The 115343-nt window shown below is 62.9% G+C and carries 105 protein-coding genes and 1 pseudogene (2 of these 106 cut by a window edge); 45 read left to right on the top strand and 61 right to left on the bottom strand.

Annotated features, from left to right (window positions below; translation table 11 throughout):
• On the bottom strand, positions 1-323 hold the beginning of the coding sequence (locus OG716_RS05135) for a phenylacetate--CoA ligase family protein (RefSeq protein ID WP_405136541.1). Its footprint begins 1021 nt before the window's first position; the window shows 323 of its 1344 coding nt (coding positions 1-323); the start codon lies at positions 321-323; the stop codon falls past the left edge of the window.
• Positions 324-512: 189 nt separating this feature from the next.
• On the opposite strand from OG716_RS05135, the gene OG716_RS05130 reads away from it, so the two are divergent.
• Together OG716_RS05130 and OG716_RS05125 are read left to right on the top strand one after the other, a co-directional pair.
• Positions 513-1151, top strand: a complete 639-nt coding sequence (locus OG716_RS05130; protein ID WP_405136540.1) for a TetR/AcrR family transcriptional regulator — start codon at positions 513-515, stop codon at positions 1149-1151.
• 91 nt (positions 1152-1242) lie between these two features.
• A complete protein-coding gene (locus OG716_RS05125) occupies positions 1243-2778 on the top strand; it encodes an AMP-binding protein (protein ID WP_405136539.1) in 1536 nt (511 codons plus the stop codon).
• A 428-nt stretch (positions 2779-3206) separates the two neighbouring features.
• Here OG716_RS05125 and OG716_RS05120 read toward each other — a convergent pair whose 3' ends face one another.
• Complete coding sequence (locus OG716_RS05120; protein ID WP_405136538.1) at positions 3207-4367, bottom strand: thiolase C-terminal domain-containing protein; 1161 nt, start codon at positions 4365-4367, stop codon at positions 3207-3209.
• Entirely contained in the window at positions 4364-5563 is a 1200-nt protein-coding gene (locus tag OG716_RS05115) for an OB-fold domain-containing protein (protein ID WP_405136537.1), read from the bottom strand. The genes OG716_RS05120 and OG716_RS05115 overlap by 4 nt, the downstream gene beginning before the upstream one ends.
• A 248-nt stretch (positions 5564-5811) precedes the next feature.
• Between OG716_RS05115 and OG716_RS05110 the strand changes: the two genes are divergently transcribed.
• A complete protein-coding gene (locus tag OG716_RS05110; RefSeq protein WP_405136536.1) occupies positions 5812-6984 on the top strand; it encodes an acetyl-CoA hydrolase/transferase C-terminal domain-containing protein in 1173 nt (390 codons plus the stop codon).
• Positions 6985-7016: 32 nt separating this feature from the next.
• On the opposite strand, the gene OG716_RS05105 is transcribed toward OG716_RS05110, so the two are convergent.
• A complete protein-coding gene (locus OG716_RS05105) occupies positions 7017-7754 on the bottom strand; it encodes a FadR/GntR family transcriptional regulator (protein WP_405139537.1) in 738 nt (245 codons plus the stop codon).
• Positions 7755-7900: 146 nt separating this feature from the next.
• On the opposite strand from OG716_RS05105, the gene OG716_RS05100 reads away from it, so the two are divergent.
• Positions 7901-9073 carry an acyl-CoA dehydrogenase family protein gene (locus OG716_RS05100; protein ID WP_405136535.1) on the top strand — a complete coding sequence of 391 codons (1173 nt, stop codon included), beginning with the start codon at positions 7901-7903 and terminating at the stop codon, positions 9071-9073.
• A 265-nt stretch (positions 9074-9338) separates the two neighbouring features.
• On the opposite strand, the gene OG716_RS05095 is transcribed toward OG716_RS05100, so the two are convergent.
• The 4 genes from OG716_RS05095 to OG716_RS05080 form a co-directional block, all read right to left on the bottom strand.
• The gene (locus tag OG716_RS05095) at positions 9339-10334 is read right to left on the bottom strand and encodes an acyl-CoA dehydrogenase family protein (protein ID WP_405136534.1); all 996 of its coding nucleotides are present in this window, start codon (positions 10332-10334) and stop codon (positions 9339-9341) included.
• Positions 10335-10339: 5 nt separating this feature from the next.
• Positions 10340-11497, bottom strand: coding sequence for an acyl-CoA dehydrogenase family protein (locus OG716_RS05090; RefSeq protein ID WP_405136533.1), 1158 nt, complete (start codon positions 11495-11497; stop codon positions 10340-10342).
• Positions 11494-12282: an enoyl-CoA hydratase/isomerase family protein gene (locus OG716_RS05085; RefSeq protein ID WP_405136532.1), complete on the bottom strand. Its 789-nt coding sequence runs from the start codon at positions 12280-12282 to the stop codon at positions 11494-11496. Before OG716_RS05085 ends, OG716_RS05090 begins: the two co-directional genes overlap by 4 nt.
• Positions 12283-12457: 175 nt before the next feature.
• Complete coding sequence (locus OG716_RS05080) at positions 12458-12700, bottom strand: hypothetical protein (RefSeq protein WP_405136531.1); 243 nt, start codon at positions 12698-12700, stop codon at positions 12458-12460.
• Positions 12701-12739: 39 nt separating this feature from the next.
• Here OG716_RS05080 and OG716_RS05075 point away from each other — a divergent pair, with 39 nt between their 5' ends.
• Both OG716_RS05075 and OG716_RS05070 read left to right on the top strand, forming a co-directional pair.
• Positions 12740-13918: an acetyl-CoA C-acetyltransferase gene (locus OG716_RS05075; protein ID WP_405136530.1), complete on the top strand. Its 1179-nt coding sequence runs from the start codon at positions 12740-12742 to the stop codon at positions 13916-13918.
• A gap of 46 nt (positions 13919-13964) precedes the next feature.
• Positions 13965-15518, top strand: coding sequence for an AMP-binding protein (locus tag OG716_RS05070; RefSeq protein ID WP_405136529.1), 1554 nt, complete (start codon positions 13965-13967; stop codon positions 15516-15518).
• A gap of 201 nt (positions 15519-15719) precedes the next feature.
• On the opposite strand, the gene OG716_RS05065 is transcribed toward OG716_RS05070, so the two are convergent.
• The 3 genes from OG716_RS05065 to OG716_RS05055 are packed head-to-tail and all read right to left on the bottom strand — an operon-like array spanning position 15720 to position 18246.
• Positions 15720-16736 (bottom strand): LLM class flavin-dependent oxidoreductase, encoded by a 1017-nt coding sequence (locus OG716_RS05065; RefSeq protein ID WP_405136528.1) that lies wholly within the window; start codon positions 16734-16736, stop codon positions 15720-15722.
• A gap of 50 nt (positions 16737-16786) precedes the next feature.
• The gene (locus OG716_RS05060) at positions 16787-17770 is read right to left on the bottom strand and encodes a hypothetical protein (protein ID WP_405136527.1); all 984 of its coding nucleotides are present in this window, start codon (positions 17768-17770) and stop codon (positions 16787-16789) included.
• A 5-nt stretch (positions 17771-17775) separates the two neighbouring features.
• Positions 17776-18246 (bottom strand): nuclear transport factor 2 family protein, encoded by a 471-nt coding sequence (locus tag OG716_RS05055; protein ID WP_405136526.1) that lies wholly within the window; start codon positions 18244-18246, stop codon positions 17776-17778.
• A 231-nt stretch (positions 18247-18477) separates the two neighbouring features.
• Between OG716_RS05055 and OG716_RS05050 the strand changes: the two genes are divergently transcribed.
• The 3 genes from OG716_RS05050 (at position 18478) to OG716_RS05040 (ending at position 20636) form a co-directional block, all read left to right on the top strand.
• Positions 18478-18975, top strand: a complete 498-nt coding sequence (locus OG716_RS05050) for a MaoC family dehydratase (RefSeq protein WP_405136525.1) — start codon at positions 18478-18480, stop codon at positions 18973-18975.
• A gap of 62 nt (positions 18976-19037) precedes the next feature.
• Positions 19038-19568, top strand: coding sequence for a DoxX family protein (locus OG716_RS05045; RefSeq protein ID WP_405136524.1), 531 nt, complete (start codon positions 19038-19040; stop codon positions 19566-19568).
• A gap of 90 nt (positions 19569-19658) precedes the next feature.
• The gene (locus tag OG716_RS05040; protein ID WP_405136523.1) at positions 19659-20636 is read left to right on the top strand and encodes an NAD(P)H-dependent flavin oxidoreductase; all 978 of its coding nucleotides are present in this window, start codon (positions 19659-19661) and stop codon (positions 20634-20636) included.
• A 182-nt stretch (positions 20637-20818) separates the two neighbouring features.
• On the opposite strand, the gene OG716_RS05035 is transcribed toward OG716_RS05040, so the two are convergent.
• Entirely contained in the window at positions 20819-22216 is a 1398-nt protein-coding gene (locus tag OG716_RS05035; protein WP_405136522.1) for a WS/DGAT/MGAT family O-acyltransferase, read from the bottom strand.
• 482 nt (positions 22217-22698) lie between these two features.
• Here OG716_RS05035 and OG716_RS05030 point away from each other — a divergent pair, with 482 nt between their 5' ends.
• Positions 22699-23283: a TetR/AcrR family transcriptional regulator gene (locus OG716_RS05030; RefSeq protein ID WP_405136521.1), complete on the top strand. Its 585-nt coding sequence runs from the start codon at positions 22699-22701 to the stop codon at positions 23281-23283.
• Positions 23284-23428: 145 nt separating this feature from the next.
• Here OG716_RS05030 and OG716_RS05025 read toward each other — a convergent pair whose 3' ends face one another.
• Positions 23429-24340 carry a hotdog fold thioesterase gene (locus OG716_RS05025; protein ID WP_405136520.1) on the bottom strand — a complete coding sequence of 304 codons (912 nt, stop codon included), beginning with the start codon at positions 24338-24340 and terminating at the stop codon, positions 23429-23431.
• Positions 24341-24778: 438 nt separating this feature from the next.
• On the opposite strand from OG716_RS05025, the gene OG716_RS05020 reads away from it, so the two are divergent.
• Positions 24779-25285: a hypothetical protein gene (locus tag OG716_RS05020; protein WP_405136519.1), complete on the top strand. Its 507-nt coding sequence runs from the start codon at positions 24779-24781 to the stop codon at positions 25283-25285.
• A 48-nt stretch (positions 25286-25333) separates the two neighbouring features.
• On the opposite strand, the gene OG716_RS05015 is transcribed toward OG716_RS05020, so the two are convergent.
• The 5 genes from OG716_RS05015 to OG716_RS04995 all read right to left on the bottom strand — a co-directional run bounded on the left by OG716_RS05015 (position 25334) and on the right by OG716_RS04995 (position 31990).
• Positions 25334-27655 carry an ATP-binding protein gene (locus tag OG716_RS05015; protein WP_405136518.1) on the bottom strand — a complete coding sequence of 774 codons (2322 nt, stop codon included), beginning with the start codon at positions 27653-27655 and terminating at the stop codon, positions 25334-25336.
• 358 nt (positions 27656-28013) lie between these two features.
• The gene (locus OG716_RS05010) at positions 28014-28871 is read right to left on the bottom strand and encodes an alpha/beta hydrolase family protein (RefSeq protein ID WP_405136517.1); all 858 of its coding nucleotides are present in this window, start codon (positions 28869-28871) and stop codon (positions 28014-28016) included.
• Between the two features lie 408 nt (positions 28872-29279).
• Positions 29280-30389, bottom strand: coding sequence for a serine hydrolase domain-containing protein (locus OG716_RS05005; RefSeq protein ID WP_405139535.1), 1110 nt, complete (start codon positions 30387-30389; stop codon positions 29280-29282).
• 39 nt (positions 30390-30428) lie between these two features.
• Complete coding sequence (locus OG716_RS05000; RefSeq protein ID WP_405136516.1) at positions 30429-31574, bottom strand: thiolase family protein; 1146 nt, start codon at positions 31572-31574, stop codon at positions 30429-30431.
• A complete protein-coding gene (locus OG716_RS04995; RefSeq protein ID WP_405136515.1) occupies positions 31574-31990 on the bottom strand; it encodes a Zn-ribbon domain-containing OB-fold protein in 417 nt (138 codons plus the stop codon). The genes OG716_RS05000 and OG716_RS04995 overlap by 1 nt, the downstream gene beginning before the upstream one ends.
• 1171 nt (positions 31991-33161) lie before the next feature.
• On the opposite strand from OG716_RS04995, the gene OG716_RS04990 reads away from it, so the two are divergent.
• Positions 33162-33893 (top strand): FadR/GntR family transcriptional regulator, encoded by a 732-nt coding sequence (locus tag OG716_RS04990; protein WP_405136514.1) that lies wholly within the window; start codon positions 33162-33164, stop codon positions 33891-33893.
• Between the two features lie 531 nt (positions 33894-34424).
• The gene (locus OG716_RS04985) at positions 34425-36029 is read left to right on the top strand and encodes a GMC family oxidoreductase (RefSeq protein ID WP_405139533.1); all 1605 of its coding nucleotides are present in this window, start codon (positions 34425-34427) and stop codon (positions 36027-36029) included.
• A 63-nt stretch (positions 36030-36092) separates the two neighbouring features.
• On the opposite strand, the gene OG716_RS04980 is transcribed toward OG716_RS04985, so the two are convergent.
• The 3 genes from OG716_RS04980 to OG716_RS04970 all read right to left on the bottom strand — a co-directional run bounded on the left by OG716_RS04980 (position 36093) and on the right by OG716_RS04970 (position 39535).
• Positions 36093-36737, bottom strand: a complete 645-nt coding sequence (locus OG716_RS04980) for a TetR/AcrR family transcriptional regulator (RefSeq protein ID WP_405136513.1) — start codon at positions 36735-36737, stop codon at positions 36093-36095.
• 269 nt (positions 36738-37006) lie between these two features.
• On the bottom strand, positions 37007-37810 hold the full coding sequence (locus OG716_RS04975; RefSeq protein WP_405136512.1) for a FadR/GntR family transcriptional regulator: 804 nt from the start codon (positions 37808-37810) through the stop codon (positions 37007-37009).
• A 177-nt stretch (positions 37811-37987) separates the two neighbouring features.
• Positions 37988-39535 (bottom strand): acyl-CoA synthetase, encoded by a 1548-nt coding sequence (locus tag OG716_RS04970; protein WP_405136511.1) that lies wholly within the window; start codon positions 39533-39535, stop codon positions 37988-37990.
• 183 nt (positions 39536-39718) lie between these two features.
• On the opposite strand from OG716_RS04970, the gene OG716_RS04965 reads away from it, so the two are divergent.
• The 5 genes from OG716_RS04965 to OG716_RS04945 all read left to right on the top strand — a co-directional run bounded on the left by OG716_RS04965 (position 39719) and on the right by OG716_RS04945 (position 44002).
• Positions 39719-40189, top strand: a complete 471-nt coding sequence (locus OG716_RS04965; RefSeq protein ID WP_405136510.1) for a hypothetical protein — start codon at positions 39719-39721, stop codon at positions 40187-40189.
• Positions 40190-40312: 123 nt separating this feature from the next.
• On the top strand, positions 40313-40531 hold the full coding sequence (locus OG716_RS04960; RefSeq protein WP_405136509.1) for a hypothetical protein: 219 nt from the start codon (positions 40313-40315) through the stop codon (positions 40529-40531).
• Positions 40532-40700: 169 nt separating this feature from the next.
• The gene (locus OG716_RS04955) at positions 40701-41606 is read left to right on the top strand and encodes an SDR family NAD(P)-dependent oxidoreductase (protein WP_405136508.1); all 906 of its coding nucleotides are present in this window, start codon (positions 40701-40703) and stop codon (positions 41604-41606) included.
• Between the two features lie 560 nt (positions 41607-42166).
• On the top strand, positions 42167-42946 hold the full coding sequence (locus OG716_RS04950; protein WP_405136507.1) for an SDR family NAD(P)-dependent oxidoreductase: 780 nt from the start codon (positions 42167-42169) through the stop codon (positions 42944-42946).
• Between the two features lie 159 nt (positions 42947-43105).
• Entirely contained in the window at positions 43106-44002 is an 897-nt protein-coding gene (locus tag OG716_RS04945) for an enoyl-CoA hydratase (RefSeq protein ID WP_405136506.1), read from the top strand.
• Between the two features lie 236 nt (positions 44003-44238).
• Here OG716_RS04945 and OG716_RS04940 read toward each other — a convergent pair whose 3' ends face one another.
• The 5 genes from OG716_RS04940 to OG716_RS04920 all read right to left on the bottom strand — a co-directional run bounded on the left by OG716_RS04940 (position 44239) and on the right by OG716_RS04920 (position 50668).
• Entirely contained in the window at positions 44239-45408 is a 1170-nt protein-coding gene (locus tag OG716_RS04940; protein WP_405136505.1) for a thiolase family protein, read from the bottom strand.
• Between the two features lie 331 nt (positions 45409-45739).
• Positions 45740-46888 (bottom strand): acyl-CoA dehydrogenase family protein, encoded by a 1149-nt coding sequence (locus OG716_RS04935; RefSeq protein WP_405136504.1) that lies wholly within the window; start codon positions 46886-46888, stop codon positions 45740-45742.
• A gap of 682 nt (positions 46889-47570) precedes the next feature.
• Positions 47571-47762 carry a ferredoxin gene (locus OG716_RS04930; RefSeq protein WP_405136503.1) on the bottom strand — a complete coding sequence of 64 codons (192 nt, stop codon included), beginning with the start codon at positions 47760-47762 and terminating at the stop codon, positions 47571-47573.
• 61 nt (positions 47763-47823) lie between these two features.
• Complete coding sequence (locus OG716_RS04925) at positions 47824-49008, bottom strand: cytochrome P450 (RefSeq protein ID WP_405136502.1); 1185 nt, start codon at positions 49006-49008, stop codon at positions 47824-47826.
• 154 nt (positions 49009-49162) lie between these two features.
• A complete protein-coding gene (locus OG716_RS04920) occupies positions 49163-50668 on the bottom strand; it encodes an aldehyde dehydrogenase family protein (protein ID WP_405136501.1) in 1506 nt (501 codons plus the stop codon).
• A 214-nt stretch (positions 50669-50882) separates the two neighbouring features.
• Here OG716_RS04920 and OG716_RS04915 point away from each other — a divergent pair, with 214 nt between their 5' ends.
• Positions 50883-51515, top strand: a complete 633-nt coding sequence (locus OG716_RS04915; protein ID WP_405136500.1) for a TetR/AcrR family transcriptional regulator — start codon at positions 50883-50885, stop codon at positions 51513-51515.
• A gap of 87 nt (positions 51516-51602) precedes the next feature.
• Here the strand turns inward: OG716_RS04915 and OG716_RS04910 are convergent, their stop codons facing one another.
• The 4 genes from OG716_RS04910 to OG716_RS04895 are packed head-to-tail and all read right to left on the bottom strand — an operon-like array spanning position 51603 to position 55383.
• Entirely contained in the window at positions 51603-52211 is a 609-nt protein-coding gene (locus OG716_RS04910; RefSeq protein ID WP_405136499.1) for a GTP-binding protein, read from the bottom strand.
• On the bottom strand, positions 52192-52566 hold the full coding sequence (locus OG716_RS04905) for a DUF742 domain-containing protein (protein WP_405136498.1): 375 nt from the start codon (positions 52564-52566) through the stop codon (positions 52192-52194). Before OG716_RS04905 ends, OG716_RS04910 begins: the two co-directional genes overlap by 20 nt.
• Positions 52563-52955 carry a roadblock/LC7 domain-containing protein gene (locus tag OG716_RS04900; RefSeq protein WP_405136497.1) on the bottom strand — a complete coding sequence of 131 codons (393 nt, stop codon included), beginning with the start codon at positions 52953-52955 and terminating at the stop codon, positions 52563-52565. The genes OG716_RS04905 and OG716_RS04900 overlap by 4 nt, the downstream gene beginning before the upstream one ends.
• A gap of 55 nt (positions 52956-53010) precedes the next feature.
• Positions 53011-55383 carry a nitrate- and nitrite sensing domain-containing protein gene (locus OG716_RS04895; protein ID WP_405136496.1) on the bottom strand — a complete coding sequence of 791 codons (2373 nt, stop codon included), beginning with the start codon at positions 55381-55383 and terminating at the stop codon, positions 53011-53013.
• Between the two features lie 273 nt (positions 55384-55656).
• On the opposite strand from OG716_RS04895, the gene OG716_RS04890 reads away from it, so the two are divergent.
• The 6 genes from OG716_RS04890 (at position 55657) to OG716_RS04865 (ending at position 60398) form a co-directional block, all read left to right on the top strand.
• Entirely contained in the window at positions 55657-56157 is a 501-nt protein-coding gene (locus tag OG716_RS04890; protein WP_405136495.1) for a Zn-ribbon domain-containing OB-fold protein, read from the top strand.
• Entirely contained in the window at positions 56157-57353 is a 1197-nt protein-coding gene (locus OG716_RS04885; RefSeq protein WP_405136494.1) for a thiolase family protein, read from the top strand. The genes OG716_RS04890 and OG716_RS04885 overlap by 1 nt, the downstream gene beginning before the upstream one ends.
• 3 nt (positions 57354-57356) lie before the next feature.
• Entirely contained in the window at positions 57357-58199 is an 843-nt protein-coding gene (locus OG716_RS04880; protein ID WP_405136493.1) for an SDR family NAD(P)-dependent oxidoreductase, read from the top strand.
• A gap of 61 nt (positions 58200-58260) precedes the next feature.
• On the top strand, positions 58261-59034 hold the full coding sequence (locus tag OG716_RS04875) for an SDR family NAD(P)-dependent oxidoreductase (RefSeq protein WP_405136492.1): 774 nt from the start codon (positions 58261-58263) through the stop codon (positions 59032-59034).
• Positions 59034-59603, top strand: a complete 570-nt coding sequence (locus OG716_RS04870; RefSeq protein WP_405136491.1) for a nuclear transport factor 2 family protein — start codon at positions 59034-59036, stop codon at positions 59601-59603. Before OG716_RS04875 ends, OG716_RS04870 begins: the two co-directional genes overlap by 1 nt.
• Before the next feature lie 114 nt (positions 59604-59717).
• A complete protein-coding gene (locus OG716_RS04865; RefSeq protein WP_405136490.1) occupies positions 59718-60398 on the top strand; it encodes an NmrA family NAD(P)-binding protein in 681 nt (226 codons plus the stop codon).
• Between the two features lie 211 nt (positions 60399-60609).
• Here the strand turns inward: OG716_RS04865 and OG716_RS04860 are convergent, their stop codons facing one another.
• On the bottom strand, positions 60610-61494 hold the full coding sequence (locus tag OG716_RS04860) for a TIGR03619 family F420-dependent LLM class oxidoreductase (protein ID WP_405136489.1): 885 nt from the start codon (positions 61492-61494) through the stop codon (positions 60610-60612).
• A gap of 226 nt (positions 61495-61720) precedes the next feature.
• Between OG716_RS04860 and OG716_RS04855 the strand changes: the two genes are divergently transcribed.
• Positions 61721-62023: a hypothetical protein gene (locus tag OG716_RS04855; protein WP_405136488.1), complete on the top strand. Its 303-nt coding sequence runs from the start codon at positions 61721-61723 to the stop codon at positions 62021-62023.
• 109 nt (positions 62024-62132) lie between these two features.
• Here the strand turns inward: OG716_RS04855 and OG716_RS04850 are convergent, their stop codons facing one another.
• The gene (locus OG716_RS04850; protein WP_405136487.1) at positions 62133-63107 is read right to left on the bottom strand and encodes an alpha/beta fold hydrolase; all 975 of its coding nucleotides are present in this window, start codon (positions 63105-63107) and stop codon (positions 62133-62135) included.
• A 317-nt stretch (positions 63108-63424) separates the two neighbouring features.
• Here OG716_RS04850 and OG716_RS04845 point away from each other — a divergent pair, with 317 nt between their 5' ends.
• Positions 63425-64597: a thiolase family protein gene (locus OG716_RS04845; RefSeq protein WP_405136486.1), complete on the top strand. Its 1173-nt coding sequence runs from the start codon at positions 63425-63427 to the stop codon at positions 64595-64597.
• Between the two features lie 104 nt (positions 64598-64701).
• On the opposite strand, the gene OG716_RS04840 is transcribed toward OG716_RS04845, so the two are convergent.
• Positions 64702-65853: an amidohydrolase family protein gene (locus OG716_RS04840; protein WP_405136485.1), complete on the bottom strand. Its 1152-nt coding sequence runs from the start codon at positions 65851-65853 to the stop codon at positions 64702-64704.
• A 278-nt stretch (positions 65854-66131) separates the two neighbouring features.
• Between OG716_RS04840 and OG716_RS04835 the strand changes: the two genes are divergently transcribed.
• Positions 66132-67682, top strand: a complete 1551-nt coding sequence (locus OG716_RS04835) for an AMP-binding protein (protein WP_405136484.1) — start codon at positions 66132-66134, stop codon at positions 67680-67682.
• Positions 67683-67737: 55 nt separating this feature from the next.
• On the opposite strand, the gene OG716_RS04830 is transcribed toward OG716_RS04835, so the two are convergent.
• From OG716_RS04830 to OG716_RS04795, 8 genes are all read right to left on the bottom strand, one after another.
• Entirely contained in the window at positions 67738-69183 is a 1446-nt protein-coding gene (locus OG716_RS04830; RefSeq protein ID WP_405136483.1) for a class I adenylate-forming enzyme family protein, read from the bottom strand.
• 44 nt (positions 69184-69227) lie between these two features.
• Entirely contained in the window at positions 69228-70262 is a 1035-nt protein-coding gene (locus OG716_RS04825; RefSeq protein ID WP_405136482.1) for a hypothetical protein, read from the bottom strand.
• 247 nt (positions 70263-70509) lie between these two features.
• Positions 70510-71697, bottom strand: a complete 1188-nt coding sequence (locus OG716_RS04820; protein WP_405136481.1) for an acyl-CoA dehydrogenase family protein — start codon at positions 71695-71697, stop codon at positions 70510-70512.
• 32 nt (positions 71698-71729) lie between these two features.
• Positions 71730-72527, bottom strand: a complete 798-nt coding sequence (locus OG716_RS04815; RefSeq protein WP_405136480.1) for an enoyl-CoA hydratase-related protein — start codon at positions 72525-72527, stop codon at positions 71730-71732.
• Positions 72517-73407: an enoyl-CoA hydratase-related protein gene (locus OG716_RS04810; RefSeq protein ID WP_405136479.1), complete on the bottom strand. Its 891-nt coding sequence runs from the start codon at positions 73405-73407 to the stop codon at positions 72517-72519. The genes OG716_RS04815 and OG716_RS04810 overlap by 11 nt, the downstream gene beginning before the upstream one ends.
• The gene (locus tag OG716_RS04805) at positions 73391-74305 is read right to left on the bottom strand and encodes an SDR family oxidoreductase (protein ID WP_405136478.1); all 915 of its coding nucleotides are present in this window, start codon (positions 74303-74305) and stop codon (positions 73391-73393) included. The genes OG716_RS04810 and OG716_RS04805 overlap by 17 nt, the downstream gene beginning before the upstream one ends.
• A complete protein-coding gene (locus tag OG716_RS04800) occupies positions 74292-75254 on the bottom strand; it encodes an amidohydrolase family protein (RefSeq protein ID WP_405136477.1) in 963 nt (320 codons plus the stop codon). The genes OG716_RS04805 and OG716_RS04800 overlap by 14 nt, the downstream gene beginning before the upstream one ends.
• 25 nt (positions 75255-75279) lie before the next feature.
• The gene (locus OG716_RS04795; protein WP_405136476.1) at positions 75280-76071 is read right to left on the bottom strand and encodes an enoyl-CoA hydratase/isomerase family protein; all 792 of its coding nucleotides are present in this window, start codon (positions 76069-76071) and stop codon (positions 75280-75282) included.
• A 245-nt stretch (positions 76072-76316) separates the two neighbouring features.
• Here OG716_RS04795 and OG716_RS04790 point away from each other — a divergent pair, with 245 nt between their 5' ends.
• Genes OG716_RS04790 through OG716_RS04765 form a run of 6 tightly spaced genes read left to right on the top strand, consistent with a single transcriptional unit; the run spans position 76317 to position 81903 of the window.
• Positions 76317-77525 carry an acyl-CoA dehydrogenase family protein gene (locus OG716_RS04790; protein ID WP_405136475.1) on the top strand — a complete coding sequence of 403 codons (1209 nt, stop codon included), beginning with the start codon at positions 76317-76319 and terminating at the stop codon, positions 77523-77525.
• 7 nt (positions 77526-77532) lie between these two features.
• Positions 77533-78759, top strand: coding sequence for a CaiB/BaiF CoA transferase family protein (locus tag OG716_RS04785; RefSeq protein ID WP_405136474.1), 1227 nt, complete (start codon positions 77533-77535; stop codon positions 78757-78759).
• Positions 78756-78959 carry a hypothetical protein gene (locus tag OG716_RS04780; protein ID WP_405136473.1) on the top strand — a complete coding sequence of 68 codons (204 nt, stop codon included), beginning with the start codon at positions 78756-78758 and terminating at the stop codon, positions 78957-78959. Before OG716_RS04785 ends, OG716_RS04780 begins: the two co-directional genes overlap by 4 nt.
• A 20-nt stretch (positions 78960-78979) precedes the next feature.
• The gene (locus OG716_RS04775; RefSeq protein ID WP_405136472.1) at positions 78980-80119 is read left to right on the top strand and encodes an acyl-CoA dehydrogenase family protein; all 1140 of its coding nucleotides are present in this window, start codon (positions 78980-78982) and stop codon (positions 80117-80119) included.
• Positions 80119-81192 (top strand): acyl-CoA dehydrogenase family protein, encoded by a 1074-nt coding sequence (locus OG716_RS04770; protein ID WP_405136471.1) that lies wholly within the window; start codon positions 80119-80121, stop codon positions 81190-81192. The genes OG716_RS04775 and OG716_RS04770 overlap by 1 nt, the downstream gene beginning before the upstream one ends.
• Positions 81193-81222: 30 nt before the next feature.
• The gene (locus OG716_RS04765; RefSeq protein ID WP_405136470.1) at positions 81223-81903 is read left to right on the top strand and encodes a hypothetical protein; all 681 of its coding nucleotides are present in this window, start codon (positions 81223-81225) and stop codon (positions 81901-81903) included.
• A 51-nt stretch (positions 81904-81954) separates the two neighbouring features.
• Here OG716_RS04765 and OG716_RS04760 read toward each other — a convergent pair whose 3' ends face one another.
• Positions 81955-82695, bottom strand: coding sequence for a FadR/GntR family transcriptional regulator (locus tag OG716_RS04760; RefSeq protein WP_405136469.1), 741 nt, complete (start codon positions 82693-82695; stop codon positions 81955-81957).
• 466 nt (positions 82696-83161) lie between these two features.
• Here OG716_RS04760 and OG716_RS04755 point away from each other — a divergent pair, with 466 nt between their 5' ends.
• Both OG716_RS04755 and OG716_RS04750 read left to right on the top strand, forming a co-directional pair.
• Positions 83162-84277, top strand: a complete 1116-nt coding sequence (locus OG716_RS04755; RefSeq protein WP_405136468.1) for an acyl-CoA dehydrogenase family protein — start codon at positions 83162-83164, stop codon at positions 84275-84277.
• 15 nt (positions 84278-84292) lie between these two features.
• Positions 84293-84391, top strand: a pseudogene (locus OG716_RS04750) (SDR family NAD(P)-dependent oxidoreductase); the annotation flags it as partial.
• Here OG716_RS04750 and OG716_RS04745 read toward each other — a convergent pair.
• The 4 genes from OG716_RS04745 to OG716_RS04730 form a co-directional block, all read right to left on the bottom strand.
• Complete coding sequence (locus tag OG716_RS04745; protein ID WP_405136467.1) at positions 84389-85060, bottom strand: TetR/AcrR family transcriptional regulator; 672 nt, start codon at positions 85058-85060, stop codon at positions 84389-84391. The pseudogene OG716_RS04750 and the gene OG716_RS04745 overlap by 3 nt on opposite strands.
• Positions 85061-85272: 212 nt before the next feature.
• On the bottom strand, positions 85273-86301 hold the full coding sequence (locus OG716_RS04740) for a Rieske 2Fe-2S domain-containing protein (protein WP_405136466.1): 1029 nt from the start codon (positions 86299-86301) through the stop codon (positions 85273-85275).
• 243 nt (positions 86302-86544) lie between these two features.
• Positions 86545-88155 carry a class I adenylate-forming enzyme family protein gene (locus OG716_RS04735; protein WP_405136465.1) on the bottom strand — a complete coding sequence of 537 codons (1611 nt, stop codon included), beginning with the start codon at positions 88153-88155 and terminating at the stop codon, positions 86545-86547.
• Between the two features lie 202 nt (positions 88156-88357).
• Positions 88358-89413, bottom strand: coding sequence for an aldo/keto reductase (locus tag OG716_RS04730; protein WP_405136464.1), 1056 nt, complete (start codon positions 89411-89413; stop codon positions 88358-88360).
• Positions 89414-89503: 90 nt separating this feature from the next.
• On the opposite strand from OG716_RS04730, the gene OG716_RS04725 reads away from it, so the two are divergent.
• Positions 89504-90064, top strand: a complete 561-nt coding sequence (locus tag OG716_RS04725; protein WP_405136463.1) for a winged helix-turn-helix transcriptional regulator — start codon at positions 89504-89506, stop codon at positions 90062-90064.
• Here OG716_RS04725 and OG716_RS04720 read toward each other — a convergent pair.
• From OG716_RS04720 to OG716_RS04710, 3 genes are all read right to left on the bottom strand, one after another.
• The gene (locus tag OG716_RS04720) at positions 90014-90700 is read right to left on the bottom strand and encodes a winged helix-turn-helix transcriptional regulator (protein ID WP_405136462.1); all 687 of its coding nucleotides are present in this window, start codon (positions 90698-90700) and stop codon (positions 90014-90016) included. The two genes, OG716_RS04725 and OG716_RS04720, sit on opposite strands and share 51 nt — an antisense overlap.
• Before the next feature lie 43 nt (positions 90701-90743).
• Positions 90744-90974: a hypothetical protein gene (locus OG716_RS04715; RefSeq protein ID WP_405136461.1), complete on the bottom strand. Its 231-nt coding sequence runs from the start codon at positions 90972-90974 to the stop codon at positions 90744-90746.
• Between the two features lie 118 nt (positions 90975-91092).
• Positions 91093-91785: a TetR/AcrR family transcriptional regulator gene (locus OG716_RS04710; protein ID WP_405136460.1), complete on the bottom strand. Its 693-nt coding sequence runs from the start codon at positions 91783-91785 to the stop codon at positions 91093-91095.
• Positions 91786-91889: 104 nt separating this feature from the next.
• Here OG716_RS04710 and OG716_RS04705 point away from each other — a divergent pair, with 104 nt between their 5' ends.
• Positions 91890-93134 (top strand): NADH:flavin oxidoreductase/NADH oxidase family protein, encoded by a 1245-nt coding sequence (locus OG716_RS04705; RefSeq protein WP_405136459.1) that lies wholly within the window; start codon positions 91890-91892, stop codon positions 93132-93134.
• Between the two features lie 287 nt (positions 93135-93421).
• Here OG716_RS04705 and OG716_RS04700 read toward each other — a convergent pair whose 3' ends face one another.
• Complete coding sequence (locus OG716_RS04700; RefSeq protein ID WP_405136458.1) at positions 93422-94006, bottom strand: TetR/AcrR family transcriptional regulator; 585 nt, start codon at positions 94004-94006, stop codon at positions 93422-93424.
• 145 nt (positions 94007-94151) lie between these two features.
• Between OG716_RS04700 and OG716_RS04695 the strand changes: the two genes are divergently transcribed.
• Both OG716_RS04695 and OG716_RS04690 read left to right on the top strand, forming a co-directional pair.
• On the top strand, positions 94152-94853 hold the full coding sequence (locus tag OG716_RS04695; RefSeq protein ID WP_405136457.1) for an SDR family oxidoreductase: 702 nt from the start codon (positions 94152-94154) through the stop codon (positions 94851-94853).
• 45 nt (positions 94854-94898) lie between these two features.
• Positions 94899-95900, top strand: a complete 1002-nt coding sequence (locus OG716_RS04690; RefSeq protein ID WP_405136456.1) for an NADP-dependent oxidoreductase — start codon at positions 94899-94901, stop codon at positions 95898-95900.
• On the opposite strand, the gene OG716_RS04685 is transcribed toward OG716_RS04690, so the two are convergent.
• From OG716_RS04685 to OG716_RS04670, 4 genes are all read right to left on the bottom strand, one after another.
• On the bottom strand, positions 95893-97305 hold the full coding sequence (locus tag OG716_RS04685; protein WP_405139531.1) for a flavin-containing monooxygenase: 1413 nt from the start codon (positions 97303-97305) through the stop codon (positions 95893-95895). The genes OG716_RS04690 and OG716_RS04685 overlap by 8 nt on opposite strands.
• 348 nt (positions 97306-97653) lie before the next feature.
• The gene (locus tag OG716_RS04680) at positions 97654-98373 is read right to left on the bottom strand and encodes an SDR family oxidoreductase (protein WP_405136455.1); all 720 of its coding nucleotides are present in this window, start codon (positions 98371-98373) and stop codon (positions 97654-97656) included.
• 151 nt (positions 98374-98524) lie between these two features.
• Positions 98525-99403: an alpha/beta fold hydrolase gene (locus tag OG716_RS04675; protein ID WP_405136454.1), complete on the bottom strand. Its 879-nt coding sequence runs from the start codon at positions 99401-99403 to the stop codon at positions 98525-98527.
• 185 nt (positions 99404-99588) lie between these two features.
• The gene (locus tag OG716_RS04670) at positions 99589-100461 is read right to left on the bottom strand and encodes an alpha/beta fold hydrolase (protein WP_405136453.1); all 873 of its coding nucleotides are present in this window, start codon (positions 100459-100461) and stop codon (positions 99589-99591) included.
• A 92-nt stretch (positions 100462-100553) separates the two neighbouring features.
• Between OG716_RS04670 and OG716_RS04665 the strand changes: the two genes are divergently transcribed.
• Entirely contained in the window at positions 100554-101234 is a 681-nt protein-coding gene (locus OG716_RS04665) for a TetR/AcrR family transcriptional regulator (RefSeq protein ID WP_405136452.1), read from the top strand.
• A 34-nt stretch (positions 101235-101268) separates the two neighbouring features.
• On the opposite strand, the gene OG716_RS04660 is transcribed toward OG716_RS04665, so the two are convergent.
• The 4 genes from OG716_RS04660 to OG716_RS04645 all read right to left on the bottom strand — a co-directional run bounded on the left by OG716_RS04660 (position 101269) and on the right by OG716_RS04645 (position 104999).
• Positions 101269-102081, bottom strand: coding sequence for an enoyl-CoA hydratase/isomerase family protein (locus tag OG716_RS04660; RefSeq protein WP_405136451.1), 813 nt, complete (start codon positions 102079-102081; stop codon positions 101269-101271).
• Positions 102082-102262: 181 nt separating this feature from the next.
• Positions 102263-102922 carry a winged helix-turn-helix transcriptional regulator gene (locus OG716_RS04655; protein WP_405136450.1) on the bottom strand — a complete coding sequence of 220 codons (660 nt, stop codon included), beginning with the start codon at positions 102920-102922 and terminating at the stop codon, positions 102263-102265.
• Between the two features lie 65 nt (positions 102923-102987).
• On the bottom strand, positions 102988-103839 hold the full coding sequence (locus OG716_RS04650) for an alpha/beta fold hydrolase (protein ID WP_405136449.1): 852 nt from the start codon (positions 103837-103839) through the stop codon (positions 102988-102990).
• A 71-nt stretch (positions 103840-103910) separates the two neighbouring features.
• Positions 103911-104999, bottom strand: a complete 1089-nt coding sequence (locus OG716_RS04645) for an alkene reductase (protein WP_405139529.1) — start codon at positions 104997-104999, stop codon at positions 103911-103913.
• 317 nt (positions 105000-105316) lie between these two features.
• Between OG716_RS04645 and OG716_RS04640 the strand changes: the two genes are divergently transcribed.
• Positions 105317-106153 (top strand): SDR family NAD(P)-dependent oxidoreductase, encoded by an 837-nt coding sequence (locus tag OG716_RS04640; protein ID WP_405136448.1) that lies wholly within the window; start codon positions 105317-105319, stop codon positions 106151-106153.
• Positions 106150-107526, top strand: a complete 1377-nt coding sequence (locus tag OG716_RS04635; protein WP_405136447.1) for a WS/DGAT/MGAT family O-acyltransferase — start codon at positions 106150-106152, stop codon at positions 107524-107526. The genes OG716_RS04640 and OG716_RS04635 overlap by 4 nt, the downstream gene beginning before the upstream one ends.
• A 71-nt stretch (positions 107527-107597) precedes the next feature.
• Here the strand turns inward: OG716_RS04635 and OG716_RS04630 are convergent, their stop codons facing one another.
• Together OG716_RS04630 and OG716_RS04625 are read right to left on the bottom strand one after the other, a co-directional pair.
• Positions 107598-108602, bottom strand: a complete 1005-nt coding sequence (locus tag OG716_RS04630; protein ID WP_405136446.1) for an adenylate/guanylate cyclase domain-containing protein — start codon at positions 108600-108602, stop codon at positions 107598-107600.
• 83 nt (positions 108603-108685) lie between these two features.
• A complete protein-coding gene (locus OG716_RS04625; RefSeq protein WP_405136445.1) occupies positions 108686-112156 on the bottom strand; it encodes a protein kinase domain-containing protein in 3471 nt (1156 codons plus the stop codon).
• 230 nt (positions 112157-112386) lie between these two features.
• Between OG716_RS04625 and OG716_RS04620 the strand changes: the two genes are divergently transcribed.
• A complete protein-coding gene (locus tag OG716_RS04620) occupies positions 112387-112830 on the top strand; it encodes a transposase (RefSeq protein ID WP_405136444.1) in 444 nt (147 codons plus the stop codon).
• A gap of 152 nt (positions 112831-112982) precedes the next feature.
• Positions 112983-113801, top strand: coding sequence for a transposase (locus OG716_RS04615; protein WP_405136443.1), 819 nt, complete (start codon positions 112983-112985; stop codon positions 113799-113801).
• A gap of 98 nt (positions 113802-113899) precedes the next feature.
• Here OG716_RS04615 and OG716_RS04610 read toward each other — a convergent pair whose 3' ends face one another.
• A protein-coding gene (locus OG716_RS04610; protein ID WP_405136442.1) for a helix-turn-helix domain-containing protein crosses the window boundary here: on the bottom strand, positions 113900-115343 show its 3' portion. 173 nt of this gene lie beyond the right edge of the window; the window shows 1444 of its 1617 coding nt (coding positions 174-1617); its start codon lies off the right edge, out of view — the gene reads right to left on this strand; it ends in the stop codon at positions 113900-113902.

Raw genomic sequence — 115343 nt, 5'->3', positions numbered from 1 at the left:
GCGCTGCTCGGCACCTGCAGCAAGCCCGCGAACGGATCGCCGGTGCGGTCACGGTAGGCGCGCAGATCGTCCTTGGAGAATGTCGGGATCAACTCGATGAAGTCGTCGTAGGTACGCACCTGCCCCGGATGCACCCCCGCCGCCGACCACAGTTCGCGGTAGAACGGCGACAGCTCATAGGCTGCCGGCACCATCTCCAGCAAACGCTGCTCCTGCAGCGCACGCAACTGTGCGCGCGGCATCGTTTCGATCTCCGGCTGCAAGTACCGGCGGTTCGGGTCGTCCACGCTCCGCTCGAGCGTTTTGGACCGGGATTCGTCCACGTTAGCCATCCTTCGCAGGTCAGATAAGTCAACTAGAGACTTGGATCACAGGGTAAGCAGAGCGAGACGCCGCAATCCAGGGAACAACGTTCCCGATCGATCTGGCCCACCACTCGGCTATGTAGTAGAATCATCTATAGAATTTATCCACGATAGCCGTTCCGCATTCGGCTGAGCAAAGGTGCAGAGTTGCAGCCGTCCGTCATCACGTGTCACGAAGACAGAGTTCGCCCTGTCGGCCACCAATCGGTAGCGCGAGACGCCGAAACGCGGAAGATACTCACTGCGGCGTGGAAAGTTCTGCAGCGTTCACACTTTCGATCACTCAAGGTTCGCCAGGTGGTAGCGGCATCCAACACATCGACGAGCAACTTCTATCGCAAATTCCCGAGCAAAGCCCATCTGCTGTTGGCACTGCTCGAAGACGAAGTGCACCTGGTCGACCGGCAGTTACGGGAAAGCATCGATGCGTCCGCCTCCGTCGATGTGCAGCTACGGACGTGGTTGCGATACCACATCGGCGCGATATATGACCGGGTTCACGCACAGCGGACACGATTGTTCCTGGACCAGGACCTGGTCGATGTACTTCCCGAGCAGGTCGGGTCGCTACACGGCATCCTCGACAACCTGCTGGCCGAGATCATCCGCCGAGGCGTCGACAATGGCGAGTTGCGCCCGGGCGATCCCGAGTCCGACGCCAGGTTTGTCGGATATTTCCTGCGCGGACTACTGACGCGAGGCCTGGACGGCGGGCTCCCGCCCGACGAGGACGACCTCGTGCAGAGCGCACATGAATTCGTCTTGCGAGCTCTCGGAAATCACTGAACGAATACCGAAAATATCTGTTACACAATCCAATCCACATGTCTCGTTGCTCGCTCCGCGACACAACGACCACCCCGGACCAGGAGAAGCCGTGACCCCCACATCGCTGGGCGACATCTCGAGAGAACATCGACGCAGCTACCCCACCGGCATAGCCGTCGTCGACGAAAGCCAGCGCTCGACCTGGCCCGAGTTCGACGACAGGGTCAACCGCGTGGCTCATGCCTTGCGGGAAGCGGGTGTAGACCAGGGGGACAGAGTGCTCTGGTTGGGGCAAACTTCTTTCCGGGTGTTCGAACTGCTCGGGGCGTGCGCCAAGATCGGCGCCATGGTCTGTCCCGCGAACTGGCGGCAGTCCGGCGAAGAGCTGGCGTTCGTCATCGACGATTTCGATCCGAAAGTCGTCGTGTGGCAGGACGAAGAGATCGGCGACGCCGTTCGTTCCGCACGAAAGCTGACGGAGCGAAGCCCGCTCTGGTGGCAACACGACGCGAACGGCGACGACAGCTACGAGGCAGTTCTCGCGGCGCAGCCCGACACCGACATCTGGGCGCCGGTGGATACCGATCTCCCGGTCCTGGTGATCTACACCTCAGCCATCGGTGGCAGGCCCAACGGGTCGATGCTCACCCACCGCAACCTGCTGGTCATGGGACTCGACGCGTCGTACGCCACCCGTTCGAATCATGAGTCGGTATTTCTCAACTCCGGACCGCTGTTCCACATCGGCAATTTCCAGTGGGACGCGATCGCGGCCTTTATCCGAGGTGGCACCAATGTTTTCGTGCGGCGAGTGGAAGCCGAGTCGCTGCTGGAGATCATCACGCGCGAAGGTGTGACCTCCGCCTTCCTGCTGCCTCCGACCATTCTCCAAATGATTCAGCTCTACGACTCGGAAAAGCACGTTGTATCGAGCCTGCGCGGCGGCCCGTTCACCCCCATGTGGGGCGGTTTGCTCGCGGACGACACCACACCATGGGGGACCGCACCCGGCGGTTTCGGCCAGACCGAGGTCAGCGGGCTCGCGGTGGTCAACGCGCACGGCGGTCGGGGTCAGGGCAATTCGGGGCGGCCCTCGCCGCTGGTCCGCGTGCGGATCGTCGACGACTCCGGCAACGAGCAACCGGCGGGAGAGCCGGGCGAGATCATAATCTCCGGGGACGTGGTCCACGCGGGGTACTGGAACCGACCGGAGATCAATGAGAACCGCATGCGCGATGGGTGGTGGCACACTACCGATCTCGGTCGCCGGGAGCCGGATGGGACCATCCAGTTCATCGGCACCATGACAAGGATGATCAAATCCGCGGCCGAGAACATCTACCCCGCCGAGGTCGAGAACTGCTTGGAACAGCATCCCGCCGTGCGCGAAGCCGCACTGATCGGAGTGCCGGACCCACAGTTCACCCAATCGGTAAAGGCCGTGGTCGCGCTCGTCGAGGGCGCCGAAGTCACCGCTGAACAGTTGATCGAGCACTGTCGGGAGCGCATAGCCTCGTACAAGAAGCCGCGCACGGTCGAGTTCGTGACCGAGATTCCCCGCCGTGACGGAGCCAAGGATTACGCGGCGCTCGACGAGATGTTCGGCGGCGGCGGCTATCCGGGCGGCGACAACGTCCGAAGCTGACCCACGGCGATCCAGCACCACTCCGCCCGGACCACGAGAGATACGTGGCCCGGGCGGATTCGGCTGCGGCGGGCATATCAGCCGGCAGAGATCCGAGTCCTGACCACTGTCCGGCGCGGCGTGAGCCGAGCTGGCCGCGACGCCCCGTCCGGAATCTTCTATGCCGGACGCGCATCGCCACAACTCGGTACAGGCCGCCACCGGCGAAGGTGACGACCTGTACTGCACAGTCCCGAATCCATGGTGCGGCAATGCGTTTCGCCGGTTTACCGTTCAGCGGATCGATGCCCGTCAGATAGCTCGCAGCCGACTGCGTCCATCGAGGTAGTTGATCGACTCACTGCTCCTCAGGCCACCTTTCCGGTGAATCTGTTCGGAGGAGTATTCGCGGGCCAGGCCACCATGCCCCGGCCCACCGGCACGACCACTCAGTCCCGATCACTACCCAGAATCGTCACCGCCGACACCGCCGTCGGTCCGCCGATGTTATGCGTGAGACCGATGCGCGCGCCGTCTACCTGGTTGGCGGCGGTACCCCGCAGCTGTTCGAAGATCTCGAAGCACTGCGCGACGCCGGTGGCGCCCGGCGGGTGCCCCTTCGCCTTCAACCCTCCGCTCGGGTTCACCGGCAGTTGGCCGCCGATCGTTGTCGCGCCCGACTCGATGAGCTTGTGCGCCCCGAAACGTTCCGCGAAGCCCAAGTCTTCGTAGCTGATCAACTCGACTCCGGTGAAGCAGTCGTGTACCTCGGCGACATCGATATCCTGCGGACCGAGCCCGGCCATGGCATAGGCGGCCTGCGCCGCGCGAACAGCCGCCGGAAACGTCGTCATGTCCTGCTTGTGCTGATGCATCACCCGGTCGACACCGAGCCCGACCCCGCGAACCCACACCGGCTGATCCGTATACCGGTCGACGACATCCTCGGCCACCAGAATCAGGGCGGCCGCGCCGTCGCTCTGCGGCGTGCAGTCGTACAGCCCGAACGGCTCGACCACCATCGGCGCGTTGAGCACCTGTTCCACCGTGATCTCATGGCGCAGCTGCGCTTTGGGGTTCGGCAGTGCGTGCCGGTGGTTCTTCACCGCAACCATCGCCAGATGCTCCCGGGTAGCCGGGGACTCGTGCAAATAGCGGGCGACGTGCAGCGCGAAATTCGCCGGAGCGATCAGACCCAGCGGATAGTCCCAGGCCATGTCACGGGTCATCCCCGCCCACTCCCAGAAGGTGTCCTTGCTGGCCGACTCGCGGACCTTGTCGGCACCCATGACGAGTACGACGTCGAAAGCACCCGAGGCAATCCCGTAGACCGCATTCCGGACCGCGTCATTACCAGTGGCACAAGCGTTTTCGACACGAGTCACCGGAATGTTCAGCAGTCCACAGCTATCCGCGAGGATGCCGGAGGGGAACCCGTCCGTTGTGGACAACTCACCGAACCACGCGGCCTGGATCTCGGACCGCGAAATGCCCTTGTCCACGCTCGCCATGCATTCGGAGAATGCCATAGGCAGCAGATCCTTGATGCCCAGCCCGAAGTGTTCACCGAACGGCGTCATACCGGCCCCGACGATCGCGACCCTTCTCATGCGACTTCCTCCTCTATCTCGTTGACCTGGTTGCCAAGGAATGCGTATCCGTAGTCGGGCACGCCGGAACGAACCGCGACCCGTCGCAGTACCAGCCGGCCGCGGTCTCCGATGCCGACCGCTCCGGGCAGGCCGCCGGTGGTCTTCACCAGCGCCCGCACACCCACTCCGTCCAACTCGACGATGACCAACGAGTACGGACTGGGCAGGCCCGGCACCGGCACGTGGACCGTGACGCTTGTGTAGACGGTGCCGGTACGCGGCAGATCCACAAGCTCAGCCCCTTCGCCGAGCAGTCGGCCGCGGTCGTCGACACTCAGCCGCGGGGGAAAGTCGAGCTCCCCCGTCTCCGGGTTGCGCGATGCCCGCCAGCGCAACTTGGCGTCGAATGCGCGAGCGTAGGCGGCGAGAGAAATGGGGATCTCACCACCGGAGGCGACTGTTACCTTCGGAACCGGCCGCGGTTCCGGTTCGTTGCGAACGATCGGCACTGCGGCACCGGTGTCGACCACGACGCCGGTAATCGTCGCCTGCTCTACCGCGAGCAAAGTACCCTCCATGCCCGATTCGACCATGTGGGCAAGACCGAACAACGCGGCGCTCGCCCCGGCCGTCGGCAGTTCAGGTCCGGTCCCACGGCTGAGCGTCTTTGCTTGTTTGTGGTCCAAGCCGGCCACGACGACCGGCACATCCATCTCCGCAGCCCTGATGGACGCCTGAACACCGGACTCGCGCAAGAGCCGCGGATCGCCGTAGTTATGGACGGAACCGCGGCTGTCCCGCGTCCGAACCGGGAGGCTGCGAGCAAGCCGCTTCGCCGGGTGAACCTCGACCCCGGCGCCTCCGATCACGACCGCCACCGCGCCGGCCGGTGCGAGATCGACGGCGATGATCAGGGCATGCGGTCGCGCGCTGGTAATGGCATCGAGCGCAGCCGGGGCACCACCGAGCCGTTCGCTGACTTCGATATCCGGGTCCAGCCCGAGGCCTGCCAGCAGTACCGCCCCACTGCCACCTTCCAGAAGTGGAACATCCCGGGTAACCAGGACCACCTGCGTGACTACGGCCTGTCCGGCCAGCGCAGCGGTGCCGGCCTCGACTGCCAGCGTGATGGCGTCCTCATCGACACCCGGGACTCGTGCCCGATCGGTGCCCCATGGGGGCAGATATGTGCCGATTGCACTGACAACACTCATCCCAACCTCGTATCTCATCGGTGCCGAAGAACAGAGTCGGCTAATTATATAACTCTTTAAGTTAAACATACCTTTAGTTCGCCCAGTCGGGGAACGTCGCACCTGTGCCCGATTCTTGCGTGAACCTGACACCCGACCTCGGGTAAGCCTCGAACCACCCGCCTGAACCTGGTTCCTATATAGTAATACAATTTAGCTGTAAAGTCGTTCGAGCGGTCATCGAACGGGCCGCCGACCAGGAAGTGAACATGATCACCGAGACAGCCCTCGCCAACTTGATCTTCCCCGGATGCACCGTGGCAGTCGGAGACGGATTCGGGACGCCTCGAGAGGTATCGGCCCAGCTGAGCATGGCGGCGGCGGACCAGGAACGGGTCCGGCTCGTACTGGGATGGATGCCAGAACCCGACCCGGGTCTGAACTTCGAAGCGTTCTCGGACGTGCGCACCGTCATGCCCGGCTGGGGACTTCGAGCCGGAGTGGCGTCGGGCAAAGTGCAATTCGTTCCTACGCGGCTCTCCGCGGTGCCTGCTCTCATTCACGGTCCACTCCGCCCGGACGTGCTGGTCGCGACCGTCGTGTCCAGGCCGGACGGATTTCGGTTCGCCACCGAGGTCTCGTGGCAGCGTGCAGCTGTTGCCGCCGGCGCACGCATAGCCGCGGTGATATCGGCAGTCGCGCCTTGCGCCGATGCCGGCCCGCCGCTGCCCGACGATCAACTGGTCGTCCTGGGCGTCAGCACGGCAGCTCCCGGCCGGATGCCGGACGGAGCTCCATCGCCGGAAGTGGAGCGGATGGTCGACCATCTCCTGACGCTGATCCCAGCGCACAGCCGAATCCAGGTCGGGCCGGGTGCTCTCGGTGCAACAGTGCTGCGTCGCATCGAGGTTCCGGTCCGGATCGACTCCGGGCTGCTGCCCGATGCGATCGTGGACCTGGACGAGCGCGGACTTCTGGTCGACGAACCGATTGCCACCTACCTGGCTGGCGGCCCGCGGCTGCTGGACTGGGCGGACGGCCGCAAGATTCTTCACCCCATCGAGTTCACCCATGATCTCGGCCGACTGTCGGCCTCGCCGCTGTTCGCAATCAACACCGCCATCGAGGTAGACCTCATGGGGCAGGTGAATGTCGAAGGCACGGCACGGGCGATCGTGGGCGGGATCGGCGGCCACGCCGACTACACCGCTGCCGCAGCCCGGTCGATCGGCGGACTGAGCATCGTCGCGGTTTCGACGACCCACAACGGCCGATCCACGCTGGTTGCCGAGCTCTCCCGGCCGGTCAGCACGCCCGCGCATGATGTCGATGTGATCGTGACGGAGCACGGGCTCGCCGATCTGCGCGGACTCGATCGCACGGAGCGTACCCGCGCACTGCTCGATCTCTGGGGAACCGCCGCTCCCCCGCAACGATCCTGAGAGACGCGACGCCCGCAAAACCACAACGCCGCTCAGCGACCTCTGTCCAGCAAATCCAGAACCGTGGGTTCGCTACCATTACCCAGGAGATACATCTCGGCACCCTGCAGATGCCGACGCCACAAGTCCTCGGCCCCCGACTCGTCCCGCCGGCGGACGAACTCGACCAATTTGCGATGTGCCCGCCCGGTCCGGCGCCGTGCTCGATCTGCAGAGACGCCGATTCCCGGCCGCAGCGATCCATTCGCGGCATCGATGATGTGATGCACCATATCGGAAAGCAGTGCCAGCGTTTGGTTTCCCGCCAACCGCACCACCAGCTGATGGAACTCACCGTGTAGCCGTATCGACTCGGCCGGATCGTGCTCGGCGTCGTAGCGATCCAGTGCCTCGTCGAGAACGGCCAGATCGGCATCGGTTCTGTTACGCGCCAGTCTGGCCACCGCAGGCACCTCCAACGTGAGCCTGGCCTGGTACACGTCCCGGATGGCCACGCCTTGATAGACGAGAACAATTCCCGCATAGGTGGCCGCGACCTCACGCCGGGGCGCTTGCACGCAGGCACCACCCTTCGCCCCACGACGAAGGACTATGAGCCTCTCAGCCTCCAGAACTCGCAATGCCTCACGCAAGGTCGGGCGGGAAACACCGAACTGGAGGATCAGTTCGGATTCAGGAGGCAGAACCTGACCTGCCAGCAATTCACGGCAAGCAATCCTGCGCCGCAGCTCGGAGGCCACCAACTCGGCGGCCTTCGGCACTCGAACCATCAGCACCCACTCCTCGCGACAATACGATCCACCTCGTTTCACGTCGCGACCCACCAGGCACCGCAACGGTGGCCCTCAAAGTATCATTATAGTATAAAGAGTTAACTAAATAAGCGCAGATCGTTGAACCTTCTGAAAGGAACCGGATGTCCGACATCCCCGTGCTGGCCGATTGCACTCCACTGACCGAGCAACAACGCGACCTGCAGCTGATGGTGCGCGAGTTCGCCGCCGAACGCGTCGCTCCGCTGGTGGCCGAAGCCAATGCCACCGAGTGCTTCTCTCGCGAGGTGCTCCTCGAGATGGGCAAATTGGGCTTGCTCGGCGGTCTGGTGCCGGAAGAGTACGGCGGCATGGGCATGGACCATCTGACCTATGCCGTGGTCATCGAAGAGATGGCACAGGTCGACCACATCGCGGCGGTTTACATGAGCTTGCCGTCCAGCCTCGTGGGCTCGGGCCTCCGCTATTACGGCACCGAAGAGCAGAAGCAGCGGTGGCTGAAGCCCTTGGCACGGGGCGAGATCTTCGGTGCGGGCGGCGTCACCGAGCCCCGGTCGGGCAGCGACGTCGCGGGCATCACCACGACGTATCGTGCCGACGGTGACGGTTTCGTCATCTCCGGCGCCAAAGCATGGATTTCGAACCTCGACAACGCAGACTTCATCGTCACGTTCGCGACCCGCGACAAAGCGTTGGGACGCAAGGGAATCAGTGCGTTCATCGTGCCGGCCGACACCCCGGGCGTAACCCTCAAGCCGTACAAGGACAAGCTGGGATTCCGCTCCATCTCGACCGGCGACGTCTTCCTCGACGATGTTCACCTGCCTGCCGACCATCTACTCGGCGAAGAAGGGGAGGGTTTCGCCATCGCCATGGGCGCAGTGGAAAACGGTCGGTTGGCCGTCGCTTCGCGCGCCGTGGGTCAGGCACACGCCGCGCTCGCCGACAGCCTCGCCTACGCGAAAGACCGCGTGGTATTCGGACAAGCGATCGCCGATTTCCAATTGACCAAGGCGAAATTGGCCGATATGGCAACCGGCGTACTGACTGCCAGGCTACTGACCCATGCGGCGGCCCGGCTCATGGACACGGGCGAACGCGCCCGGCCACAATTGTCGATGGCCAAGCAATACGCCAGTGATGTGCTGCAACGAGTTGCGACCGAAGCTGTCCAGATCCATGGCGCGTACGGCACTTCGCCGGAGTATCGGGTTTCGCGAATCTATCGCGATGCCAAGATCTTTCAACTGGTCGAGGGAGCCAATGAGATTCATCGCCTGCTGATCGCGGACTACCTACTGGGAAAGCGGACCTGACCGATATGCTGCCGGCGCCACCGTGCGCCGGCGATCGGTCGCACCGGCCTACCGAGAATGCGCGGCGGGTCGGGTCGTGCGTCGGAACCGGCAGCCGTGTCGAACCCCGGGGCCGAGGTTGACGACGGACAGTCCGACCTCTGCGCGGGCTTGACTGCGACAAAAGTGCTGTCCGCGAACGGATTCCAAACCACTCGGACCATGTGCCAGGGTTCCATGGACCTGTCGATTTCGCCCTGGCATCACAGACCTGTCAGCGATCCGCTCAGACCACCGCCACACGCGGCAGATTCCGCCCCACCGCATCCTGTGCGAACAGTTCACGACCGAGGCCCTCTTCGATCTGCCGATGCGACAGATACAGCGAGTCCAGAACCGCGCCTCGCGCCACGAACCCGTGCAGCGCGAACTCCTGAGTCAGGCCGAGAGCACCGCAAACCTGCAACGCGTGCGCGGCGACTCGTCGCTGCGTCCGGCCGGCATCGGCTTTGCACATTGCCGCCGACCACTCGCCGTCGTCTTCGCTCGCCACCTCGAGCAGTCGCTCGGCGCCGACCAACTCAGCGTATGCCTCCGCGAGCCGATGCCGAACCGACTGGAACGACCCGATGGCTTTTCCGTACTGAACCCGGCCACTCGTGTGCGCGACAGCAATGTCCAGCATGGCCCGGCTGATGCCCAATATCTCGGCGGCCAGCGCGCGACGCGCTGCCGCGACTGCCCGGGGCCACAGCTCATCGATTCGCACTCCGCCACCGGTCGTCGGCGCGACGACCTCGGTCCATCGCAAAGAGCGGTCGAAGGCATCGACCGGCTCGTACCGGACCATATCGGCGGCACGCACAACCTCACACACCGTCCCGGAATCAGCACGGCTCACGGCCACGATCTCGTCGACCGCGTCGAGCGGCCCGAACACGATGCCGCACGGCTCGGCCGAGGGAACCGGAAGGGCACCGATACCGCCGGCCTGGATTCGCAGCTGGTCGGGACGCGGATGAGCAAAAGCGCGACGACCATTGGCGGGGGGCAGAATCGACTCGAGTTCCGCGAGCACAACCTCGTCCAGAGCCCGAGTCCGTGCCAGCACACGACCGTGTTCGGTGAACAGAATCTGTGTCGCGATCGCGGGGTCTTCCCCGCGGACTTCATCCCAACCAAGCTTCTCGAGCGCCGCGGCGAGGTCGTGGTCCGGCTCGATTCGCGCAAGAATTTCCCGCACCGAGCCGATCAACAGCTCGCGGGTTTGCTGATCCATCATGATCCCTAATCCTTGGGGAGGTTGAGTACCCGGTCGGCAAGGATCCCGCGTTGCACCTCGGCCGAGCCGCCCAAGATGGTCGCAGACCGGCTGTACCACCAGTCCGAACGCTGCGATCCCATACCCTGACCGAGAGTGAAGTAGGACTCCGACAGGTCTCGCACCGTGTCGAATGCGCCTTGGTCGGCACCGGCCAGGAGGATCTTGTCGACACTGACCTCGGGACCGACTGCCTCACCCGCCGCAAGCCGGGTGATCGTCTGCACTGTGCGCGCCCGCAACTTGACGACATCGATATAACTGCGGGCGAGCCGGGCCGCTGCGTCCGCAGGCATTGCGGACGACCCGGCAAGATCGTCCCGCAATGTTCGCAGCACGCGCAGGATGGTCGCCGAGCACTGCCAGGCGAACATCGATCGTTCCCATTGCAATAGGTACATCGCCACAGCCCAGCCCTGACCTTCGCCCCCGATGAGCCGGCCGGCCGGGACCTTCACGCCGTCGAAGAACACCTCTGCCAACTCGTTTCGGCCGCTGGCCAAAGCCAGCGGCCGAACGAGGACGCCCGGAGTATCGGTGTCGATGAGCAGCATGCTCAAGCCACGATGACGAGAGTCCGGCGTGCCGGTCCGCACCAGGCACATCAGTCGCCGTGCCGTGGCTCCGTGGCTCGTCCAGATCTTTTGGCCGGTGACGACATATTCATCACCTTCCCGAACCGCACGGCAGCGCAGCGAGGCCAGGTCGCTACCCGCTTCCGGCTCGGAGAAGCCCTGGCCCCACCATTCATCACCGCGTAGGTATGCCGGCAGCAGTTCGGCAGCGGCTTCGGGCGCGAAATGAAGCATGGCTGGCCCGAGGGTCTCCAGCGGCAGATATTGCTCCGGTATCGGCAGTCCGGCAGCGGCCAGCTCGTCGTACAGCATCGCGCGATGCCGCTCGTCGCCGCCGACACCGCCCACCGATTCAGGCCAGCCGTACCTGCTCCAACCGGAATCGTGCAGCAGGCGAACCAGTTGAGCGTGCTCTGCCACGGTCTCCTCCACCGTGGCGTAATGCCGCCGCCACCGGTCGAGCGTGTCATTTCGATCCGCCAACATACGCCGTAAACCTTGGCGGTATTCGGCCAGGTCGAGGTTGTGTTCGCCGACCTCGATGCTCACCGGGCCGCTTCTTTCTTGGTCAGGAAGCGGTCGACCACGGCCCGATGCTCCGGCGTGTCGAACGAGATGTACTCCTCCGCCAATGCGTAGTCGAGAATGCCGCGCACCGCCTGGTCCAAATGCATGTTGATCGCCTTCTTGGTGGTGCGCAGCGCGTGGGCGGGCTGAGCAGCAAGCCGGCGAGCCAGCGCGACAGCCTCGTCGAGCAACTCGGCACGGGGGACGAGCCGGTTGGCAAGGCCCAACGCGACGGCATTCGGCGCCGTGATCCGGTCGCCGGTCAACAGATACTCTTTGGCTCGCAGCAACCCCATGATCAATGGCCAGGTGGCCGCGCCACCATCAGCCGCAGTCAGACCCACCTGAACGTGTGGATCCGCAAGATAGGTGTCGTCGGCGATCAGGACCAGATCGCTCAATACCGCCAGGTTGCAACCCAACCCGACAGCCGGACCATTGACCGCTGCCACGATCGGAAGGGGGCAGTCGATCATCGCCCGGACCAACTTGCCCGCAGTATCGATCTCGCTGCGGCGCAGCTCGATGTCGTGGTGCAGCGTGCGGAAATGCTCCATGTCCCCGCCGGCGCTGAAGGCTTTCCCCGCTCCGGTGAGCACCACCGCTCGTACATCGGTTTCTTCGGCGAGGTACTTCCACACCCTGACGAGCGCGAGGTGCAGAGCCTCATTGGCGGCATTGAGGGCTTCGGGCCGGTTCAGGGTTACCTGGCATACCCCATCACCTCGGTCTTCGAGCAACAATTCCGGAGCGAAAGGGTTATGCATGATGTCCTCCTACAGCTTGACGGCTTGTCGCTAAATTAGTTAACTGTATAGCAGGGCTGTTCGCCACTGTCCAGAAGCACGATCCGAACCAGGGCTGACAGGCACTGCGGATCACCACGCCGTACCGAAGGAGGGTTTGCAGTACTCCGCCACGTCAGGAGACTTTTCTAGTACCTCAGTACCAATACGCGTAGCCATTGGGGGATCCCCCCTGATCGACCGTGCGCTCTCCATCGACCATGCGGCGCTCGCAATCAACGCCCTTTGCGATGCTGCTCGCCTGCCACACCGCAGCGAAGCCCGCGTAGCCGACCAGCTGCAGATCGCTTCCAGCACAGTGGATTCCCCCCGTTCCGGCATTCAGCAGCAGCCATGAACGCGGCACCAACCAATTCAGCGTTTCGTGATCGGCCGGCAATCGGCCACGTGATCACACACGGCAGGAAGGCTTCACACTATGCACGCCACCGTCATCGTCGCAGGAGCTCGGACTCCGATCGGCCGGCTGCGCGGGGCGCTCTCCGGGCTGTCGGCGACCGACCTCGGCGGTATTGCGATAGGCGCCGCGCTGCGCAAAGCCTACGTGCCCCCCGAACATGTGCAGTACGTCGTCATGGGGCAGGTGCTGACCGCCGGCGCAGGACAGATGCCTGCACGCCAAGCCGCTGCCGTGGCCGGTATCCCCATGACCGTACCGGCACTGAACATCAATAAGGTCTGCCTGTCCGGGATCGATTCGATCATCTTGGCCGATCAATTCATTCGATCAGGTGTCTACGATGTCGTCGTTGCGGGCGGCATGGAATCGATGAGCCAGGCTCCGCACCTCCTGCCGGGTTCACGCAGCGGGTTCAGATACGGGGACATCACGCTTCTGGACCATATAGCTTACGACGGCCTCCTCGATGCCTTCACCGACCAGCCTATGGGTCTGCTGACCGAAACCGGCAACGACACCGATCCGATCAGCAGGGAGGAGCAGGACGCTTTCGCCGCGCGCTCGCACCAGCTCGCCGCGAAGGCCTGGGAGAACGGACTTTTCGACGACGAAGTTGTGCCGGTTGTCATTCCGGGCAAAGGTAGCGGTATCAACGTCCTTCGCGACGAGGGAATCAGACCGGACACAACAGCTGAAACCCTTTCCCGCCTGCGGCCGGCATTCCGGGATGACGGGACCATTACGGCCGGCAATGCCTCGACCATCAACGATGGCGCTTGCGCGGTCGTCCTGATGAGCAAAGCGCGCGCCGAGGCCGAGGGACTGACCTGGATCGCGGAAATAGGCGACCACGGCATGGTCGCCGGCCCGGACTCGGGCCTTCAGCTACAACCGGCCAACGCCATCGCCGAGGCCTGCCGACGCGCAGGCATCGCACCGGCAGATCTCGATCTGGTCGAGATCAACGAGGCATTCGCTGCCGTGGGGATCGCCGCTACCCGTTCGCTCGGCATCGACCCCGAACGGGTCAACGTGAACGGCGGTGCTATCGCTCTCGGCCACCCGGTCGGTATGTCGGGGGCTCGCATCACCCTCCATCTGGCACTGGAATTACGCCGCCGCGGCGGCGGGGTCGGCGTGGCCGCACTGTGCGGAGGCGGCGGTCAAGGCGACGCCCTCATTGTGCGGGTCCCCTGAATTCCATTCAGCCGTCTCTCATCGTCTACAGATCGAGGAGTCTCCAATGACCCGAATACCGCCGACCATCCTCGCTGACATTCTCGATGAGAATGCAACTCGCTACCCCGACGTCGCGGCATACGTCGAGCCCGGCCGCGAGATCACTCATCGTGAGCTGCGTGAACGCGCGGGTGCGATCACCGCGGCACTCGAGGCCTCTGGACTCGACCGTCAGGACCGCATCGCACTCTACGGCCGCAACTCTATCGAGTTCGGCGAAGTGCTTGCTGCCGGACAGCTCAGTGGCATCGTTGTCGCGACAGTGAATTTCCGGCTCGCCACCGCGGAGGTCGCGGCTGTCCTGGCCGACGTCGCACCGCGGATCGTCTTCGTCGACAATGACCTCGCACCCGTCGTCGCAGCAGTGCGGGAGCGGGTGCCCAGCATTGAATTGGTCGTCTGCCTCGATGGGACATCCGGTCCGGACATCGTCGGATTCCAGGACTTCATAGCGCGCGCCGGCGACGCGGCTCCCACGCTGCGCGCACGACCTGAGGACATCGCGTGCCTCGTGTTCACCGGCGGCACGACCGGCCGGCCCAAGGCATGCATCCTGGGACAGCGCGAAATGCGCGAAGTCGCGTCGACGATGAGCGCGGAGCTCAGAACCGGCTCCCAAGACACGGTTCTCATTGTGATGCCGATGTTCCACATCGGCGCCATGGCAATTGTGCTGGGCATTCACGCGCGCGGCGGCACTGCCGTCCTACATCGTCAGTTCGATCCGTCGATCGCGGTCGGCACCGTGGCGGACCGCGGAATCAGCGTCCTGCATCTCGCCCCGACGATGCTTCAGGCCCTTGTCACTGACGCTGAAAACAGACAGAACGCCCTCGCCGGCGTACGCACCGTGGTCTATTCCGCCGCACCGATCACCAGCTCGACCCTCGCCGCAGCGATGGAGGCCATGCCGGAGGCCGGGTTCCTCAACCTGTACGGCCAGACGGAAGTGATTACCTCTGGGCTACCGCGGGAGCTTCACAGCCGCGAAGGCTCCGATTCGGCTCGACGCCGCCTCACCTCCGTCGGATTTCCGTTCCCCGGCACCCGGGTACGAATTATGGGTGCCGACGGCACCGACGCGGCACCGGGCGAACCCGGTGAAATCCTCGTCAGGACCACGGCCATGTTCCGCGGCTATTGGAACGACTCCGCAGCAACCTCGGCGACGATCCACGACGGCTGGTGCCGCACCGGTGACATCGGTGTGCTCGACGGCGAGGGACTGCTCTCCCTTGTCGACCGCAAGAAAGATGTCATTATTTCCGGCGGTGAGAACATCTACTCTCTGGAAGTCGAGGACGCCGTTACCACACATCCTGATGTGCTCGAATGCGCCGTCGTCGGAGTGCCGGACGAACGTTGGGGTGAATCGGTTTGCGCAGTGGTCGTCACGCGCGCGGGCAGCACTATTACTCTCGATGAACTTCGCGAATATCTCGACCAACGGCTTGCTCGGTACAAGTTGCCGAAGCGTCTCGATCTCGTAGCGGAGATCCCCAAGCTGCCGACTGGAAAGCTCGACAAGAAGCGTATCCGTCGCTCCCGATCGGACTGAAGCGGGAACCTCTCAGCGCTGTTCGACGGCGCTCTTTCGGTGATTCATCCGGTAGGAGTGCCCGCACCGATTTTCGAAGAGCATCGGCAGATGCCTTTCTGGAGCAAGGATTGGAACCTTGCTCCAGAAAGGCAGCGTTGAATACCGGCAAGAACGGCGCTGCACCTCACATTGCCGCGGCCCTGTCCACCATTGATCGATTCATCCCGACGAGGTGGTCGCCCCGACCTCGGTTTCACCCAGCTCTCGAAGCAATGGAAGAAGCTTGGTGCATATCGTCTGCACGTTCCGAGCTACCACGTCCTCGGGCATCCCGGCGAGGGAAGCCCAGAAGAAGACCGTCTCGACGGGCGCGCCGGCCGTGAGCTGAGCGACGTCGGACGCGACCGCTTCAGCGGTGCCGTAGCTGAATCGATCGATCGGTCCTCGCGTACTGTCACGGGCCCGGACCTGTTCCGGGTCGACGGGCTTCGGCACCGGCGCATCGGTTCCCTCCACCATGTGCCGGCGGTAAGAGTCGAGCTGATGGGCGAGGTGCCGCGATACGAGCGGCCAATCCCGCTCCGGATCCTCGCTGACCCAACCTTGGATTCCCCCGGCCATTCGTGCCGAGGCAGGATCGTGACCACCATCGACGAGACCTTGGCGGTAGGGCTCGTATAGGGCTGCGTTCGCTGATAACAATCCAGAGCCCAGGAGGCCGGCGCGGCGGGCGCCCTGCGGGCCCTGATACCCCATCCAGACAGGCAACGGATTTTGCACTGGAGATGGTGTGACCCCGCCGGTGCCCAGCAGTCGGCGTATCTCCCGTGCCCGATCATCGGTCTGGGCATACCGCTGCTCGAGACTCACGTCGTAGAGTTCGTATTCGGGTGCCCGGTATCCAGCACCCAAACCCAATTCGAGCCGACCATTCGAGATGAGGTCGACCAGCGCTGCCTGCTCGGCAATTTGCGCCGGATGGTGTAGCGGAGCGATCACGATCGCAGTTCCCAGCCGGACGCGACTCGTTCGCGCCGCGGCCGCTGCGGCGAATGTCAGTGGCTGCGAGCAGTAGCCATCGTCGAACAGGTGGTGCTCGGTGAACCAGAGCGATCCAGCACCGAGGTGTTCGGCCTCCTCACACATCTCCAGGGTGAAGGCGTGCAGACGTGCAGGATCCTGCCGCCATGGTTCCGGATTCCGGAGGTCGAAATACAAGCCGATATCGATTGCCATGAAAGAAGTGCTATCCATTCTTCGTCGAATGCCGGGCCCGATGCGTCCGGCTAGGTCAGATGCGATTGATAGCTCTCCCACCAGGTGTGGGAGAACTCGACTCGCCTGGTCTCATCCCGCTTGGTGACCTGTCCTTCGGCCCACCGCGGTGTGTGTTCCGGCGGCCCGGGCAGCGGCACCCGCCCCCCGCCGTGCGCATGCGGTCTCCACGTCCACCAACCCGAGTCGCCCAGCAGAAAGCGCGCTCGGACCGGGTTACCGTCGGCGTCGAATTCGACATCCCCTTCGGGCCGCGACACCAGAATCGGTTCGGAGCCGGAGGAGATCACGATCGCGAACGACCATCCCCGGGTGCCGTAACAGATCTGCCCCCAGTCCACAGCACCGTCCTCGTACCGCGTGACAAACGCGAGCCAGACGCCTTGGAGTTCACGCTTGTAGGCCGTCAGCGCCCAACTGTGCCCGGATCGGACATAGACCTGCTCGTGGAAGACATAGCCGTCCTCGACGGGCTCGCCGCGATAGGTACCGCCGGTAATGCGGAACTTGCGGGCGAGATACACCAACGGCTCATCGGCATCCGGGGTGGCGAATTGCAGCGCCTCCTGATCATGGGCGAACTCGAGATCGAGCACGCCACGCTCGACCCACCGGCCGGCCCGATCAGAGGTGGTGAACCGAAACCGCGGTGGGCGACCGAGCTGGTAGATGCCCCATTCGTCATCGATGAAACCTACTTCGCACAGACCTCCGTAACCGGTTTCCGGCCGAAACTCGAAGTCTTCGCCGATCGGCGCGTCGTACACCAGGAACCGCACCGCGGCTTCGTTCATGAAGTGGCGGATGGGCAGCGCGCGAGTGTTCTCGGTTTGGACCGCCGCCCACACATGCTGTCCGGCAGCCGGGCATCCCATGATCGGCTCCGCATAGGCGCCAGGCGCCCAGTGATTCAGGGTGGTGCCGAGGACCGATGCGTGGCCGAACGATCCACGTCCGAATCCCGGCGAGTACTCGTTATCTCCCGGAAGTGGCATCTCGGTCAGACTCCCGCGAACGGGGCGCCTGGAATCGGATGCAGCGCGGCGGTCAGTCCCCCGGGGTGCCCCAATGTTCGGGGAATCAGTCTGCGATGGCCGAATCGCCAACCTTCCGCAGTACGCACCGCAATATCGTCGTACCAGCCCAAGAACTGAATGCCCCGACCATCGGCGGCGCGGCGCGCCCACTCGGTGACAGGGAAACGAGCCCGCGCGATGTCTCCGTCCACTCGAACAACTCCCAGGTGGATCGTCTGGAAGACCAGGTCGAGACCGGAGATCGTCGATTCGATCAGCTCGGCGATGGCATCCCTGCCCTGCACGTCCGCGGTCGTCGGGGTGCTGAGTACACCATCGGCGGCGTACGCCTCGACAGCCTCACGCACACTGAGCCGGCTTACCGCTTCGGCGTAGTGCGCCGCGAGCTGCTGCACAGCAACGATGTCTGCGGCATCCCGGCCTGTTGCAACCATCAGGTCACCACTTTCGGTTCCATCTATGAGCTGCCCATGGCACCCCAGCGAATAGTAAATAACTATAATAGTTATCTAATTGAGCCAGTCAAGATCGGAGGCGCCCACCGAAGCACCGGGCAGGCGTCACGCTCGCGAAACCGGCGATCCGCGGGCATGCCAATCGCTCGATATAGTACTCTAATTACACTATTTATCGAGGCGACCTCGATAGCCGACGTGAGGACACTTGTGACCGACCTGACCATCCCCCCACCACCCGACTCCAGCGTGACGGTCTACCGAGGCATCGACGAGCTCGAAGCCGCCATCGGACAGGAGTTGGGGCCCACCGAATGGTTCACGATGACTCAGAGTCGAATCGACGGCTTCGCGGATGGCACCGAGGACCACCAGTGGATCCATGTGGACCCCACCCGGGCCGCGGACAGCCCCTACGGCGCGACCGTCGCACACGGCTTTCTGACCCTCTCGCTGGTTCCCTACTTCGTCAATCGACTTCGCCGGATCGACGGCGTCCGCATGGGTGTCAACTACGGACTCGAGAAGGTTCGGTTTCCCACACCGGTACGCGCCGGTAGCCGAATCCGGGCCAGGACGACCATGGTTCAGTTCGACCGGCTCGATGAAAAGTCGATCCAGCTGACCACCCGCACGGCTATCGAAGTCGAGGGCGAACCGAAACCCGCGTGCGTCGCTGACCTGGTGAGCCGCTACTACCTGGCCTGAAAATTGGCAACGCGGCTCGTCTTGTCTCGATGATCCGACAAATTCTGAGTAAGGGCTCCCCCATGACCACAGTGGACAGCACATCCATCGACGCCGGCCTGCTGCTGCTGCGCACGGTCGCCGGTTTGACCATGGCCGCACATGGATATCAAAAGTTCTACGCCGGAGGCCGCATCGCTGGAACCGGACGTTGGTTCGACAGCATAGGCATGCGACCGGGTCGCTGGCACGCGCTGCTCGCCGCGACGACCGAGGTCGCTGCGGGGATCATGCTGGCACTCGGTCTACTGACCTCCTTGGCCGGTGCCGCTTTCATCGCGCTGATGCTGGTAGCCGCCTACACCGTCCACCGATCCAACGGGTTCTTCAGTGTCAAATCCGGGTGGGAATACAACTTCGTACTCGCTGTCATCGGTGCTGCGCTCGCCATAACCGGGGCCGGCCGTTTCTCCCTCGACCATGTCGCCGGGTGGACATCGGTGTTCTCGGGAAGCACCGGAGCATTGATCGGAGTTGTGGGCGGCCTGGCAGCGGGCATCGCCCAACTCGCGGTCTTCTATCGTCCCACCGTACCGGCTGTCGCAGCCGAATAGTTAGTCAGATAGTTCGTCAGCACCACGCGGCCGTACGACATGTGCGGCCCATCGTGCTGGCACACAACAAAGAAACCACAGGAGTTCTCGGTGAGTTTGCCGCCAATCTTGTCCGACCGGTTGCGTTTACCGGCGGTCGCTTCGCCCATGTTCATCATCTCGGGGCCTGAACTGGTGATAGCCCAGTGCGCCGCGGGCGTCATCGGAACATTTCCTTCACTGAACGCCCGCCCCCAATCGATGCTGCGGGAATGGTTGACCGAGATCACCGAAAGGTTGGCGAAACACGATGCGGATCATCCGGAAGCACCGGCGGCGCCATATGCGGTCAACCTCATCGTGCACAAGAGCAACGATCGACTCGCCGAGGATCTCGCGACCATTGTGGAGTTCCGCGTTCCGATTGTCATCACGTCCCTCGGAGCCCGGCACGATGTCAACGAGGCCGTGCATTCGTACGGCGGCATCGTCCTGCATGACGTCATCAACAATGCTTTCGCGCGTAAGGCTGTCGAGAAAGGCGCCGACGGTCTGATTGCCGTCGCCGCGGGCGCGGGCGGACACGCCGGAACCCAGTCGCCTTTCGCTCTGGTACAGGAGATCCGGGATTGGTTCGCCGGACCCCTGCTCCTCTCCGGCGCCATCGCCCACGGCCGTTCGATCCTCGCTGCCAGAGCGGCCGGCGCCGACTTGGCCTACATAGGTTCGGCATTCATCGCGACCGTCGAGGCCGATGCGGACAACCGCTACAAACAGATGATCGTGAACTCCACAGCAGTCGATATCGTCTACTCCAACCTGTTCAGCGGCGTGCACGGCAACTATCTGCGCGGCAGCATCGAAGCTGTGGGCTACGACCCCGACAACCTGCCGCAATCCGATCCGTCCGCCATGGATTTCGGCACCCGCGAGACTCCTGGCCCGGGTCCGAAGCCGTGGCGTGACATCTGGGGCTGCGGTCAGGGAATCGGCACGATCGATGCCGTCGTCCCGGTGGCAGAAGTCGTCGCACGATTGTCCGACGAATACACATCCGCTGCACGAGCCCTGAGCGAACTCCTGATCTAGAACGCTCGCCGCCGCGAGTAGCTGAGTCGCAGCGACCAGCGGTATCCACAACCCGTTCACCCCGTTCGCCGGTGAAGTTCACCGGCGAACGGGGTGTGGATACCGCCTCGAGCGCTTCCGCAACCTCCACACCTGCTCGGGCTGTTCCGTGCCGAAGTTACCGCACCGTCAATCGCGGCATCTCAGGCCGCTTTGGTCAACGCCTCGAACGATTCGCGAATGCACGCCGCGTAAAATGCCGGATCCGGCATCATCGTCCGGCACGAGACGAACGATAGGATCAGATCGTTCTGATAGCTGCCCACGATGTGAAGCAGCCCGAGCCCATCGAGAATCGGGCCGGTGCCGTGCATCGCCGATATTTCACAACCCAAGAAATAGAGCGGTACACGTGGCCCCGGGACATTGGTCACCACAGTATTGGCAATCGGCGCAACGCCGACTGCCGCAGCGATATTCAACGCGGAACGCATACCCGGCCCGAGCAATGCGCCCGGCAACGCGTCCGACATCCGGACCAATTCCCGGACACCGACGCCGGAGCGCGCGCGGATATTGGTTGTGGCTTCCGAAACAGCTACCAGTCGCGCGTGATCATCCTCGATATCGGTGCCGATCTCGATTATCGTGCCCTCGATCATGTTGCCGCCGGGTGCGGAACTATCTGTGCGCGTCGAGATGGGTACTGCGGCCGACAGCGGTTCTCGCGGCAGCTCACCGTGCTCGCGCAGATACCGATGCAGTGCGCCACCCACCATTGCCAGCGCGACATCGTTGACAGTCGCGCCGGGCACCGCCGCACGCACCCGCTTGACCTCGTTCAGATCGAACAGAATGGATTCGTAACAGCGGTGCGCGGTCACCTGTCCGTTGAACCGTGTCCATGGGATCGACGGCCCGATGTCGCCGCCCAGTACCGCTCGCACCGCTGTCTTCGCGATCGCCGGCACAGCCGTGCCGATCAATTCCAGTCGCGCGAGCTGTCGCTGCGGCATATCGAGAAGACCGCGGGCGAGCAACTCCCACTGCGAAGGCAGGCGCCCAGGGAGCCATTCGACCCTCGGGGGCGCGATCTCCGCAGCGGGATCGACTCCCGTCAATGCGGTGAGAATCTGCACGCCTTCCCCACCGTCGACTGCGCAATGATGGATCTTGAGATACAGCGCGAAGGCGCCGTGCGGTATACCGGGTACATTGTCGAGCCCGTCGATCACGTAGAGCTCCCACGGCGGACGCGCCATGTCCAGCGGCCGCCCGTAGAGTCGAGCGATCAGAATGCACAGCTGCCGCCAATCGCCCGGCGCCGGCAGAGCCAAATGCCTGACATGGACCTCGAGGTCGAAATCCGGGTCCTCGGTCCAATACGGTTTGGCCAGACCCAACGGGACCTGAACGAGCCGTCGCCTGAACATCGGGGCAAGATGCAGGCGCTCCGCAACGCCGGTGAGTACCTGCTCGAAACTGATTCGACCGGCCGGTGCGGTGTGCGGATTGCAAATCAGGACCGGACCAAGCACATTGGGCGCCTTGGGCGTTTCCTGCAAGAGCATGACATTATCGGTGGCACTGAGCTGACGCATCGTATCCTCTCCCTGCCGATGATCAGCGCCCCATTGATCTGCCATCAGCAAATGAATCACCTGATATTTCCATCTGCGCCCGACAGCTTCGATGCTGATCCAGACATTTCGAAGTGAAGGTTCGCTCGGCCGTGCGGCAGCGGCGCACGGAATCGACTTCAGGTAGACGCCTGCCCCGGCAGTTCCGCGCAGACCACAGTGCTCACTTCCACCCAAAGCGACCATGTTTCGTCCCGAACACGCCGCCACCCCCTTGTGTTCCGATGTGCGCACCCGTCCCATTGCACCTCGCGTGCCGGAGCATCGAAGCCGTCCGACGCACTAACAGTACATTGATCTGACTGATTTTGTTCGCTGACCGACCGAGCCACACCATGTGGGCAGGGCACGGGGTGCCGCCGCAACCCCAGCCGGCCCCGAACATGGTCGAGTAGGATAATATCAACTTGAGGATCTATATCAATTCGCGATAGGAGCGTGCGATGCCCACCTTGAGGGAGCGGAATCGGCTTCGCGCTCGGGGCGACATTGCGGCCGCCGCCTTCGAGCTTTTCGAACAACAAGGCTACGACGCCACAACCATCGACCAGATAGCCAGGGCGGCAGGCGTCTCCAGCGCGACATTTTCCCGGCATTTCCCGAACAAAGAGGACGTCCTCTTCGCCGATGAGGATGTGGCCGCGGCGGAGATGGTAGATCGCGTCGCCGTACGAGCCGACCGGTCCTTCACGGTCGCGGCACTCGCTGGCCCTGTTGCCGAGCTCGCCCTCGTACTGCAGAGCGAACGCACGATGCGACTGACGCACCTGGTCATGACCAACCGCTCCTTGGAGAGTCGCAGTCTCCGCATGAGATTGCGATGGGAGCGCGATATCGCGCGCCAGTTCGCGTCCGAGCAAGGCCTCGAGGACCCCACGATCGATCACTCGCTGGCAGCCGCAGCGGCCGTTTCCTGCCTCAGCACAGCCCTCCGATACTGGGACAAGAACAAAGACCCCACCGGACTCGTCGAGCTGGTCGAGCTGTCATTCCGACGTCTCTTCGATCTGATCGGCCAAAGCCGGTAAACCTTTCATGCAGGCATCGGCGGATGACCGGCACCGATCAGCTCGAGATATGCCGGGCGCCCATGATCCCATCGAGCGCCCTACAGGTCCTTCACGGTCTCGCTCGTGCCACCGTCGATTCACTGGATACGAGCGACCCGCCATACTAGAGCGATTTCATGCTCGTAGAAATAGCCACATCTGCCTGGACTGCAATGCTCGTACCGGCCGCCAGTGCAACGATCCGGCCATTGAAATCCGAAATCTCGGTGTGGACGGTGCGCAATCTGCGCCCGCTTCGAACATGCTTCGATGCGAACGACAAAGGACCTCCAGGATCTGCCGGCCGCAAGTAATCGATATCAAGGCGCAACCTGCGATATTCGCCATCTATTTCGGACAGGAATAAGTCCTGCACGTCGTGCGCCAAGGCGAGCAATATACCGCCGTGTATATTTCCATGATTGTTGGTCATGCCCGGAGTCACCCGCGCCGAAGCGGTACCTTCGCCGACTCCGGCAACCTCCAAGTCCGCGCTCCGAAACTCTCCGCGCACCAGCGACTCATGGTTTCGCCATGCCACCGGATCTGCTTGCTCGATCGCCATGATGCCGATGGCGTAGGCCACCGGGTTACCAAGGTCGTCCCTCAGATCCACCCGGGCAGTCCCGACTCCTCCCTCGACCGTCAGCGCCGATCCCACCGCGTCCAGCCGGGTGGCCGCCCGCGCCGGCGGCCCCAAATGAACTACTCGAAGCTCGACTGTAGGACCGATTGCGGACCAACCCAATGCCGAGAACACCGAAGTAGCAGTTGCAGAATCCGCCATTACGGATAGCAGGCTCGGCTGGAGTGAGCCGTCGGGACGAAGCACATCGCAGCGCAAAGGCGCGCGATAGGTGACCGTCCCCGGCTCCCCCACCTCCGCCCACATCTCCAGGCCGGCTTCCACCTCACCTCCGAGAAAGACACGTCCGGTAGGTCCGGCTTCGCTCACGTGCGTCATGGACCATTCGTTCGACAGAGTCATGTCAGCAGGCACCACCCAAGGAAACAGCAGGTACGTCGGCGCAAGCACCCTCGATCACCGCGGCCACCCTACGACGCAACGCGCTCCCCCCGATCAACTCCGGGGGACAACTCAGCCTTATGGCAGAACACAACGATTCAACACTTTTTGTCATTTTTACAGTGTCACCTCACTCCAGAACTCAGCCTCGCCCGCAACCCGAAGGCCACACCGGCACACAATCTCCACCTTACTAGTTCAACTATATAGCTTATTATAAGGATATCTCCGCCTGCAGGGACATCCCCGTCGCGCCAGAGATATCGCCGAACCCCGAGGTGGCCGGGCTTACCGTCATCGAAGTGATCGAGGCTACGACCGACACCACCGTGCATCGCAAATCCGGAACACGTGGTCCATACACGTGGTTCCACGGGTGTGATCGGAACCACTCAGGGGCAGGCTTGAGCCGGGCGAGTTGAAGTAGCCGGAGAGGAGCCACAACCGATGAACGACATGACAGGTTCGGCAGATTTCGTGGGATCACGAGGTGAGGCCAGTGGCCGCAGATTCGCGGTGCGGTGCATCGAGAGACTGCTCGAGGCGTCACCGACCGGATGTCTCACGACCTCGCTGGACGATCTGGTCGCGGCCACGCAGCTCTCGTCGACAAGTCAGGCCCGGCTCGCGGTTGCCAGGCTCGATCCGGTCGATCACTCGGTAACGGTCGACGTGGAGTCGGTAGATGAAGACGTGGTTTTCCAAATCGTGTGGGCACCCGTCACCGGAGTCATCGACCTCATGCTCGACTGGGATCTGCCGGTCATCGAGCTTTCGATCGCGGAATTGGCTTGTTGGCTGGAGGTCGAAGCCCCTGTCGCTCGTCGTGCGATCGAACGTTTGGCGGACCTACCCGGAGTCGGCGTCACACCCGCGGCCGGTGTCGGCGCAATCCGGATTTCACTCGACGTCTCCATCTGCCCGCTCACCACGGCAACCCGCTCCGCAGCTTGATCGGACGCCGGATCGGATGCAGTGGTCGCGCGGCGGAAGATCCTGCTGTCAGGTACGAGCGAGGCCGACGTTTTGTGCAGTGACCCATGCGGCGATCTGCACGCGTGACACAAAGCCGAGCTTGGCGAGAATATGTTCGACGTGGCCTTCGACAGTCCGATGGGAGATTGTCAATCTCGCGGCAATCTCCCTGTTGCTGGCGCCATCCGCAATGAAACACGCGATTTCTCGTTCTCGCTGCGTGAGACGTGAAAGTTCGGTTTCGGTATCATCTGGCACTGCGGCGACGCCCAGCGCGAACGCTATGTTCGCGCTGATCGGGTTCCGCTCGCCTCGCCGGTATGCCTCGGCAAACTTCCGCTGCCCCAGTCGATTACGTGCCGCGATCAGCCGCAACTCACGATTCTCGACTTCTTCCGAAGACTGCCGAACGTCGGCAATGCGCCAGATCGCATCGGAAGCACCGAAAAGTGTTGCCGCCCTGTCGAATTCATTCAGCTCTACGGCGGTGCAACCCAATGCCTCGAAACAGAAGGCCGCCCCGATGGCATTGCCGAACTCACGATTGATCCGCAATGCGGCATTCAAAGTGTCCACCGCCTCGGCCAGGTCTCCTTGCTTTCGGTATAGGACTCCCAGGGTCCACAATGCTTCGGCGCGATGCCACTGCTCGCCATGCGACTCGCTGATCGCGATCGCATCCTGACACTCCTTGATTCCGGCCTCTATTTCGCCGAGCTGGTAGCTCGCCACTCCGCGCTGCAACGCGATCGCGGCCCGACACATCGGATCATCGATGTCGCCGAGCGCTCGGGACGACTGGTCCAATACCGCAAGGGCGCCCTCAACATCGCCGCACAGCAATCGAACACTGCCCAGCAATGCCAGCGAAAGAGCGACGACCGGGTTGTCGTTGTACAGCGTCGCAATCCTACGACTTTCCATCAGCATGGCGTCCGCACGCTCCAGATCGCGCTGCTGTATGGAGCACGTTCCGCCGATCCAGAGCACGATTGCCTGCTCAGGAAAAGGTTCGACGACGGCGGCCAGCGCTCGGTCGATCCAGTGTTGTCCCTCTCCCGCACGACCCGCAAGAATTGCCGCGCCGCCCACCGCGGCGGCCAGAATCACACCCGACGGCAACTCTCCCGAATTGCCGAGCGAGAAGTCGATAGCAGCGCGGAGATTGTCACGCTCGCGACTTATCCACCGCATGTTGGCGAACTGATTGGGTCCGAACCATTCCTGATACCGGCTCCATGTCGAGTCGCGGAAGTAGTCTCGGTGAGCCCGGCTGAAATACGTCTCTTCGCCGGCCGAGACGAGTTGTTCGCGTCCGAATCTGCGGATCGTGTCGAGCATCCGATACCGAACGTCGATGCCGTGCCGCTCCATGAAAACGATCGACTTGTCCACCAGCCCCGCAAGGGTATCGAGAACCGAGGCGCGTTCCAAGCCCCTACCCGAGCAGACAGCCTCTGCCGCCTCTCCGGTGAAACTGCCGGAGAATACCGAGCTACGTGCCCAGAGCGATTGCTCGTCCGCGGTGCACAGATCATGACTCCAGCTGATCAAAGACCGGAGGCTGCGTTGCCTGGGCGCTACGACTTTGTTCCCGGATTGGAGCAATCCGTACGGTTCGTCCATCCGGTTCAATATCTGCTGCACAGAGAGATGCCGCACGCGAGCCGCCGCCAGTTCGATAGCCAGCGGTAAACCGTCGAGACGACGGCATAGTTCGGCAACTGTCCTCGCGTTGTCCTCGATAAGCTCGAATGTCGGATCGGCGGCATGCGCACGATCGACGAACAATGCGACAGAATCGAACTTCAGGGCACTCTGCGCGTTGATCTGGAACATCTCAGGATCGGGCATCGGAAGCGGCCCGACAGTGAGCAGCCGCTCACCGGAGACCTCCAATGTATGCCGACTCGTTGCCAGGATCCGAATTTCTGGGCATTCTCGCAGCAGCGCGTCGACGAGAACGGCGCACGCGTAGCTCAAGTGCTCACAGTTGTCCAACACCAACAACATGGTCCGGCGGGCGAGTTGGGCACCCAAGACGGACGGCGCCCACCGTGCCGACGTTTCTTGCAGATTCAGCGCAACCGCCACCGTCGAGGACACGAGTTCCTCGTCTTGCAGTGGCGCGAGGTCCACGAACCAGACACCGTCCGGATACGCACGCTGCATCGCCGCAGCAGCACGCAACGCCAATCGGGTCTTGCCGACACCGCCCGGACCAACCAGTGTGACAAGCCTCGACGAGGACAAGGCGTGCTTGATGTCCATCAACTCCGAACGCCTGCCGGCGAAGCTTGTTACCTCGGCTGGCAGGTGACCTGCTACTTCCTTGTCCGCAGCGGTCACGCGGCAAGCCGGTTCTCGAAGAACCAAGCGATCGGCAGAACACCGAACGCCGAGCCGCCGCCTGCACCGATTCGATATGTGTTGCGCATCGCCCGTCTTCCGTGATGAGGAGGGCACCGCGAACGGCTACTCACCTCGAACTCCACCCGACGGTTCGAGTCTAGGCATACCAGCGCGAGGTCACCAGCAATGACTTGGTCAGCCGTCGAATCAGTCGGAATCTCGCGCATGCCTCATCAACCGACATGAATTGGGCACATACCCGCTGCCCGGATTTGTACCGGCACTTTCACAATCAGGTCACGGCGAGCACGGCCGACCAGTGCATTGCTCGTGCGCACCGGTGCGTCCGGTGATGTCACGAATGAGTCGGACCGCATTGCGCGATACGAGGATTCCACAGCTGAGCGATCGGTCCCGTGCACTCCGCCAGGATGACCGGCGTGGGCCCGGCATCGACGGGTGATTCACTGACGTCCGAAGCCTTGATCGGGACGCCGTCACTCCAGGTCCCCGCAAAGCTCAGATCGTGATCACAACGACGAGTATCGAGTGAGCAGGTCTCGAGGATATCGCTCAACCGCCACAGGGTGTAGGAGACGGCGCCGACGCCGAAGAGGTCGATCGGTGCGAGATGCGAGGCGTCGACCGCGGGAACGCCGTGATCATCGCTGTGCAACATGATGTACGCCTTCCGATCGGCCGGCAGCGTCAGAGAATCGAATACATCGATGCCGTTGCGCGCGTCCGCAAACCGGTCGTCATCAGAGTTGATCACGAATACTCTTGCAGTGCTTGGCATTTCGATCGGACCACCAGCGCCTTCCCACTGGGTGTACGCCTGGTCGAGGCTTGTCCCGAACAATGCGTCGGTACCCCAGCCTCGCGCAGCTGCCTGCTGCAGCAGATACGGTGTCATCCCCCCGCCGAAGGAATGCCCGTAGAAACCCACCCGAGCAGTATCTATACGCGCCTCATACGCCGCGGCCGCAACGTTTCCCTGGTCTGCCTGGACGAATGTCACAGGAAGATCGAGGACCGCGGAGTTGTAATCCGATGCGACCACGATATTGCCGAGGCTGACCCAATGCTCGATCAACGAGTGATATGCATTCGGATCACCGAACCCGTATCCGTGCGAGAAGAAGATGGTCGGCCGCTTCGAAGAATCACAGCGACCGGATGCCAGCGGCGTCTCACCGGTCCCGGTGGGCACGAAAACACGCTCGTCCAACCGCCATCCGGCAGCCGAGGCAGGACTCACGATCGAATACCCGCCGACGCCGCACGGCCCGGCACCACCCAGTGCTCCCATCGCGGGCGGACTCGGTGGCCCCACCGGCTCGGCGGCAGACACAGGCGCGTACCCCATAACGGCGAACGCGCACAGCAGCGCCACTACCGCCGCGACCGACCTATCGCCAACTCCGCGAACAGCTCTCATGATCCAACCTTTCAAGCAGATCGGCCGGCCCTCCGTGTACGGCAGCACCTCCCAGGGAAGGTCTGCGGTATGGCCCGGGACGCAGTCGTCGTTCACGTCCGGTCTTTTCGAGCTCCGTTGTGGCACAGGAGGAAACGAGCAGCGGCGACGAGGGCGCTCGCCACCGCCGTCTCGAAGTGTTCACCCGGCTACGAGATCGCCCGCCAGGTTGCCGATATTGATCATTGCTGCCGTACCACCCGGTGAGTAGTCGTATCCGGACGCCGGGTACCCGTCGGTCAGGAATGCGAACGACACGCCACTATCGGGGTCGCAGAAACCGAGTTGGCGTGGGGCGCCGCCGTTCCCGAACGTCTTCGGCGACCCCACCGAAGGCATCCACATTCCGGGGGCGGACCCGGACACCATGACGAACAAGCCCATCGAAACCGGGTTCGGCATGCCGCCGTAGATCTGATCTCCCGCCGGCACCTGGGTGAGCCGCGGACGGATCGCGTCCGCGACTACCCCGGGGGCCCAGAGGGGCGAATGCAGCAGCGCCTGATAGTGCAGCGCGACATCAGCAGCCGAAGCGACTACCGAATGCGCGGGCTCACCAGCCGCAACAACCGCCGGGTTGTCGAGGTACCAAGGCCCCCACGGGTCCACCTCTGCGCCGGCCCCGTCGGTGCACCTCATCGGAGCAACCGTCGCCTTCTGCTCGTCCTCATCGATCCCGAGGGCGAACCCGAGACCCAACGGCCCCGCGATCTCCGTATGCAGATATTCCGGAAGCGGTTTGCCCGTGATTCTCTCGACCAGTTCAGAGATCACCCAGGCTGCGGAGGTCAGGTGGAACTGCAACCGTTCCCCCGGTGGATAGTCCAGACGCCATTTCGCAAACGCTTGCAGCCGCAGCTCGCGATGCGCCATCTTCGGATAGCCGAGTGGTGCGAACGGAATACCGGCGGTGTGGGTGAGAATGTGCTCGATTGTCACCGCGTCTTTGCCGTTCGTGCCGAACTCCGGGATGATCGACGCGACCGGTGCCGCAATGTCGATTCTGCCCTCGCCCATCAGCTTCCAGATCGCGCTCGCCACGATCGACCGACCGACCGACTGCAGCAGATACCGCGGCGCTGCCGCGCCCCAACTGGCCGACGCGACCAGCCGACTGTGCCTGGCCACCGCAACCTGCGCTGACGGGAGCCTCCCGGGCCCTACCTCCACCTCGATGCGCCGGAGTAATATATCGAGCTTTTGCGGGTCGATACCCAGATCAGACGGGTACGGCACAACCTGCGTCTGCATTTTCAAATCGGTAGTCGTCATAGCGAAAGCAGCCTCCGCTCAGCGCGAGAAAATCGATACGGCGGATGCACCCGGCACACCGTACAAATGCGTGTAGCCGACGCGTGGGTTACCCGGAACCTGCCGTTCACCGGCGCGCCCCTGCAACTGCAGTACGATCTCGTAGACCTGCCGCAGTCCGGAAGCACCGATCGGCTCGCCATTCGCGATCAGGCCCCCATCGGTGTTCACGGGCAGCCGGCCACCTATTTCGGTGGCGCCCTCGGCAATCCACTTCTCCTGCTCGCCGTCGGCGCAGAAACCGTTCTCCGCCATATGGATCAACTCCGATCCGGCGTCGGTGTCCTGCAACTGGGCCACGTCGACATCCTCAGGACCAAGCCCGGCGGCCTCGAAAGCCGCCCGCGAGGCGTCCACCGTCGGGCTCGGCGCACTCTGCAGCGGCAATGACGGAGACTGCACCTCGAAGGCACCGTACCGCCGCGACCGCAGTTCGGACGAACGCAGGAAGACCGGAGTCGTCGTGAATTTGTGCGCCAGGTCCGCACGGCAGAGGACGACGGCAGCGGCCCCTTCGTCCGGGCTGCAGAACATGTACTGGGTCAATGGGTAGTTTACGACCGGTGATGCCAGAATTTCGTCGGCCGGGATCACCTTTCGCCGCCACGCCTGCGGGTTGATCGAACCGTTGCGCAGGTTCTTCTCCGCGATCTTGGCGAGTGCGTGATGTGAAATTCCGTGATCATGCATGTACCGGTTGATCTTGGTGCCGAAGAAGTGGGTGGTCAGGAACATGCCGGTTCGGCCGTACCAGTCCGGCAGGCCCACGACCGACGGGTCCGCGGAAAACGCACCGCGCGGATGCTTGTCCATGCCGATCGCCATCGCAATATCGGCTTCGCCATGCTCGATCGCCTGCGCGGCCATCTGCAGCGAGGTGGCACCGGTGGCACAACCGTTGAAGATCGCCCGCACCGGTATCCCGGTCAGCCCGAGCCAGCCCACGATCGCATCCGGATTGGACACCTCGTAGCTTCCGACGAACGCAGTCTGCACCTGCGACCAGTCAGCACCGGCATCGGCCAGGGCCGACCGGGCAGCTTCGGCACCCATCTGCAGTGCCGGCTTGTCCCCATAACGGCCGAAGGGGTGCAAACCTACCCCGACAATCGCAACCTCGGTCATCACTTCACCTCGTCATCATCGGTTACCGGCGCGAACGCATAGGTCAGCACCTCGGTGCCGTCGTCGCGAACGGTGTACGGCAGGATGCGCAGCTCCATCTGCTGGCCGATGCTCAACCTGGCCGGATCGGACTCGGTCAGCCGTGCCTGGACAAGGAGTTCCCCAGGCAACTGCACATAGCCGATCGCGTACGGCACGAAGGTTTTGGGCGTGTCGTTGCCGTCGTACGGCGGCGACGGCGGCCTGAACTGCTGGGTGGTGAACCCCCACAGCGTGCCGCGGCGCCCGAGCTTGCGCTCGGGCTCACCGGGTCGCGCAGGGAAGTAGATCACTCCGTCGCTCTCCGAGCCGATCAATTGCGGTTCGTCGGACGGCCAGGTGAACAGCCCTTCCGCAACCGGTACCTGCGTTGTCATCGAGTCAATCCCATCCAACAGTCTCGTTTTCTATCCCTGATTCGGTCAGTCACTGCCGGCCCACCGGAGTCAGCAACCCGAGCGGCCGCGGTCGGTTCCGCCGGGCCGGAGCGCATGGCGTCGACCATGGCTGCGGCAAAGGGCTCCTGAGAAGCAAAGGCGGCATGCATGGCCATCGATGTGGAGCCATGTCGTAGGAGGCGACCGCATGTGTTCCCCGGCCCGCTGCGGACCCGAACACCTGCGCAATAGCCTCACACGGCAACCGGTAGTGCGGGATGTGCACACCCAAGCCCAGCAGCCCTGACATCAGCAGACCTCCAACTTGGCCAAGTATCCACTTCACCACTAATATAGTTTAATTGTACGACTATTAGTTGTGATGCAAGTCACTTTAGCGCCGGTCGGCAGACTTACCATATGATAGATCGTATCAACTTGCAAACATCATGCGAAACATACCGTTCAGTGCACGCAAGAGCAGGTAGAGCTCCTGAAGTAGTGTTGCAAGACCGCAGCGAACGACAACTCGGCGCACGCCGCGAGCACTCGCCTCGACGGTTCCGGTGCCGTGGCGCCAATCCGACGGCGCCTGAGCCTGATTGGAAAAGTAGCCCAATATAACTTCCGGCTATCACCAATGCCGGTTCCCGCAAATGGGCAACAGCCTGGACTTCCAACAATCCTGTGCCACAGGCAATTTCATAACCCAGACAGTCATTCCAAAGGATTCGGCAACTGCACGTCACGCTGCGCGGGGCGCGAACGTGGCGGACCCCGGGAGGAAGCCGGTCAACACTCCTGCGCGAACGATTTGTCGGTCCGATCGACAATTCTCTATTCATCAAAATTATCGTCTATCTTATTACACTGTTAACGCAGGCCGCGCTGCCGAACCTGGATTCACAGTCGTACCAATACTCAAGGGGCCCAACGGGAGTCGTGAAGAATCTCTTGTCGCCGACCGCGAAACGGCCCTATAGTTCCCGAAACGCCCGAACAGCGCTCGAGCTGAGATTCAGATCCGGCGGCTGACTCAAAGGTAGGGTCGATTAGAATATAATTAGTTACCTACTCTTGATCAGCGAGGATATACACCATGGCGGCACAGCCGGGCAATGTTCAGGCATCTACAGCCGGGCCGTTCAGTGGGGGCCCGGTCGGACAACAGATGCGATTGCCGAAAATGGCCGAGATGATTGCCGGCCACCTGCGCGGCCAGATCGTAAGTGGGCAGCTCGCCGAGAACGAGGCATTGCCGCCGGAGACCGAGCTGATGATTCAGTTCGAGGTGTCGAGACCCACACTGCGGGAGGCGTTTCGAATCCTCGAGTCGGAATCACTGATCACGGTCAAGCGGGGTGCGCATGGCGGGGCGCGCGTCCAGGCTCCCGACCTCAAGGTCGCAGCCCGCTACGCAGCGGTAATCCTGCAGCATCAACGCACCACCCTCGAGGATCTGTATGAGGCGCGAGTGGTGATCGAACCCCCATGCGTCGGCTTGTTGGCCGAGATCAGATCAGACGCGGCGATCGGGAAGCTGCGCGCCGCGCTGGCCGAACACGACGCCGTCGTGAATGACCCCATGCGATCGATCCACGTCCACGTCGCCTTCCATTCACTGCTGATCGAGCTGACCGGTAACAACACCCTGCAACTGCTCATGGGGATGCTGGAGGGCATCATCGACAAAGCGAACGCCGCACGCGCGGAATCGACGGTGGGCTCAGCAATCCACGAACGCGCCAGCCGCAAAGGCCTGGCCGCGCACCACCGCGTAGTCGATCTCATCGAGGCGCGCGATACCGAAGGCGCCGAACAGCTTTGGCGCAAGCATCTCACCGAATCCCGCGACTTCCTCGTCCGCGGTGATGTCCAAACCGTTCTCGACCTGATGGGCTGACACGCCGGGTTCACGTGACCCGAGTTCGACGGTTGCAACCACCCCAATACAGGTATAATATCCAACTAGTTCAACATAGAGTGCAGAAACTAGCGCTCTTCACGCGCTCGTGCCACCCTTGACCCCCCGGGTGACACGCGGCCGCCACGGCGCTCGGCCTCCCCCTTCAACGCCAGAGCGCGGTGGCGGCACATCCCGGGAAGAGCCCCGCGCGACACTGCCCCGGATACCGCGACCCTGGCCGTCCGCGCATTGCTATCCGAACGCCATCATGACTTGCGGCCACCCCCGGATAGGTTCCTTGCACCTCGCGCAGTGTTCTCCTTCGAGGGGAGAACAGTGTTCCAGCGCAGAGTATTTTCCGATTGGCTCGCATGTGCTGTGATTCACAGGCGGGACACCCCGTTTCTCCTGTCTCCCAACAGGATCGTCCCGCGGCTCAGCAGAGCTACGCCAATTCTCCGCTCCGGACGCGCGGTAGCTCGGAAGCATCCGCCCACTCCGCTCCATCGAGCAGAAACCGAGGTCCGAATGAATGCCCAAGCGGACTATATAATCGTCGGCGCAGGATCGGCGGGAAGTGTACTCGCCAACCGACTTTCGGCGGATCCCTCGATCTCCGTCCTGCTACTCGAGGCCGGCCCGAAAGACTTCAATCCACTGATTCACGTGCCGAAGGGATTCGGAAAGCTGCTCGGCAGTCCGAAACATGCGTGGCACCACCCGGTCCGCCCGATCGGATCCACGGACCGAGTCGAACACTGGGTTCGGGGCCGCATGCTCGGTGGATCGAGCTCGATCAACGGAATGATCTACAACCGAGGGCATCGTGCCGACTACGACGAACTCGAAACGCTCGGAAACCCCGGCTGGGGCTGGACCACCATGCTGCCGATCTTCCGGTCGCTGGAAAACCACGCACTGGGTGCATCCGAAATGCGTGGCGCCGGAGGTCCATTGCACGTGAGCACCGCGACAGGGCCGGAGCAGCTCTGCGAGGACATGATCGCCGCCGGCACCGAACTCGGGTGGGCACCGACGAATGATCTCAACGAAACCGACGACGACCGGATCGGTTACGCGGCTGCCACGATCAAGAACGGTCGTCGCTTCAGCGCATCCCGCGCATTCCTGTGGCCGGCCCGGACACGGTCGAACCTGCGGATCATCACGGGCGCCACGGCAGAGAACCTTCTTTTCGAGGGCGACAAGGTCGTCGGTGTCCGTGTCGGTCAGGGCAATACGACAGTCGAGTATCGCTGCTCACGCGAGGTGATCCTCTCCGCGGGCAGTCTGACGAGCCCCAAAATCCTCCAATTGTCAGGAATAGGTCCCGCAGACGTGCTGCGGGGTCTGGGGATAGATGTACGGGTCGAACAGGACAACGTCGGGGCGCGCATGCGCGAGCACCGGTGCGTGGTCTTGCAAGCACGGCTCAACAAGGACGTCGGCTACAACCGCAAACTGCGCTCTACGACCGCGCAGACCCGGTCCGCGCTGGAATATCTGATCACGCGCAGGGGACCGTTGGCCGGGCCCGCCTACGACGTGGTGGGATTCTTCCGCACCACACCGGACGCCGGACGGCCGGACGCCCAAATCCTCATGGCCCCGTTGTCTGCACCACCTCTACAGGCCGGCCAGGACGCCGGCGTCGAACAAGAGCCCGGAATCCAGTGCATCGGTTACGTCCTGCGCCCTGACAGCGAAGGCCGCCTTGCCATCACATCGGCAGACCCGCGGGCGCATCTGGACATCGATTCCGGATTTCTGACCACCGAACACGATCGTGTCATCCTCGCCGAAACCCTCCGGAAAATGCGGGACCTGTTCGCGCGGGAGCCGATCGCACGCCACATTAGCCACGAGCTGCTGCCGGGTCGCGACGTCGTTCATGACGACGAGATCATCGACGCCGCGCTCACAAAAGGCTATTGCGGATACCATGCTGTGGGGACCTGCGCGATGGGACCGGATGATGCTCACGTCGTCGATGCGCAACTGCGCGTTCGTGGTGTGGACAACCTGCGCGTCGTCGACTGTTCCGTCATGCCCACTATGGTCTCCGGGAATCTCAACGGACCGATAATGGCCATGGCCTGGCATGCGGCTGACCTCATCACTGAATCCCTTTGATCAGAAGCGCCACCGACTGGGAAGTAGTGGCGCGGACCGGAGGGCTCCTCCGGCGGGGCGACCTCATGACGCTTTCGAAGGCCGCAGCTGCGACAGCCCGCCCCAGCAGAGCTCGACAGTCGTATCGATCGCATCAGCCTTGGAAACGCCGCCGGGCGAATTCAACCAGTATCGAGCGATCATCCGACTGGCGCCGACCACGCCGACCGCAAGGAATCGGGCCCGGTGCGAATCCAGACCCGATTCCTGCGCCAGCAGGTCATATACAGCATCGGTGCAAGCGTCGGAGGCGCGCTTGGCGTGCCTCGAAACTCGTGGATCAATAGCAGGATCGGAATTGAACACCAAGCGATACCCCTGCGATTCTTGATCGACGAAATCAAAGTACGCGTGTACGGCGGCACGCACACGTTCATGATTATCACTGGTGGAGCACAACGCCCTGCTGACCGCCGACACAAGAGCATCGACGTGGTGCTGCAGCACCACCAGATAGAGATCGACTTTGCCTGGAAAGTACCGATACAAAACAGGTTTCGAGACGAATGCTCGGGCCGCCACCTCGTTCATCGAGGTACCACGGTACCCGTTCCGTGTGAAGACTTCGTTCGCAGCGACGAGAATCTGGCGCCGCCGCTCGCTGCGCACAGGTTCCTTGCCTGCGGCAACGAACTCACCGATATGCCTGACCTGAACCCGTTCGGCCATCTCGCCCCTTTACTGCTACCTCAAGCCGACGAGCGCACTGAACATCCAATGGATCGAGGTAATTAGTTAGATAATACCACTATACAGAGGCGAGTTCGATTCGGCCCATCACGGAACCGCCGAGGAGGGAGCTAGAGCGCGTTTTACGGCCGCCACGCTTGCCCGGCGACTTACCGCTAATCAAGGAAGACTCCGGAGATGGCCGACGAACCTGTTCGGCGCGACCGCGTTCAGATCGAACAGTCGAGTAGGGCGGTCAGCGATACGAGTCACCCCATCAAATCGAGAACCGTCTCGATATCCGCACGTACCAGGTAGTCACGCGCCTCAGTGAGGTGCTTACGCCAAAGCTGTTCGGCGCCTTCAGCATCCCGAGCCTCGATCAGGTCGACAACGCGGTGATGTGCGGCCAATCCCTTTCGACTGGCACGCTGGTGCGCCGCGGATCCGATGGTCGATTGGACCTGCGATGCGTTCGCCATATCGATGATGTTCTCCAGCATCCCCATGAGCAGCCGCAAGGTCTGGTTGCCAGTCAGTCCGATCAACAACGAATGGAAGGCGACGTGCAGCCGGACCGAACGCATCGGGTCATCGCCGACCGCATCGTGCTCCACCAGCGCGGCCCGCAACTGGCTGATCGCATCATCGGACCTGAGCTCGGCCAAAAGACCGACACATGGCGGCTCTACGATGCTGCGCGCCTCGTACACGTCCTCGAGCGTGGTGCGCTGATATTGCAGGATTACCGCCGCATACCTCGCCACGACCTTCGGATCCGGCAGCTGAACCCGTGCGCCGCCGTGCGCACCCCGGCGCACCGTGATCAACGACTCCGACTCCAGAATGCGGAAAGCCTCACGCAAAGTCGGCCGCGATACGTCGTACTGGGCCATCAGCTCGGTCTCCGACGGTAGCGCGTCGCCCTCTGCGAGTTGGCCGTGCACGATCTGCCGGCGCAGATCCCCGGCGATCATCTCGGCCATCTTGGGCAACCGTATCTGCCGTCCGACGGTTCCGCCGCTCCACGAATCGGCGACGGACGTCTGGGCATTGCTCGGCTGTGCCGCCATGTATCCGACCTCACTGGGTAGACGAACTAGAAGAACTAGTTCATTACATTGTATTGGATCCTGTCACTACGGCCGACCCTTTGTCCGAACGGTAACACTGCCACAACGGACGTGGCCCAAGCCACACCTCAAAGGCGGTGTCGCGCCCGCAGAATTGATCCACGCCGAAAGTCTCTGTCATGACGGCGTTTCCGCACTACGAGCCACAACCTGTTCGCGCAGTTCGTGTTTTCGAAGCTTGCCGGTCGGGGTGCGCGGCAACTCGTCGGCGAAGCGCACCTCGCGCGGCACCTTGAATCCGGCCAACCGGGTGCGGGCGAAGGCCGTCAGTTCCGAGGCAAGGTCAGGGCTCGCCTCGGCGGAATTCTGCAGCTGGACGACCGCCACAACCCGTTCACCCATTTCGGCATCGGGGATACCGACTACTCCGACGTCGGCAATTGCAGGATGCATGATCAAGGCATCCTCGATCTCCTGCGGATAGATATTGACCCCGCCCGAGATGATCAGATGCGGTCGGCGGTCGCTGAGGAACAGGTAGCCGTCCTCGTCCAGATATCCGATGTCCCCCACCGAGACGCCGCCGCGCGCGTCCTTGGTGGCGGCGGTCTTGCCGGGGTCGCCGCGATACTCGAATGGCACTCCGCCGGTGAACCACACCGTACCGATCGCTCCGGCGGGAAGCTCATTCCCGTCGTCGTCCGCAATATAGGGCTTACCGATAAGCGGCTTGCCGACCGATCCCGGCTTCAGCATCCATTCCTCGGAGGTGATGGACGTTGCCCCCAATCCCTCTGTGCTGGAGTAGAACTCGAACAGAATCGGCCCCCACCAGTCGATCATGGCGCGTTTGACTTCGACAGGGCACGGCGCCGCCGCGTGAATGGCCTGCCGCATATCGGACAGGTCGTAACGCGCTCGCACATGCGCCGGCAGTTTGAGCAACCGGACGAACATGGTCGGAACCCATTGAGCGTGCGTCACCCGGTGTCGTTCGATCGCCGCGAGCGCGAGCTCCGGCTCGAATTTGCTCAGGACCACAACAGTCCCGCCGCTGCGGTGGACTGCCATCGACCAGGAGAGCGGCGCCGCGTGATACAGCGGCGCCGGACAGAGGTAGACATCTCCTGACGCGAACCCGAGCATATTCCGTAACCACATCCCCGCTGGATCAGGATATGTGCCGAGCGGACCTCCCGGCAGCTCTCGCCGTATGCCTTTCGGCCTGCCTGTGGTGCCCGAGGAGTAGAGAAGGAAATCGCCCTCGCACTCGTCCGAAATCGGGACCGGAGGTTGTGCCGCGATCGCCGATTCGTAACTTTCCCATCCATCGACGGCCGCGCCCAGCATCAGTCGTCCGGACTGCACGGGTTCAGCATCGTCGACCACAACAGACGCCACCTCGGCCAACGTGTCGGATGCGACGATGAGGTCGGCACTGCTGTCCTTGACGATGTAGGCCACCTCCGCCGCCGTGAGATGACTGTTGACACCTACGTAGTAGAGGCCGGCGCGCTGCGCGCCCCAGGCGATCTCCAGATACTCGATGCGGTTCTCCGCAAGGATCGCGATACATCGGCCGGGTCCGAGTCCCCGCGCTCGCAGCAATCTCGCCACCCGGTTCGACCGCTCTTCGAGCTCGCCGTAGGTGAGTGTTCGCCCCTCAGGTTCGACGACGACCGCGACCCTCGCAGGATCGATATCAACAGCACCGAAACGCCCCATCAGACCTCCAACTTCACTACTTACGACTTCGCTCCACACGAGACCGTCAGCCAAGATATCGATAGATAGTATATCTATTTTCTGTGAACCTCATCACCGATCCGGCCCCAATCAACCCCTGGTCGGTTGTGTTTAATAGGTATACTATTGCTCTCATTTGTCCGCGCTCCACAGGAGACCGCAGTGAGTACACCCAGCGAAGACGCTCCAGTCACGAGCCTCACCCCGGAGACCGCCCACAGGCTGGTGACCGTCGGCAGAGCCCTCGCCGAGCATGTCCGAACAAGCGTTCTTCACGGCCCGCGCCCGGTTTTCCTGTACTACGTCACGCGAGTATTCGACGAGCTGAACTCGTCGCTCGTACTCGCGCAGTGTCCCGCGCCGAGCACCCCCGCGCAGCAATTGTGCTGGTACCTGATCCTCGAATCGACACGCAGGCGCGCGACCGGCGACGAAGATACCGCCGAGTTTCACACCGAATTGAGCCGAATAGCGCTGACTCACCGCAAGTTCGAGCTCATACCCGAGGCCGGCAATCTACGCCGAGGCCCAGGAACGGAGAGCTTCGACTTCGCAGCCCTCGGCAATGCGCTTACGGCAGACGGCATGCGCCGATTCTTCGCACCATACGAACCCGACGATCAAGCGGCTTGAGAAGGAGAACAAGTGACCGTCGATCTGGTAGACCCGATCCTGCAACTTGTCAGTACTCTCGCCTATCTGCTGTTGCGCGGCCAATTGCCGCCTGCGCGTTGACTTCCTACCGGCAGGTGTGAGATGCGGGCAGGGCCGTACATCAAATTCGCGAGGCGCGAAGCGCTGTGCCGGGTCCAGGTCGCCACCAACGGCCTGCTGATGCAGTTCATGGCAACAGTCGATCAAGCCCAGAATTTCACCGACGCGATGAGCAAGCATCGATCTGAGCTATGCATCCTGATCGACGAAGAAGTGAGTTCAGACCTTCGATGGCTGCCGTGCCGCAGGCTGTGGGACTGACGAGCATCGAGGACGACTCCTTCCCCCCAGCGAAACGACAGGCTCCTTTTATATAACTGATTATACGATATAATCGCTGGGGCGCATCAATCCCGCCCCACGATCTCGCAGTCATGAACCGGGCACGACTTCACGAAATCGTCCGGTCTGTGTTGGAAGGAAATAACAGATGGGTCTTCTCGATGGTCGCGTGGTCATCGTCACCGGCGGCGGACGCGGCATCGGCCGCAGTCACTGCCTCGAACTAGCCAGACAGGGCGCCAAGGTCGTGGTAAACGACCTCGGCGTCGGGCTGCACGGCGAGGAAAGCGCCGAGACTCCGGGCGAAGCCGTCGTCAACGAGATCAAGGAACTGGGCGGCCAGGCCTTCGCGGACCGCACCGACGTTACCGATTGGCAGGGAGTCGAGGATCTCGTCGCCCTCTCGGTAGATACGTTCGGCGGGCTCGATGCGGTGGTCAACAATGCCGGCATCGTCCGCGACCGGATGATCACCTCGATGTCCGAGGGCGACTGGGATGCGGTAATCGGCGTACACCTGAAAGGCACCTTCAACCTCACCAAACACGCCTGCGACTATTGGCGCGGCGTCGGGAAGGCCGGCGGTGCGGTGACCGGACGGATCGTCAACACCACCTCCGGCACCGGGCTGTTCGGCAATATCGGCCAAGCCGCGTACGGTGCCGCTAAAGCCGCAATCGCGAACCTCACCATGATCACCGGCATGGAGATGGCTCGCTACGGTGTCGCATGCAACGCCATTTCTCCTCTGGCAATCACCAGGATGACCAGCGGATCCGCCCTGGCCGAAGAAAAAGAACCCGAAGCGGGCTGGGATCCGCTGGATCCGTCGAACTCCTCGCCGCTGGCAGCTTGGCTGTGCTCCGAGGAAGCGGGCTGGCTCACCGGCGCCGTGCTGCGAATCACCGGCGGCACGGTGTCCAGAGTCAACCCGTGGACCATCGACACCGCGGCAAGGTACGAGTCGCGATCCGGCGAGCATCTCGCTGTTGAAGAAATCGGCGCCGGACTGCGGCGCGCCTACGGTGCGATTCCTCGCGGCATCGGGAGCTGATCCACGGTGGAACAGCAGTTCCCCCTCTATGGCGTGCCCTGCATCATCTGCGAGCGTCCCGGCCTCGCCTTCGTACCGGCAACAGGTGTCAAGCATGCCCAAGGGTGGTGCGTCTTCGGCGAGTACCCCGGAACCTGGAGTCGGCGACACACAGCCAAATCAATCGATAATGCTTCGATGGTCTCCGGTAATCCGTTTCAACGCTCCCTCGAAACGCGACGCAACCGCGCGGTTGCATAGGGCATTTCGAGCCGCACACCGACCCCTCCGTTGAACCTCCGCTACAAGCGAGCGATTGTTACTGCACCGAACCGAACAATGCAATGGGAAGACGATAGAACACGGTTCTTACGGCAGAACAATGGATTTCGCCAGTAGGGCGGGAGTAAGGTACGAGGAGCGTCGTAAATACTCGGCAAACTTTACCGAACCACCTTTTGGTTCGCCATAGATATGGTCGAAGCAGATCGGTCGAACGACCAGAACTGCTTCGATCCCAGGGACTGATGTATCGATTCATTTGAATGAGTACACGGTCGCGAGGAAGAGCGAGGTTCTTCATGAGTGGAAGGTTCGACGGTCGGATAGCGCTTATCACAGGCGCAGGCTCCGGAATCGGCCAGGCAACTGCCAGCCTATTGGCACAAGAGGGCGCGACCGTTGTGGTAAACGACATCTCAATCGATAACGCGGCCAGCACCGTAACCCGGATACTAGACTCGGGCGGCGACGCACACGCGATCGTCGGCGATGTCACCACACCGGGATTCGTCGATGAAATGTTCACGGCAACACTCGATCGATGCGGACGAATCGATATCGTACACAATAACGTTGGATTCGGCGGGAACGATTCTATTGTCGATACCGAAGACGGCCCTTGGCACCATGGGATTGACGGCAATCTCGGCGCAACATTTCGAGGGATCCGGGCTGCGATCCGAGCCATGACTCCGATGCGCAGCGGCGTGATCGTGAACACAGCATCGGCTGCCGGAGTTCGCAAGGTGCCGGGAGTCGTTCCCTACTACGGTGTCGCCAAAGCAGGTGTCATTCAATTGACGAGAGAGGCAGCAGTGGAGGCCGGAGAATTCGGTATCCGGGTCAACGCCGTAGTGCCGGGAGCCGTCCGCACGCTCGCGCTCGAAACGTACCTGAGCAGAGACAGATTCGAGCACTATGTGAACCAATTACCGTTGCGACGCATGGCTGAACCGATGGATATCGCAAAGGCTGTCGCCTTCCTTGCTTCCGACGATGCCGCGGCGATCACCGGGACGGCGCTCGCGGTCGATTCCGGTATCGGAGCCGTCCTGTATCAGCCGTCCATGGACGTGTGATCGCGATATTTCCGCTGCCCGCGATCTGACGAACAGCGCTACGGCCGTAGCGCTGTTCCCCGTTGTCGCCGGGTTCATACCTCGCACCGCTGATGTCGCAGCGTCACGCTCTCGCAGCGGTGCTATCGACCAGTAACCCCAGCAGCACAGGAGCTCGACATGCCATACAAGTTCATCCAGTACGAGACAGTAGGCGATGGCAATCTCGCTCGAATCAGCCTGAACCGTCCGGAGGCTCGCAACGCACAGAACCGCGGCTTACTCGTCGAACTCGATGAAGCCTTCCGTCGCGCGGAGCAAGACGATTCGATCGACGTGATCATCCTGGCCGGCAATGGACCCAGTTTCTCGGCCGGGCACGACATGGGTTCGGAGGTCGCGGCGGCGGAAGAATTGCCCGGCCCCGAGCAGCATCCGACATTCCGCATCGACGGCGGAACCGCGCAGTCCCACGTCGAGCGTCGTATGCTGCAGGAATGGCACTACTATTTCGAGTGCACCAATAGGTGGCGAAATCTGCGGAAGATCACTATCGCTCAAGTCCATGGCAAGGTGATCTCCGCCGGGCTGATGCTGATGTGGGCATGTGATCTCATCGTCGCAGCCGAGGACACCCTATTCGCCGATGTTGTGGCCACCCGGCTGGGGATGCCGGGTGTCGAATATCTAGCACATCCCTTCGAATTCGGCCCGCGCAAAGCGAAAGAGCTTCTACTCACCGGCGACGCGATCGATGCGGACGAAGCATGCCGCCTCGGAATGGTGTCGAAGATCTTCCCGGCTGGGGAACTACCGCAAAACACCATCGAGTTCGCGAGCCGAATCGCAAAGAGACCGGCGATGGCACGCCTGTTGATCAAGGATTCGATCAATGGCGCGGTGGACGCGATGGGCTTCCAGGAGTCACTGAAACACAGTTTCACCTTGCATCAGCTGGGTCATGCGCATTGGACGGCACTGCACGACGACAAGTTTCCAGCCGCCAAACCGGGCCCCGACATCACGGACTGGCGCGCCGCCGGTCCACTTCGCATCGCTGACCCCCATCGACCGTAACCGCGGAGTACGAGAAGCACTCCGTACTGTCGTGCGGACTGCTCACCATTGGGTCTATCGGATCGCACTCGAAGTGCGGAGTCTGATCTGCTCCTGGCACTGCTCGAAGATGAGTTTCTCCGGCTCACCCTATAACCGGAACCGGACGACCGGACGGAACGCCACAACGTGTTCCTGTCCGGTCGAGAGACGAATTTGTGTCAAGGACTCCCACGACACCGGTGGTGAGCTCGCTGTCAGAGGCGTTCGTAGATCGTCGCGTTGGCAGTGCCACCGCCTTCACACATGGTCTGGAGCCCGTAACGCTTGCCGGTCCGCAGGAGGAAGTGAACGAGTGTGGTCGCAAGCCGCGCGCCGGAGCATCCAAGGGGATGGCCCAGGGCGATAGCGCCGCCCATCGGGTTAAGCTTCGCTTCGTCGGCGCCGGTCTCCAACAGCCAGGCCAGCGGCACCGACGCGAATGCCTCGTTCACCTCGAACGCGTCGATGTCATCGATCGTCAGTCCCGACTTCTTCAGCGCCAGCGCTGTTGCCGGGATCGGGCCGGTGAGCATCTTGATCGGGTCATCGCCCGTCACCACAGCGGTGTGAATGCGGGCGAGCGGGGTGAGGCCGAGGCGCGCGGCGTTCTCCGAAGTGGTGATGAGCACTCCAGCCGCACCGTCGGAGATCTGCGACGCGTTGCCTGCGCTGATCCGTCCTCCTTCCAAGAAAGGAGTCTTGAGCGTGGCCAATTTCTCGACCGTCGACCCGCGCCGGATCCCTTCATCCGCGACTACCGAGCCACCCTCGGTCACAATAGAGATGATCTCGGCATCGAACGCACCACTGTCCTGCGCGGCAGTCGCCAGCTCGTGCGAACGGATCGCGTACTCGTCCAACCGAGTCCGCGACAGGTTCCACTTGGCCGCGATCTTCTCTGCCCCGTAGCCCTGGTTGAACGTGCCGCCGAAGCCGGGCTCCGACAATTCGCGCGCGTACCTGGTGACCGCGGGGCCTCCCATCTCACCCGTGCCGGGCACCCTGGACGCACCCATCGGCACGGCCGACATCATTTCGACGCCACCGGCCACAACTACGTCGGCCTGACCGGAGATCACTGCAGCGGCAGCGGTCGAGATGGCCTGCTGCGACGACCCGCATTGCCGGTCGATGGTGAAGCCGGGAACCGACTCCGGCCATCCGGCGCCCAGCACCGCCATCCGGCCGATGTTTCCGGACTGCTGGCCCACACTCTGCACCGTGCCCCAGTGCACGTCATCGATGACGGCCGGGTCGATACCGGTTCGTTCGGCAATCGCGATCAGCACCCGGGCCGACAACTCGACCGCATGCACATCGGCTAGGCCGCCACCCCGCTTGCCGATAGGTGTGCGCAGAGCTTCGACGATCACGGCGTCACGCATCTGAAGTTCCTTTCGATAATGGTCCCCGGCCGGTGGCGAACAAAATCGCACGGCCCTAGATAATTATATAATTACACTCAATGTGCCGAACAGCGACCAGGTCGCGAGCCACGGTCCGAGGGCAACGCAACCGAATCGCGCGCGACACGGTCCGACCTCCCGGCCGATGACGACAGTGGAGAACGGCCCGCGGTCGGCCTCCGGCAACTCCGGTCGCGTGTCCGACCGGGCCGTCACATCCGAGATTCAATGGCCCAAAAGGATTCGGCGACTTCGGGCCCGATGGCACGAAATCATCGAACCCGATTTCCCCGAGGATGTGGATCGGCGGTCAGAAACCCATGCCCTTGCCGACGATATCCATCATGATCTCGTTGGTACCCCCGTAGATTCGCTGCACCCGCGAATCCCGCCACAAGCGGGCAATCTCGTACTCGTTCATGTAGCCGTAGCCGCCGTGCAACTGCAGGCACCGATCGATGATCTTCCACTGGGTCTCGGTCGCCCACCATTTGGCGCCGGCCGCCTCGTCCGCGGTCAGCTCGCCCGCGTTGACCGCGAGGATTGCCTGGTCTACATACGTCTGCATGACGTCGACTTCGGTCTTCATCTGGGCCAGCGCGTGCTTGTTCACCTGGAAGTTGCCGATCGGGCTACCGAACGCAACCCGCTCCCGCGCGTACGCGATGGTCAATTCCAGCGCGCGCCTGGCCTGCGCCACCGCATGGATGGCGATACCGAGGCGTTCTGCGGGCAGGTTCGCCATCAGGTGATAGAAACCGTGGTTCTCCTCGCCGATGAGATTCTCCGCCGGGACCCGCACGTTCTCGAAGATCAGCTCCGCGGTGTCGGCGGAACGCTGTCCGATCTTGTCCAGCTTGCGGCCGCGCGAAAAGCCCTCCATACCGGTCTCCACCACCAGCAGGCTCAGGCCCTTGTGCGGCTTGTCGGCGTCAGGGTTGGTGCGACACACCACCACAACGAGGTCGGCAAGCAAGCCGTTGGAGATGAACGTCTTGGAACCGTTCACAATGTAGGAGTCACCGTCCTTGCGGGCGGAGGTCTTGACATTCGCCAGGTCGGAGCCGGCCCCCGGCTCGGACATCGCGATCGCCGTGATCCATTCACCGGACACATACTTCGGAAGCCACCGCTTCTTCTGCTCGTCGGTGGTCAGGTCACGAAAATAGCCTGAGAGGATGTCGTTCTGCACGCCGAGACCGATACCTACCGTGCCGGTGGCGTGGAACTCCTCGTTGAGGATCGCGTTGAACCGGAAGTCCTTGATATCCGATCCGCCGTACTCTTCGGGCATCTCCCACCCGAGCAACCCGAGCTCGCCGGCCTTGAGCCACACCTCCCGGTCCACGTAACCGCGTGCCTCCCACTCGTCGGCGTGGGGCACACATTCCTTCTCGAAGAAGGACCGGGCGGTGGCACGAAACTGGTCGTGCTCGGGATCGAAAATAGTGCGGCGCATGGCGGAGCTCCTGGTGCAGCAGTGAACTGAGCTGAGGGTTTGCTGTTTCAGTTAAACAGTCTAACTGATTATAGCGGAGAGGTACCCCACGGCTCCACACGCCTGGCATCGATTCGGTTCGATGCGGCATCTACTACGCCGAGTCCCGTCGAGACCGTTCACAAACGCATCCAGGCGTATGTCTGATACCGCGCGACATCCCGATCGGCGCACGACAGAGAGCAGTAACCCGCAGGCCGGGGATCGTTCGCACCAAACAGCACCCGTCCGCAGAATCGGCAGTACAACTGACGCACCGCCATACGTGATCGAACGATCCATTCGAGCTGGCGTAACCAACTTCTCAACAGATGCATCAATTCAGCCGATCCCCATCGCCACTCGCGAGGTACGCGGGGAACTCGACAATTGACATGCGCCGCCACGGCGTGGATGGAAGCTGTGACCGCATACCATCGGGTCGTCATCGTTCACGATCACCTGCTGTTTCCGTTCGAGCAGACCCATCCCCGGCGCCTGCCCGCGCAGTCCAGCCTTCGGCCGGCCCGAGAATCTCTGCAAAGTCCCAGGCAGACGTTAGCACACAATAAGAGTAATTAGCTTACTGATTAAGTCGCAAAATCTGATAGGCCGCCCACGCACCGGCACAACGGGATCACGCGACGGCGAATGCACCGGCGATCTACTCATCGATCGCTAGTGCGCGCTCCGGGCACGCGCGGACACCGTCTCGTGCCCGCTCGGAATGCTCCGGGGTGAGCTCCCTGGATACTGCCGTGGAATAGCCGTTGTCGTCGAGCGGAAACAGATCGGCATCCACCGCATGACAGAGCGCATGTCCGACACATCGGTCCCTTTCGAGGCGAAGTCTCATCGGCGCGATGCCCCTTTTCCCGTCACCCAGCCCGATCGCGTCGCGAAGCGCCGTGCAGCGATCATGCGATCACCACCGGCAGATTGGTGACCGTTCTAACCGCCACGTTGTCATACGCCAGCGCCCCGACGTCGACCTCGTAACGAGGAATCCTCGCCAGCACTTCCTCCATAGCGATCCGCAGTTCCAAGCGCGCGAGGTGCGACCCGAGACACCGGTGCACTCCACTCGCGAAAGTCATGTGACCGACCCTGGGACGACGGAAGTCCACCCGCATAGGATCCTCGTGATACGTCGGATCCACGTTCGCCGCAGCCCAGAAGGCGCTGATCTGTTCGCCTTGCCCGATGACCAACCCGTCACCAAGATCTATGTCGCGCACCGGATACCGCATGCCCAAAGGGACAGGCGACTCGTACCGGAGCAGTTCCTCGATGGCCGGCGTCAGCAACTCCGGAGTGTCGACCAGGATCTGCCGATGCTCCGGATTCCTGCCGAGCCAGGCGATCAAACACGACAGTGAGGCGGTAACGGTGTCCAGCCCGGCAAACATCAGCAAGAACAGGATGTTGATCAGATCGAATTCGGCCAGCGGCTCGCCGCCCACCTCGGACCGCAACAGTTCGGCGATGACATCGTCGTCGTCGAGGTGTTTGCGTTTGTCCTGCAGGAACCGCCCGAAATAGTCGAGCAGCTTTCCCCCAGCTACTGCCATATTCGCTTCGATCTCTTCGGTGGTGTCCCCCTTCGGATGAATGACCCCCTCCTTGAACTCCAGGAAGAAGTCGAGATCCTCGATGGGAGCGCCTACAAGCCCTAAGAACGTCTGGCATGGCAACGGCGTACAGAACTCACTGTTGAACTCAGCGCCACCGGCTGCTCGAGAGTTTTCGATCAGGTCGACCGCCAACCGGCGAATCTGGTCTTCGAGGACCTGAACGCGCTTCGGCGAGAACATCGGGTCGAGCAGGCGACGCCACTTCTTGTGGTCCGGTCCGTCGATCTCGAGGGGTATCAGCTTTCCGTCATGACCGAAGCTTCCCCCTCCGCCGCCGTTGCCCAGCACGTCCGGGTGCTTGTTGACGGCGAGGATGTCCTCGTGTCGGTAGAGATGCAGGGCGCCGTCGATATATTCGGCGCGGATGTCCCGCGCCTTCTCGAAGTACACTTCCTGCGGACTGGCCAGGGTTTTCACCTGCTGCGACAGCCCCGAAACTCGGGGGTCGAATCTGGTGGTGGGCTGCATGTGGCACCTCCGTAACGTGACGCTGAGGCCGGCACCACAGTTGCTGTCGCCGGCTGAGTCGGTAGCTATGAAAATTCACGGGGGCGTGGCGCCATATGCCGTCCGCCGACTGCAGGGTCTGCTCAGACATGCATCCCGATGCGTCCGAGACGGATCAGTGCTCGGGGCTAGCAATGGACTTGATGCGCAGGTACTCCCGGAATCCGGCAACGCCGTGTTCGACGCCGTCGCCACTGATGCCGTACCCACCGAAGGGCGCATCCGGCGACAGGTAGAAGGAGGCGCCGATGTTCACCGTGCCGGCCTTGATGCGGCGTGCAACCGACCAGGCACGCTCTTCATCCGAGGACTGCACATACGCCGACAACCCGTACCGGGAGTTGTTGGCGACACGGACGGCTTCATCGTCGTCACCGTCGTAACGGATGACCGACAACACCGGGCCGAATACCTCGGTCTGCGCGATCTCGGAATTCTCGTCCACATCGGCGAGAACGGTGGGCTGGTACCAGAATCCGCGCCCGCCGCGATCACCACGCGACCCTCCGCACAAGACTCGGGCACCCTCCGCGACTGCACGGTCGACCAAGCCCTCGACGCGCTTCAATTGCTCCTCGCGGATGATCGGCCCCACGACGTTGGACGGATCCCGGGGATCACCCCAGGGCAGATTGCCGACCATCGCCTCCAGTTTCGCCAGCACCTCGTCATAGATATCGGCGTGCACGATCATTCGAGTCGCCAGCGCACACCCTTGACCACTGCTTGACATGCACATGGCCACACCGAGACCGCATGCCAAATCCAGATCGGCATCCGGCAGCAGGACGTTCGCCGACTTACCACCCAGCTCCAGGACCGTGTGCCGAATTCCGTTGGCGGCACGTTCGGCGATCCGCTGTCCGACACCGGGAGAACCGGTGAAATGGAACAGATCGATCCGGTGGTCAGCCGTCATGGCGTCGCCGGCGGTGGCTTTGTCCGAGGAACTGATCGTATTGAACGCACCCGCGGGGATATCGGTCGATTCGCTCACGATCCGAGCGAGTAGCGCGGCCGTCAGCGGGGTGTCCGGAGCGCTCTTGAGCACCACCGCATTGCCGGTGGCAAGCCCGTGATGCACCTTCCAGATCGCTGTCATGAACGGCGCGTTCCACGGTGTGATCGCACCGACGACGCCGTACGGCTCATAGCGAATGCGACGCAAACTCGCCATACCGAGGATTTCGTACGCCGGCAGCTGTTCCTCCCACTGGAAGGATGTGATGAGGTTGTTGAAGAAGTCCATCCCCTCGACCATCAGATCCACATGGGTCGAGATAACCGAAGTGCAGATCCCCGCCTCTGCGGTGACAATCGCCCTGATATCGTCCAAACGTTCCCGGAGCGCACCCTGCAGCTGCACGAGGCATCGTTTCCGGAACTCGTGATCCGTGGCCCAATCCGAGGTATCGGCGAACCGGCGCGCCGCCTCGATGGCATCGTCGACGTCCTCGACTCCCGCATCCGCAGCCGTCCCGACCACCGATTCGTCAGCCGGATTGATCACGTCGTATCGGCGTCCCGATCGCGCCTCACGAAACTCGCCGTCGATGAACAGCCGACCCTCGATCGTGGCCATATTGTCGATCTCCTCATGCTGTTGTCGGATGGCCGACATCTGGACGCCCCATCCGATGAACCGTGAACCGCCGGGCCCGCCGCATCGCGGCTCCCAGCGGTTCGCTGATTGATTGGTGAACATGCCCGCCGCATTCCGAGCACTTCACTCAACTGGTGATGTGACCGGCATCTCATCGCAATAATTTAGCTGTATTTCGACACTCCGGTCAAGGGAGGAGGACTCCCTAATTTCATCGTGAGACCATGGCCGAATGGCGACCAGCACCGACCGCAGACGTCGATCCTCGGCCGAAGTCCGCAATCTCATCATTGATGCCGCTTCAGCAGAGTTCATCGACATCGGATTCGAGCGCACCAGCATCAAATCGATCGCGCGACGTGCAAGCGTCACGGAGTCGATGGTGTACCGCCACTTCACATCCAAAGCCGAGTTGTTCCAGGCAACCGCCGCCGAACCCCTCGTCGAGTTCATGAACGGCTTCGCGGCGACGCTGGGCACCGACACCCGGCTATCCCCCACCGATGTCACGTTTCGCTTCATATCCGGGCTGTACGACCTATGCACGACCAACCGCCAAATCCTCGTCTCGCTGGTCGCGGGAGCCGGCGAAGACAAGCTCACCGGAGAGGGCTCTCCCCTCACACCGTGCCTGCACGCGCTGATGGACGGCGTCCACCGCTATATGACAGCCAGCGGTGCGACGGCGACCAGCGACCTCCGGCACGCCGTTCGGCTCGCCGTGGCACTCGTCCTCGGTACCGCACTCGGCGGCGATGCCCTGTTCCCCACCGCGGCCGACAGCCGGGATATCAAATCGTCGCTGACCCAATTCGTACTGTTCGGCGTCGGATACACACCGACAGGAACGGCGAACGAGCCGTGACCCGAGCGTGCGCCGAGTCGCTGGGAGATCACCGCCGAGGGTGGCCGCGATTGCGGTCACCTGCCGAGAAACCGCCCTCCCTGCCACTCAAAGCGGCGCATCAGCCTGAATCCGCCTCGCCCGCGCGAGAATGTATTCCATCGATGTCAGCAGGACTTGCTTGACCGAGTCGCGACTGCGTGCGTCGCACAGGTTCACCGGTACGGCGGGGTCGAGATCCAACGCTCGCCTGACCTCGTCAGCCGTGTACAGGTTGGTGTTGTCGAAGCAGTTGACCGCCAACACGAAGGGCAGCTGCCTGCTCTCGAAATAGTCCACCGCGGCGAACGAAGCCTCGAACCTTCGGGTGTCGACCAGGACGACGGCGCAGAGTGCGCCGCGGGACAGTTCGTCCCACAAGAACCAGAAGCGGTCCTGTCCAGGCGTTCCGAATAGATAGAGAACCAGCGATTCGCTGAGGGTGATCCGCCCGAAATCGAGTGCGACCGTGGTCGTGCTCTTCGATTCCACTCCGTCCAGAGTGTCGACACCGACGCTGAGTTCGCTGATCACCTCTTCGGTGCGCAGGGGCCGCACTTCGCTGATCGCGGACACCAAAGTGGTTTTGCCGACCCCGAAACCACCCGCCACCAGTATCTTGACGGCGGTGATCGGAAGCGTGCCCGACTCCCGGAGATCAGAGTGCGCGAATTCCATCCAGTACCGTCCGAAGAAGATTGATGTCCGCCGAATCGGCGTTCATAGGTCGCGGGGATCGATAGGCGACGTAGCCGTCGTCGATCAGGTCGCCGATAAGGATCTTGGTGACCGCGAGCGGTCGGCGGATCTCGGCCGAGATCTCCGCGACCGACTTGGGAACGCCGCACAACTGCAAAATTTCGCGGTACTCGGGCTCCAGCCGGGTGAGCCCCAGACCGGTCGACATCGTGATCACCAGGGTGATCATGTCCAGCTCGTGCCGGTTGCTCGCCGTGCGTCCGCGTGTCACCGCATATGCCGGCACCAGTGGACCTGCGTCGTCGTCGAACCAGGGATCGCGGCGATCGCTCATGACGATCTATGGCCTGCGCCGTAGCCGATGTTCGGACGCGGAGCCGTTGAGAGGAATGTGCCGACGCGAGCCACCGTCTGGTTCATCTCGTAGGCGACCATGCCCATGTTTATGTCCTCGCCCGCCAGTACGGCCATACATGCGTTGTCCCCGGCCGAGGTCACGAACAACACGGCGCGATCCAGCTCGATGACAGATTGGCGAACCCCGCCGACCCCGAAATGACCGCCTGTACTTCGGGCGAGCCCCTGTAGCGCCGAGGCCAAGGCGCAGAAATGTTCGGCGCTCTCCCTGGTCAAAGCGCTGGACTTACTGATCAGCATGCCGTCGGTCGAAAGCACCACGGCGGACTCGATTCCCGGCATGCGGCCGAGGAAATCATCGAGCAACCAGTCCAGGTTCTTCGCAGTATTCGCAGATGTTGTCACCGCGGGTTCTCACTTACTATTCGTTGGGGGGGAACGTTGGGGGCGGCGCGGACGCTCTGCCTTGGCGCGTACCGCTCTCGATCGCGGAGAACAGGTCCCGCGACTCGACCGCGGAACGCTGTGGCGGCATAACGCCCAGAACCGGCGTGCTGTCGGCCAGCTGCGGCGCAAGATGCGACTGACGTTGCCGGCGTGGCAGTTCCGGCCGTGGACCGGCGCGATGCTCGATCGGATCTGCGATCCTTCGCCCAACACCGTGCCGATCGAGCAGGCCCGGGCGGTGGTCCTGCGGCGGGTAGTCCTGCGGCTCGGCCGACCGCCACGGGGTGTGCGGCGAGGAGCCGCTGCCATGGCCGGTATCGGAAAGCGTATTCGCAGTGATCGATGGGGTGACCGGGCTGGTGATTGCCGGCGGTTCCGGGATCGCCCCGGCCGGTTCGTCGACGGACAGCAGTGCCGCAGGGATCAGGACGACAGCCTTCACACCGCCGTACTCGGACTCCACCAGTCGTACCGACACGCCGATGCGATGGGCCAGCCTAGCCACCACGAACATCCCGAGCCGATTGTCGCTCGACAAGGCTGCAAGCGCGAAATCCGGTGGTTTCGAGAGCGTTTCGTTGAGGACCGCCATTTGCTCGTTAGCCATGCCGAGTCCCTGGTCCGCAACTTCGACGACCACGCCCCGGCCGACGGCGTTGCCGGACACCTCCACCCGGGAATCAGGCGGAGAGAACGCGGTGGCGTTGTCGACAAGTTCAGCCAGGAGGTGGATCAGGTCGGCGATCACTCCGCCGGACACCTTGAGGTCGGGCAGCCGCCCGACCCGGACGCGGAAGTAGTCCTGGGCCTCGGCGACGGCGCCGCGCACGAGTTCGTCCAGTTGCACCGGCTTTCGCCATTGCCGCCGCGGCTGTTCACCGCCGAGAATGATCAGGTTCTCGGCATTGCGGCGTTCCCGGGTCGCAAGGTGGTGCAACCGGAAGAGCAGGTCGAGGATTTTGGGATCCTCCTGCTCGTACTCGGCGTCGTTGAGCAACCTGAGGTGCCGGTGCAGTACGACCTGACTGCGGTGGGCGATGTTCACGAATACGGAATTGACACCTTCACGAGTCCGCGCTTCCGTGGCTGCCGCGTTCACGGCCGCCAACTGAGCGCGGTTGAAGGCGTCTGCGACCTCACCGATCTCGTCGGTGCCGAAATCGAGCCGGGTCATCTCCTTCTCGATATCCACCGGGTCACCGCGATTCAGCGCGCCGATGATCGCGGGCAACCGGTCGTCGGTGAGCGCGGTGGTCTCGGCCCGCAGCCGGTGCAGTCGGTCGATCATCTTCCTTGACATTCGCAAGGTGGTCACGAACGCCGCAGTCGTGACAGCCAGGACCAGCAGGCCACCGAGCAACGAATTCCTCGCCCGGCTGTCGCCGAGCTCTCGGGCAAGCGCGGAGACATGCTCTGCCTGGCCGGTCCAGATCCGGAGCATCACGTCCGATACCCCGGTGATCGCCGCTTCCCACTCGGCCGTCGATGCCAGCAGTGCATGGTCGTCCACCTGCGCCGACTCGCCCCGGGACGAAGGAACCGCCGCCTGATCCGTCTGGCCGGTAACGCCGCGCCGGACCAGAATGCTTTCGATCTCGCTGAGCGTGCGCCACTCGCGCGACTCGGTCAGCGCGTGCCATTGGGCGCGGCTCCCATCGGTCAACTCCCCGGACAGCATCTCCATCTGGTTGCGATAAGAGCCGACCTGACGGCCGAACTCCTCGACATCCTTAGGAGACAGCCCGCCTGTCGCCTCTGCGGCAACCGCCAGATCGTGCCCGCGGGCCATAGCTTCTGCCGCCGTGAACGAGTCGAGCACGATGCGGAGACCGATCGCGATCTCGGTGTCCGGAGCGCTGTGTGCGAGCGACACCATGGCCCCGCGGGCGGCGTCCGTGAGCCGATTGTAGAAGGCATACGAGTCATCGAGCGAGATCGTGTTCGTGTCGACCTTCGCCCGCACCGAGGACAGTTCGTGCGCGAGCCCGTCGAGCGCGGTCTGCGCGCCCGCCATCGATCCTGGATCGCGATCCTCGAAAGCGCCTGCGGCGCCGATCATTTGCTGCACCAGTGAATCCACCTTGGGCCGCAGATCTTGTAGACCTGTGGACAACTCGGGGTGGCCGGCGATCCGCAGCAGGGTCAATCGCCGTTCCTGCTGCACAGCCTGGGCGAAGGCGAGCCCCGGCGCGGAGTGCTGTCGCTGCTCATCAGCCCAGGTGCTCAGTTGTTGTCCTTGCACCACGAGATAGGTGGCGCCCCCTCCCCCGATGGCCAGAAGGGCGAAACTCGGGACGAGCGCGATCGCCAGCACACGCGCTCGCAGGGTGCGAAAAGCCTTGAACACGCGCCCAACCTAGCTCAACACCGCGATGAATTGCAGTTAAATCAACCAACCTATTCAATTATTTCTGTCCTCACTCACACACGCGCGCACAGATCGCCGATCAATCGCCGAAGACCAGCTTCCGTCGGTTCGCGAGAGTGCGCGGTCCATCCCGCCCTCGGGGACCGCTCGTTTCCGCAGCAGAACATTGTTCGGGCCGCTACCTCTTCCCCCGTACGCCTCACAGGCCGAAGATCGAAAGACGATAGCCAGCGGTGAGACGAGGGAGTACGTATGGTCGACCAATCAGCGGCAGCAGGGAACAGCATCCCCGGAGCGACCCAGGACACCAGTCAACCCGCCGACGAGAAGGTCTTCCAGCGGTATCCACGCATCCGGCTGGATCAGGTCAACATCGAGTACTACCGCAGCCTGCTCACGCACACTTTGACCGCGGGTTGGTGCTCGCATTGCAGCCTGTGGCACACACCATTGCGCCCGATCTGTCCCTCGTGCTGGGCCACCGATGTGACCGTCCGGCCGGTTCAGGGTGCCGGGACGGTTCATCTGCTGACCCGCCTGCACCAGGGACCGCCCGTCGTGGACTACTCGCCACCATGGCCGCTCGCGGCGATCGAACTCACCGAGCAGGTGGGTCTGCGAATCGTGGCGCCACTGGTCGAAACCCCGGACGCGCTGCAGCGCGTCGGGCAACCCGTGGAACTGACCTGGATCGACCGTGAAGGCGCGCCGTGGCCTGCGTTCCGCGCCGTGACCGGCAAGGAGAACGACTGATGAACCTCCTCACCCAACGCAACCCGATCAAGGATCGCGTTGCCATCGCCGGACTCGGACGTTCCTCCTACGGCCGGGACCGCGGCACCACCGAACTCACGATGGTTCTCGAGGCTGCGACATCGGCGATCGGCGATGCGGGTTTGACCGCGGGCGACATCGACGGCGTCGTCGGAGGTGGTCTGCACACCGGCGGCATCGACCCTGCCGTGGTCGTCTCGGCCCTAGGGCTTCCTGCGGTGACCTGGTGGGCCGGCGCCCGCCCGCCGATCGGCAATCATCTGACCGCAGCTGTCAACGCGGTGTGGTCCGGTGCCGCGAACGCAGTACTGGTCTACCACTCGATGTACCGGCTCGGCCGCGATCCGTTCCGGGCCAGGGCGGCCGCAGGTCTGCCGGACGGACGCGCGATCATGGGCGACGGTCACACCGAGGTCGAGCCGTGGGGCATGTTCGGGGCGACCGGTTACGCCGCCTGGGCCGCGCGCTACCTCGAAACATTCGCGCGCGACCGGCAGGATTTCGGCCTGGTCGCGCTGAATGGCCGCGCCGGCGCGGCCGACAATCCAGACGCCGTGATGCGCGACCCCATGGGCATGCCCGACTACCTCAATGGACGGATGATTCGCGAACCCCTGTGCGTCTACGACATGGATATCCCGGTGGACGGTGCCGACGCGTTCGTGGTGACGACCGCCGACCGAGCCCGGGACATGCCGGGGAATCCCGTTCTGGTGCACGCGCTGTCAATGGGTATGGCCGCCCATCCCGAAGAGCACTTGACCGCCGGCCTCGACCACACCGGACAGACGGTGGCGTCACAGGCGCTGCTGGCACGCAGCGAGCTGAGTATTGGGGACTTCGATGTGCTGTTCCCCTATGACGGCTTCTCGATCATCACCCTGCACTGCTTGGAGTCCTACGGGTTCTGCAAGCCCGGCGAGGCCGGTGACTTTCTCACCGAACACTGGGACCAGGAGCGAAACCGCGTCCTGATCGATGGCCGGGTGCCGATCAATCCGCACGGCGGCAGCCTGTCCGAAGGTGGATCCCAAGGCGCCGGGCACCTGAGGGAGGCGGTGCTTCAACTGCGCAACGCCGCAGGCGATCGGCAAGTGAGCGGCGCGAGCTCGGCACTGCTGTCACCTGGCGGGCTGTTCTTCAATGCCCAGGGCATCGCTCTGCGTGCCGGCTGAGCCATGCGGACCAGCGAAAGCGGGAAGGCGGCGCCGAACGGTCCGCTGAGTGGCAGAGTCGCGCTCGTCACCGGCGCGGGCCGCGGGCTGGGCGCGTCGTATGTAACCGCGCTCGCCGCAGCCGGTGCTGCGGTGGTGGTGAACGATGCCTCTTTGTCCGTCGACGGCGCAAGCAGGGAAGACACGGACGTAGCGGGCGCCGTCGTCGAAACGATCACCGCGGCGGGTGGAATCGCCACCGCCGACCGGTCGGACATCTCGCATTTCGCCGGAGCCGAGCAGGCCGTGACGTGCGCGATGGAAGCCTTCGGGCGGCTCGACATCGTGATCAACAACGCCGGAATCCTCTCGGCGCCTGCTGTAAGCGACCTGTCGCAGGAGGAACTCGACCGGGTACTGGCCACGAACGTGACGGGGAGTATAGGGATCGCCCGGGCGGCATTCGCGCCGATGCGCGAGCGGCGCTACGGCAGGGTGATCAACACAGTGTCGGAAGCGGCGCTCGGAACCGGGTATCACGCCGGAGTCGCGTATGCCGCGTCCAAGGCAGCGCTGTGGGGATTGACCATGGTTCTCGCCGACGAAGGCGCCCCCTACGGCATCACTGTGAATGCCGTGTCGCCCGGCGCCCGCACCCGGATGTCGCACGATCACCTCGAGCGAGTGGGTACCACATTGGATCTGGACCCCGCCCACGTATCTCGCGTGGTGCTCGCATTGGTCGCCGAATCCGCCGGAGATATCACAGGCCGAGTCATCCACGCCGCCGGTGGCGCGGTGCGCGAATACCAACTGAAGCGGCACGCCGATACACCGCTCGTCGCGAGACTCACGCGATCCGAGTGAGCATGTCCTGGACGCAGGCGGGAGTTTCCGTCGCGGCCGGGCCGAACAGAAAGGTTTCATGATGGATTTCGCCGAGACCACATTCCGTCCGAGCCGATTGAGCGGCAAGGCCGTCCTGGTCACCGGAGCCGGCCAGGGAATCGGGCGGGGCATCGCGCTGGCTCTGACCCGCGAAGGAGCCTCGGTCGCCCTGGTCGGGCGGACCTTGGCCAAATGCGAGAAGGTCGTCGACGAGATCACCTCGTTCGGAGGGAAGGCCATCGCCCTGGAATGTGACGTGACCGATCGTGACCGGATCGAGCAAGCGATCCGAGCCACCGCCGAGGAATTCGGCGGGCTCGATGGGCTGGTCAACAACGCGCAGTCCTCGGTCCAAGGCCCTCTGGCAGAGGTGACGACCGAGGACGTCGAGGTGTGCTTTCGTAGCGGGCCGCTGGCGGCCTTGTGGGCGATGCAAGCCGCGCTGCCGCTGCTACGCGAGCGCGGCGGCGGGTCGATCGTCAACTTCGGATCGAGCACGGCGATCAACGGCGCGCCGCTGTTCGGCGCCTACGCGATGGCCAAGGAAGGTATCCGCGGGCTGTCCCGCGTAGCGGCCCGGGAGTGGGGCCGTTATGGAATCCGTGTGAACGTCGTTGTCCCGACGGCACTTTCGCCTGCCTCCGAGCAGTTCCGGCAGGAACAGCCCGAACGCTACCAACAGCATGTGCGGCGGCTGCCGTTAGGCCGGATGGGTGATCCGGAGACCGACATCGGCCGTGCCGTGGCCGCCTTGATGAGCGACGATCTGGCCTATCTCACCGGCGACACGGTGATGCTGACCGGGGGCGAGTGATGGACCCGTCGGGCTTGGCCCGGCGGCTCGCCCGGGCAGAAGCGCAGCTGGAGATCGGACAGTTGCCGATCCGGTATGCGCTGGCGGTCGATCAACGCGATGTGGACAGTTGGCTGTCATTGTTCACGCCGGATGTGCAGCTGGGCCGTCGCGGGTCGGGCCGGGAAGCATTGCGCGCGGTCATAGAACCGCAGCTGCGCTGGTTCTATCGGTCGATTCACCTGGTCTGCGGCCACCGAATAGAGCTGGGACCGGATGTCGACGACAACGGCCCCGACACTGCTACCGGGCAGGTCTACTGCCGTGCCGAACACGAGGTCCGTGATCGCTGGGTAGTGATGGCCATCCGCTACGACGACACGTATCACCGGATCGATGGGGAGTGGTTGTTCCAGCGGCGGATCGAACGCCACTGGTACGCCACGGACCTGCTCGAGCGCCCACAGGAGGCCGACTTCGATAGCTGGCAGGTGGGACCAGCACCCGCCCTGCCCGCATACGAACCGTCCTGGGCGGCATTCTGGCCACCGGACGTCCCTGCTCCGACGTTCAGACCCGCCGAGGTCTAACAGAAGACCAGCAGGGATTCCCTGCTGCCGGCGTCAACTCCGGCAGTGTTGGTTCCAGGCAATCCCCTCATGCTATAAATAGTTAGTTAATTCATCTATACGTTGAGGTGGCTGATGCACGTCCTGGTAATCGGTGCGACAGGGGAGGTCGGCGGCGGCGTCGTAGCTGCCTGCCTGAGTCGCGGTTGGAACACCACTGCGGTGGCACGGACCGCATCGGCACTGCAGTCACTCGCCGATGATCACCGCGGAGCACCACTGTCCACTCTGGTCGGAAGCCTTGACAGTGATGAGGCTGCCATCCGGCTTGCAGAATCGATCGAATGGGCCGATATCACCGGTCTGGTCGTGTCCGTTAACGGCGCCTGGACAGCAACCCCCCTAGCGGATTGTCACTGGGATGTGATCGCGGAAACCTTCGAGCGACAGTTACGACCGCATGTCATCGCCGCCCGGATATTGATTCCGCGACTACGGGCCGGTGCGACGTACCTGGCAATCGGCGGCGGCATGGCTGATGCGATTTTTCCGAACATGGGCCCTGTGTCGATGGCTCAAGCCGCGCAGCGCAATCTCATCCGAGCGTGGGATCGCGAGTATCGTAATGTCCCGGTTTCGATCAGGGAGCTACTCATCGCCTCATTCGTGAACGGCAAGCGCACGCGATCGCAAGCACGCCCCGGATGGCTCACCGATAAGGAAATCGGGGAATACGCAGCGGACATCCTCGCAGCTCCGGCGGACAATGCAGGACCGATTCTGACAATCACAGCAAAGGACCAGTCAGGCGCCTGAGGCGAAGAGCTACAAAGAGGCGCGGTTCGCGCACAAGCCGGCCTCGACGACGGTGACGCCTACGGAGAACTGGCGGCGATCCTCGCCACCGGCATCAGCACATGAAGGAAACCATGACCTGATGCTGACATCGTGGACCGCAGCAGTGAGCGGGCCTCCGAATCCTGCGAATTCACAACAGTTTTCATATACCGAGCGCCAGGGTACTCACCTAGACCTCGATCGCGGTAGCGTCGCAGAGCTGGTCCAGCATGCGCTCGGCATCGTCCATACGGAACAGTGGCATTCCCAGGATCACTCGCTCTCCCCCAGCCTGGGCAAGGCTTTCAAGTGTCGGCACGAGCGCGTGCAGGTAGTCGCGGTAATCCTCGACGCCGATGTCGGTCCAGAAACCGGTGTCGATGAATGTCAGACGCGGCGTCCCAACCCTTTCCGCCCTCCTCCACGCGTCGTTCAGATCATGCAGGTTCGCCTCCAGGTCCGATATCATGGCGATATTCGGCATCCAGCCGTCGCAGAACTCCGCAAGTTGAGTGAATGCTCGGGGCCCAGGACGGCAACCGAGCAAGATCGGCGGATGGGGCGCTTGCACCGGTTTCGGCCGGCACCAACTCTCAGTGAAGCTGACGTGCTTGCCATCGAAGCTGGTCACCTCCGACGTCCAGAGTGCGCGGACGGCAAGCACAACCTCTCGCAGAGTCGCCATGCGACGGAGTGGATCGAGTCCCCGGTTCACCATCTCCAGCTGGTTCCAGCCGTATCCGATTCCCCAGTCGAAGCGTCCTCCGGAGGCATGATCGAGAGTGGCGATCATCTTGGCCAAAGTGATCGGATTATGCTCGGCGGGAAGCGATATCGCCGTTCCGAGGCGAATCCGTTCCGTCGCGGTGGCCGCGGCGGCAAGAGTGACGTACGGGTCGGGAACCCTCTTGTAGAAGTCGGGCGTCTCCTCGTGGAAGGCGTGTTTGGTCGCGGTCGGCAGATGGCTGTGCTCACCCAGCCAAATGGACTCGATTCCGCGCGCCTCGGCCATCTGCGCGACAGCAACGGTATCGGCGGCCGACTCACGCGGAGTCGTCATCAGCCCGATCTTCATCGATGCCACCCTTTCTCTCGGGGTCGGTTCACGCACCGCGGCGATTCACTCTCGGCCGCAACACCTCTCGGCGGCGCCAGCCCACGACACCACCGACCTGTGATCCGTACCGCCAGTCTTTATTTTACACTGTAACGCAATATCGAACCTCGGCGGAATCTCCCATAAGCGGTATATCATTCAACTGCATTGGGAGTCATTCACAATCGGAACGAAAGGACACTCGGTGACACACGAGAGCATCGGCGCAGCCACGCTTCTGCAGGAAGAAGAGGAGGTTCTCGGCGATCCCAGCTTCGAGCTCCTCGTTCGCGACGGCAGGCCCATCGTCAGCGGCTCATACTTCATCCATCCGCCCCTGCGCGCCGTCGAAGCGGAACTCGATGACAACGGCCGACTGACCGTCCGTGCCAACGACGGCACAGAATGGGGCGCCGAGAACGTCTTGCGAACGGGGCAGGTCAACGTAGTGCTCTACCCTCGCGGCGAAGCCGACCATCCCGCTTATCAGGGCAAAGACGCAAGATAGGCGATCTGGATCGCAGCCCACGCATCTGCCTGAGGCACCTTCCGGCCGGCTCCACCCGCCCCTCAGAGGCTCCCGTTGCCCTCCGCGGCAGCGCCGATTTTGCCGGGACTCACGGACGGACCGTCAATTCTGTGGCCGCAAAGCCCGGCAGATCGAGCCGCGAGCAAATTCGCCTGGCGAGGAAGTCGCTGAGCACAGTCTCGAAGACCGCATTGTCGTCGCCGGCGACCATGTGGTGGGCGCCGGCCACGGTGGCAAATTCCGCGTGCGGAACCAGGTGAAGGAACCGCACCGAATCCTCCACACTCAGCACATCGGACTCGCCGCCGCGAACCAACAGCGTCGGGACGCGCAGACTCGACGCAGCGGCACCGAGCCCAACCGGGTCGATCAGCGTATTGCGTTGCACGGCCTGGTCCGACGGCGTAGCGAGAAATGCCGGATCCCAGTGCCAGTACCAGCGGGAGCCTACTTTGCGCAAATTCTTGCGCAAGCCGTCGAGGTTCTTCGGCCGCGGTCGATGCGGAAGGTACTCGGCAATGGCGTCGGCGACCTCGTCGAGACTGCCGAAACCCTCGGCAGCGCGGTTCGTCATGAAGTCACGAATGCGATCGGTGCCCGCCGGTTGCAGGAACGGCGAAACGTCGACCAGCACCAGCCCGAGCGCGAGATCCGGACGGCGTCCGAGCGCGGCAAGGGATGAGTTTCCGCCCAGTGAAGCGCCGATGAGAACCGGACGTTGACCGATTGCTTCGACGATCGTGATCACGTCCTCAGCGAACCGATCGAGCCCGTAGTATCCGTTCGGCGACCATCCGCTCTCTCCATGTCCACGCAGGTCCATCGTCAGGGCGCACCATCCGCCGGCGGCAAGGTCGGCAGCCGTGCTCCGCCACGAATGGCGAGTCTGTCCGCCGCCGTGCAGGAGGACGATCGGCGGGTCGCTCGGATCGCCGAAGCGATCGCCGACCAGCTCGACGCCATCAGCGGTGATGACGATCCGCTTGTGCACGGGCGCGGTCCGATGCTCGGCCGATCCCTGTACTGAACCTGTCATTCTGTCTCGAGTTCCTTTCTTCAGCATGCATTGCTACTTCTGGCCCACTCGAAGGTGCTTCGCACCCGGAATTCGACGCGGAGCCGCTTCGCGGATCTCCTCGAGCTACTTCGGTGAACAGATCGCCGCTCACTGGTTTGGAGACTTCCGAGTGAGCTTTCCGGCTGGGAAGCGCCCGGCGCGAGTACTCGCTGGGCCAAATCCAGCCAGTCCGCCTTGCCCCCGAGCCGCCGCGCATGTCGGGCGCAGCAGGATCGTTGCCAACCAATAGAGATTATAGATTAAGCTAATTAGGACGGCGCTGCCACCCGAGTGGCGGCGACCTCCGAAGAAAGGTAAGGCTTATGCGGGACGCAGTGATCGTGGGCGCGGTTCGAACACCGGTCGGCAAACGCAAGGGCGGTTTGGCGGGTATTCATGCCGCCGACCTGTCCGCGCAGGTTCTCAACGAGTTGGCCCGGCGAACCGGCGTCGATCCGGCTCTGGTCGACGATGTGCACTGGGGCAATGTCCTCAGCATCGGCGAGCAATCCGGGAATATCGGCCGCATGGCCGTCCTCGCCGCGGGGTGGCCGGAGTCGGTACCCGGCTTTACGATCGACCGGCAATGCGGCTCGTCGCAGCAGGCGATTTCGACTGCGGCCGCTGCCGTGGTCAGCGGCCAGGCCGATTTCGTGATCGCCGGTGGCGTCGAGATGATGTCGAATGTTTCGATGCAGGCCGCCTACGTACCGGGAACCGGCGAAATGGGCGGTCCCGCGGTCACACGCTATGCCGCCGAACTGAACGGCGTGCCCGGGTTCGACGGCCGATTCAATCAGGGCGGCGGCGCGGAGAAGATCTCGGTCGAGTACGGCCTCACGCGGGCCCAGCTCGACGAATACTCGCTGCGCTCCCACGAGCGCGCCGCCGCCGCCCAAGATGCCGGCTACTTCGACGAGGAGATTCTCGCGATCAAGACATCATCTGGTGTCGTCGACCGAGACGAGGGCATTCGCCGCGGCTCGACCGTCGAGCAGCTCGGCGCGCTCAAAGCCCCGTTCCTGGAAGGGGGCATGGTCACGGCCGGGAACTCCTCGCAGATCTCCGACGGTGCGGCAGCACTGGCGGTCACCACCTCCGATCGCGCGGCTGAGCTCGGCCTGCGGCCGCTCGTCCGGGTGCACACCGCGGTTGTCTGCGGCGACGATCCGGTGCGCATGCTGACCGGACCCATTCCGGCCACTCAGCTGGCGCTCAAACGGTCCGGGCTCTCGGCCGACGAGATCGGAATCTACGAAGTCAACGAGGCCTTCGCTCCCGTGCCCATGGCTTGGGCCGCTGCCATCGGGGTACCGGACGACCACTTGAACCCCCTCGGAGGCGCGATCTCTCTGGGCCACCCCCTCGGCGGTAGCGGTGCGCGAATCGCCACCACCCTCATCCATCACATGCGCCGTACCAGGTCCCGTTACGGACTGCAGACCATGTGCGAAGGCGGCGGCACCGCCAACGCGACCATCTTCGAGCTTCTCTAGCAGAGTGGGCGACCGGCGGACAATTGTTCCGCCGGCCGCCCACTGCTCGATGGAAGGGCCCTGTGTTCCATTCGGAACACAGGGCCATCGTTGTAGCGGAATCCTCAGGCTACAGCGGCAGTCTTGGTGAATACCTCGTTGCCGGGAGGTTCACCGATGTGCGGGAAAAGGTCCAGGAAGGCTCCCACCGTGACACGGTGACGAACCTGGTCATCCACCCCATCGAACAGTTCGTGCAACGTCTTTTGTGTGTGACCGTAGGTGCCTTCCAGATGCGGGTAGTCGCTACCGAACATGACGTTCTGGTACCCCATGCCCGTCACTGTCTCGACCGCGGTCTTGTCGTGCTGGAACGAGACGTACACCTGGCGGTAGATGTACTCCTTGGGCAGCATCGACAGCTTCGGCCGCACGAACATCCCGTGCTGGCGATAACCCTCGTTCATCCGGTCACCGAGGAAGGGAGCCCACGCGGCGCCACCCTCGGAGATCAGCACCTTCAAGGTGGGATGACGATCGAGCGCGCCCCCCGCGATGAGCTGCGTAGTCGCGCGCTGACCACCGTATGTGGTGTCTACATAGTTGAGAACCGCACCACCCGGACCGAAGAACGGGACCATTTCACCATCGGTACCGATGTGGATCGTCAGGATGAGTCCGGTTTCCTCGAGCGCGGCCCACAGCGGCTCCCAGTAGTCATGGTTGTAGGTTGGCTGCCCATTCGGCGGAACGGTCGGCAGGTAAACGGCGTAGAAGCCCTGCGATTTCGCGCGATAGGCCTCCTTCACCGCGTCCTCCACCCGCAGCAACGGCAACATCGCTGTAGCGATGAGCCGTTCGGGCGCTATGTGCTGAATCTCGGCCAGAGCCCAGTCGTTGAGCGCCTTGCAACCTTCTCGGACCAGGACGGGATCCTTGATCATATTGGACCACAAGCCCAGCGACGGGAAGGTGATCTCACCCCAGATCCCCTCCTGGTCAAGGTCTTTCAGCCGCTCACGGGTATCGCCGCAACCTGGCGGCCGAAAACTCAGCGACAGGATCGTCTCGCCCGCGAACTCGCCGTCTCTGATCGGCTTGGGCAGCGGACGCACGAACGATTCTCCGTCGATGTGCACGGTCTCGGTCTTGCCGTCCTCGGACTTGACGGATCTCGGCATGCGCTCGGCCAGCTCACGCGGGAGCGTCTTGTCGAACAGATCAGGGGGCTCGAGGAAATGAGAGTCACCCGAGTTCGCCCACATCTTGGCTTCCATTGCAATCCTTCCTCGCCGGTCGAGGAGTTCGACGGCGCGGTCGCACGTCCCACAAACATTATAGCTAATCAGCTAAAGAATCTACCTAACTGGAGCGATGAACCTCCGCCCGCCAAGCAAGAACTCTGCACTAACGGCACCACCATATATACAAACTATTCAACTGTTAGGCTCATGCGCGCCGTACAGATACCCGAAGACTGCGGCGATACAAACGAGCTCGTCGACCCGATACGACGCCCTCCAACCCTGCATCGGATCCACCTCTTGGAGAAGACATGACCTACCACCCCACCCTCTCCGACATCTGCCACGAAAACAGTCGCCGCTACGCGGACCGGACCGCGGTCATCGACGGCGAGGTCAGGCATACCTGGCAGGAGTTCGACACGCGAGTGAACAAGGCGGCGAACGCGCTCGCCGCGCTCGGCGTGGCGAGAGGTGAACGCATTCTCTGGCTCGCGCAGTCCTCGCACCGCTTCCTCGAGCTTTTCGTCGCCGCCGCGCGGCTCGGCGCAATGATCTGTCCCGCGAACTGGCGTCAGTCAGCACACGAGATGGCCTTCGTCATCGAAGATTTCGATCCTGCGGTGATCGTATGGCAGGAGGAGGAGATCGGCCGGACCGTAGCCGCTGCCCGCGAAATGGCACAGTCTCGCGCGACCTGGATCCAGCAGGACACGGACGCGGACGACGGGTACGAAGCCCACGTGCACGCGGCAGACGACACGCCGCCTCGTGCCGAGGTGTCCGCCGACGACGCTCTGCTGGTCATCTACACCGCCGCCATCATCGACAAGCCCGGTGGCTCGATGCTCAGCCATCGGAATCTGATCTCGATGGCACGGACTACCGGCGAAATCGTCGGTACCAGCGAGGAGTCGGTGTTCCTCAATTCCGGCCCGCTCTTCCACATCGGAAACTTCCAGTTCGACTCGCTGTCGGTGTTCATCCGGGGCGGCGCCAATGCCTATATCCGGCGCGTCGAGGCGAAGGAGGTATTGCAACTCATCGCCGCGGAGAAGGTGACCTCGGCCTTCCTGATGCCGCCGACAATCATCGAGATCAAGCAGCTCAACACCGAAGCCAAGCTGGACATCTCCGCACTTCGGGCGGGTCCGTTCAAGCCGCTGTGGGGCGACGCGTTGCCCGCCGACGATTCGACCTGGGGCCGGTATCCCGGCGGATTCGGCCAGACGGAGGTCACCGGCTTAGCCGTACTGAACGCGATCGGTGGCCAGGGAGCCGGCAATTCCGGGCGTCCTGCTCCTGTGACGCAGGTGAAAATCATCGACACCGACGCCAATGAGGTCGCCGACGGCGAGATCGGCGAGATCGTCATCAGAGGCGAAATCGTGCACCTCGGCTACTGGAACCGTCCCGAGATCAATGCGGCGCGCTTTCTCGACGGCGGCTGGTGGCGCACCACCGACGCGGGCAAGCGAGAGGCCGATGGCACCATCTCTTTCCTCGGAACCATGACTCGGATGATCAAATCTGCGGCTGAGAACATCTACCCGCCGGAAGTCGAAGGCTGCCTGACCAGTCATCCCGCAGTCAAGCAGGCTGCCATCATCGGCGTGCCCGACCCGAAGTACATGCAGTCGGTCAAGGCGATCGTGGTCCTCGAACCCGGTCACACGGTGACCGAGAACGAGCTGCGCGATTACTGCAAGGAGCGCATCGCTTCGTACAAGAAGCCCAAGTTCGTCGAGTTTGTCGAGGCGCTCCCCCAGGCGGGCGGTCGAACAGACTACGACGCCCTCGACGCCTCGTTCGGTGGTGGCGGTTACCCGGGTAAGTCGGATCTCACCAAGACCACAGTCTGAACCGGTCGGGGGTGGGACGATCTTCCGGTCGTCCCACCCCCGTTGTCGGCCCACGTCAGGGACGTTCCGGGGACCGCAGCCGCGCCCGCTGCAGCTTGCCGGCCGCAGTGCGTGGCAATTCATCGACGATCGTGATCTCACTCGGGATCTTGTAGGTTGCCAGGCGCAATGCGGCGGCTTCCCGTAATTCGCGGATCGACACCGGCTCCGAAGTCACGACGAATGCGACCACCCTCTCACCGCGGCGCACGTCGGGACAACCGATCACGGCCGCGTCGGTCACCGCTGGATGTCGCAACAGCTCGTTTTCGACCTCGGCCGGCGCGACCTGGAAACCGGACACCTTGATCATGTCTTTGAGCCGGTCCAGGATCCACAGCCGTCCATCCCCATCGATGCGGCCCGCGTCGCCGGTGCGGAGCCAGCCGTCTTCGAGGAACGGATCATCTTCGGCCGCAACGGTGTAGCCCGATGCCACACACGGACCGCGCACCTCGATCTCGTTGTTCTCACCGAGCCGAATCTCGGTCCCGGCGGAGGCGAAGCCAGGAGAATCGAGCAGCCATCGCTCCGGGCGATCGACCGGGTTGAATGCCACCGCGAACGCTTCGGTCATGCCGTAGGAACAGAGGAACCCGATACCGGTTCTAGAGGTGATCGTCTCTGCCAACTCCGGGGGAACCGCACTGCCACCCCACATGAAGTACCGCAGGCCAGGAAAGTCGGTGCGACTCAGTTGCGGGAGCGTGGCGAGCCGATGTGCCACCGCTCCCGCCAAGGGCCAGACAGTGACGGAGTCTTCTTTGATCTGGTTCATGCACCTGTCGAACTCGAACCGCTCGAACAGCGTCACCTCAGCGCCGACGGACAGCGCCGCGGCCATCATCGAGGTGCCGAAGATGTGGCACAACGGCAACGAGATCTGCAGCCGGTCGGCGTCGGTCAGACCGAGGTGCGTCACTAACTGACCAATGCCCCCGGACAGACTTCCGACGGTGTGCACAACACCTTTCGGGAGACCGGTGGTGCCCGAGGAGAATGGGAGGCACAGCTCCGCATCGGCCGGCACTGCCGCCTGGGGTCGGAGCGGGCACGAACTACCGGCCGCCGCGGCGATCTCCTCGATCGGCACCGCAATCGGCAGCTCGGTCGCCGACGCACGGTGCCGCGGCGAATAGATCGCCGCCTGCGCCCCGGCCGCGAGGATCACCCTGCCGATTTCGTGTTCGGTCCAGTACGGATTCGGGATAACGAAGACCGCGCCGAGCTGCGCGAGTGCAAGCTGCGCGAACACATACTCCGGCCGGTTCTCCACGAGCAGCAGGGTGCGGGTGCCTGTGCCGATCCCGGCCGTGGCGAGCCGGTCCGCGACCGAGCGAACCGCCCGATCCAGGTCATGATAGGTCCACACCCGTCCCTCGAACCGCAGCGCGATCCGGTACGGCCAGCGTTGCGCCGCCCGAGACGACAGGGAGGCGTATTCCGGGTACGTCGCGCTCATCTCCGAATCCCCCGGTTATGTGATCCATCGGCACCCGCACGCGGTCACCACTGACGTCGTTCACCATTGCCCGGCACCGACTCGCCCCAAGCCATCCATACATCGGGGACGCGGGTGTCCGAGATGCGATGTATCCGTCCCTCCTGTTGCGGATTCGGGATCCGGCCCAGGCCCTCCATACGCCCGCGGGGATCCGGCTCGCAAATCCACTCTTTCCCGTTGATGCTGTAGTCGATGCCGTCGTGCCAGTAACCATCGGCGTTGCGCCTGATTACCGCGTCCATGCTGTGCGCGGTCGTCACAGTGCCGTCGCTGTGCCCGATCACCCCGACATGGAAGTCGCCATTGCCGAAGAGGAAGTGGCCCACCTCTGCGCTCCCGTCCTCGTAATGGTTCGCCCACGAGTACCAGGTCGTGTATTGCGCGTCGTGCAGCGGATCCTTGTCGATGTACAGTCGGCCGCCTTCGCGCATCCACGCCTCCTCCCAGAACAGGAATCCACGTACTCGCTTGCCTGCCAGCTGCCCCTCGACCAGCCAGGTCTGGGTGAGGTACAGCAGTGAAGAGTCCGGTCCGGGAAGAAACCACTGCAGCGGCGGCGCAACCAGAGTGCCTGTCACGTCGATGACATCGGACTCCTGATATTCCAGGGTCTCGGCCGAGAGCCTCAGCATCGCCGAGCGGCCGTGCTCGTTCACGGGCGTCGCGAGCTCCACAGCACCGGAATGCAGCACTCGGCGGACAAGCTCGTTGCTATCGGGCGCGTGCCGCGGTTCGCGGCGCAGCAGCAATTGCTCATCGCCTCCGGCGCTGGACGACAAAATGAGCTTGCCCCCCAATGAGCGGATGTCCCCGCCGGTCTCGGCGTTGTCCCGCACAGCGGGGACCCGCCGCATGATCGAATGCAACCCGCCCTGGTCGTCACGCAGGGTGCCCCAGATGTAGCCGGCTTCCGGAACCAGCCCATGGATGACGGTGTCCTGCGCAAGGACCGCGGCGGGTTCGAAACGGCGGCCGGAGCAGATCGCCCTGTGGTTGAAAGATCCGGTCGGCGACAGTCCGGCGAGCGTAGCGGTCATGATTCAGTCCTTAGCCTTGTACTTTCCAATGAAGGTTTGCCTGGAAACTGCGGAGCCTCGCGACTCTCCGATCACGAACCGCGACGCGTGCTCGGCGGCCCGTACCCCCGGTCACCGGGGCCACGTCGGCAGTTGGGGTACTAACTTCCCCGTTCACCACGTTGAGCATTAAGGTTCAACTATATGCCTATTTAAGCCCCGGTTGCTGCCCTTCGACGCGGACGAGGAGCCAATACCGACAGGACCGTCACCGCGGAAGTTTCAGCACTCGTTCGGAAATAATGTTTCGCTGGATCTCCGATGTGCCGCCGTAGATCGTCTCCGCACGAGACAGCAGGAACGTCTTCTGAGCAGGATCGAGGCCGTCGGGCCCGTTGCAGCGCGTTATCTGTGCGGCCGGTCCGCGAAGATCGATCGCGAGTTCGCCCAACTTCTGATGCTCGGTCGCTGCGAACAGCTTGCTGATCGCAGCTGCCGCGTCTTCGGTGCCGTGCCGGTTCTCGACGATCGAGGACACGACTCGCAGTGTGGTCACCCGCATCAAGTGCACGGAAATGTATGCGTCGGCGATTCGCTGCCGAACCCGGGGGTCCGCTGCGGCCCCATTCCGTCGTGCTGTTGCGATGAGATCTGCGACTTCACGCTCCATCGCCAACTGCATCGGCATCAACGCCGCGCCACGCTCCATCGCGAGCGTCCCCATGACGACCGTCCAGCCACCGTTTACCTCGCCGACGACCATGTCGGCGCTGGTACGAGCGCCGTCGAAGAAGCATTCGCTGAATTCACCGGACCGTGCGATGTTCTCGATCGGCCGTATCTTGACGCCGGGTTGATCTACCGGGACCAACAGCAATGAGAGGCCTCGATGTCTGACTCCCCTGTCTGGATCGGTACGGCACAGTACGTACAACCAGTCCGCATGGTGACCGAAGGTCGTCCACACCTTCTGGCCGTGGATAACCCACTCGCCGTCGACCAGCGATGCCCGAGTGTTCACCGAAGCCAGATCGGATCCGGCCCCCGGCTCGCTGAATCCTTGTCCCCACATCTCCTCGACGGCGAGAATCGGTGGCAGGAAACGCGCCTTCTGCTCCTCTGTCCCGAACTTCAACAAGCTCGGTCCCAGCAGCTCGAGTGCTTGCGTCCCGACCCTCGCGGGCGCGGCCGCACGGGCGTATTCATATTCGAAGATGATCTCTTGCGCCAGCGATGCGCCGCGCCCGCCGTACTCGATCGGCCAGGTCAGTCCGAGCCAGCCACCGGCGGCGAGCTGTTTCTCCCATTCGACCCGCACATCCCATGAGGTGTCATCGGTGGGACTGCCGACGCCCTTGTGCTCAGCGAACTCTCCGACCAGATGCTCGGCGAGCCAGGTTCGTATCTCTTCTCTGAACTCGGCTTCGCCGGGAGCGATATCGATGTCTGCGACCATGGCGGTCTCCTCCTGCGGGGCGAGCACCGAACTCAGAACTCGAGTCCGGAATACGGGGCGAATTGCGGCGGTCGTCTCTCGATCAGACTGCGCACGCCCTCTTGGAAATCCGGTTGCGCCTTAGCCAACGTCAAAAGGTACTGGGCGCGCACGCGCGCCTGTTCGAGCGTCATCTCGCTGTCGCTCCACACTTGACTCTTGATCATCGCCATCGCGACCGGCGATACGTTCTTCACTATGTCCCGCGCGTAGGCGACCGCATCGGCGACCACTTCCCCTTGGTCGGACAACTTCTGGACCACCCCGAGTTCGAAGGCCTCCTCCGCGAGAAACACCCTGCCCGACACCAACAGGTCGAAGGCGTGAGCGGGGCCGACGAGCTTCGAAAGCACCCATGCGGCAGCATCTTCGGCGGGAAGGCCACGCTTGGCGAAGGCGGTGGAAAACTTGGCTCCTCGCACCGCGAATCGGTAGTCGAAGTTGAGCGCCTGAGCAAGTCCGATGCCGGCACATGCGCCGTTGATCGCACCGATGATCGGCTTGGGTACAGTCGTTGCGAAGGTCTGCTTGCGCCGAAAGTCCGTGTAGCGCTGCCCATCCCGGACACTGTCGAGCACACTCGGATCCAGGCCCGGCACAAACGAGGTCCCGGACCCGGTCACCACGATCGCACGCACGCTGGCATCCGCGGCTGCGCGATCGAGTGCTCGGTAGAATTCCGACTCCAGCTGGGCTGTCCACATATTGCGGCGCTCCGGCCGGTGCAGCGTAATGACGACAACACCCTCGTCATCAACGTCGTAGCGGACTACGTCGGGTTCATCGACCATCAGCCGAACTCCATGCTCGAGTCGCGAGAGTCTTGTCACTGCTTGACCAAGGCGCGTCCGAAGACTTCGCCAACTGGAACCGCGGTTCTCGCTTGTCGAGAAACGCTGCGACGCCTTCCGCTGAATCAGACTGTCTGCCAACCCATCTGAACAGTTCCCACTCACGATGAAACGCGGACTCACGATCCGTCTCACCGAGCATCTGGTACAGGAGCTGCTTGGTCAGACCGACCGCGGCCGGCGCACAGTTTGCCGCGATATCCTCGGCGATCTCCAGCGCCTTCGGCAAAACGCGCTCGCCCGGAACAGCGTGGGTCGCGAGTCCCAGTTCCTTCGCCTCCACGCCTTTGAACAGCCGGCCGGTGACCAAGAGTTCGATCGCCGCCGCGGTTCCGATCAGGCGCGGCAGTAACCACAGCGAATTCTGCTCGGGTATCAGCCCACGCCGGGTGAAGACGAAGCCATATTTGGCATCCTCGTTGACCACTCGGATGTCCCACTGCAAGGCGAAAGTCAGTCCCATGCCGACGGCAGATCCGTTGAGCGCGCCGATGATCGGTGTGCGCATCCGCCACGGCCTGGGTCGTTGTGTCATTACCTCGCGCGCGTCGCGCTGCTGGTCCTCATCGAATGCGAAGTTCGAGCCGCCGGGCTCGAGGTCGGCTCCGGTCGAGAAGTGCCGCCCTCGCCCGGTGACCACGATCGCCCGGACATCGTCGTCCCTGTCGAGTTCCTCGAGCCGGGCGTGGAGCTCCACCTGCATCGCGGAGATGAATCCATTGCCCCGTTCGGGGCGGTCCAACCACACCGTCGCGATCCGTCGACTGCGCTCTACGGTGATCCCGTTGGTCGCCGACATCGGATCAACGACCGTCGACAACGGTCGGCACCCTGGGGTTTCCCGCACCGTCGGAGTTGGGCCGGGCTTCCGCGACCAGCATCGGGATTACTTCACCGAGTTCCGCCGGATCCCATCGAGAGAACCTGTCGACTCCCGGACCGGCGACCCAGGTCTCCGCGACACTGATGGCCCCGGCCTTGACGTTGAAGACCCGTCCGGTGATCGCCTCGGCTTCGGAGGAGGCAAGCCAGACGACCAGCGGCGCGATGTTGGCCGGCGAGCCCGCATCGAATCCGGTTGCTTCCTTGATGTCGGCCATCTTCTTGACGTAGTCGTCGAGCCCAGCCGTCATATCGGTCAGTGCGCTCGGCGCGATGGCATTGACCGTCACGTTCAACCGGGCGAGCTCCTCCGACAGAATCACGGTGAATGCGGCGACAGCCGCTTTCGCAGCACCGTAATTCGACTGCCCCACATTGCCGTAGAGCCCCGATGGTGAGGAAGTGTTCACCACACGAGGATGCGATACCGGTGTTCCGGCCTTCGACTGCGAACGCCAGTGTGCGACGGCATGCTTCGTCGGACAGAAGGTGCCGCGAAGGTGGACCTTCATCACCGCATCCCACATGTCTACCTCCATGTTCACGAACATCTTGTCGCGCAGGATGCCCGCGTTGTTCACCAGCACGTGGAGATCGCCGAATTCGTCCAGCGCTGTGCGGATCAGGCGGCCCGCCCCGTCCCAGTCGGAGACATCGTCACCGTTCGCGACGGCGACACCGCCGAGCGCCCGGATCTCCTCCACGACCTTCTCTGCCGGACCGAGGTCGTTGACAACGACCCGCGCACCCTGACGTGCGAATTCGAGGGCGTGCTCGCGGCCGATGCCGCCTGCCGCGCCCGTAACGATGACTACGCGTCCGTCATGCAGTCCCATTGATTCGATCTCCTTTTCGCTCGTTCGCTCCCGCGGCCGCAGGTGGCTCGCCGAAGACAGCAAGTGCGTTGGCTCCCAGGAAGTTTCGCCGCGAGTCAGCGGGCATCTCGATCGCCCGCGCCTCGGTGATGGTGCGTTCGAAGGGAAGGATCGGGTAGTCGGACGCCCACATCAACTTCGTCTTGTTTCGTTTACGAATGACACTCAGAATGTCGTCGGGTACATACTTCGGCGCCCATCCCGCTGTCATCGCGAACACATTGGGATGCTTGACCAACATGGCGACGGTTTCGCTCGTCCACGGATCACCGAGGTGCGACATCACGATCTTCAACTCGGGAAACGTCAGGGCGACCTCGTCGATGAGGATCGTGCGTTGCAGTTTGGCCGGTTTCATCGGCCCGGGAACGCCGACATTGATCGATACCACCGCACCCTCGTCACAGGCCGCGGTGTACATCGGGAAGGCCAATTTATCGTCGATGGCAATGCCGGTGAACATCGGAATCACTCGGAGGCATTTTATGCCGTATTCACGCACCGCGATTCGAACCTGCCGGGCGGCCTCGTAACCCTGGCGCGGATCGATGCCGACCGACGTAACGAACCGGCCCGGATATTCGTCCTGATACCGTGCGAGACGTTCGCATGTCTCCCGGAGCACACCCTCGCCGGTCTTCGTGCCATGGACGAACGGCGCGGTGATATCCCTCGGCGCCTTCGACAACACGCCACCGGATATGCCGAGCCGGTCCATTTCAGCCACAACATCGTCCATTGTCTGCCCGCCCTCGTAGGCGCTGTTGCCTCGTTTGAACCTCGCAACAACGGACGGATCCGGAGTAACCTCGCCCTGCGCGTAGGGCAGATTTATCCAGGCGTCGAAGACGCGGGGTGATACCACCGCCTCATTCGAATTCTGCTGGGCCACAACCTCTTCGGTACTCATCGAACTCCTCGCACGGTACTTTCGATCACTTGCCGACAAACTTCGGCGACCGCTTCTCACGCATTGCCGACAACGCCTCCGCGGCGTCCTCGGTCGCCGCGACGACCGCGAAGTGTGACGAGATCAAATCCAGCGCAGTACGCAGATCCGTTCCCGCTGATTGATATGTCGCCCGCTTGATCATGCGAGCGGTCACCGGCGGAGCGCTCGCGATCTGCTCAGCCAATGCCCGAGTGGCCGCGGCAAGTTCGGCGGGCTCGGCCAATCTGTTGACAAGCCCTATCCGGAGGGCTTCGTCGGCGTCGATGAAGTCTCCGGTCAACAAGAGCTCCAGCGCCTTCGAGGTCCCCACGATGCGCGGCAGATAGTAGGCGCCGCCGTCTCCCGGGGCGAGTCCGATCTTGATATAGCTCTCGGACAGCCGAGCCGATGTCGACATGATGCGCAGGTCGCACATGAGCGCCATATCGAGGCCCGCGCCGACGGCGGCACCATTGATAGCGGCGATCAACGGTTTGTCGAGCGCCTCCACAGCCAGCGCGACTTGATGAATCTCGTCGTGCAGCTGGGACTTTCGGGCCAGCGGAGTCAGCTCCCGGTTAGCGTTGGAGATGCTCCCGAGATCGATTCCCGAGCAGAACGCACGGTCCCCCGCCCCGGTCAGGACGACAACTCTGACTTCATCATTCTGCTTCGCTTCGACCAGCAGCCGGGCCCAGTCGCGAATCATCTCGAATGTGAAGGCGTTGCGTGCCTCCGGCCGATTCAGCGTGATCGTTCCGACGCCGCGTTCGATGCACCACTCCAGGTCGGGCACGCCTTCTCCTTGAACTAGGCTAATCAGTGTATTATTTGTACTATACCAAGGCTGGAAGTCAAGATTGGCCGCTCGGTCGCGACGGCCACCGAAGGAGTGTTGTGTACCTGACCTGCTGAATTCGACCGTGCTACGCCCGTGATTGTCAGGTGCACGCCGCAGAGCCCGGCCGACAATCGAGCGCCGACTTCCTAGACCGCCTCGCTGCTCTTTCGCGGCCAAACCCGGAGTTAGGACACACAGACGTGAAAGATCTGAGTACTGAACTTCCGCTCACCGCCGTAGACATCGAATTTCGTGACGAACTGCGCGCATGGCTGAGCGACCATCTCACGGACGACTTCCGTGACCAGCACCGTCGCGGTGGCCCGGACGACGACGACAACTGGGAGCTCCGGCGACTGTGGGAGAAGCAGCTCGCCGCAGGGCATTGGCTCGGTCTGTCGTGGCCCGCGGAGTATGGAGGTCGCAACGCGACGATGACGCAGGAGATCGTCTTCGCCATGGAGTACGCCCGTGCGGGCGCGCCTCCCAGAGCAGCGTTCCATGGTGAAACGCTCATGGCGCCCACCGCCCTGCATTACGGCACAACCGAACAGAAGCAACGTCTCCTCCCGCCGATGGCCAGAGCCGAACTCGTGTGGTGCCAAGGCTATTCGGAACCGAACGCCGGATCCGACCTCGCCAATATCTCAACCCGCGCTCGCCTCGACGGGAACGAATGGATTGTTACCGGGCAGAAGATTTGGACGACGTTCGCGCAGCATGCCGACTGGATCTTCGCGATAGTCCGTACCGAAGCGGGCTCCGCCCGTCATGCGGGCCTGTCCTACCTGCTGATCCCGCTCGATCAACCAGGGGTTCGCGTCGTGCCGATTCGAACCATGCTCGGGGACAGCGGATTCAACGAAGTGTTCTTCGATGAAGCACGTACCGGTATCGACAACGTGCTGGGCGTACCCGGCGACGGGTGGAAAGCCGCCATGACCACCCTCGGTCACGAGCGCGCCACCTCGGTGCTCGGATATCAGTTTTCGTTCCGCAGGGAGATGGCCGATCTCCGCGAGTTGGCGAAGAAGCGCGGTGCCACGGCAGATCCGGTGTTACGCGATCGCCTGGTGGACTCGATGATCGGGCTCGACATCATGGGCTACAACAATTTGCGCACCCTGTCGACCGCGTTGAAGGAGGGCCAGTTCGGCCCGGAAGCCTCCATCGGTAAGTACTACTGGTCGAAGTGGCATCAGGAATTCACCGAGCTCGCCATGGACATCCTGGGCTCCGACGGCTGGTTATCAGCCGATTGGGCATCCGGACCGGACCGGGCATCGGAAGCGCTGCGCCGGTCGTTCGTCCGGGCGCGGGCGGAGACGATCTACGCCGGAGCGACCGAGATCCAGAAGAACATCATCTCCGAACGCGTGCTCGGACTACCACGGGAACCGAAGGTTTAGCACCACGATGGAATCTGCACTGAACGGCATCCGAGTACTCGATGTGAGCCGGATTCTCGCGGCTCCGTTCGCCGCTCAATTACTCGGCGACTTGGGCGCTGACGTCGTCAAGGTCGAGCGTCCGAAGGTCGGAGACGACGCTCGCAGCTACGGTCCGCCGTATCTATACGACCAGGACGGGAACGTCACCGCGGAAGCGGGGTTCTATCTCAGCTGCAATCGAAACAAGCGGTCCATCACGATCGATCACTCGAAACCCGAGGGCGCCGGCATAATTCGAGAGCTCGCCGCCCACTCGGACGTCTTCATCGAGAACTTCCGCAGCGGCGTTCTGACCAAATACGGCTTGGATTACGACTCGCTCCGGGCGGTCAATCCGCGCCTGATCTATTGCTCCATTACGGGATTCGGTCAGGATGGACCGTACGCAGACAGACCGGGATACGACGGCGTGTTTCAAGCCATGTCCGGAATGATGAGCGTCTCGGGGCTCCCCGAGGGTGAGCCGGGCGCGGGCCCGATGAAAGTCGGCGTATCGATGGTCGACATTCTCACCGGGCTCTACGCCGGCAATGCCATCCTGGCCGCGCTGCACCATCGTGACGTCAATGGCGGGCAAGGGCAGTACATCGATTTGGCGTTGTTGGACTGCGGTGTCGCGGCATTGTCGCACTACGCCCAGAATTACCTCATCTCGGGAACCCCCGCTCCCCGGCGCGGCAACGGCGGTTTCGGTGGAATCCCGTCGCAGACATTCCGGTGCGCCGATGACGATATTTTTGTCGTGGCATCCACGCCGAAACAATGGTCAGCATTGACCAAGGTGCTCGGCCGGCCCGAATTGGGCGATGACCCCCGGTTCGCGTCGGTATCCGCTCGGATCGAGAACCGTGACCTCGTTCTCGGGACTCTCAACAAAGCATTCGTCACCAGACCCGCGGCCGATTGGGTTCACGATCTGGAAGCAGCCGATGTCCCGGTCAGCCCCGTGAACGATATGATCGGGGTATTTGAAAATCCGCAGATACGACATCGAGAAATGCAACTGACTGTCGCCCATCCGGACTCGGGAAGTATTGATATCGTGCGCAATCCGACCCGAATGTCGGCAACACCGCTTACTCGATACGAAACGCCGCCGAAGCTCGGACAGCACAGCCGGGAGATACTTATGGATGTCCTGGGCAGGACCGATGCGGAAATCGATGCACTGGTCGCAGGTGGCGTGTTGTGATCAGGTCTGATACCGCGGATTTGTTGCACCTCTGTGGCATTCCCCTGCTCGGCGACGACGACTCGCTGTATCTGCCGAGCGCAGACAGCCCGAATTGGATAGTCCAGCCCATAACCCGCACACCACTCCCCCGCATCGGATACATGATGATGCCGGTCGAGGTGGGCCGCAATGCCGAACAATCGGAAAGAGCGCAGTGACGCCTCAATTGATACCACCCATGCGATCACTCCCCGCGGAGGCTTCAGAGCTCCGGAGGGAGGTTCGAGACTTCCTCGCAGAGGACCGCGCAACCTACGGTTGGCAGCCTCACGTCGACTCGTGGATATCCGCGTGGGACCCAGGATTCAGCCAGCGGCTCGGCCGACGCGGCTGGCTCGGCATGACGATTCCCACCGAATACGGTGGACAAGGTCGTACGCACCTCGACCGTTATGTGGTGACCGAAGAACTGCTGGCCGCGGGCGCACCCGTCGCAGCGCACTGGGTTGCCGATCGGCAGGTCGGCCCCGCACTGCTCGCTCACGGCAGTGAGTACCAACGCCGACGGTATCTGCCGGACATCGCACGGGGTGAGCGATACTTCGCGATAGGAATGAGCGAGCCGGAAGCCGGATCGGATCTCGCAAGCGTTCGAACACGAGCGGTCGCCGTCGCCGGGGGCTGGGAGCTCACCGGAACGAAGGTATGGACATCCGGCGCACATCACGCACACGCGTTCTTCGTACTCGCGCGGAGTGCACCACTCGATCCAGCGCATCGCCATGACGATTTGAGCCAGTTCATCGTCGACCTGGATACGGCAGGGATCGAGATCAGGCCGATCAAACTGCTGACAGGTCAGCACCATTTCAACGAAGTCGTTCTCGACCGGGTGTTCGTCCCTGATCAGTTGGTGCTGGGCGAGCCTGGACAGGGATGGCGCCAAGTCACATCGGAGTTGGGTTTCGAGCGCAGCGGACCGGAGAGATTGCTCTCGACTCAACCCTTGCTCGCTGCGCTGACCGGGCGTCTCGCCCACGAAACAGGTCGCGCGCCGGGCGCAATCGCAGAGCTGGGTGCACTGATCTCGCAAGTGACCACTCTCCGCCAATTATCGATATCTGTCGCGGCATCCTTGTCGGACGGACAGCCGGCAGATCTCGCCGCCGCTTTGATCAAAGACCTCGGCACACGTTATGAGGGAGCTGTCGTGGACACTGCCGCAGCGGTCCCCGATGCCGAGCCGGACCCCAACTCCGATGATGAATTCACCAGACTGCTCGCCGAGGGTTTGCTACACGCGCCCGGATTCACCCTCCGCGGCGGAACCAATGAGATCCTGCGTGGGGTCGTTGCACGTGGATTAGGACTGCGATAATGATCAATTCTCAGAATCTGAATGACGAACTGGCTGATCTTCGCGGGCTCGCCGACGACATCTTCTCCGCGTGGTCGGAAACTGTTCTGGATGTCCAGAAGACCACCATTCCGTTCGACCCCACACAGTGGAAGACACTGCATGATTCGGGTCTGACACTATTGACGACACCGGAAGCTCACGGCGGCAGCGGCGCAAGTATCACGGAACTTGCCGTCGTGTTGTCGAGTGCGGCCCATCATTGTGCGCCGGTTCCTCTCGCCGAAACCGATCTGTTGGCTTCCTGGCTGTTGCGTGTCGCGGGAATTGCTGTGCCCGCTATCCCGCTCACTGCGGCGTACTCCCCTTCACTGGACATCAGTGATACGCATGTCACCGGAACACTCGATCGAGTACCTTGGGCGACCATGGTGGATGCCATCGTCGTCGCTAATGATCAACGGGTAGCGCTAGTCCCCGTAAGCAATATTCTGATCGAGGCCGGGTGCAATCTTGCACATGAGCCCCGTGACCACCTCTTCATCGACACCGATCTTTCCGTCGAATCGATAGGACCTGCCCCCGACCGGGTTCGGCAGGAGTTCGACCTGCGTGGTGCCCTCGCTCGCTCGATTCAGATTTGCGGCGTAGCGGAACGCGCACTCGCGATGACCGTGCAGCATGCCGGTGAGCGCCGGCAGTTCGGCCATACGCTGGGCAAATTCCAAGCTGTTCAGGCCCTTGTTTCCGATGCGGCCGGCGCTGTCGCCATGGCAAGGGCCGCGACCGAACTCGCGGTGACGACTGTGGCCGCATATGGCTTCCTCGATCCCGGTACGCGGTTCGCGATCGCCGTCGCCAAGACCCAGACCGCGTCTGCCGCACAAAAAGTCAGCCGCAACGCCCACCAGGTTCACGGCGCAATCGGATTCACCCTCGACCACCGACTACGCCACTTCACTTCTCGCATGCTCTCGTGGCGTTCGGAGTTCGGAAGTGCACACCGCTGGGAGCAATTCCTCGGAGAGGTCGCAATTGGTGAAGGTCCGTCCAGGGTCTGGAATCTGATCACCAGTGGCCAAACCACTACATGACAAGCACCACTGCTCGATAGTTCAGAGGATTTGTCCGACGATGTTGCACAACCTATCGATGTCCCGGCCGAGGCAAACCGGCCGAACGCTGCGGAGGCAATTTCCGTCGCAGTACTCGCCCTCCCACCGCCGCAATACTTCGCCGGTTGCGGGGATGCCGGCGAAGGCGGCCGGGCGCATCGATGGTCATCGCCGTCGGGGTCGGCGATGAGTCAGCGCCGACACGGGGGTTCGAAAACAAGCACCGATACGGCGTTGCCCTCTCGGTTCGAGCTTCTCCGCGCGGTACGCGGTCATTCGATCGCGGCCGGCGGCGGCTACACAGCTTGCCGCATTGCTGAGCACGCCTTCGAGCTGGCGGAATTGCACGCCGCCAAATTGCACGCCAACGGGCGGACGGCTGACACTATCGTCTGGTGCGAGCTCAATGGTCGGTACCTCTATATCGTCGAGCGACTGGATAATCTCGTCGCCGAAGCCCTGCCCCATCTGACGGACCGGGATCGCCATGAGATCCGCACCGCCATCGTTCAAATCGCACACGCATCGGTGAAAATACATCGGGCACTGCGCAATTCAGGTGGCGGCAACCTCGAGGTCCTCACGCTATGGCATCGATTGGCCGAACTTGTCGATCACTACGACACACTGCTGGCAGAACGGATGTCGAAGTCGTATTACAGCCCATCTCGACCGCGGAGCATGCGGTGACGGTGCGCCGAGCGCCCGCGTCGCGGACGCGCCACTACCCTCACACGGTCCCTATGGCTGACGCTGAGAGAGAACCTCGACAAGCGTTGCCTCTGAATCCCCGACCATATACTTCTCGACGCCCTCCAGGTGTCGGCGCCAATGCTTCTGGGCCGCAGCAACATCACCCTTTCGTAGCAGCTTCACAAGCTTCATACATGCCTGCTGCGCCGCCCGTGCCGCCGGTCCCTCATGACCCGCGGCGTGCGCGGCAATGAACACGGCATTATGCGCTTCGATGACCTTGAACAGCATTCCAGCCAGCACCCCGAGCGTCACATTACCGGTGAGATCCACCAGCGTTTGATGCAGACGTACATCATGCTGCGCGAAAGCTTCATCGTCGTCGATCAAGTCGGCTCCGGCCGCGACCATCTTCTCGAGTCGATCGAGCTCTCCGTTCGGGCCGCGGCCGCCGAGCATCCCGAGCGCGGATACTTCGAGCTCGGTGCGAGCACGGTACACATCGACCAGCGGAGTGCCCCGGTACTGAAGCAGCAGGCCCGCGTACCGCGCCGCCACCGCTCCATCCAACTCCAGCACACGAGCGCCGCCATGCGCGCCACGCAGCACTGTGATGATCGACTCCGACTCCAGGATTCGAAATCCTTCACGGAGTGTCGGCCGAGACACGCCGAATTGCTCCATCAAGACTGCTTCATTGGGGAGCGGGTCACCTGCCGACAGTTCACCGGTAATGATGCGCCGACGCAAATCTGCCGCCACCAGCTCACCGGCCTTCGGCACCTTCACGACAGTCGACCTGAGTCTGGTCACTTAACCCTCGCTTACTTGGCCGCCGACACGAACCAGGTCACCGGCGCATCCTGGGCTCGACGATGAGTACGTCCGCATAATCAGTTAGAATGTTGTACTCATACTACTACCTAGTCAAGGTACTAGCTATCCAGGAGCGCGCAGCGTCTCCGAAGCCGAACACGACCAGCTTCGCGCCGTCGCCGGTCTCATCGGCCAGGGAGATGACCCAACAGGTCGGCGTCGGCCCGAATGCCCAGATGACATCCCTTCACGATACTTCCACATTCTCACGACCGGTCAACGGTGGTGATGTCGACGAACATCCGGCCGACACCGTCCAGCACCACGGCCCACTCCCAGAGGTCACGTTCAGCCCTCAACCAGCTCGCTATATAGTGCATGTATTGCACTCATTCACCGTAGAATGAGGAGCGACCGGCCACACGACCCAGGAGCATCGATGGTTTTGTCCTTCACGGAGGAGCAAGAGGAACTGCGCGCCGTAGTGCGCAAGTTCCTTGAATCGCGCTCTTCCGAGCAACAGGTCCGCATCCAACTCGACTCCAGCGATGGCTTCGACCGCGGGGTCTGGAAGCAGATGGCTGAGCAGATCGGAATCCAGGGTCTCGCCATACCCGAAGAGTTCGGGGGTTCAGGTTACGGGTTCGGCGAACTGGCGATCGTCCTCGAGGAATCCGGGCGCGCCCTGCTCTGCTCCCCATTGTTCTCCACTGTCGTACTCGCGGCGAACACTCTTCTGCAGTCCGGCGACGATGCTGCCTGTCGCCGCCATCTGCCGGGCATAGCTTCGGGCGAAACGCTGGCAACGGTCGCGATCATCGAGGAATACGGAAGCTGGACGGAGGCCGGAATCACGGTCCGGGCCACCGAGGCCGAGGGCGGCTGGCTACTGAACGGGACCAAACCGTATGTTCTTGACGGCGCGTCAGCCAACATAATCATCGTCGCGGCTCGCAGCGAGGCCGGCGTCTCGCTCTTTCTGGTGACGGCCGACTCGGATGGTTTGGCAACCGCGCCGACCCCGACACTCGACCAGACTCGTCGTCAAGCGACACTGGAATTGCAGAATACTCCTGCCCAGCTGCTCGGCGAGCTCGGTGCCGGGTGGGACACTTTGAGTTCAGTGCTCGACATCGCCGCGGCGGCATTGGCCTGCGAACAGGTTGGGGGCGCGGCACAAGTACTGGAATCGACGGTCGACTACGTCAAAGTCCGCGAACAGTTCGGCCGACCGATCGGTTCATTCCAAGCGATCAAACATCGCTGCGCCGACATGCTCGTCGAACTGGAATCGGCCCGCTCGGCCGCGTACTACGCCAGCTACGCGGTAACCACCGCCGCCGACGATCTCCCGGTCGCGGCGTCAACCGCCAAGGTGTACTGTTCGACCGCTTTCTATCACATTGCGGCACAAAGCATTCAACTGCACGGTGGTATCGGTTTCACCTGGGAGCACCCCGCGCACCTGTACTTCAAACGCGCCAAGAGCTCGGAAATCCTACTCGGTTCGCCGTCCCATCATCGCGCAGTCCTCGCTGATCGCATCGGCCTGTGACAGAGCCGCAGTCACTTGACGCGCACCGCACTGGTTACCGGAGCGTCTCGCGGGATCGGGTTGGGCATCGCGCAACATCTTGCCCGGCAAGGCTATTCGCCGAAGGCAACGTCACTCCCCGCGGCGCGGCATGGCCGACCACATCGAGTCGATGATCCGGCGTTGTGACCTCGGGCTCGGTGCGCGAAGTCCGGGTGACTGGAGCGTCCGCATCAGGATGACTCCGATCAAGGCATCCGAGGCCCACACCGTGTCCGAGTCCGGCGGCAACTCCCCCGCCTCCATCGCGCGCTCGAACAGATCGGCCAGCCGTCCAGCCGCCCGGGACATTACCCGCAACTGGTATCGCGCATAGAGTGCGGGATACCGAGGCGCGTCAGCGACGAACCGCATCAGTATTCCGAGTGCGTCCGGCTCCATCATCCGGACGACATGTTCAACGATCCCTTCGAGTTCGGTCCGCACATTCGCCGACGGATTCGGGGTCGGCCATTCGCTCAGCTTCTCTACCGTGTCGATGATCAGCGCGTCCCGGTTGGGCCAGCGCAATCCCAGACTCGGACGCGAAACACCGGCTCTCCGTGCGACACTCCGGATACTGAACGCATCCACGCCGTGCTCGGCGAGTTCCTGCTTCGCTGCCTCGATCACACGATCTTCTATCGACGGATCCCTCGGCCGGCCAGGTCCTGCCGCTTCGAGGTTCTCAACCGTCCCCACCGCGCATACGGTACCGGTCCGCTCCGAGACCAACCCGCGGCTGACCCCTGAATTACCTGCCATATCGGAATATTTTACGGCTCCGACCGAATCCGGTGCATCCTGGTACGAGGAGGATCGCGGAGCCGAGCATCGCAACAGGTCACGGGCGTCCTCATCTGTTGGGCAACAATATGTTCGAAGAACAACAAGACCACACGCACAGCAGGGGCGCGTCGCGAGGATGACCTATCGGATCACCGTCGCGACGCCCTCGAACCCGCTTCGGTTGAACGTCACCCCTGCGCGGCGGATGCCAGGGGCTCCGCCGATTCGTTTGCCACATAGAAGGCGCGCGCCCATTTCCGCAGGCTCACAAACTCCTTGCCTTCGCGCGAGGCGAGTGCGGGCGGGTTCTCGAAGCGCTGGTGTTGCCAGATCTCGATATCGTTCGGCAACTGCGCGACCGCCCGCGCCAACCGCTTCTCGAGCACCCCCGGTTCGTCGTCACCGGGCAGTTCCTCGAGCCATACCGTTTGGAAGAGCTCACTTCTACGGTCACCGGTCGGCGTGGTGGACAGCAAGATCAGGGTGTTGTCCGAACCAGAGAGGGCGGTGTAGCTCATTCCGACGCCCGCGTTCAAGATCGACAACGTGTCCCCGTTGTGGCTGTCCGGGTCCATCTCACGCCACCGCTTACCGAAGCCGATCTGACTGAACCAGTGCCAGTCGTCTTCCCATCGACGCAGGAAGACCGGATAGTCCCGGGTTCCGTGCACCTGCCGGAAGTGCATCGGATCAGCGGCGTTTTCGATAACGAGTTGCGGATGCAGTGTGAGTTCGCCGTAACTCACCTTGGCCTCGGGCGAGGGCTCGTGATAGCGCAGCGACGCGGTGTGAGCGCTGACGGCGGCGAAAATATCCGGCGGCTCCCAGGAGGGGGTCGAACCGTCGATGCTGTGCCAGAGGTAGACGATCCCGTTTGTCTCGCGAACGTCCCACGCTCGGATCCGACGGCCGCGATTGGGACGGTCGGGTTGATACGGAATGTGGCGATTACGGCCCTCACTGTCCCATTGCCACCCATGGAACGGGCAGACGATGCAGTCGCCTTCGACCTTCCCGCCATATCCCAGATGTCCTCCGAGATGCCTGCAGTAGGCGTCCAGAATCCGCAGATCGCCGACCTCGGTACGGAAAGCAACCAGGTCGCGGCCGAAGTACCGGAGCGGGCGAACCTCGGCCTCCGGAAACGCACTCGACCATCCGACCTGGAACCAGCCATTTGGTTGCCAGTGTGGCACAAAATTCGAACCGCCAGTCACCTTGGAATCACTTCCATTCACACTTCGATGGGCTGATCACATGGCCCTAGCCCTACGCGCATACCAAAGTGCACGTCAACCATTTATAAGCCATGTTGGAATATAAATCCTATCGCTGCATTCGATTCACTGTCAATCATCGGTGCGAGCGCATCGGATGCTCCCCCAGACCCCACGACACAAGCCGGACGAGCGTTCACCCACCCCCGAATTGCCATGAAGCTGTACCCGCCGGTGCAGCACTCAGATCTCTGCCCGCAACAGCTCAATGATCTTGAACTTCTGCGGCTTACCCGAGGCCGTCAGCGGCAGGGCATCAGCGATACGCCAGTGCACCGGCCGCTTGAAGGGCGCAAGCCCGGCGGACACCGGTTCCCGCAGTTCCTCGAGCCGCAACGTACAGCCCGGATTGAGCACCACCATCGCGGCGACCACCTCACCCCACGTGGGATCGGGCAGACCCACCACGGCGGCCATGGCCACGTCGGGGTGGGCCTCGATTGCCAATTCAACCTCGCGTGCCGAGATATTCTCCCCGCCTCGTACAATAAGGTCCTTCAACCGACCGTGGAAGTGGAGACGGTTCTCGCGATCGAGCGCACCCAGATCACCGGTGTGGATCCAGCCCTCCGAATCCACCGTGGCAGCTGTCTCCTCGGGCCGGTTCAGATAGCCGTCCATCCTCACTTTCGTGCGGACACAGATCTCGCCCACCTCATCCAGAACGCATGGCAAGCCGGTCTGCGTATTCACGACCCGGAGCTCACGGTGTGGCAGGACGCGACCGACGGTGTTCGACTTGGTCCACAGATCGTCTTCGCGGCTCGTTTCGGTGATCGCGGGAGCCTCGCTCTGCCCGTACATCACCAGCACAGGCGCACCGAAGTGCTTCTCGATCCGGCGGATCAGCGTTGCCGGAACAGCCGATGCGCCGAGCAGGATCGCCCGCAGGTTCGGTGGTTTCATCCGAGCGAGTTCAGGATCCTCCATCATTCGAAGGAACAGCGTCGGCACACCACCGATGAAAGTCGCGTTACTCTGGACCGCCGACTCCAGGAAGTTCAGCGCGGAGAAGTCGGTGACCATTACGTACGTACCGGCCAGGGTGGCGGTACCCAACGCGAGCGCCACCGATCCGCCAACATGATGCAAAGGCATTGGGCTGCACCAGATCTCATGCTCCGCCGATGAGGTGCGAGCAGCCAGCGTTCGCGCCGCGTTGAGACATGCCTGGTGTGACAGGACAACACCTTTGGGTTCTCCGGTTGTGCCGGAGGTGAATTGGACGACGAGCGTGTCCGCGGGCTCCACCGCGAAAGGCAAGGAGGTTTCGCCGACAATCGCGTCGGCCGCCTCCCCCAATGAGCTCACCCACTCGGCGATTTCGACGACCTGATCAGCCGCGATCAGGTCGCGGCCGGCCTCCCGAACTCGGCCGATAAGGTGGCGACCGTGCACGTCCGATGCCAGAACGGTCACCGGCCCACTGTCGATCAGCAGGGCACGAACCTCACCGGCGGTCAGATTCGGATTGATCGGCACGAGCGGCCGCCCGGATAACGCGGCGGACCAGAACAGGACATACCAACTCATCGAGTTGTCACTCATTACCGCGATCGGGAATCTCGTCTCCGATCCAGAACGTAGGCGCGCCGCGCCCGCGAGTGCGAGCCGCGCGAGTCGATGCCATGTCAGAGACTGAAGCTGCCCATCCTCCAGCCATTGCAGAGCGGCCCGATCCGGTTGTCGGGCAGCGGATTCCAGCAGGAGCCGCCCGATCGTGGAGGACTCCCATTCGTCGAGTCGTACACGCTCCTCACCCCAGGTCGTCGGCACGATGTCATCTTCGCTCATCTCACACAGTCCTCATACGCTCAGCCGGTCACGGCCGATTCGACCAGGTGACCCAACAGCTATCGCGCTAAACTGTATAACTAATTAGATTGCAACGTCAGGACAATGGAACAGCGACCCCGAAAGCGCCACCGGTGGCCTCCCCAACGACGATGGAAAGCACAGCGCACTCGGCTGCTGCGCCGTGCTTACAGGGAAGTGGTCAGGCGACAGGGATGGCGGGACCGTCCATTTGTCCCGCCAACCCGCCCTGAACTCGGTTCAGTGATGCCGCGTTCGCCTCATGTGGGATACCGAGCGAAATCGCGCTCACTTCGGTGAGGCGCTCGTATTGCTCGGTCGTGAGCTCGAGATCGAGCGCACCCAGGTAATCGTCCAGCTGAGCGACGTTACGCGGTCCGATGATCGGGATGGACGAGGTCGCGAGCCTGTGTGAACGTTCGTTCACCCACGCGGTCGCCACTTGCGCGGGCGTTCGGCCCGTTTCGCGTGCGATGGCGAGCACCGTGTCGACGACCAAGGACTTCTGGTCGGTGGATTCTGTGTGCACCAACGTCTTCAAATCGGTCAGCCGCCCCTGCTGACTTTCGCGATACTTACCCGTCAGCAGCCCACCGCCGAGTGGTGACCACAGGGTGACCCCCAAGCCGAGCGCCTCGGCCATGGGCAGAAGTTCACGGTCGGCGGTCCTTTCGACGAGGCTGTATTCGACCTGAATACCAGCCACCGGCATCCATCCGGACAAGTCAGCCAACGCCGCGGCACGAGACACGCGCCAAGCGGGGAAGTTCGAGAACGCGGCATACAGGATCTTGCCCTGACTCACGAGATCGTCCAGGCCGCGAAGAATTTCCTCGAGCGAGGTCAACGCATCGGGATAGTGCACCCAGAGAACATCGATATAGTCGGTGTCCAGCCGCCGCAGGCTCTCCTCGACTGACGTGCGCAGATTCTTCCGGCTGTTTCCTGTGCGTCCCAGCCCACCGGCAGGACGTGCACCAACAGTGAACTTCGTGGCCAGGACCAGGTCGTCACGGTCGGCGTGGATGAATTCCCCCAGCAGTTGCTCCGATTGGCCGAGCTGATAGGTGTCAGCGGTGTCGATGAAATTTCCTCCCGCCTCGACGAACCGATCGAAAATTTGCTTCGCTTCGTCACGTTCGGCGCCCGCCCCCCACCCGGTGCCGAAGTTGCCGGTCCCTAGGGCGTATTGCGAAACACGAAGCCCCGTGCGTCGACCGAAGGTGGTGTAGCGCATGTTTCACACTCCTGAAGGATTGCCGAGGCTGAGTTGCCATCGCCAACCTACACCCTAAGTTGGCATCGGAGAGTCAGGTACGGTGAACATATGCCTCCCCGATCGAAAGCCGTTGCCGACGCCTCGGGCAGCTCCTGTGCGATTACGCGTTGCCTCGGCGTGCTCAGTGATCCCTGGAGCTTCCTCCTGCTGCGCGAGGCCCTCCTCGGTCGGCGTACCTTCGCGGAGTTCCGCGATTCGCTCGGTATAAGCACCGATGTGCTGAGCGCGCGCCTGACGGAGATGGTCGAGTACGGCGTGATGGAGAAGATCCCGTACCGCAAACCAGGCGAGAGGATGCGCTTCGCCTACGCGCTCACCCCTGCCGGTGAAGAACTCAAACTTGCCCTTGCCGCGCTGCAGCAATGGGGCATTGAGCACCTCTCGTCTTCGGAGGAACCAACCGTCCTCCCCCTTACCCGCGACTCGAACGAACGTATCCGCGTAGCTTTCGTCGACGCGGACGGCCGCGCGATCGACCAGCAACGTGCACAGTTTCTGCCGGCGGCATCAGCCAATTCAGAGTCCGCCGAACCAGGAAGGCTCCAGACGGCTCTCGATTCAAACAGCTGGCGTGAGCTCCCGGGTGGTGGCCGCGAACGCGGCGAATAGCTTGGGCAGCCCCGCGCCCTTCCCTCGCACCTCGGCCTGACCCGTACGTCGAGCGTCCGCCAAGGTGAGACTGCCCATGATCAACCCGATGAAAGTCATTGACGAACAGTAGAGTTCGATCGGCGACTCCGATCCCGACGGACCGGACAACACCGACAATACAAACTCCCGAACGCTCATCGTGAAGACCTCGTGAGTATGCCCCTCGGACTCGGGACTCTCGTACGTATACACCTCACACTCGAAAGTCAGGCCGGACAAGAGATTCGGCGAGACCGCGCCCGTCATGCAAAGCGCAACCATGTCGGGTCGCGCCGTTTCCGCGTCGATTCCTTCCTGCATCAGACCGAGTCCCCAGAGACCGAAGCCGATGACAGGGCCCCGCAGTCCTTCACCGAATTCGGTCAGCGCGTAGGCACCGGAGGACGTCTTCTCCACGACACCGGCAGCTTGGAGTCGGCGGAGCCGACTTGTCAGGCGGTTCGGTCCGGCGGCAGCAAGTTTCACACCGAGGTCGGTAAACCGCTTGGGGCCGAGCAGCAACTCCCGAATTATCAGCAGAGTCCATCGTTCGCCCAGCACATCCAAGGCACTGGCAAGCGGACACCCTTGCCCATACTGTCGAGACTTCTCCACTGAATCGAGTGTAGAGAGGGGCGCGGATCGGCTCGACACCAACTCACCGCATCGCGGGCGCAAGATCATCCGGCATCCCTTTCGCCAAAAGTATTCGTAGACAACGACGATTCTCGAGGTGAGCCAGGGCGCGCTGCACGGCGGCGTCGCGTGCAGGTTTCACATCGACGATCGGTCCGGCGATACCTCGAAGGGCCGCAACGGACCGCCGGCGGCCGGAAACAGTGATGGAACATTGCCGGGGTTCCAGGCCGTCGGCGATCACGGCGGACATGTTCCGCATAATACCGATAACTATATGAACTGTATAGCTCCACTCGAGTGCGCAGCTCACTCAGCGCCGTCGCGGACCACCCGTCCGCGCGGCCAATTGCCAATCGAAAGGCCTCGCCCTACCCAAGTGCGCGGGCGGCAGGATCGACACGACGATGACCCGCTCCAGGATTCTGTGGCAGGTCATTTCGATGCGTTAAACCCAATAGGGCGAGGACGTTCCCGATGCCCTCATTCAGAACGTCGTCGGCGAGCGGTCCAGCGGACAGAGCGCGGGATAGTTGCAAGATCCCGGCCATCATGGCCAGGACACCGAGTACCCGCACACGCGCTGATTGCGGATCATCCGGCGACAGCAACGCGGCGATGTCATCGATAACAACCAGCACGCCGGTGGTGTACGCGCGCCTGGTCGCATCCGAACAACGACCGATCTCGTCGAGCAGCGCCGCCGAGGGGCAACCGTCCTCACGGCTGTCTCGGTGCCCTGCCGAAAGATACCAGCACACGAACTCTTCCAGTCCGGCCAGATCCCGAGCCTGCGCAGCGACGTTGATACCCTGCTCACGCAACTGATCGGCGACCGCGTCCGCGACCAGATCCTCCTTGGACGCGAAGTGAGCATAGAAGGCCCCGTTGGTGAGCCCCGCATCCTTCATCAACGTGGCGACCCCCGAGCCATCGATGCCGCTGCGCTTGAACCGCCGACCGGCCGTTTCGATGATCCGACGTCTCGTCGCTTCCTTGTGCTCACTTCCGTAACGCATCCCATACTCCTTCGACGCCAGAACAACCAGTTTGCCGCTGGCCACTCCCCCTCGATTATATTATGATCATCATTCAATGCGCCAGCGAGATGGCCGCCATCCGCACAAATGATCCGGCCGAGGCCGGCCACCTGACAAGGAATACCCTGATGACTTCCCTGCACGACCCATTGACACTGCCCTGTGGCCAGGTGCTCCCCAATCGAATCATGAAGGCCGCGTTGAGCGAAGCACTGGGCGACAAGAAGAACTCCCCCGATGGCCGCTTGGAACAGCTCTATAAGACCTGGGGTGACGGTGGGTACGGACTGCTCATCACCGGCAATGTCATGGTCGATCGCACGCAACTCGGCGAGCCGGGCAACGTCGTCATCGAGGATGAGCGCGACCTCGACGCACTGTCCCGCTGGGCCAAGACTACGAAGGACGCGGGCGTCCCGATCTGGGTGCAGCTCAACCATCCTGGGCGCCAGTCGAATCCCCTGGCCCTCGGCCACACCCCCGTTGCTCCCAGCCCGATCCCCCTCAACATGCCCGGTGCGACCACCCCTCGTGAGCTGACGTCCGCCGAGATCGAGGACATCATCGAGCGCTTCGCGGCTGCGGCGGTCGTCTGTGAGACAGCGGGGTTCGACGGCGTACAAATACACGCCGCGCACGGATACCTTGTGGCACAGTTCCTCTCGCCGTTGTCGAACCAGCGCGACGATGAGTGGGGCGGCGACCCCGAACGACGGATGCGCTTCGCGGTCGAGGTGGTCCGGCGCATTCGCGCACGGGTCTCGCCCGGTTTCGCGGTGGGTATCAAGCTCAACTCGGCCGACTTCCAGCGCGGCGGGTTCACCGAGGAAGAATCCCGGGGCGTCGTGGCGGCATTGGCGAGCGAGGGGCTCGACCTGATCGAGGTCAGCGGTGGCAGCTACGAGGAACCGGCCATGATGGGCACAGCCGCGGCCAGCACTCGGGCCAGGGAAGCGTACTTCCTCGAATACGCCCGCACGGTTCGCGCACTCGTCGGCGACATCCCACTGGCGGTCACCGGCGGTTTCCGATCCCGCGCCGCGATGGACGACGCGGTCAGCACCGGTGAGTGCGATGTCGTCGGCATCGGCCGGCCGACCGCGACCACGCCCGACGCCGCCGACATAATCCTCGCGGGGCGCGCAAAGTCCCTCACCGCGCACCAGGTGCGAGCCGGTATGCGCGGCATCCTGAGCAAGGTCACCGATATCAAAGGGCTCGACGGATTTCTCGACCTCGGCTGGCACACCGATCAGTTGCACCGTGTCGGTGCCGGTCTGGAGCCGGATCTGAATCGGGGTCGCATCGCGACCGCCGTCGCACTGCTGCGCCGGAACGGCCGGACATCCTTCGGAAGCAAGCGCGGCCTATGACCAACGCGTGAATTCTGCTCCACGCACGTATCGATCGGACCGATACCAACCGCACATCGACCTGGCCGGCCACGTGAGAAGCGGCATGCCACCAGCATGTAAAGGAGCGTCACAATGGGTGTGAGCCCAGCGGCACAGTAGTTCGCGCAGTTCCTGGAAAGCGTGAGCGCGAAATCGTCGAGACGAATCATCGGGCGTCGACCGAACCGGAAGGCGTCACCTCGGCGCATAAGCACCAGAACTGCCCGAACAATCACCGCCACGAGAGCCAGGTTTTCGCGGGTGTGTCAGTCGTGCGACGGGGTCCCCAACAACGTGAGAACGTTCTGGATGCCTTGTTCGAGAACGGCGTCGGCGAGTTCCTTACCGGACAGGGCACGGGAAAGCTGCAGTGTACCAACCATTGTGGCGAAACCACCGAGGACCCGGACTCGTGCGGACTGCGGATCAGCGGGGGCGAGCAGTGCCGCGATGTCATCGATGATGGCCAGCACTCCGTCGGAGTAGGCATCCCTGATCAGGTTCGGGCTGCGCCCGATCTCGTCGAGCAGGGCCGCCGACGGGCAGCCCTCCTCCGGACTGTCACGGTGCGTGACCGAAAGATATTCGCGCACAAAACGTTCCAGCCCGTCGCGGTCACGAACCTGCTCATCGATACTGGCGCGCTGGATGCACAGCTGGTCCGCGACGGCGTTGGCGACGAGATCATCCTTGGATTCGAAGTGCGCGTAGAAGGCGCCGTTCGTCAGTCCGGCATCCTTCATCAGCACGCTGATCCCCGCGCCGTCTATGCCGTCCCGCTTGAACCGGCGCCCGGCGGCCGCGACGATCCGCTGCCTGGTCGCCTGCTTGTGCTCACTCCCGTAACGCATCACACACTCCTCGAACAGTCCGATGACGACAGCCGGTAGCCAACCATCAGCGATTGTATTACGATAATTATATTACGTTCATACTTCAATCGTCGCGCAGGTAAGCCGGCATCTCCGCACGCGCAATCACATTGGGAGACAACATATGACCGCCATCAAAGATTCGGTCGCCTTCGTCACCGGCGGCAGCCGCGGGATCGGCAAAGCACTCGTGGAAGAGCTGTATATCCGTGGCGCAACCAAGGTCTATGCCACCGCACGCGACCCGCGCACCGTCACCCACCCCGATGCCGTCCCGGTGGCCCTCGAGGTCACCGACCCCGACGCGGTCGCGATTGCCGCCCGCCTTGCCCCGGACGTCACCATCCTGATAAACAACGCCGGCGCCTCGGTCGGCGCGTCCTTCCTCGGGTCCGAGATCAACGATGTGCGCCGGGAATTCGAAACCAATTTCTACGGACCGCTTGTGGTCACCCGCGCATTCGCCCCCATCATCGAGGCGAATGGCGGCGGCCACATCCTCAATGTGCACTCCGTGCTTTCGTGGGTCGGTTTCGGCGGTTCGTACAGTGCGTCCAAAGCCGCGCTCTGGTCGGCGACCAACTCGCTGCGCCTGGAATTACAGCCGCGCGGCATCACAGTCACCGGGCTGCACGTGGGTTACGTCGACACCGATCTGACAGCGGGTATCGATGCGCCAAAGTCCAGTGCCGCCGATGTTGCCGCGCTTACGCTCGATGGCATCGAATCGGGGGCCTACGAGGTGCTGGCCGACGATATCTCACGGCAGGTCAAGGCCGGGCTGTCCGGGGATCTGGCTGCGTTGTACCCACAGCTCGCGAAATAGCCCGAGACGCACCCTCCCAACGGCAACAGACTGGAGTCAAATCCGATGAAAGCCTTCATTCTCGATCGTTATGGCAGCAGCGACAGAGTGCGGTTCGGCGAGATGCCGGAACCTGAGGTGCGGGAGAATGATGTCTTGGTCCAGGTCCACGCCGCCGGCGTAAACCTCCTCGATTCCAAAATCCGGGATGGTGAGTTCAAACTCATTCTGCCCTATCGCCTCCCACTGATTCTGGGCAATGATGTCGCCGGGGTCGTGGTCCGAGCCGGATCCCGCGTAAAGAACTTCAAGCCGGGCGACAAAGTGTACGCACGACCGGACAAGGATCGAATCGGCACCTTCGCAGAATTCATTGGGATGAATGAAGACGACGTCGCGCTCATTCCGGTAAAGCTGACTATGGAGGAGGCCGCCTCTATCCCACTGGTCGGCCTGACCGCGTGGCAGGCGCTGGTCGAGATGGCGAATCTGCAGAAGGATCAGAAGGTCCTCATCCACGCGGGTGCCGGTGGCGTGGGAACCTTCGCCATCCAACTGGCGAAGCACCTCGGCGCGGTCGTCGCCACCACGACCAGCACTGCGAACATCGACTTCGTCAGACTTCTCGGCGCGGATGTGGTGATCGACTACAAAAACTATGACTTCGAAACGATTCTGGACGATTATGACGTCGTCTTGAACAGCCTGGATGAAGTGACACTCAAAAAGTCCCTGCAGATCCTCAAGCCCGGTGGCAAGCTCATATCGATCTCAGGCCCGCCCGACCCCGATTTTGCGGAGAAGCACGGATCGCCCTGGATTCTGAAACCGGCAACCCGCGTGTTGAGCTATCGAATCCGGAGAGCAGCGAAACGCCATAACGTCAGCTACTCGTTCCTCTTCATGCGGGCCAGTGGCGATCAGCTGCGCGAGATTACTTCCCTAATCGACAGCGGGATAATTCATCCTGTCATAGACCGGGTATACCCCTTCGAGAAGACCGAAGAGGCGATGGCGTACGTCGAAAAGGGCCGCGCAAAAGGCAAGGCTGTCGTCAAGATCAGATAGCCGCCGATGCCTCGGTTGCGGCCGCCGCGAATCGTAATGCCCCGTCGTCGATCGGACCGTAGCGCAGCAGCGGCAGATCGAGCAGATAGTTCAGCGGCAGACGCCAGGGCTTGCGGTCGCCCTGGCTCGGGAAACGGGCGCTACCCCGCAGGAAATAGCCCGGGGTGAAGCTCGGTACGGAGCGGTCGCGGCCCAGCGACGGATCGGCGACCGGTGTGGCACTGGTGTACCCGTGCGTCTCCAGATGGCGTAGCAGCCGAACGACGTACTGGCACACCAGATCCGCCTTCAATGTCCATGAGGTATGGACGTAGCCCATGACATAGGCGAAATTCGGCACACCGGATACCATCATCGACTTGTAGGCCAGCCGGTTCGGCAGCCGCACCGGCTCACCATCTACAGCCAACTCTATGCCGCCGAACACGAGCAGATTCAAACCCGTTGCGGTGACAATGATGTCAGCATTCAGTTGGGTGCCGGAGGCCAGGCGCACACCTGTTTCGGTGAAGGTGTCGACCCGGTCGGTCACCATATCCAGTGCGCCCGCACTGATCGCCCGGAACAGTTCACCGTCCGGGGTCAGGCACAACCGCTGATCCCATGGACTGTAGCGCGGGGTGAAGTGGGAATCGATGTCGTACCCCGCGGGAAGCCGGCGCTGCTGCCGACCACGGATCCAGGCCCGTGCCGTATCGGGATAGCGCCGCGACAGCTGATAGGTCGCGGTACTCATTCCGATATTCTTCGCCCGCACCGCAGCATGCGCGGCGTAAGCCGGAAGCAGTCGACGCAGCACACCCATCACCCGTTCCCGCGCGGGTGCGGGCAAAACGTAGGAGGGCGAGCGCTGCAAGATACTGACCCGGGCTCCCGAATCCACCAGCGCGGGGCCCAGTGTCATCGCAGTCGCACCGGAACCGATGATCACGATTCGCTTGCCTCCCACGTCCAGATCCTGCGGCCAGTGCTGCGGGTGCACGACCGGACCGGAGAAGCGTTCTCGCCCTGGAAAATCCGGCATGTAACCATGGTCGTAGCGGAAATAGCCTGCGCAACAGAACAAAAACTTCGCCACGAACTCGACGGTCTCACACGTGCCGACCCGCTCTGCGGTAACCAGCCAATGTTGTTGCGCCGATAGCCATTCTGCCCGCACCACGCGATGACCGAACCGGATGCGACGATCGATCCCGGCCTCGGCCGCAGTTTCGCGAATGTACTCGCGGATCGCCTGACCGCCCGCGATTGCTCGATCTCCCCGCCACGGCCGAAACCGATACCCGAACGTGAACATGTCCGTATCCGACCTGACACCCGGATACCGGAACAGATCCCAGGTCCCCCCGATGGCCTCTCGAGCCTCCAGAACCACACAATGACGCCGCGGAAAAGCCCGCTGCACATGGCGCGCGGCACCAATGCCGGACAACCCGGCTCCGATGATGAGCACGTCGGTAATCTCGACCCGACCGTCCACGATTTCAGAGCCCTTCACATCCGTCGCCCCCACGCTTTTGATACGCCATCAGCGTAACCACAAGCGCTGCGACCACCGCCTCCGTCACCACCTACCCGCGGGTAAACCCAGGAATGGGACGCGGATCACTCCCCCTATTCCGTCGACTGCCATCGTTGTGCCGAATGAGTGCTGCATCGGCCGACAAGCCCGCGATCTCATCGAGGGCGGCGCGGCGACCGACCGCGCGGCGGAAGTCTCGAAAACAGGTCCGACATACGACGGTCGACAGGGTCAGCCGGGACCGTTCAGTCCGCGCAGCTCCGGGTAGAGCGCCTCGACCGGGCCGCTGAGAGCCGCCTTGACCTGTGTGGTCGACTCATCGGCCAAGACCTCGTACTCACCAACCTCGGCGGCGTCGTAGACCATCCGCACCAGCTCCGCCGGCAGCATCTTGGGTCCCTCGGCGTGCGCGGCCATGCGGGTGTCGACGTAGCTCATGTGCACGCCCATCACATGGACTCCTTTGGGCGCGAGCTCGAGGCGCAGTGAATTGGTGGCGGACCACAGTGCGGCTTTCGACGCACTGTAGATGCCGCCGTACGCGTACCAGCTACCAATGGAGTGCACATCTACCAGGACCGACTGCGGCTTGGCGGTCAGGATCGGTGCGAAGGCGCGAGCGAGGAAGAGCGGGCCGAAGAAGTTCGTCTCCATGTTCGCTCGGATGTCCGCATTGGTCACATCCAGCAGGCTGGCATTCGGCGGGTTCGCACCCGCGTTGTTGATGAGCATGGTGACATCGGGCGCGGCGACAACGGCCGCGGCGATCGAGGCGGGGTCGGTGACATCGAGAGCGAAGGGGACGATGCGCTCGTCATCCCAGGTACGGGGAATGCGGGCGGTGGCGTAGACCTTGGCGGCGCCGCGGGCGAGCGCGTCATCGACGAAGTGGGTTCCGATGCCTCCGTTCGCTCCGGTGACAAGGACGACTGCTCCATTGAGGGAGGGCATATTCGCATTCCTTCTGTTGTGTGGAGGTCACATCTGGTGGCGATCGGGCGGCCGCACAGCCACCAGGACGAGTACCTTGCGGCGGAACTTCCGGAATAGGGCTCGGCTGCGATCACATCTCGTTCGAACAGCAGAATGGGTACCGCACCCGCTAGTTCGTCAGGAAGTCGCGCAGCGCGGCGATCGTCTGCTCGGGGGCTTCCTCCGGGAGAAAGTGCCCGGAGTTCAGGCCGTAGCCGCGGACGTCGTCGGCGTACCGACGCCACACCTCGAGTACGTCATAGCGAGTTCCGACGAAGCCGTGTATGCCCCACAGAACGAGCAGCGCGCAGCTGATGCGGTGGCCTGCCGCGGCGTCGATCTCGTCGTGTTCGAGATCGATCGAGGCGGCAGCGCGGTAGTCCTCGCAGCTTGCCCGAATCGCGTCGGGTTCACTGAAGCAGCGTACGTACTCCGATACCGCACCCTCGTCGAATGCCGCATCCGGGCCGGACCATTGATCGAGCTTTCGGCGCAGAAAATACTCGGGCGCGCCGCCGATCAGAACTTCGGGCAGATCAGGCTCCTCGGCGAGGAAGAACCAGTGGTCGTACACCGTGGCCAAGGTGCGGTCCACGTTCGCGAAGACGTGTCGGGTCGGCGCGATGTCGAGGACGGCGGCTCTATCGACCCGCTCGGGGTGATCGAGGCAGAGTCGATGGGCGACTCGGCCGCCGCGGTCGTGACCGACAATCGCGAATCGGTCGTGCCCCAAGGCTGTCATCAACCCGACCTGGTCCGCGGCCATCGCGCGTTTGCTGTATGCCGAATGGTCAGGGTCGGAGTCGGGCTTGCTCGAGTCACCGTACCCACGCAGGTCGGACACGACGACGGTGTGCGACTGGGCCAATGCTTCGGCTACCTCACGCCACATCACGTGGGTCTGGGGGTAGCCGTGCAGCAGCAGCACCGGTGACCCCTCACCGCCCACACGAGCATGGATGCGGACGCCATCGACATCGATGTCGTGGGTCGTGAATTCAGTGAACATATGGGCGATCTCCTATTCGGCATTGTCGGCTGCTCAGTGACTGTCGTCTTGCTCCTCGACGAAACCGGGCGAACGAAGGTCGCTGCGGGGCAACGCTGTTGATGCTCCATGTGCTGGTGCGGCGACACCGCACCAGCACCTGTTGTCTCGGCAAAGTCGCGTCCGAAGCGCGACACCGCAGAGTGTCAGGACGCCAGAAAGTCGAGTGCTTCTCGGACGAACCTCTCGTGAAACTGGAAGATGCCACCGTGCCCGGCGTCCGGGTAGATCCGGAGGACCGCATTCGGGAGTCGATTTTCCAAGTCGAAAGAATTGCTGCTGGGCACCATTCGGTCGGCGTCGCCGTTGGCGACGAGGACCGGCTGTCGGATGCTGCTGAGGTCGGACGGTTCCTGTGTACCCCACGCGCGGATGGCCTTGAGCTGAGTACGGAAAGCCCCGATGGCGACGGCTTTGTCACGGTCGGTGGTGCGTTCCTTCAACCGTTTGACGAATGCCCGAGCCTCCGACTTTCCGTTCGCCGTTCTGGTGAAGAACAGGTACTCCTTCGGATCCTTGAAGGTGGCGTACGCCTTGAATGTGTCCGCGTACGTCAGCGCGGTCACCTTCTCGATGCCGGTACCGCCCGCAGGCCCGGTCCCCGCAAGGATCAGCTTTCGAACCAGCTCGGGCTCTTTTTGGACGATCACCTGCGCTATGAAGCCGCCGAGCGAGAACCCCAGAATATCGACCCGGTCGAAGCCCAGGGCGTGGATAAAGGCGATGGCATCTTGCGCCATCGCCTCGATCGTGTCGGGTGTCTTGCCTTCGGACGCACCGATACCGCGGTTGTCGAATGTGATCACGCGGTGCTTCGCCGCAATGCCATCGACCACTCGGGGATCCCAGTTGTCCAGGTTTCCAGCCAAATGATTCAAGAAGATCACCGGAATGCCGGTGTCGGGACCCAGCTCGCGATACGCGAACCGCGCCGCGCCGACCTGTACGGACTTTGCCGGCGCATCTTTGTACGAACGGTGACGTTCGGGAACCCCCTGAGGGGATTGTCGATCTGACATGACGACCTCCTTATGTATACCGATCGGTGTACCTTCGGATTCGAACGTATCTTACCCTCCATCGCTTGTAAACAGATCGGTATACTTTCGGTATGGCTTCACGAACCATTGGACAGGAGCCGACCCGCCGGGGAGGGCGCGGTGCGCGCCAGCGCATCCTGAACGCGGCGTCGGAGTTGTTCTACAACGAGGGCATCAACGCCACCGGCATCGATTTGATCTCGGCCCGCGCGTCGGTATCGAAAAGAACTCTCTACCGGTATTTCCCGAGCAAAACCGCTTTGGTGGAGGAGTACCTGCGCATGCTCCGGCAAGCGGCAGGCAGTCTCTGGGGTGCGTCGCCGCAGGGGTCCGATTCGAATCCGCGCGAACGACTGCTCGCCCTGTTCGACAGCCTGGAGGCCAGCGCTGAGCCGATGCGCGGCTGCCCATTCCACAATGCGGCGGTCGAGGCAGCCGCGGCCATGCCCGGCGTTCAAGAAATAGTTCACGCACACAAACGGGACTATGCGGACAGGATCACCGAGTTGGCTCGACAAGCCGGTGCTGCCGACCCGCAGTTGCTCGGTAACCAGCTCGCCGTCCTCTTCGAGGGTGCGTCCGCGCTTTCCACCTCTCTCGATGATGCGACGCCTTGGGTACACGCACGAGCCGCAGCGGAGGCGCTCATAGATCAGGCAACGGATCTTTCGTCACGAGCGTTCAGTTCATCGAGAGCTCGGGGATCGTCATCTCTCGGGTTCACCGCCGACAATGTGCGCCGAGAGCTATAGACCAACTTCTACGGACATCCGTTGGCCACCCGCGTTATTGGGGACCAATGCGCTCACCCATGTTCAGTTCGGCATCGAGGATCAATTCCGCCGGCGCATTCGCCAACAATTGGAGACGGCCCTGCACGGAATCGCTGGTGAGCAACCCGATGAAACGTGCGTACGTGGCGGCGAGGCCTTCAGCGCTCGGCGGCGGGTTCTCCGCGTTGAGGGTCTCCTTGATTGCGATCAGAGCCGCGGCATCGAAAGAAGCGATTCGCTGAGCGAAGCGATCGACGAAAGCGTCGAGTTCCGCATCGGGAACGGCGCGGTTGATCCAGCCGTAGAGTTCGGCCGTATCCGCGTCGTAGTCCTCCCCCGAGGCGATGACCTCCAATGCGCGTGCTTTACCCGCGAGCCGGCACAACCGCTGCATACCGCCACAGCCCGGGATGATTCCCGATCCGATTTCCAGTTGGCCCAAGATGGTGTTCTCTCGGCTCGCGAACCGTATGTCGAGAGCCAGCAGGAATTCGTTGCCGATGCCGCGGGCTCGGCCACGGATGGACGCGACGGTGATGAACCGGGCCCTGCCCAGACGGTCCATGAGGTCGAACCATATCGGCATGCCTTCCCCGAACTCCGGGATTCGGCCCAGGTCGAGATGCGCCATGAAGAAGTCGTCCAGAGCACTGTCGAAAACCACGACCTTGACCTCGGGGTCGGCTTCGAGGTGCTTGACGATCTGTGCCAGGGACGCCTCGACCTCGGGGTCATAGAGGTTGAAGGGCGGATTATCGAAGGTCACCCGCCAGTAGGCGGGGCTGCGGCGCTCGGCACGAACGGGCGGGCGTGAGGTTTCGTTCATTCGGTCCTGCTCCTTTACGGTGAATGAGAACCGTCGTGTGGGGGCTGGAGAATGTGGTCGCTTTAGCCATGGCGGGAATACGCCGTTGAGATCGCGTGGCCTGCCTCGCCGACTCTACGGTTTCCGAGTTCTCCGCAAATCGGAACCACATGAATGACAAGGTCGTAATGCCGCTATTGACCTAGCCGATTCTCGCCGGGCTGAAGGCGCTGATGAATGATTCCAGCTCACCGTCGTTGCCTTCCACGGTGATCGCACCGGATTCGAAGGCATCGGCTAGGTCGATGTCGTTGTTCACCACCGCGAGAAGTGTTGGAACATCGGTATTCAGCGAGATTTTGGGCAGTGTCGGGGCCTGCCCCGGACGCAGTCGGACGCCATCCGCCGCAGGTCCGATCCATGCGGATTCGCCGCCGACGCTGAACTGCACGACTCCCCCGAACCGATCCGCGGCCTCGGGGGCGATACGGGCGAACAGGCCTTGGATCAGCCATTCCAGGCGTGTCATGTCCTCGGCATCGAATGGCGCACCGTGCCGGAACCCCCAGGCCGCGAGTTGCCCGAGCACCGGGCGCAACTCTTCGCCGGCACTGGTGAGGGCATAGGCAGCGACCGGCGCCGGTGGCGGCAGCACCGTGCGCTCGATCAAGCCCGCCTCTTCGAGTCCCTTGAGGCGACTGGCCAGCAGGTTCGTACCGATACCCGGCAGTCCCGCGGCCAGATCCTTGTATCGCCGCGGACCCATACCCAGATCGCGCAGGACGAGGAGAGTCCACCGATCGCCCAGGATATCGAGCGCACGAGCGAGGCCGCAGTTCTGGCCGTACGTTCGATTATTCATCACCATAGTGTAGTAAACACTTCATTTTCATGTCGCTATGGTTGGCGACGGCGACCGAAAGGGCCTCAGTCCGCCAAAAAGGATTTGACTTCTGCGGTGAATTCCTCGAGATGCTGGAACAGGAATGCGTGGCCGGCGTCGCTGTACAGCACCAACTTGGCCGAAGGCAGGTGCTCCACAGCGGAGTAGGAAGCGAACGCGTGGATCATGACGTCGTGCATGCCGTTGGCGTAGAGCACAGGTTGCCCGATGCTCTGGAGCCCCGCGATAACCTGCTCCCACGGGGTCGACAAGGCTGCGGCAATCGCTTGGAGTTGACCCATAGCAGCTGCCTCGCTGACCGCCGGAGCGTCCACCGGCAGCGTGGCGGCGACCTTGTTGAAGTGTTCGAGCCCCCGGTTCCGAGCCCCTTCGGTTTCGGGATAGAACAGGTACAGCATGTCGTCGAGGTCGGCGTCCGGTTTGGCCATGATTCCGAGGACCCGCTCGCTCATCGTCGGCATATTGGGAGCCAGGCCCGATCCGCTTCCCGCAACGATCAACTTGCGCACGAGATCTGGTCGGGTGAGCGTTACCGCCTGTGCCACCACACCACCGAAGGACCAGCCGAGCAGGTCGACTTCGGTCAGCCCCAGCGCCTCGATGAATTCGAGGGTGCCCGCGGCGAATCCGTCAACGGTGACCAGCGCGTCACCCCCGGTATACCCGATACCGATGTTGTCGAACAGGATGACGTCGCGCTCGGCGGCCAGGATGTCGAGAAACTCCGGATCCCACCAGTCGAGGGTGGCACGGAAGCGATGAACCAGCACAAGCGGAACTCCGCCGCGAGGGCCGAGTCGCCGGTAGGCGAATTGAGCCGACGGCGCATCGACATGGAGCGTCTCGGCAGCGTTGACAGGCGTGTAGGTAGTCACGTCGTTCTCCTTGTAATGTAGTACGGACAATTGCTGGTCCGGCGGCGAAGTGCGAGGAAACGCTTTGCGGCTCAGGAAATCTCGGCAAGCCTCGGATAGTCGGTGTACCCACGCGAGCCACCGCTGTACAGCGTCGTGAAGTCCACCTCGTTCAGGTCCGCACCGGTGCGCCAGCGTTCGACGAGATCGGGGTTGGCGAGGAATGCGCGCCCGACGACAACGGCGTCGGCGACACCTTTGCCCAGGAGCTCCTCGACCGTCTCCAACGAAGTCGCCACCGGAGCGGCGGTATTCAGGAGCACGGAACCGCCGAATCGCGTGCGGAGGTCTCGGACGAGTGGCTCCAAGGACTCGAACGGGCTGGCCAGAATACTCAGGTACGCCAGACCCAAGGGCGCAATCCCGTCCACAACCGCCCGGTAGGTCGTGGTGAGGTCGTCACCGGGGACCTCGCCGATGCCATTCAATTGGTTACCGGGCGAAAGCCGCAGGCCGACGCGGTCGGCGCCGATCGCGGCAGCGACGGCCGTGACGAGTTCTATGACGAAGCGAGCTCGATTCTCCGGCGTGCCGCCGAACTCGTCGGCGCGCAGGTTCACCGTCGGATCCAGGAACTGATGCAGCAGATAGCCATTCGCTCCGTGGATCTCGACGCCATCGAGTCCGGCCTTGATCGCATTGCGAGCGGCCTCGACGAATTCGGTGATGATCCCGGCGATTTCACCGGAATCGATCGCTCGTGGCACATCGTGATCAACCATGCCGGTCAACGTGAACATCTGACCGGGGGCCTGGACAGCGCTCGGCGCGATGGTCTCCGCGCCACCCTTGTTGCTGGAATGCGCGACCCGGCCCACGTGCATCAACTGCGCCACGATCGTGCCGCCGGCACGGTGAACACTCCCTGCGACCAGACGCCATCCGGCGACCTGCTCGGCGGTATAGAGGCCGGGCACAGCGGGGTAGCCCTGGCCGACGGCACTGGGCGCGGTGCCCTCCGTGACGATCAGCCCGGCCCCTGCACGCTGCGCGTAGTACGCGGCGTTCATCGCGGTGGGGACATTGCCTTCTCCCGCGCGGCTACGAGTCAGTGGTGCCATGACAAAGGACTGGGGTAGCTGCCAAGGCCCGATCCGTACTGGCGTGAAAGCGACCGACATGCGGCGATCCTCCTGAGGTGGGGTGTCGAACGACGACGGGGCGTGGTCGATCGAGTAGAACTTTAAAAAACTATAGTAGTTAGTACATGATAATGCAATCTCTTGTGCCGCCGGCACGAATGTGGCTGAGCCCTTCGGGCGGCCGCGACAGGGAACGCAGCACGCCCTCGCCGTAAGGTTGCCGGTACGCACGGGTGAGGCTCGTCCAACGGGGGACTGAATCACATTGCAGTACAACGCTTCTGCCCACCCATGCGCGTTTATCGCCGACTTCGACGGTGAAGTCGTCACCAGTCGACGACAGGAAGCAATCCCCTATGCTCTTGAACAGGACCCGTGACCTCAGGGATCAGGTGGTCGTCATCACCGGCTCGGCGGGCGGCTTCGGGAATGCCCTCGCGCACGAACTGGCTACTCGTGGAGCACGAATCGCACTCATCGCGCGCAAACCCGAAGCAGCACAGGCACAAGCGCTCGGCCTCCCCAACCCGAATTCGGCGCGCGGCTGGTGCGCCGATGTCACGGATTTGAGGCAGCTCGAAGCCGTAATGGGCGATATCGCAGACCATTTCGGCCGGATCGATGTGGTAGTCGCCAACGCGGGCCTCGATCTGACCGGTTCGGTGGCATCCCAGAGCGAGGCCGACTTCGCGCAGATCATCGATGTCAATCTGGTCGGAGTGTGGCGCACGTTCAAGGCCGCCCTCCCGTATCTGGAGCCCGACAGCTACCTGCTGGCCGTCGCGTCGATGGCGACCTTCGTCCACTTTCCGATGCAGGCCGCCTACTGCGCCAGCAAGGCCGGCCTATTCGCGATGGTCAACAGTCTGCGGCTCGAAGTCCGTCACCAGGGCATCAAGGTCGGCTCGATCCACCCGACGTTCTTCGATACTCCGCTCATGGACAAACTGCTCGCAGACCCGGTCGGCCAGGCGATCTGGGGAGGCAACGGCCCCGGTATCTGGCAACTCGTTCCCATCGAGCAGGTGGTGGCCGATACGGTGGCGGGCATCGAACGACGAGCCGAACTGCTGGTGTCGCCCGGCCGAATGCAGGTGCTCGCACTGACTTCCGCGCTCTGGCGCAAACCGATCGAATGGATCGGCTTCCGGGACAAGGAGATTGCCCGAGCCGCGCGGTTGGCGGTGAAATGAGCAGCCGTCACACGAAGAAGCCCGGATTCCTGCCACTCCTGGACGCGTTCTGGCTGTGGGTCGAGTCACCGGAGACGGCGATGCAAGTCGCCGCGCTCTCCATCTTCCATGCCGATGAGCCCGCCGGTACCCTCATCCGGCGCATGGTCGATGATTTCCGCAGCCGGCCCGCTACTGCCGGCCCGTTCAACGCCGTGATCAGCGCTGGACGACTGCCGTTGCTCAAGCGGCGGGCAATCGTCGAGGACGTCGACATCGATTACCACTTCCGCCATTCCGCGCTCCCGGCGCCGGGCGGGCAGCGCGAACTCGCGATACTCGTCTCGCGGCTGCACACCACTCCATTGGACAGGCGACGCCCGATGTGGGAGTTGCATGTCATCGAAGGGCTGGAGGGTAACCGCATCGCGGTGTACTTCAAGACTCACCATTCGCTGATGGACGGAGTGGCCGGCGTCAGGCTCATGGCCGCCACCTATTCCGCTGATCCGGACGCACCGTTGGCTCCGCCGGTATGGGCGAACACCCCTCCAGCCTGGGTGCCGCAGACACCGGTGCTGCCCAGCCGCAGGACCGTCACAGTGCGCCGGCTCTGGCAGTGCCGGTATGCGGTGCTGAAGCTGCTTCGCGCAGACGGTTCACCGGAGACCCCGCTCGTCGGCCCCTTCCAGGCACCACACAGCCCGCTCAACGTGCCGATCGGCCCGCAACGACGCATCTTCACCGCTACCGTCGCACTCGATCGGGTCAAGTCGCTCGCCGCCGCGACCGAGACGAGCGTCAACGACATCGTCCTCGAAATGTGCGCCTCCGCGCTGCGCCGCTACCTGATCGGCCTCGGCGAGCTCCCCGACAAACCCCTCATCGCCATGGTTCCGGTCGATGTCCGCCGATCCGGCACGGACGGCAATGCCGTCAGCATCATCTTGGCGAATCTCGCGACGCACCAAGCTGATCCGCGCACTCGGCTCGCCACTATCGCGGCATCCACCCGCGCTGGAAAACAACATATCAAGACGGTGCCGCCGGAATCGATGTCCGCTTATACAACACTGGCAATGAGCCCGCAGTTCGTCAAACAGCTCGTTCCGGGCGCAGCCTCGCTGCGGCCGATGTTCAATCTGGTGATATCGAACGTCCCCGGGCCTAAACAACCCATGTACGCCGCGGGCGCGCGCCTGGAGAACTTCTTCCCGATGTCCCTGCTGTTCAAGAACGAGGCGCTCAACATCACGGTGCTGTCCCACGGCGGGCAACTCGACTTCGGTTTCACTGCCTGCCGCACCGCCTTGCCTCGTGTCCAAGATGTCGCCCACCACACGGTGCAGGCACTGGACGAACTGGAATCAGCGGTCTGCAGCGAACGCAGTTGAATTCGGCAATCAACCCCTGGTGCGCCCGCAGCGGTATCAAAGCAGCGGGCGCACAAAGGGTTTTCTACCGATCAGTGCGTCCGGTGCAGGCGCCAGGAGATCAGACGGTCGTAGCCACGCACCGCGACCGGGGGCTGTTGTTCGAGCCGGTAACAGTCGTGCGCGAGCAGGTCCTGCGCCATATTTCCGTCTACCCGCACCTCACCGGGCGGGCTGACCGAGGTCAACCTACTCGCGATATTCACGGTGGAGCCGAAAACATCTCCGAGCCGATCCACGACCGGCCCGGAGGCAACGCCGATTCTCAGCGGTGGCTCGGAGCCGGGCCAACCCGCGAGTAGATCGAGGGCGATGTCCGCGGCGGTCGTCGGCCGCTCCGCGGTGAACAACACCGCGTCACCGATCATCTTTACGATACGACCGCTGTTCTCACCGACCGCATTCGTGGCCGCGGACTCGAATGCGTCGAGCAGCCGCCGTATTTCGCGTTCGTCCGCACCGCGAGACAGGGCCGTATATCCCGCAATATCCGCAAACCCGACCGCAGCGCCGGACGGACGGACACGGCCTTCCTGCGCAACGGCAATGCGTCGATCGATATACGCGGCAACCTGCCTGCGCCACATGTAGGCATGGGTTCTTTCGAGCAGCGGCAATATCTGCTCGGAGAACGTCAGCAAGGCCGAGGCCGAACTGGATGTCGTCACCTCCTCGAGGAAGTTATCGACGGCCAATTGGGCCTCCCAGGTCGCCAGCGGGGAGACCGCCTGCGTTATCGCACGGGTTATCGCGACGATCGCCTCATCATCAACGCCCGCGATATCTCGCCATCTGCCGGCCCGCCGAAGAGCCTCGACGTCGTCGTCGGTGAATGCCCGTTCCGCATCCGGCGGAGTCGCGAAACCCATTGCACGCCATATGCGCTCGGCGCGGTCACGGTCGATCCCGGAATGGAGCAGTACCTCTTCGGCGGTGTATTTGCGGGGACCGCCGAGGATAACCGCATCGACTGTGTCGGCGATCTCCTGCAGATTGCCGGTGAAAGCTGCGCGCAATGGCGAACTGTTCGTGGTCATCCGATTCCGTAACTTTCCATAGGCCTTCCAGTCTGCATGACAGGCGGCGATACGTGGTATTGAATCGTCGCAGGAGCCTGCCGCTACGGGATCTCGTCCTCGATCTGACGACTCCGGTTCGGCGGCACCGACTCGAATTGAGCCAGCACCTGCTGCAGGAACCAGCGCGGTAGCTGAGCTGTCGAGGGTGCACCGGCGAGCGTTTCGACGACCGGTTGCAGTTCGCGGCCACTGTCCACAACAACCCGGACCAGCCCGAGTCTCGCGCATCGAGATACCACCGGAGCCAGCAGTTCGGCAGCCCGGACGGTCTGCCCGGATGCCGATAAACAGCCTCCGAGTAGTAGTTCGGCATACAGCAGGGCCCGCGGTCGTGCTTGGCGGCTCACCTCGCGTGCGAGATGCTCGGCTCTGTCGCAGGCCTGCCGGGCTGCCGCAGGTGACCGTTCGGCAAGCAACAGCCGGATCGCCGAATCGTGAGCGAGCTCGGATGCGACGGCCAGGGTTGCATTGCGCTGCACGGTATATGGAGGGAGTCGGTCGAGAGCCTGTCGCTCGGTATCGGTGATCGGCAGACCGAGTCGGACGCGTTCGTTGACGACCCGTGCCGCCAGCCGTGGAAGCGAAAGATCCGCGGCGATGCGCTCCCCTGCCGCCAGACGTTCGCGAGCGGAGTCGAGATCACCGCGCACGGCGGCAAGTCGCGCACCGGTCCCATAGGTGGCCATCAGGAACTCCACGGCGCCTCCCCCGGCCGGGCCCAGACCGATGTCCAGAAGCTCCTCCGCCTCGATGAATTGTCCCTTCTCGTAGAGCAATTCACCCAGCAGTGCGCTGGCCAGCCCGGTGGCGTGCGAATGCTTACCGGTCTCCAGGGCCAGACTCAACGCCGTCCGGTAGCGGGACTCGGCGGTGGCGATGTCGAGTTGTTCGGAAGCTGCCATACCGGCGATGCAATCGCAGTACATCACCGCGAAAGGACCGGACGGGCGATCCCGAAACAACGCCATCCACCGATGCCATCGGTGGACCTCCTCGAAGTCGAACCGGTAGAGCGCCGAGGCCGCCGCCGAGGCCGCCACGGTGATGGAAAGAAACGGCCGTGCCGACTTCCGAACATGTGCCATTACCGGCCCCGGCACCTCGGCGTATCGATCGGTCACCAAATCGTTTCCGACCCGAGCCAGTGCTGCCTCCAGGTGGATCTCCTCGGCCTGTTCGACAGTGACCGAGCCGAGGACAAGCGCGGCGTCGACGCGGTCCAGCGCAGCAACGGCGGCCGAGCGACGTTGCAATGCGATATTCGCCCAAGCGATCTGCAATTGCAGGACCGGGTTGACGGCTGTCAGCGACCCGGGCAGCTTCGCGACCAAACCGAGGAAAGTCGCCATCCGCGAACCCTCGATCAGTCGTTCGGCGCGTTCCTGTACCAGGCTCACGGCCAAATCCGGCTCATCGGCTGCGAGAGCATGATCAACCGCCTCGATCGGCATATCGTGATCAGCGAACCAGGACGATGCTGTCAGGTGCAATTGTTCGAGCAGACCGGGGTGTTCCAGTACCAGTCGGCGGCGTAGGAAGTCGGCGAACAGTCCGTGGTAGCGAAACCACCGCAGATCATCATCGACATTGCGCAGGAATAGATCGCGCTGACGAACTTCCTCGAGTAATCCCTGTCCGGGCTTCCGATCCGTCAGGACTTCGGCGAGCTCACCGCAGATGCGCTCGGGGATCGAGGTGCGCATCAGGAATTCGACCATGTCCAGTTCGAGCGTGTCGAGGACATTTTCCAGCAGATATTCGCCGATGGCGTAGTGGCGTCCCGAGATCTGGCTGATGTAGGTACTCGGGTCCGTCCTGCCGCGCAACGACAGTGATGCCAGTTGTAAAGCCGCGGCCCAGCCTTCGGTGGAACGGCGCAGGTTCTCCACATCCGCCGCGGCCAACGACAGTTCGTTCATCCCCGTGAGAAATTCCGTCGTCTCGCCGGCGTCGAATCGCAGTGCGGCCTCGTCGATTTCGAGCAGTTCGTCGCTGACCCGTAACCGACTGAGCGGCAACCCTTTACGGGTGCGACTGGTCACGATGAGTTGCAGGTGATGGCAACCGCGATCGAGCAGGAATTCCATCGCGGCGAGTGTGGATCGGCTGGTCACTCGATGCCAGTCGTCGATCACCAGCGCGACACGTTCACCGCTGTCGTGGATCTCATCGATCAGTGTCGTCATCACATGCCGCCCCGCATCGGTGGATCGCTGCTCGAGCAGTTGCGTCAACCCCGTCGCCAACTCCGGATGGGTGTGCCGGAGCGCGTGCACGACATGAGCCAGGAACCACACCACGTTGTTGTCGTCCGGATCCACGCTCAACCAGGCGACACGGACCCCCTCGGACTCGAGCACATCACCCCACTGGGCGGCCAAGGTGCTCTTCCCGAAACCCGCGGGCCCGTGGATCAGGACCAGCCGCCGCGTCTGAGCCGCCCGCAAGACATCCAGCAACCGGGGCCGCTCGACCGGACGGCGCAGCGAGGTCGGCGGCCGATACCGGGTCGACGGCGTCGGCAGCGGACCCACCGATATCGGGATCTCGGCGGCTGATAGCGACCGAGGCTCAGCGGCGGCGCCGATTCCGATCCCGGTTCGAGCCGGCAGGGCCATGACATCGACCGGAAGACCACTGGAGAACTGCACATTCCGCAACCGCTCGCCGAATTCGCGTGCAGCGCTGGGCCGTTCAGTGGGAACGGTGGCCATCGCCGACTCGATGGCCGTGCACAGCGTCGCGGGCACTCCACTCCGGCGCAGATCCGGAACCGGTTCGGAGCTGACCCGTAGAAACTGCGTGACCAGCGATTCGCCTTTCCGGCGTTCGAACGCCGCATGGCCGGTCAGCAAGCAGAACAAGCTGGCCCCGAGACCGTAGAGATCCGAGACCACGGACGGGTCTTCGCCCTTGAGCACCTCCGGGGCGGTGAACGCCGGGGTTCCGGCCACGAGCCCCGCCCCGGTTTCGAAAACCCCACCGATCCGGGCGATACCGAAATCCGCCAACTGAGGTTCGCCGTAATCGCTGAGCAGGATATTGGCGGGGTTCACGTCGCGATGCAGGACTCCGCCCTCATGCGCCGCGGCCAAAGCGCCGGCGAGCTTCACCCCGATCGACAACACCTCCTGCCAGGGCACCGGGCCCTCATTCTGCAACCGGGTCATCAGCGACCCCTGCCGGTGCAAGGGCATCACGATGTAGGGCCGACCTGTCGCAGTGGAGTCCGCGTGGAGTACCTGAACAATGTGCGGGTGCCCGGAAAACCGGCCCAGCGCCCGCTGTTCCCGCAGGAAGCGGGCCCGCTCATCGCCGGATACCTCGGACGTGAGCACCTTCACCGCGACCTGGCGTTCGAGCGAGTGCTCGACGCAGCGATACACGATGCCGAATCCGCCGCGACCGATCTCCTCGGCCTCGTCGAACCCGGCAGCAGCCAATTCTGCGGCGATACCGAACTGCAGGTCGCGTTGCGTCCCATTCGGGTCGTGCGACTCCGGGCCGTTCATCTACTCGGACAGGCCGACATTGGCCGCCCAGGCAAATGGCTTCACCATCGCCCCATCCGGAACCCCGCCGCTGGCAATCATCGCCCCACCTCTCGACGTCAGAAAAAGGGCCCCGACAATTCGAGGATAGTCCTCTGACGACCGCCGACCCCTATCTGCCAGACTCGCTCGAGACATGGTGACCACGTAGTTGTTCTCAGTAGACTTGGGCGAGATCGGATGTTCTGAACGTGACGTTGAGTGTCGCCGACCTGGCCACCGGGGATGATGGCGGGGTGGCAGGCAAGAAGAAGGGCCCTCGGGCCGATCGACCCAAACGGCGCAGTTTCACCGCCGACTACAAGATGGCGATCATCGCCGAGTACGAGCAGTTGACCGAACCCGGTGCCAAAGGCGCGTTGCTGCGCCGTGAAGGTCTGTATCACTCGCACGTGCTCGACTGGACCCGGCTGCGGGATGCGGGATCGTTGAACGCGTTGGCCGCCAAGCCTTCTGGCCCGAAACCCGCCAAGTCCGGATCGGAGCGGCGAGCGGAGAAGTTGGAAGCCGAGAATGCCCGGCTGGTCACGGAGCTGGCCAAGGCCAGGCAGGCGAACGAGGTCTTGGGAAAACTTGCCGAGTTCTTGGAGCTGCTATCCACCAACTCGGGCAACGACGCCAAGCAGACCCCCTGATCGATGCCGCCGTCACCGACCTCAAACCCCTGGTCGGTGTCGTGGCGGCCTGCCGGCTGACCGGCAAATCCCGTGCCACCCACCATCGCCGACACCACCCGAAACCACCGGTGCAAGGCCCTGTTCGGCGCCGGGCGCCGCATCCGGCAGCGTTGACCGATGTCGAACGTCACCAGGTCCTGGCGGTGCTGCGTGAGACCCGGTTCGTCGATAAATCCCCTGCTCACGCGTGGGCGGTGTTGCTCGATGAGGGAATCTATCTGTGTTCGATCTCCACGATGTATCGAATCCTGCGTGCCAACAATGAGATTCGTGAACGCCGCCGTCGAGCCAGCCACCCGCCCCGGGCTCGCCCGGAGTTGGTCGCGACGGGGCCGAATCAGGTGTTCAGCTGGGATATCACCAAGTTGAAGGGCCCGCACAAGGGCCTCTATTACGACCTGATGGTGATGTTGGATATCTTCTCCCGCAAGGTCATTCACCAGAAGCTGGTGCCGGAGTCCGCCGTGGCCGCGCAGGTATTCATGCGCGAGGCGTTCGCGGCGAACAACGGGATCGTCCCCACGCACATGCATTCCGCTAACGGACCGTCGATGACCAGCAAGAACGTCGCTCAATTGCTGGTCGATCTCCAGATCACCCGCAGCCTGTCGCACCCGCACGTCAGTAACGACAATCCTTACTCGGAGGCCGGGTTCAAAACCCTGAAGTATTGCCCGGCCTTCCCGGAACGGTTCGCTTCGATCGCTGAGGCGAAGTGGGTTCTGCGACAGGTTCTTTCACTACTACAACACCCAACACCGCCACAGCGGTATCGGCCTGCACACACCGGCGGGATTGATCGGAGTGACGATTATGTCCGGTTATCGGTCAGACACGGCTGCTCGGGAGCCTGCTCGGCACGCGCATCGGGCAACATCGCGAAATGCATATGGATCGTCTCCTCGAACTGGCACGGTGATCATCGATAATCGCCAAACGTAGCGAGGGGATGTAATCCAGAACACGTACCGGCCGCACCAAATCCGATGATCGACTTGTGCGGACGGCACGAACCGGTGGTAGCAGGTCAATCGACGTCGGTGAGGACGCTGCCGCCCAGCCACTGGCACGCCCGCAGCGCGATTTCGATGTCCAGCCGATGTGGTTCGAGAGGACGGCCGATTTCCTCTTGGGCCCGCCGTACTCGATAGAGCACAGAGTTGCGATGCAGACCGAGTTGCTGGGCAGTGGTGACATAGCTGCCTCCGGTCCGGAGGAACGCTCGCAACGTTTCCCGAAGACGGGCGTGAGGTTCATCATCGAGCACCAGCCGGCCGAGCGTTTCGGCCACCCATGCCTTGGTCGCCGGGACGTCATCGCAGAGCAGGGCGACCGCGCCGACCTCGACGAATGTAGCTACCGGCGGAGCGTTGTCCGCTGCGGCGAGCATGGCCTTGTGCACCCGGATCGCCTGCTGGTGGCTCCGGCGGAATCCATCGATGCCGCTACCGGGCTCCCCCGCCGCGACGATTATTCCGAGCGCGAGAGCCTGCACCGCGGCCGCGAACGTCTCGCGTGTGGGAGTGCCCGGGAGAGACAGCCAAGCCCAACCGGTGGCTTGGTCGCGGGGAACGAAGAGCGGCCGATAGGGGCAGCCGAGTTCATCGGCGAGGTCGTTGGTGAATCGAGCCAGGCTGGAGGCATACGTGTCGGCATGCTCCACCTGAGCAGTGGAGACAACCAAGCAGATATGCCGACGGTAGGACACCCGATATCCAAGAGTGGTCTCCACTGCGGCAAGATCGCTGGGGTCGGTGCGAAGTAGTTCGCGAATAAGCGCTTCGCGGGTCGCACTGCGGTGTTGTAGCCAGCGATCTCGTTCTTCTTCGTAGGCTTCGAGTACCAGTTCTGTGACACGATCGATGTAGGCGAGATTTGCCCCAGCCAGGCATTGAGCAGCGGCAGCGAGCAGATTCGGGTCGCTGACCTTAGTACTGAGGACTGCCAAAGCGCGCTGCAGGACTGTGTCCTGGCCGAGCCGATACGCGCGGACGAGCGCCCGAACCGGAATACCGTGTTGGGCCAGGCGACGGGCATATTCGATGGCGGCGGGCGGGGCCTCCGCCCGGCCGATGTCGATACCGTATTGCAGGAAGGGCAACGAGGTATCGACATTGCCCTCGATGCTCGCGCTCAGCAGTTCGCGCAGTCCTTCCTCGCCGCGCAACTCCGAGATCTCACCAGATATCCGCTTGTGGATGTCACGTACCAGCGCGGCGCGATCGCGACTCAGCGCGGCGCCGACCTCCGCAACACAGGTCGCGGTGCGCGCAGCGAGATCCGATGGTCCCTTGTGCCCCAATTGAACCCGACCTTGCCGCAATCTTCCCTCTCTTTTCGGCATCCGAAGACTTTCAGCCAACGGCCGGTGGGCCGTAATCAACGGGGAGGGCGATTTCGCGCTTGAGGATCTTTCCGGTGGGTCCCTTCGGCAATGCGTCGACGATGTGGACACTTCGCGGGTACTTGTA

It is taken from the genome of Nocardia sp. NBC_01388, assembly GCF_045040085.1.
Lineage (GTDB): Bacteria > Actinomycetota > Actinomycetes > Mycobacteriales > Mycobacteriaceae > Nocardia.
This window is presented reverse-complemented; position numbering and strand designations above follow the sequence as displayed.

What these genes read in the sequence shown, in the direction of transcription:
- OG716_RS04905 (WP_405136498.1), bottom strand. Translation starts at nt 52,566, where the DNA reads ATGAGCGATCGCCGCGATCCCTGGTTCGACGACGACGCAGGTCCACTG.
- OG716_RS04975 (WP_405136512.1), bottom strand. Translation starts at nt 37,810, where the DNA reads ATGGCGGCACAGCCGAGCAATGCCCAGACGTCCGTCGCCGATTCGTGG.
- OG716_RS04715 (WP_405136461.1), bottom strand. Translation starts at nt 90,974, where the DNA reads ATGTCCGCCGTGATCGCCGACGGCCTGGAACCCCGGCAATGTTCCATC.
- OG716_RS04930 (WP_405136503.1), bottom strand. Translation starts at nt 47,762, where the DNA reads ATGAGACTTCGCCTCGAAAGGGACCGATGTGTCGGACATGCGCTCTGT.
- OG716_RS04940 (WP_405136505.1), bottom strand. Translation starts at nt 45,408, where the DNA reads ATGCGTGACGCCGTGATCGTCGAAGCTCTGCGCACACCTATCGGCAAG.
- OG716_RS04830 (WP_405136483.1), bottom strand. Translation starts at nt 69,183, where the DNA reads ATGAGCGCGACGTACCCGGAATACGCCTCCCTGTCGTCTCGGGCGGCG.
- OG716_RS04880 (WP_405136493.1), top strand. Translation starts at nt 57,357, where the DNA reads ATGCGGACCAGCGAAAGCGGGAAGGCGGCGCCGAACGGTCCGCTGAGT.
- OG716_RS04730 (WP_405136464.1), bottom strand. Translation starts at nt 89,413, where the DNA reads ATGCGCTACACCACCTTCGGTCGACGCACGGGGCTTCGTGTTTCGCAA.
- OG716_RS04840 (WP_405136485.1), bottom strand. Translation starts at nt 65,853, where the DNA reads ATGGAAGCCAAGATGTGGGCGAACTCGGGTGACTCTCATTTCCTCGAG.
- OG716_RS04935 (WP_405136504.1), bottom strand. Translation starts at nt 46,888, where the DNA reads ATGCGCCGCACTATTTTCGATCCCGAGCACGACCAGTTTCGTGCCACC.
- OG716_RS04625 (WP_405136445.1), bottom strand. Translation starts at nt 112,156, where the DNA reads ATGAACGGCCCGGAGTCGCACGACCCGAATGGGACGCAACGCGACCTG.
- OG716_RS04815 (WP_405136480.1), bottom strand. Translation starts at nt 72,527, where the DNA reads ATGGTCGATGAACCCGACGTAGTCCGCTACGACGTTGATGACGAGGGT.
- OG716_RS04755 (WP_405136468.1), top strand. Translation starts at nt 83,162, where the DNA reads ATGGTTTTGTCCTTCACGGAGGAGCAAGAGGAACTGCGCGCCGTAGTG.
- OG716_RS04695 (WP_405136457.1), top strand. Translation starts at nt 94,152, where the DNA reads ATGACCGCCATCAAAGATTCGGTCGCCTTCGTCACCGGCGGCAGCCGC.
- OG716_RS04690 (WP_405136456.1), top strand. Translation starts at nt 94,899, where the DNA reads ATGAAAGCCTTCATTCTCGATCGTTATGGCAGCAGCGACAGAGTGCGG.
- OG716_RS04640 (WP_405136448.1), top strand. Translation starts at nt 105,317, where the DNA reads ATGCTCTTGAACAGGACCCGTGACCTCAGGGATCAGGTGGTCGTCATC.
- OG716_RS04680 (WP_405136455.1), bottom strand. Translation starts at nt 98,373, where the DNA reads ATGCCCTCCCTCAATGGAGCAGTCGTCCTTGTCACCGGAGCGAACGGA.
- OG716_RS04675 (WP_405136454.1), bottom strand. Translation starts at nt 99,403, where the DNA reads ATGTTCACTGAATTCACGACCCACGACATCGATGTCGATGGCGTCCGC.
- OG716_RS05070 (WP_405136529.1), top strand. Translation starts at nt 13,965, where the DNA reads ATGACCCGAATACCGCCGACCATCCTCGCTGACATTCTCGATGAGAAT.
- OG716_RS05075 (WP_405136530.1), top strand. Translation starts at nt 12,740, where the DNA reads ATGCACGCCACCGTCATCGTCGCAGGAGCTCGGACTCCGATCGGCCGG.
- OG716_RS04920 (WP_405136501.1), bottom strand. Translation starts at nt 50,668, where the DNA reads ATGTCGGCCATCCGACAACAGCATGAGGAGATCGACAATATGGCCACG.
- OG716_RS04805 (WP_405136478.1), bottom strand. Translation starts at nt 74,305, where the DNA reads ATGGGACTGCATGACGGACGCGTAGTCATCGTTACGGGCGCGGCAGGC.
- OG716_RS04800 (WP_405136477.1), bottom strand. Translation starts at nt 75,254, where the DNA reads ATGAGTACCGAAGAGGTTGTGGCCCAGCAGAATTCGAATGAGGCGGTG.
- OG716_RS04705 (WP_405136459.1), top strand. Translation starts at nt 91,890, where the DNA reads ATGACTTCCCTGCACGACCCATTGACACTGCCCTGTGGCCAGGTGCTC.
- OG716_RS04645 (WP_405139529.1), bottom strand. Translation starts at nt 104,999, where the DNA reads ATGTCGGTCGCTTTCACGCCAGTACGGATCGGGCCTTGGCAGCTACCC.
- OG716_RS05085 (WP_405136532.1), bottom strand. Translation starts at nt 12,282, where the DNA reads ATGCATAACCCTTTCGCTCCGGAATTGTTGCTCGAAGACCGAGGTGAT.
- OG716_RS05105 (WP_405139537.1), bottom strand. Translation starts at nt 7,754, where the DNA reads ATGGTTCGAGTGCCGAAGGCCGCCGAGTTGGTGGCCTCCGAGCTGCGG.
- OG716_RS04785 (WP_405136474.1), top strand. Translation starts at nt 77,533, where the DNA reads ATGGAATCTGCACTGAACGGCATCCGAGTACTCGATGTGAGCCGGATT.
- OG716_RS05020 (WP_405136519.1), top strand. Translation starts at nt 24,779, where the DNA reads ATGAACGACATGACAGGTTCGGCAGATTTCGTGGGATCACGAGGTGAG.
- OG716_RS05095 (WP_405136534.1), bottom strand. Translation starts at nt 10,334, where the DNA reads ATGATGGATCAGCAAACCCGCGAGCTGTTGATCGGCTCGGTGCGGGAA.
- OG716_RS05110 (WP_405136536.1), top strand. Translation starts at nt 5,812, where the DNA reads ATGATCACCGAGACAGCCCTCGCCAACTTGATCTTCCCCGGATGCACC.
- OG716_RS04860 (WP_405136489.1), bottom strand. Translation starts at nt 61,494, where the DNA reads ATGAAGATCGGGCTGATGACGACTCCGCGTGAGTCGGCCGCCGATACC.
- OG716_RS05115 (WP_405136537.1), bottom strand. Translation starts at nt 5,563, where the DNA reads ATGAGTGTTGTCAGTGCAATCGGCACATATCTGCCCCCATGGGGCACC.
- OG716_RS04665 (WP_405136452.1), top strand. Translation starts at nt 100,554, where the DNA reads ATGGCTTCACGAACCATTGGACAGGAGCCGACCCGCCGGGGAGGGCGC.
- OG716_RS04885 (WP_405136494.1), top strand. Translation starts at nt 56,157, where the DNA reads ATGAACCTCCTCACCCAACGCAACCCGATCAAGGATCGCGTTGCCATC.
- OG716_RS04970 (WP_405136511.1), bottom strand. Translation starts at nt 39,535, where the DNA reads ATGGGGCGTTTCGGTGCTGTTGATATCGATCCTGCGAGGGTCGCGGTC.
- OG716_RS05120 (WP_405136538.1), bottom strand. Translation starts at nt 4,367, where the DNA reads ATGAGAAGGGTCGCGATCGTCGGGGCCGGTATGACGCCGTTCGGTGAA.
- OG716_RS04925 (WP_405136502.1), bottom strand. Translation starts at nt 49,008, where the DNA reads ATGCAGCCCACCACCAGATTCGACCCCCGAGTTTCGGGGCTGTCGCAG.
- OG716_RS04725 (WP_405136463.1), top strand. Translation starts at nt 89,504, where the DNA reads ATGCCTCCCCGATCGAAAGCCGTTGCCGACGCCTCGGGCAGCTCCTGT.
- OG716_RS04890 (WP_405136495.1), top strand. Translation starts at nt 55,657, where the DNA reads ATGGTCGACCAATCAGCGGCAGCAGGGAACAGCATCCCCGGAGCGACC.
- OG716_RS04870 (WP_405136491.1), top strand. Translation starts at nt 59,034, where the DNA reads ATGGACCCGTCGGGCTTGGCCCGGCGGCTCGCCCGGGCAGAAGCGCAG.
- OG716_RS04700 (WP_405136458.1), bottom strand. Translation starts at nt 94,006, where the DNA reads ATGCGTTACGGGAGTGAGCACAAGCAGGCGACCAGGCAGCGGATCGTC.
- OG716_RS05000 (WP_405136516.1), bottom strand. Translation starts at nt 31,574, where the DNA reads ATGACCGAGGTTGCGATTGTCGGGGTAGGTTTGCACCCCTTCGGCCGT.
- OG716_RS05055 (WP_405136526.1), bottom strand. Translation starts at nt 18,246, where the DNA reads ATGGTTGCAACAGGCCGGGATGCCGCAGACATCGTTGCTGTGCAGCAG.
- OG716_RS04770 (WP_405136471.1), top strand. Translation starts at nt 80,119, where the DNA reads ATGATCAATTCTCAGAATCTGAATGACGAACTGGCTGATCTTCGCGGG.
- OG716_RS05065 (WP_405136528.1), bottom strand. Translation starts at nt 16,736, where the DNA reads ATGGCAATCGATATCGGCTTGTATTTCGACCTCCGGAATCCGGAACCA.
- OG716_RS04980 (WP_405136513.1), bottom strand. Translation starts at nt 36,737, where the DNA reads ATGGCCGAACGGGTTCAGGTCAGGCATATCGGTGAGTTCGTTGCCGCA.
- OG716_RS04820 (WP_405136481.1), bottom strand. Translation starts at nt 71,697, where the DNA reads ATGGTCGCAGACATCGATATCGCTCCCGGCGAAGCCGAGTTCAGAGAA.
- OG716_RS04915 (WP_405136500.1), top strand. Translation starts at nt 50,883, where the DNA reads ATGGCGACCAGCACCGACCGCAGACGTCGATCCTCGGCCGAAGTCCGC.
- OG716_RS04995 (WP_405136515.1), bottom strand. Translation starts at nt 31,990, where the DNA reads ATGACAACGCAGGTACCGGTTGCGGAAGGGCTGTTCACCTGGCCGTCC.
- OG716_RS04950 (WP_405136507.1), top strand. Translation starts at nt 42,167, where the DNA reads ATGAGTGGAAGGTTCGACGGTCGGATAGCGCTTATCACAGGCGCAGGC.
- OG716_RS05045 (WP_405136524.1), top strand. Translation starts at nt 19,038, where the DNA reads ATGACCACAGTGGACAGCACATCCATCGACGCCGGCCTGCTGCTGCTG.
- OG716_RS05060 (WP_405136527.1), bottom strand. Translation starts at nt 17,770, where the DNA reads ATGCCACTTCCGGGAGATAACGAGTACTCGCCGGGATTCGGACGTGGA.
- OG716_RS04945 (WP_405136506.1), top strand. Translation starts at nt 43,106, where the DNA reads ATGCCATACAAGTTCATCCAGTACGAGACAGTAGGCGATGGCAATCTC.
- OG716_RS04865 (WP_405136490.1), top strand. Translation starts at nt 59,718, where the DNA reads ATGCACGTCCTGGTAATCGGTGCGACAGGGGAGGTCGGCGGCGGCGTC.
- OG716_RS04845 (WP_405136486.1), top strand. Translation starts at nt 63,425, where the DNA reads ATGCGGGACGCAGTGATCGTGGGCGCGGTTCGAACACCGGTCGGCAAA.
- OG716_RS04835 (WP_405136484.1), top strand. Translation starts at nt 66,132, where the DNA reads ATGACCTACCACCCCACCCTCTCCGACATCTGCCACGAAAACAGTCGC.
- OG716_RS04875 (WP_405136492.1), top strand. Translation starts at nt 58,261, where the DNA reads ATGGATTTCGCCGAGACCACATTCCGTCCGAGCCGATTGAGCGGCAAG.
- OG716_RS04745 (WP_405136467.1), bottom strand. Translation starts at nt 85,060, where the DNA reads ATGGCAGGTAATTCAGGGGTCAGCCGCGGGTTGGTCTCGGAGCGGACC.
- OG716_RS04825 (WP_405136482.1), bottom strand. Translation starts at nt 70,262, where the DNA reads ATGACCGCTACGCTCGCCGGACTGTCGCCGACCGGATCTTTCAACCAC.
- OG716_RS04635 (WP_405136447.1), top strand. Translation starts at nt 106,150, where the DNA reads ATGAGCAGCCGTCACACGAAGAAGCCCGGATTCCTGCCACTCCTGGAC.
- OG716_RS04955 (WP_405136508.1), top strand. Translation starts at nt 40,701, where the DNA reads ATGGGTCTTCTCGATGGTCGCGTGGTCATCGTCACCGGCGGCGGACGC.
- OG716_RS04850 (WP_405136487.1), bottom strand. Translation starts at nt 63,107, where the DNA reads ATGCTGAAGAAAGGAACTCGAGACAGAATGACAGGTTCAGTACAGGGA.
- OG716_RS04775 (WP_405136472.1), top strand. Translation starts at nt 78,980, where the DNA reads ATGCGATCACTCCCCGCGGAGGCTTCAGAGCTCCGGAGGGAGGTTCGA.
- OG716_RS04670 (WP_405136453.1), bottom strand. Translation starts at nt 100,461, where the DNA reads ATGTCAGATCGACAATCCCCTCAGGGGGTTCCCGAACGTCACCGTTCG.
- OG716_RS04910 (WP_405136499.1), bottom strand. Translation starts at nt 52,211, where the DNA reads ATGGAATTCGCGCACTCTGATCTCCGGGAGTCGGGCACGCTTCCGATC.
- OG716_RS04630 (WP_405136446.1), bottom strand. Translation starts at nt 108,602, where the DNA reads ATGACCACGAACAGTTCGCCATTGCGCGCAGCTTTCACCGGCAATCTG.
- OG716_RS05005 (WP_405139535.1), bottom strand. Translation starts at nt 30,389, where the DNA reads ATGCAGACGCAGGTTGTGCCGTACCCGTCTGATCTGGGTATCGACCCG.
- OG716_RS04735 (WP_405136465.1), bottom strand. Translation starts at nt 88,155, where the DNA reads ATGAGCGAAGATGACATCGTGCCGACGACCTGGGGTGAGGAGCGTGTA.
- OG716_RS05030 (WP_405136521.1), top strand. Translation starts at nt 22,699, where the DNA reads ATGCCCACCTTGAGGGAGCGGAATCGGCTTCGCGCTCGGGGCGACATT.
- OG716_RS05100 (WP_405136535.1), top strand. Translation starts at nt 7,901, where the DNA reads ATGTCCGACATCCCCGTGCTGGCCGATTGCACTCCACTGACCGAGCAA.
- OG716_RS04985 (WP_405139533.1), top strand. Translation starts at nt 34,425, where the DNA reads ATGAATGCCCAAGCGGACTATATAATCGTCGGCGCAGGATCGGCGGGA.
- OG716_RS04660 (WP_405136451.1), bottom strand. Translation starts at nt 102,081, where the DNA reads ATGAACGAAACCTCACGCCCGCCCGTTCGTGCCGAGCGCCGCAGCCCC.
- OG716_RS05035 (WP_405136522.1), bottom strand. Translation starts at nt 22,216, where the DNA reads ATGCGTCAGCTCAGTGCCACCGATAATGTCATGCTCTTGCAGGAAACG.
- OG716_RS04960 (WP_405136509.1), top strand. Translation starts at nt 40,313, where the DNA reads ATGCGGGCAGGGCCGTACATCAAATTCGCGAGGCGCGAAGCGCTGTGC.
- OG716_RS04990 (WP_405136514.1), top strand. Translation starts at nt 33,162, where the DNA reads ATGCGATTGCCGAAAATGGCCGAGATGATTGCCGGCCACCTGCGCGGC.
- OG716_RS04655 (WP_405136450.1), bottom strand. Translation starts at nt 102,922, where the DNA reads ATGAATAATCGAACGTACGGCCAGAACTGCGGCCTCGCTCGTGCGCTC.